General features: G+C 56.7%; 102 protein-coding genes, 7 tRNA genes and 1 pseudogene. 60 read left to right on the top strand and 50 right to left on the bottom strand.

From position 1 onward, the window contains the following. Window positions 1–138 precede the first annotated feature (138 nt). The 3 genes from upp (at window position 139) to E0L20_RS15670 (ending at window position 2,939) form a co-directional block, all read left to right on the top strand. A complete protein-coding gene (gene upp, locus E0L20_RS15660) occupies window positions 139–765 on the top strand; it encodes a uracil phosphoribosyltransferase (protein ID WP_022648979.1) in 627 nt (208 codons plus the stop codon). A gap of 86 nt (window positions 766–851) precedes the next feature. After that, complete coding sequence (gene uraA, locus E0L20_RS15665; protein WP_131634752.1) at window positions 852–2,141, top strand: uracil permease; 1,290 nt, start codon at window positions 852–854, stop codon at window positions 2,139–2,141. Window positions 2,142–2,237: 96 nt separating this feature from the next. After that, the gene (locus E0L20_RS15670) at window positions 2,238–2,939 is read left to right on the top strand and encodes a DnaA inactivator Hda (RefSeq protein ID WP_211438414.1); all 702 of its coding nucleotides are present in this window, start codon (window positions 2,238–2,240) and stop codon (window positions 2,937–2,939) included. A 79-nt stretch (window positions 2,940–3,018) separates the two neighbouring features. On the opposite strand, the gene E0L20_RS15675 is transcribed toward E0L20_RS15670, so the two are convergent. The 3 genes from E0L20_RS15675 to celB are packed head-to-tail and all read right to left on the bottom strand — an operon-like array spanning window position 3,019 to window position 6,716. Continuing rightward, on the bottom strand, window positions 3,019–4,437 hold the full coding sequence (locus tag E0L20_RS15675) for a leucyl aminopeptidase family protein (RefSeq protein WP_131634753.1): 1,419 nt from the start codon (window positions 4,435–4,437) through the stop codon (window positions 3,019–3,021). Beyond that, window positions 4,437–5,393, bottom strand: a complete 957-nt coding sequence (locus E0L20_RS15680) for a glycosylasparaginase (protein ID WP_131634754.1) — start codon at window positions 5,391–5,393, stop codon at window positions 4,437–4,439. Before E0L20_RS15680 ends, E0L20_RS15675 begins: the two co-directional genes overlap by 1 nt. 3 nt (window positions 5,394–5,396) lie before the next feature. Continuing rightward, the gene (celB, locus tag E0L20_RS15685) at window positions 5,397–6,716 is read right to left on the bottom strand and encodes a PTS cellobiose transporter subunit IIC (RefSeq protein WP_131634755.1); all 1,320 of its coding nucleotides are present in this window, start codon (window positions 6,714–6,716) and stop codon (window positions 5,397–5,399) included. A gap of 147 nt (window positions 6,717–6,863) precedes the next feature. Between celB and E0L20_RS15690 the strand changes: the two genes are divergently transcribed. Further along, window positions 6,864–7,688 carry an XRE family transcriptional regulator gene (locus E0L20_RS15690; protein WP_131634756.1) on the top strand — a complete coding sequence of 275 codons (825 nt, stop codon included), beginning with the start codon at window positions 6,864–6,866 and terminating at the stop codon, window positions 7,686–7,688. On the opposite strand, the gene arsC is transcribed toward E0L20_RS15690, so the two are convergent. Beyond that, window positions 7,685–8,041, bottom strand: a complete 357-nt coding sequence (arsC, locus tag E0L20_RS15695; protein WP_131634757.1) for an arsenate reductase (glutaredoxin) — start codon at window positions 8,039–8,041, stop codon at window positions 7,685–7,687. The two genes, E0L20_RS15690 and arsC, sit on opposite strands and share 4 nt — an antisense overlap. 13 nt (window positions 8,042–8,054) lie before the next feature. Then, entirely contained in the window at window positions 8,055–9,518 is a 1,464-nt protein-coding gene (gene bepA, locus E0L20_RS15700; RefSeq protein WP_131634758.1) for a beta-barrel assembly-enhancing protease, read from the bottom strand. Between the two features lie 220 nt (window positions 9,519–9,738). On the opposite strand from bepA, the gene E0L20_RS15705 reads away from it, so the two are divergent. Further along, window positions 9,739–10,803: an AI-2E family transporter gene (locus E0L20_RS15705; protein ID WP_131634759.1), complete on the top strand. Its 1,065-nt coding sequence runs from the start codon at window positions 9,739–9,741 to the stop codon at window positions 10,801–10,803. A gap of 96 nt (window positions 10,804–10,899) precedes the next feature. Here E0L20_RS15705 and bcp read toward each other — a convergent pair whose 3' ends face one another. Together bcp and E0L20_RS15715 are read right to left on the bottom strand one after the other, a co-directional pair. Continuing rightward, window positions 10,900–11,370, bottom strand: coding sequence for a thioredoxin-dependent thiol peroxidase (gene bcp, locus E0L20_RS15710; protein ID WP_131634760.1), 471 nt, complete (start codon window positions 11,368–11,370; stop codon window positions 10,900–10,902). Next, entirely contained in the window at window positions 11,370–11,939 is a 570-nt protein-coding gene (locus tag E0L20_RS15715; RefSeq protein ID WP_131634761.1) for a glycine cleavage system transcriptional repressor, read from the bottom strand. Before E0L20_RS15715 ends, bcp begins: the two co-directional genes overlap by 1 nt. 145 nt (window positions 11,940–12,084) lie before the next feature. Here E0L20_RS15715 and dapA point away from each other — a divergent pair, with 145 nt between their 5' ends. The 6 genes from dapA (at window position 12,085) to ypfH (ending at window position 18,542) form a co-directional block, all read left to right on the top strand. After that, entirely contained in the window at window positions 12,085–12,963 is an 879-nt protein-coding gene (dapA, locus tag E0L20_RS15720; RefSeq protein ID WP_131634762.1) for a 4-hydroxy-tetrahydrodipicolinate synthase, read from the top strand. Window positions 12,964–12,979: 16 nt separating this feature from the next. Continuing rightward, the gene (gene bamC, locus E0L20_RS15725; RefSeq protein ID WP_131634763.1) at window positions 12,980–14,014 is read left to right on the top strand and encodes an outer membrane protein assembly factor BamC; all 1,035 of its coding nucleotides are present in this window, start codon (window positions 12,980–12,982) and stop codon (window positions 14,012–14,014) included. A 109-nt stretch (window positions 14,015–14,123) separates the two neighbouring features. Continuing rightward, the gene (gene purC / locus E0L20_RS15730; RefSeq protein WP_131634764.1) at window positions 14,124–14,837 is read left to right on the top strand and encodes a phosphoribosylaminoimidazolesuccinocarboxamide synthase; all 714 of its coding nucleotides are present in this window, start codon (window positions 14,124–14,126) and stop codon (window positions 14,835–14,837) included. A 120-nt stretch (window positions 14,838–14,957) separates the two neighbouring features. Next, window positions 14,958–15,827: a KPN_02809 family neutral zinc metallopeptidase gene (gene ypfJ / locus E0L20_RS15735; RefSeq protein ID WP_131634765.1), complete on the top strand. Its 870-nt coding sequence runs from the start codon at window positions 14,958–14,960 to the stop codon at window positions 15,825–15,827. Continuing rightward, a complete protein-coding gene (locus E0L20_RS15740; RefSeq protein ID WP_131634941.1) occupies window positions 15,827–17,773 on the top strand; it encodes a tRNA(Met) cytidine acetyltransferase TmcA in 1,947 nt (648 codons plus the stop codon). The genes ypfJ and E0L20_RS15740 overlap by 1 nt, the downstream gene beginning before the upstream one ends. Before the next feature lie 73 nt (window positions 17,774–17,846). Continuing rightward, on the top strand, window positions 17,847–18,542 hold the full coding sequence (gene ypfH / locus E0L20_RS15745; protein WP_131634766.1) for an esterase: 696 nt from the start codon (window positions 17,847–17,849) through the stop codon (window positions 18,540–18,542). A 93-nt stretch (window positions 18,543–18,635) separates the two neighbouring features. Here the strand turns inward: ypfH and E0L20_RS15750 are convergent, their stop codons facing one another. The 3 genes from E0L20_RS15750 to E0L20_RS15760 are packed head-to-tail and all read right to left on the bottom strand — an operon-like array spanning window position 18,636 to window position 20,345. After that, window positions 18,636–18,833, bottom strand: a complete 198-nt coding sequence (locus E0L20_RS15750; RefSeq protein ID WP_023308751.1) for a hypothetical protein — start codon at window positions 18,831–18,833, stop codon at window positions 18,636–18,638. Window positions 18,834–18,857: 24 nt separating this feature from the next. Next, a complete protein-coding gene (gene dapE / locus E0L20_RS15755; RefSeq protein ID WP_131634767.1) occupies window positions 18,858–19,985 on the bottom strand; it encodes a succinyl-diaminopimelate desuccinylase in 1,128 nt (375 codons plus the stop codon). A gap of 3 nt (window positions 19,986–19,988) precedes the next feature. Beyond that, window positions 19,989–20,345 (bottom strand): ArsC family reductase, encoded by a 357-nt coding sequence (locus E0L20_RS15760; protein ID WP_131634768.1) that lies wholly within the window; start codon window positions 20,343–20,345, stop codon window positions 19,989–19,991. A 387-nt stretch (window positions 20,346–20,732) separates the two neighbouring features. Here E0L20_RS15760 and ypfM point away from each other — a divergent pair, with 387 nt between their 5' ends. Next, a complete protein-coding gene (ypfM, locus tag E0L20_RS15765; RefSeq protein WP_015572204.1) occupies window positions 20,733–20,792 on the top strand; it encodes a protein YpfM in 60 nt (19 codons plus the stop codon). Window positions 20,793–20,900: 108 nt separating this feature from the next. On the opposite strand, the gene acrD is transcribed toward ypfM, so the two are convergent. After that, the gene (gene acrD, locus E0L20_RS15770) at window positions 20,901–24,014 is read right to left on the bottom strand and encodes a multidrug efflux RND transporter permease AcrD (protein ID WP_131634769.1); all 3,114 of its coding nucleotides are present in this window, start codon (window positions 24,012–24,014) and stop codon (window positions 20,901–20,903) included. Window positions 24,015–24,144: 130 nt separating this feature from the next. After that, a complete protein-coding gene (gene narQ / locus E0L20_RS15775) occupies window positions 24,145–25,839 on the bottom strand; it encodes a nitrate/nitrite two-component system sensor histidine kinase NarQ (protein ID WP_131634770.1) in 1,695 nt (564 codons plus the stop codon). Between the two features lie 152 nt (window positions 25,840–25,991). On the opposite strand from narQ, the gene aegA reads away from it, so the two are divergent. The 3 genes from aegA (at window position 25,992) to E0L20_RS15790 (ending at window position 29,779) form a co-directional block, all read left to right on the top strand. Further along, window positions 25,992–27,968, top strand: coding sequence for a formate-dependent uric acid utilization protein AegA (gene aegA / locus E0L20_RS15780; RefSeq protein WP_131634771.1), 1,977 nt, complete (start codon window positions 25,992–25,994; stop codon window positions 27,966–27,968). A gap of 67 nt (window positions 27,969–28,035) precedes the next feature. Then, the gene (gene nudK, locus E0L20_RS15785; RefSeq protein ID WP_131634772.1) at window positions 28,036–28,626 is read left to right on the top strand and encodes a GDP-mannose pyrophosphatase NudK; all 591 of its coding nucleotides are present in this window, start codon (window positions 28,036–28,038) and stop codon (window positions 28,624–28,626) included. 109 nt (window positions 28,627–28,735) lie between these two features. Further along, window positions 28,736–29,779 (top strand): DUF1176 domain-containing protein, encoded by a 1,044-nt coding sequence (locus E0L20_RS15790; RefSeq protein WP_131634773.1) that lies wholly within the window; start codon window positions 28,736–28,738, stop codon window positions 29,777–29,779. A gap of 133 nt (window positions 29,780–29,912) precedes the next feature. Here the strand turns inward: E0L20_RS15790 and ygjK are convergent, their stop codons facing one another. From ygjK to ebgR, 6 genes are all read right to left on the bottom strand, one after another. After that, window positions 29,913–32,258, bottom strand: a complete 2,346-nt coding sequence (ygjK, locus tag E0L20_RS15795; protein ID WP_131634774.1) for an alpha-glucosidase — start codon at window positions 32,256–32,258, stop codon at window positions 29,913–29,915. A gap of 14 nt (window positions 32,259–32,272) precedes the next feature. Continuing rightward, window positions 32,273–33,331 (bottom strand): protein YgjJ, encoded by a 1,059-nt coding sequence (ygjJ, locus tag E0L20_RS15800; RefSeq protein ID WP_131634775.1) that lies wholly within the window; start codon window positions 33,329–33,331, stop codon window positions 32,273–32,275. Window positions 33,332–33,369: 38 nt separating this feature from the next. Further along, entirely contained in the window at window positions 33,370–34,806 is a 1,437-nt protein-coding gene (locus tag E0L20_RS15805; protein WP_131634776.1) for an amino acid permease, read from the bottom strand. 52 nt (window positions 34,807–34,858) lie between these two features. Then, window positions 34,859–35,308 carry a beta-galactosidase subunit beta gene (locus E0L20_RS15810; RefSeq protein ID WP_131634777.1) on the bottom strand — a complete coding sequence of 150 codons (450 nt, stop codon included), beginning with the start codon at window positions 35,306–35,308 and terminating at the stop codon, window positions 34,859–34,861. Next, window positions 35,305–38,388: a beta-galactosidase subunit alpha gene (gene ebgA, locus E0L20_RS15815; protein WP_131634778.1), complete on the bottom strand. Its 3,084-nt coding sequence runs from the start codon at window positions 38,386–38,388 to the stop codon at window positions 35,305–35,307. The genes E0L20_RS15810 and ebgA overlap by 4 nt, the downstream gene beginning before the upstream one ends. A gap of 146 nt (window positions 38,389–38,534) precedes the next feature. Beyond that, entirely contained in the window at window positions 38,535–39,518 is a 984-nt protein-coding gene (gene ebgR, locus E0L20_RS15820; RefSeq protein WP_131634779.1) for a transcriptional regulator EbgR, read from the bottom strand. Between the two features lie 137 nt (window positions 39,519–39,655). Between ebgR and E0L20_RS15825 the strand changes: the two genes are divergently transcribed. Next, window positions 39,656–39,988 (top strand): tRNA-binding protein, encoded by a 333-nt coding sequence (locus tag E0L20_RS15825; protein WP_131634780.1) that lies wholly within the window; start codon window positions 39,656–39,658, stop codon window positions 39,986–39,988. Window positions 39,989–40,059: 71 nt separating this feature from the next. On the opposite strand, the gene tkt is transcribed toward E0L20_RS15825, so the two are convergent. Both tkt and tal read right to left on the bottom strand, forming a co-directional pair. Further along, the gene (gene tkt / locus E0L20_RS15830) at window positions 40,060–42,048 is read right to left on the bottom strand and encodes a transketolase (RefSeq protein ID WP_131634781.1); all 1,989 of its coding nucleotides are present in this window, start codon (window positions 42,046–42,048) and stop codon (window positions 40,060–40,062) included. Window positions 42,049–42,067: 19 nt separating this feature from the next. Then, window positions 42,068–43,018: a transaldolase gene (gene tal / locus E0L20_RS15835; RefSeq protein ID WP_131634782.1), complete on the bottom strand. Its 951-nt coding sequence runs from the start codon at window positions 43,016–43,018 to the stop codon at window positions 42,068–42,070. Between the two features lie 290 nt (window positions 43,019–43,308). Here tal and maeB point away from each other — a divergent pair, with 290 nt between their 5' ends. Continuing rightward, a complete protein-coding gene (maeB, locus tag E0L20_RS15845; protein WP_131634784.1) occupies window positions 43,309–45,588 on the top strand; it encodes an NADP-dependent oxaloacetate-decarboxylating malate dehydrogenase in 2,280 nt (759 codons plus the stop codon). Window positions 45,589–45,705: 117 nt separating this feature from the next. Here maeB and hemF read toward each other — a convergent pair whose 3' ends face one another. Together hemF and amiA are read right to left on the bottom strand one after the other, a co-directional pair. After that, window positions 45,706–46,605 (bottom strand): oxygen-dependent coproporphyrinogen oxidase, encoded by a 900-nt coding sequence (gene hemF / locus E0L20_RS15850; protein ID WP_131634785.1) that lies wholly within the window; start codon window positions 46,603–46,605, stop codon window positions 45,706–45,708. After that, the gene (gene amiA, locus E0L20_RS15855) at window positions 46,605–47,480 is read right to left on the bottom strand and encodes an N-acetylmuramoyl-L-alanine amidase AmiA (protein ID WP_131634786.1); all 876 of its coding nucleotides are present in this window, start codon (window positions 47,478–47,480) and stop codon (window positions 46,605–46,607) included. The genes hemF and amiA overlap by 1 nt, the downstream gene beginning before the upstream one ends. 212 nt (window positions 47,481–47,692) lie before the next feature. On the opposite strand from amiA, the gene E0L20_RS15860 reads away from it, so the two are divergent. The 10 genes from E0L20_RS15860 to pdxK all read left to right on the top strand — a co-directional run bounded on the left by E0L20_RS15860 (window position 47,693) and on the right by pdxK (window position 56,020). Continuing rightward, complete coding sequence (locus E0L20_RS15860) at window positions 47,693–48,118, top strand: GNAT family acetyltransferase (RefSeq protein ID WP_003861292.1); 426 nt, start codon at window positions 47,693–47,695, stop codon at window positions 48,116–48,118. Next, entirely contained in the window at window positions 48,105–48,554 is a 450-nt protein-coding gene (locus E0L20_RS15865) for a DUF2919 domain-containing protein (RefSeq protein ID WP_131634787.1), read from the top strand. Before E0L20_RS15860 ends, E0L20_RS15865 begins: the two co-directional genes overlap by 14 nt. Before the next feature lie 63 nt (window positions 48,555–48,617). Beyond that, a complete protein-coding gene (locus E0L20_RS15870) occupies window positions 48,618–49,193 on the top strand; it encodes an RpoE-regulated lipoprotein (protein ID WP_131634788.1) in 576 nt (191 codons plus the stop codon). 92 nt (window positions 49,194–49,285) lie between these two features. Next, window positions 49,286–50,185: a Dyp-type peroxidase gene (locus tag E0L20_RS15875; RefSeq protein ID WP_131634789.1), complete on the top strand. Its 900-nt coding sequence runs from the start codon at window positions 49,286–49,288 to the stop codon at window positions 50,183–50,185. A gap of 162 nt (window positions 50,186–50,347) precedes the next feature. Next, the gene (locus tag E0L20_RS15880) at window positions 50,348–51,361 is read left to right on the top strand and encodes a sulfate ABC transporter substrate-binding protein (protein WP_119937386.1); all 1,014 of its coding nucleotides are present in this window, start codon (window positions 50,348–50,350) and stop codon (window positions 51,359–51,361) included. Next, complete coding sequence (cysT, locus tag E0L20_RS15885) at window positions 51,361–52,194, top strand: sulfate/thiosulfate ABC transporter permease CysT (RefSeq protein WP_131634790.1); 834 nt, start codon at window positions 51,361–51,363, stop codon at window positions 52,192–52,194. The genes E0L20_RS15880 and cysT overlap by 1 nt, the downstream gene beginning before the upstream one ends. Continuing rightward, complete coding sequence (gene cysW / locus E0L20_RS15890; protein WP_131634791.1) at window positions 52,194–53,069, top strand: sulfate/thiosulfate ABC transporter permease CysW; 876 nt, start codon at window positions 52,194–52,196, stop codon at window positions 53,067–53,069. The genes cysT and cysW overlap by 1 nt, the downstream gene beginning before the upstream one ends. Then, the gene (cysA, locus tag E0L20_RS15895) at window positions 53,059–54,153 is read left to right on the top strand and encodes a sulfate/thiosulfate ABC transporter ATP-binding protein CysA (protein ID WP_131634792.1); all 1,095 of its coding nucleotides are present in this window, start codon (window positions 53,059–53,061) and stop codon (window positions 54,151–54,153) included. Before cysW ends, cysA begins: the two co-directional genes overlap by 11 nt. Before the next feature lie 113 nt (window positions 54,154–54,266). Beyond that, on the top strand, window positions 54,267–55,178 hold the full coding sequence (gene cysM, locus E0L20_RS15900) for a cysteine synthase CysM (RefSeq protein ID WP_131634793.1): 912 nt from the start codon (window positions 54,267–54,269) through the stop codon (window positions 55,176–55,178). A gap of 5 nt (window positions 55,179–55,183) precedes the next feature. Then, window positions 55,184–56,020 (top strand): pyridoxine/pyridoxal/pyridoxamine kinase, encoded by an 837-nt coding sequence (gene pdxK, locus E0L20_RS15905; protein ID WP_131634794.1) that lies wholly within the window; start codon window positions 55,184–55,186, stop codon window positions 56,018–56,020. A 44-nt stretch (window positions 56,021–56,064) separates the two neighbouring features. Here pdxK and crr read toward each other — a convergent pair whose 3' ends face one another. From crr to cysZ, 5 genes are all read right to left on the bottom strand, one after another. Next, window positions 56,065–56,574, bottom strand: coding sequence for a PTS glucose transporter subunit IIA (crr, locus tag E0L20_RS15910; RefSeq protein WP_003861316.1), 510 nt, complete (start codon window positions 56,572–56,574; stop codon window positions 56,065–56,067). 40 nt (window positions 56,575–56,614) lie between these two features. Then, complete coding sequence (gene ptsI / locus E0L20_RS15915) at window positions 56,615–58,342, bottom strand: phosphoenolpyruvate-protein phosphotransferase PtsI (protein WP_131634795.1); 1,728 nt, start codon at window positions 58,340–58,342, stop codon at window positions 56,615–56,617. Window positions 58,343–58,386: 44 nt separating this feature from the next. After that, window positions 58,387–58,644, bottom strand: a complete 258-nt coding sequence (gene ptsH, locus E0L20_RS15920; protein WP_000487600.1) for a phosphocarrier protein Hpr — start codon at window positions 58,642–58,644, stop codon at window positions 58,387–58,389. Window positions 58,645–58,961: 317 nt separating this feature from the next. After that, window positions 58,962–59,933, bottom strand: a complete 972-nt coding sequence (cysK, locus tag E0L20_RS15935) for a cysteine synthase A (RefSeq protein ID WP_006176601.1) — start codon at window positions 59,931–59,933, stop codon at window positions 58,962–58,964. Window positions 59,934–60,096: 163 nt separating this feature from the next. After that, window positions 60,097–60,858 carry a sulfate transporter CysZ gene (gene cysZ / locus E0L20_RS15940; RefSeq protein ID WP_131634796.1) on the bottom strand — a complete coding sequence of 254 codons (762 nt, stop codon included), beginning with the start codon at window positions 60,856–60,858 and terminating at the stop codon, window positions 60,097–60,099. Between the two features lie 230 nt (window positions 60,859–61,088). On the opposite strand from cysZ, the gene zipA reads away from it, so the two are divergent. The 3 genes from zipA to E0L20_RS15955 all read left to right on the top strand — a co-directional run bounded on the left by zipA (window position 61,089) and on the right by E0L20_RS15955 (window position 64,368). After that, window positions 61,089–62,066, top strand: a complete 978-nt coding sequence (zipA, locus tag E0L20_RS15945; protein WP_131634797.1) for a cell division protein ZipA — start codon at window positions 61,089–61,091, stop codon at window positions 62,064–62,066. Window positions 62,067–62,135: 69 nt separating this feature from the next. Further along, complete coding sequence (ligA, locus tag E0L20_RS15950; RefSeq protein ID WP_131634798.1) at window positions 62,136–64,151, top strand: NAD-dependent DNA ligase LigA; 2,016 nt, start codon at window positions 62,136–62,138, stop codon at window positions 64,149–64,151. A 1-nt stretch (window position 64,152) separates the two neighbouring features. Further along, complete coding sequence (locus E0L20_RS15955) at window positions 64,153–64,368, top strand: DUF3820 family protein (protein WP_003861328.1); 216 nt, start codon at window positions 64,153–64,155, stop codon at window positions 64,366–64,368. Here the strand turns inward: E0L20_RS15955 and E0L20_RS15960 are convergent. Continuing rightward, window positions 64,365–65,360: a bile acid:sodium symporter family protein gene (locus E0L20_RS15960; RefSeq protein ID WP_131634799.1), complete on the bottom strand. Its 996-nt coding sequence runs from the start codon at window positions 65,358–65,360 to the stop codon at window positions 64,365–64,367. The genes E0L20_RS15955 and E0L20_RS15960 overlap by 4 nt on opposite strands. An 89-nt stretch (window positions 65,361–65,449) precedes the next feature. Between E0L20_RS15960 and E0L20_RS15965 the strand changes: the two genes are divergently transcribed. Continuing rightward, on the top strand, window positions 65,450–66,382 hold the full coding sequence (locus tag E0L20_RS15965; protein WP_131634800.1) for a LysR family transcriptional regulator: 933 nt from the start codon (window positions 65,450–65,452) through the stop codon (window positions 66,380–66,382). On the opposite strand, the gene E0L20_RS15970 is transcribed toward E0L20_RS15965, so the two are convergent. Continuing rightward, window positions 66,373–66,714 (bottom strand): FlxA-like family protein, encoded by a 342-nt coding sequence (locus E0L20_RS15970; RefSeq protein WP_131634801.1) that lies wholly within the window; start codon window positions 66,712–66,714, stop codon window positions 66,373–66,375. The two genes, E0L20_RS15965 and E0L20_RS15970, sit on opposite strands and share 10 nt — an antisense overlap. Window positions 66,715–66,907: 193 nt before the next feature. Between E0L20_RS15970 and xapA the strand changes: the two genes are divergently transcribed. The 3 genes and pseudogenes from xapA to E0L20_RS15985 all read left to right on the top strand — a co-directional run bounded on the left by xapA (window position 66,908) and on the right by E0L20_RS15985 (window position 69,994). After that, window positions 66,908–67,732: a xanthosine phosphorylase gene (gene xapA / locus E0L20_RS15975; protein ID WP_131634802.1), complete on the top strand. Its 825-nt coding sequence runs from the start codon at window positions 66,908–66,910 to the stop codon at window positions 67,730–67,732. Window positions 67,733–67,783: 51 nt separating this feature from the next. Next, a pseudogene (locus tag E0L20_RS15980) lies at window positions 67,784–69,040 on the top strand (nucleoside permease). Between the two features lie 66 nt (window positions 69,041–69,106). Further along, window positions 69,107–69,994: a LysR family transcriptional regulator gene (locus tag E0L20_RS15985; protein WP_131634803.1), complete on the top strand. Its 888-nt coding sequence runs from the start codon at window positions 69,107–69,109 to the stop codon at window positions 69,992–69,994. A 70-nt stretch (window positions 69,995–70,064) separates the two neighbouring features. On the opposite strand, the gene E0L20_RS15990 is transcribed toward E0L20_RS15985, so the two are convergent. The 4 genes from E0L20_RS15990 to E0L20_RS16005 all read right to left on the bottom strand — a co-directional run bounded on the left by E0L20_RS15990 (window position 70,065) and on the right by E0L20_RS16005 (window position 70,442). Beyond that, window positions 70,065–70,140, bottom strand: a tRNA-Lys gene (locus E0L20_RS15990). A 4-nt stretch (window positions 70,141–70,144) separates the two neighbouring features. Next, a tRNA-Val gene (locus tag E0L20_RS15995) sits at window positions 70,145–70,220 on the bottom strand. A gap of 29 nt (window positions 70,221–70,249) precedes the next feature. Then, a tRNA-Val gene (locus E0L20_RS16000) sits at window positions 70,250–70,325 on the bottom strand. Between the two features lie 41 nt (window positions 70,326–70,366). Further along, a tRNA-Val gene (locus E0L20_RS16005) sits at window positions 70,367–70,442 on the bottom strand. Between the two features lie 258 nt (window positions 70,443–70,700). Between E0L20_RS16005 and gltX the strand changes: the two genes are divergently transcribed. Next, window positions 70,701–72,116, top strand: a complete 1,416-nt coding sequence (gene gltX / locus E0L20_RS16010) for a glutamate--tRNA ligase (RefSeq protein ID WP_131634804.1) — start codon at window positions 70,701–70,703, stop codon at window positions 72,114–72,116. A 42-nt stretch (window positions 72,117–72,158) separates the two neighbouring features. Here gltX and E0L20_RS16015 read toward each other — a convergent pair whose 3' ends face one another. Beyond that, window positions 72,159–72,554 carry a YfeC-like transcriptional regulator gene (locus E0L20_RS16015; protein WP_131634805.1) on the bottom strand — a complete coding sequence of 132 codons (396 nt, stop codon included), beginning with the start codon at window positions 72,552–72,554 and terminating at the stop codon, window positions 72,159–72,161. Then, on the bottom strand, window positions 72,535–72,918 hold the full coding sequence (locus tag E0L20_RS16020) for a YfeC-like transcriptional regulator (RefSeq protein WP_131634806.1): 384 nt from the start codon (window positions 72,916–72,918) through the stop codon (window positions 72,535–72,537). The genes E0L20_RS16015 and E0L20_RS16020 overlap by 20 nt, the downstream gene beginning before the upstream one ends. 217 nt (window positions 72,919–73,135) lie before the next feature. Between E0L20_RS16020 and E0L20_RS16025 the strand changes: the two genes are divergently transcribed. From E0L20_RS16025 to E0L20_RS16035, 3 genes are all read left to right on the top strand, one after another. After that, window positions 73,136–73,211: transfer RNA gene (locus E0L20_RS16025), tRNA-Ala, on the top strand. A 41-nt stretch (window positions 73,212–73,252) separates the two neighbouring features. Next, window positions 73,253–73,328, top strand: a tRNA-Ala gene (locus tag E0L20_RS16030). A gap of 213 nt (window positions 73,329–73,541) precedes the next feature. Further along, window positions 73,542–75,731 (top strand): sensor domain-containing phosphodiesterase, encoded by a 2,190-nt coding sequence (locus E0L20_RS16035; RefSeq protein ID WP_131634943.1) that lies wholly within the window; start codon window positions 73,542–73,544, stop codon window positions 75,729–75,731. 43 nt (window positions 75,732–75,774) lie between these two features. On the opposite strand, the gene nupC is transcribed toward E0L20_RS16035, so the two are convergent. Continuing rightward, window positions 75,775–76,962, bottom strand: coding sequence for a nucleoside permease NupC (nupC, locus tag E0L20_RS16040; RefSeq protein ID WP_131634807.1), 1,188 nt, complete (start codon window positions 76,960–76,962; stop codon window positions 75,775–75,777). Window positions 76,963–77,308: 346 nt separating this feature from the next. Here nupC and E0L20_RS16045 point away from each other — a divergent pair, with 346 nt between their 5' ends. Beyond that, window positions 77,309–78,547: an Nramp family divalent metal transporter gene (locus E0L20_RS16045; protein ID WP_131634808.1), complete on the top strand. Its 1,239-nt coding sequence runs from the start codon at window positions 77,309–77,311 to the stop codon at window positions 78,545–78,547. A 31-nt stretch (window positions 78,548–78,578) separates the two neighbouring features. On the opposite strand, the gene E0L20_RS16050 is transcribed toward E0L20_RS16045, so the two are convergent. After that, window positions 78,579–78,920, bottom strand: coding sequence for a DUF2502 domain-containing protein (locus E0L20_RS16050; protein ID WP_131634809.1), 342 nt, complete (start codon window positions 78,918–78,920; stop codon window positions 78,579–78,581). Window positions 78,921–79,046: 126 nt separating this feature from the next. Beyond that, window positions 79,047–80,045, bottom strand: coding sequence for an L-glyceraldehyde 3-phosphate reductase (mgrA, locus tag E0L20_RS16055; protein ID WP_131634810.1), 999 nt, complete (start codon window positions 80,043–80,045; stop codon window positions 79,047–79,049). Between the two features lie 183 nt (window positions 80,046–80,228). Here mgrA and ipdC point away from each other — a divergent pair, with 183 nt between their 5' ends. Beyond that, on the top strand, window positions 80,229–81,887 hold the full coding sequence (gene ipdC, locus E0L20_RS16060; protein WP_131634811.1) for an indolepyruvate decarboxylase: 1,659 nt from the start codon (window positions 80,229–80,231) through the stop codon (window positions 81,885–81,887). Here ipdC and E0L20_RS16065 read toward each other — a convergent pair whose 3' ends face one another. Next, on the bottom strand, window positions 81,888–83,123 hold the full coding sequence (locus E0L20_RS16065; protein ID WP_131634812.1) for an ion channel protein: 1,236 nt from the start codon (window positions 83,121–83,123) through the stop codon (window positions 81,888–81,890). 204 nt (window positions 83,124–83,327) lie between these two features. On the opposite strand from E0L20_RS16065, the gene glk reads away from it, so the two are divergent. Then, window positions 83,328–84,293, top strand: a complete 966-nt coding sequence (gene glk / locus E0L20_RS16070; protein ID WP_131634813.1) for a glucokinase — start codon at window positions 83,328–83,330, stop codon at window positions 84,291–84,293. 38 nt (window positions 84,294–84,331) lie between these two features. Here the strand turns inward: glk and E0L20_RS16075 are convergent, their stop codons facing one another. Both E0L20_RS16075 and E0L20_RS16080 read right to left on the bottom strand, forming a co-directional pair. Beyond that, on the bottom strand, window positions 84,332–85,063 hold the full coding sequence (locus E0L20_RS16075; protein WP_131634814.1) for a LytR/AlgR family response regulator transcription factor: 732 nt from the start codon (window positions 85,061–85,063) through the stop codon (window positions 84,332–84,334). 13 nt (window positions 85,064–85,076) lie between these two features. Beyond that, window positions 85,077–86,774 carry a sensor histidine kinase gene (locus E0L20_RS16080; protein ID WP_131634815.1) on the bottom strand — a complete coding sequence of 566 codons (1,698 nt, stop codon included), beginning with the start codon at window positions 86,772–86,774 and terminating at the stop codon, window positions 85,077–85,079. A 386-nt stretch (window positions 86,775–87,160) separates the two neighbouring features. Here E0L20_RS16080 and alaC point away from each other — a divergent pair, with 386 nt between their 5' ends. Next, window positions 87,161–88,396: an alanine transaminase gene (gene alaC / locus E0L20_RS16090; RefSeq protein ID WP_131634817.1), complete on the top strand. Its 1,236-nt coding sequence runs from the start codon at window positions 87,161–87,163 to the stop codon at window positions 88,394–88,396. 55 nt (window positions 88,397–88,451) lie between these two features. Here alaC and ypdK read toward each other — a convergent pair whose 3' ends face one another. Both ypdK and lpxP read right to left on the bottom strand, forming a co-directional pair. After that, on the bottom strand, window positions 88,452–88,523 hold the full coding sequence (gene ypdK, locus E0L20_RS16095; protein WP_099458937.1) for a membrane protein YpdK: 72 nt from the start codon (window positions 88,521–88,523) through the stop codon (window positions 88,452–88,454). A gap of 339 nt (window positions 88,524–88,862) precedes the next feature. After that, window positions 88,863–89,780 (bottom strand): kdo(2)-lipid IV(A) palmitoleoyltransferase, encoded by a 918-nt coding sequence (gene lpxP, locus E0L20_RS16100; protein WP_131634818.1) that lies wholly within the window; start codon window positions 89,778–89,780, stop codon window positions 88,863–88,865. Between the two features lie 79 nt (window positions 89,781–89,859). Here lpxP and E0L20_RS23890 point away from each other — a divergent pair, with 79 nt between their 5' ends. Next, entirely contained in the window at window positions 89,860–90,036 is a 177-nt protein-coding gene (locus E0L20_RS23890; RefSeq protein WP_165500722.1) for a hypothetical protein, read from the top strand. Window positions 90,037–90,064: 28 nt separating this feature from the next. On the opposite strand, the gene E0L20_RS16105 is transcribed toward E0L20_RS23890, so the two are convergent. The 3 genes from E0L20_RS16105 to E0L20_RS16115 form a co-directional block, all read right to left on the bottom strand. Further along, window positions 90,065–90,541 (bottom strand): WbuC family cupin fold metalloprotein, encoded by a 477-nt coding sequence (locus E0L20_RS16105; protein WP_131634819.1) that lies wholly within the window; start codon window positions 90,539–90,541, stop codon window positions 90,065–90,067. Between the two features lie 50 nt (window positions 90,542–90,591). After that, window positions 90,592–90,663: transfer RNA gene (locus E0L20_RS16110), tRNA-Arg, on the bottom strand. A 75-nt stretch (window positions 90,664–90,738) separates the two neighbouring features. Beyond that, window positions 90,739–91,659: a formate/nitrite transporter family protein gene (locus E0L20_RS16115; protein ID WP_131634820.1), complete on the bottom strand. Its 921-nt coding sequence runs from the start codon at window positions 91,657–91,659 to the stop codon at window positions 90,739–90,741. 316 nt (window positions 91,660–91,975) lie between these two features. On the opposite strand from E0L20_RS16115, the gene mlaA reads away from it, so the two are divergent. Beyond that, window positions 91,976–92,728 carry a phospholipid-binding lipoprotein MlaA gene (gene mlaA / locus E0L20_RS16120; protein WP_131634821.1) on the top strand — a complete coding sequence of 251 codons (753 nt, stop codon included), beginning with the start codon at window positions 91,976–91,978 and terminating at the stop codon, window positions 92,726–92,728. 44 nt (window positions 92,729–92,772) lie between these two features. Here the strand turns inward: mlaA and fadL are convergent, their stop codons facing one another. Next, entirely contained in the window at window positions 92,773–94,119 is a 1,347-nt protein-coding gene (gene fadL / locus E0L20_RS16125) for a long-chain fatty acid transporter FadL (protein WP_131634822.1), read from the bottom strand. A gap of 372 nt (window positions 94,120–94,491) precedes the next feature. On the opposite strand from fadL, the gene E0L20_RS16130 reads away from it, so the two are divergent. From E0L20_RS16130 to sixA, 4 genes are all read left to right on the top strand, one after another. Then, window positions 94,492–94,776 (top strand): YfcZ/YiiS family protein, encoded by a 285-nt coding sequence (locus E0L20_RS16130; RefSeq protein WP_131634823.1) that lies wholly within the window; start codon window positions 94,492–94,494, stop codon window positions 94,774–94,776. Between the two features lie 234 nt (window positions 94,777–95,010). Then, window positions 95,011–96,321, top strand: a complete 1,311-nt coding sequence (gene fadI, locus E0L20_RS16135) for an acetyl-CoA C-acyltransferase FadI (protein WP_131634824.1) — start codon at window positions 95,011–95,013, stop codon at window positions 96,319–96,321. Next, a complete protein-coding gene (fadJ, locus tag E0L20_RS16140) occupies window positions 96,321–98,468 on the top strand; it encodes a fatty acid oxidation complex subunit alpha FadJ (protein ID WP_131634825.1) in 2,148 nt (715 codons plus the stop codon). The genes fadI and fadJ overlap by 1 nt, the downstream gene beginning before the upstream one ends. A gap of 209 nt (window positions 98,469–98,677) precedes the next feature. Then, window positions 98,678–99,163 (top strand): phosphohistidine phosphatase SixA, encoded by a 486-nt coding sequence (gene sixA / locus E0L20_RS16145; protein ID WP_119937133.1) that lies wholly within the window; start codon window positions 98,678–98,680, stop codon window positions 99,161–99,163. Window positions 99,164–99,211: 48 nt separating this feature from the next. Here the strand turns inward: sixA and smrB are convergent, their stop codons facing one another. Beyond that, window positions 99,212–99,763, bottom strand: a complete 552-nt coding sequence (gene smrB, locus E0L20_RS16150; protein ID WP_131634826.1) for an endonuclease SmrB — start codon at window positions 99,761–99,763, stop codon at window positions 99,212–99,214. 145 nt (window positions 99,764–99,908) lie between these two features. Between smrB and prmB the strand changes: the two genes are divergently transcribed. The 6 genes from prmB to E0L20_RS16180 are packed head-to-tail and all read left to right on the top strand — an operon-like array spanning window position 99,909 to window position 104,457. After that, window positions 99,909–100,841, top strand: a complete 933-nt coding sequence (prmB, locus tag E0L20_RS16155) for a 50S ribosomal protein L3 N(5)-glutamine methyltransferase (RefSeq protein ID WP_131634827.1) — start codon at window positions 99,909–99,911, stop codon at window positions 100,839–100,841. A gap of 60 nt (window positions 100,842–100,901) precedes the next feature. Then, entirely contained in the window at window positions 100,902–101,987 is a 1,086-nt protein-coding gene (aroC, locus tag E0L20_RS16160) for a chorismate synthase (protein WP_131634828.1), read from the top strand. Between the two features lie 2 nt (window positions 101,988–101,989). Beyond that, window positions 101,990–102,814 (top strand): penicillin-insensitive murein endopeptidase, encoded by an 825-nt coding sequence (mepA, locus tag E0L20_RS16165; RefSeq protein WP_131634829.1) that lies wholly within the window; start codon window positions 101,990–101,992, stop codon window positions 102,812–102,814. Beyond that, entirely contained in the window at window positions 102,814–103,623 is an 810-nt protein-coding gene (locus E0L20_RS16170) for a sulfite exporter TauE/SafE family protein (protein ID WP_131634830.1), read from the top strand. Before mepA ends, E0L20_RS16170 begins: the two co-directional genes overlap by 1 nt. Next, window positions 103,623–104,168 carry an elongation factor P hydroxylase gene (locus E0L20_RS16175; RefSeq protein WP_131634831.1) on the top strand — a complete coding sequence of 182 codons (546 nt, stop codon included), beginning with the start codon at window positions 103,623–103,625 and terminating at the stop codon, window positions 104,166–104,168. Before E0L20_RS16170 ends, E0L20_RS16175 begins: the two co-directional genes overlap by 1 nt. 13 nt (window positions 104,169–104,181) lie before the next feature. Beyond that, entirely contained in the window at window positions 104,182–104,457 is a 276-nt protein-coding gene (locus E0L20_RS16180) for a YfcL family protein (RefSeq protein ID WP_033146100.1), read from the top strand. Window positions 104,458–104,553: 96 nt separating this feature from the next. Here E0L20_RS16180 and mnmC read toward each other — a convergent pair whose 3' ends face one another. Beyond that, complete coding sequence (gene mnmC, locus E0L20_RS16185; protein ID WP_131634832.1) at window positions 104,554–106,551, bottom strand: bifunctional tRNA (5-methylaminomethyl-2-thiouridine)(34)-methyltransferase MnmC2/FAD-dependent 5-carboxymethylaminomethyl-2-thiouridine(34) oxidoreductase MnmC1; 1,998 nt, start codon at window positions 106,549–106,551, stop codon at window positions 104,554–104,556. A 158-nt stretch (window positions 106,552–106,709) separates the two neighbouring features. On the opposite strand from mnmC, the gene fabB reads away from it, so the two are divergent. Both fabB and E0L20_RS16195 read left to right on the top strand, forming a co-directional pair. Beyond that, complete coding sequence (gene fabB, locus E0L20_RS16190; RefSeq protein WP_131634833.1) at window positions 106,710–107,927, top strand: beta-ketoacyl-ACP synthase I; 1,218 nt, start codon at window positions 106,710–106,712, stop codon at window positions 107,925–107,927. 68 nt (window positions 107,928–107,995) lie between these two features. Then, window positions 107,996–109,174 (top strand): MFS transporter, encoded by a 1,179-nt coding sequence (locus tag E0L20_RS16195; protein WP_131634834.1) that lies wholly within the window; start codon window positions 107,996–107,998, stop codon window positions 109,172–109,174. 89 nt (window positions 109,175–109,263) lie between these two features. On the opposite strand, the gene flk is transcribed toward E0L20_RS16195, so the two are convergent. Beyond that, window positions 109,264–110,268: a flagella biosynthesis regulator Flk gene (flk, locus tag E0L20_RS16200; protein WP_131634835.1), complete on the bottom strand. Its 1,005-nt coding sequence runs from the start codon at window positions 110,266–110,268 to the stop codon at window positions 109,264–109,266. 102 nt (window positions 110,269–110,370) lie between these two features. Here flk and pdxB point away from each other — a divergent pair, with 102 nt between their 5' ends. The 4 genes from pdxB to E0L20_RS16220 all read left to right on the top strand — a co-directional run bounded on the left by pdxB (window position 110,371) and on the right by E0L20_RS16220 (window position 114,088). Next, window positions 110,371–111,507, top strand: a complete 1,137-nt coding sequence (gene pdxB / locus E0L20_RS16205; RefSeq protein ID WP_131634836.1) for a 4-phosphoerythronate dehydrogenase PdxB — start codon at window positions 110,371–110,373, stop codon at window positions 111,505–111,507. A gap of 67 nt (window positions 111,508–111,574) precedes the next feature. Then, the gene (locus tag E0L20_RS16210; RefSeq protein WP_131634837.1) at window positions 111,575–112,588 is read left to right on the top strand and encodes an aspartate-semialdehyde dehydrogenase; all 1,014 of its coding nucleotides are present in this window, start codon (window positions 111,575–111,577) and stop codon (window positions 112,586–112,588) included. Further along, on the top strand, window positions 112,588–113,400 hold the full coding sequence (gene truA, locus E0L20_RS16215) for a tRNA pseudouridine(38-40) synthase TruA (RefSeq protein ID WP_131634839.1): 813 nt from the start codon (window positions 112,588–112,590) through the stop codon (window positions 113,398–113,400). The genes E0L20_RS16210 and truA overlap by 1 nt, the downstream gene beginning before the upstream one ends. Window positions 113,401–113,428: 28 nt before the next feature. Beyond that, on the top strand, window positions 113,429–114,088 hold the full coding sequence (locus E0L20_RS16220) for a DedA family protein (protein WP_131634840.1): 660 nt from the start codon (window positions 113,429–113,431) through the stop codon (window positions 114,086–114,088). The last annotated feature ends 21 nt before the right edge of the window (window positions 114,089–114,109 follow it).

Here is a 114,109-nt window from a genome sequence, read left to right on the forward strand (position 1 = left end):
GCACCCAAGCCGGAGCCCAGCCTCCGGCTTTTTCATTTATGATTGATGCACGTCAAGCAACATGGGTATGGCCTAATCCGAAAAAAGCGGTATAATCCCGCGATTTTTTTGCGGATGCCACCTCAGAGGAGAAAGAGAATGAAGATTGTGGAAGTGAAACACCCACTCGTTAAACACAAGTTGGGCCTGATGCGTGAGCATGACATCAGCACGAAGCGTTTTCGCGAACTGGCTTCTGAAGTGGGCAGCCTGCTGACCTACGAAGCGACCTCTGACCTCGAAACCGAAAAAGTGACCATCGAAGGCTGGAACGGCCCGGTACAGGTTGAGCAGATCAAAGGGAAGAAAATTACCGTAGTGCCAATTCTGCGTGCCGGTCTGGGCATGATGGAAGGCGTGCTGGAGCACGTGCCAAGCGCGCGTATCAGCGTAGTGGGTATCTACCGCAACGAAGAAACCCTTGAGCCAGTTCCTTACTTCCAGAAGCTGGTGTCCAACATCGACGAGCGCATGGCGCTGGTGGTTGACCCAATGCTGGCAACCGGCGGTTCTATGATCGCTACCATCGACCTGCTGAAGCAGGCGGGCTGCAGCAGCATTAAGGTGCTGGTTCTGGTGGCGGCACCGGAAGGTATCGCGGCGCTGGAAAAAGCGCACCCGGACGTTGAACTCTATACCGCGTCTGTCGATCAGGGGCTGAACGAGCACGGGTACATCATCCCGGGGCTTGGCGATGCCGGCGACAAGATTTTTGGTACTAAGTAATCGAATAACGATAAAGAAGCCGACTTTGATAGTCGGCTTTTTTTTGAATAAAACGCCAATAACAATACAACTCAGAGGAAAACACTATGACGCGCCGTGCTATCGGGGTGAGTGAAAGACCGCCGCTTTTACAGACTATCCCGCTTAGTTTGCAGCACCTGTTCGCCATGTTTGGCGCAACCGTGCTGGTGCCAATCCTGTTTCACATTAACCCGGCCACCGTGCTGCTGTTCAACGGCGTCGGCACGCTGCTGTATCTCTTCATCTGTAAAGGTAAGATCCCGGCGTATCTGGGATCGAGCTTCGCCTTTATCTCACCGGTTCTGCTTCTGCTGCCGCTGGGTTACGAAGTCGCGCTGGGCGGCTTTATCATGTGCGGCGTGCTGTTCTGCCTGGTCTCCTTCATTGTGAAGAAAGCCGGTACGGGCTGGCTGGACGTGATGTTCCCGCCTGCGGCGATGGGCGCAATCGTTGCCGTCATCGGTCTTGAGCTGGCGGGCGTCGCGGCGAACATGGCCGGTCTGCTGCCTGCGGACGGACAATCGCCGGATTCCAAAACCATTATCATCTCGCTGGTGACGCTGGGCGTGACGGTATTTGGCTCCGTGCTGTTCCGCGGCTTTATGGCAATAATCCCGATCCTGATCGGCGTGCTGGCGGGCTACGCGCTCTCCTTCGTGATGGGCGTGGTGGATACTACCCCGATTGCTCAGGCGCACTGGTTCGCGCTTCCAACCTTCTACACCCCGCGCTTTGAGTGGTTTGCCATCTTCACCATTCTGCCTGCGGCGCTGGTGGTGATCGCGGAACACGTCGGCCACCTGGTGGTGACGGCGAACATCGTTAAGCGCGATTTAATCCGCGACCCGGGCCTGCACCGCTCCATGTTTGCCAACGGTTTCTCGACCATTATCTCGGGCTTCTTCGGATCCACGCCAAACACCACCTACGGTGAGAATATCGGCGTAATGGCAATCACCCGCGTCTACAGCACCTGGGTTATCGGCGGGGCGGCAATCATCGCCATTCTGCTCTCCTGCGTCGGCAAGCTGGCTGCGGCGATTCAGATCATCCCGGTGCCGGTGATGGGCGGCGTTTCTCTGCTGCTGTACGGGGTGATCGGTGCCTCCGGTATCCGCGTGCTGATTGAATCCAAAGTGGATTACAGCAAGGCGCAGAACCTGATCCTGACCTCCGTTATCCTGATCATCGGCGTGAGCGGCGCGAAGGTGCACATCGGTGCGGCAGAGCTGAAGGGCATGGCGCTGGCGACCATCGTGGGCGTAGGCCTGAGCCTGATCTTTAAGCTGATTTCCGTTCTGCGTCCTGAAGAAGAAATTCTGGATGCGGACGACAGCGAAAAAGCACCACATTGATCGAAAAGTCGGGCGAGGGATCGCCCGGTTCTCTCCTTGCAGGTTCCGTGTTAAACTCCATTCCGATTTTACGTAGGATCTCTGGTTGAGGTATTTCTGAACGGACCGGCACAGCTCTCTCTGCCACTTTATCTTCCTGACGACGAAACTTTCGCGAGTTTCTGGCCGGGCGATAACCCCTCTTTACTGGCTGCACTGCAAAACGTGCTGCGCCAGGATCACAGCGGATACATCTATATCTGGTCACGCGAAGGCGCGGGGCGCAGCCACCTGCTGCATGCCGCCTGCGCGGAGCTTTCAGCGCGCGGTGACGCGGTAGGCTACGTGCCGCTGGATAAGCGTACCTGGTTTGTGCCCGAGGTGCTGGAGGGAATGGAACACCTCTCGCTGGTTTGCATCGATAATATCGAATGCGTGGCGGGGGATGAGCCGTGGGAAATGGCGATCTTTAACCTCTACAACCGCATTCTGGAATCGGGCAAAACCCGGCTGCTGATCACCGGCGATCGTCCCCCGCGCCAGCTCAACCTGGGGCTGCCGGATCTGGCGTCTCGTCTGGACTGGGGGCAAATCTACAAGCTGCAGCCGCTGTCGGATGAAGACAAGCTTCAGGCGCTACAGCTGCGCGCAAAACAGCGCGGGTTTGAGCTGCCGGAAGACGTGGGCCGTTTCCTGCTTAAACGACTGGATCGCGAAATGCGCACTCTGTTTGACACGCTCGATCAGCTCGATCGCGCCTCCATTACCGCCCAGCGCAAGCTGACCATCCCGTTTGTGAAAGATATTCTCAAGCTTTGAGTTTTTTTGCCCGGTGGCGGCTATGCCTTACCGGGCCTACGAAAACCCGTCATACCTTGTAGGCGCAGCCGCCACCCGGCTAAAGATCTCCCAACAGATGCTCCACTAAAAGCGGAATCGGTCTTCCCGACGCCACGCTCCGCCCGCTTTCACGCCACAGCGCCGTACCGCTAATGTCCAGATGCGCCCACGGAACAGTTGGCGGGCAGAAGTGGTGCAGCAGCCACGCCGCCGAGGCGCTAATCGCCGCATTGTTGGTCGGCGTGTTGCACAGGTCGGCAATCGCGCTGTCGGTCTGCTTTTTCAGCCGCGCGTCCAGCGGCAGGGACCATACTTCATCGCCGCTCTGCTTACCCGCCAGCGTCAAAGCCGCGCGCAGCGGCTCATCCTGCGTCATTAACCCGCTCAGCTCATACCCCAGCGCCTTCACCACCGCACCGGTTAAGGTCGCTATATCAATAATATAGCGCGCCTGCGGATGGCGCTGGCTGGCCCAGGCGATGGCGTCCGCCAGCACCAGCCGCCCTTCGGCATCGGTGTTGTTGATTTCAACCGTAGTGCCGTTGCAGGCCGTAGCCACCGTGCCGGGCTGCATGGCGTCCGGCCCGATGGCGTTTTCCGCCAGCGCCAGCACGCCCATGATGCGCACGGGAAGCCCCAGCTCTGCGACGGTCAGCATCAATCCCAGCACGTTAGCCGCGCCGCACATGTCGTATTTCATGGTATACATGCCCGCGCCTTCCTTCAGCCACAGGCCGCCGGTATCAAAGGTAATGCCTTTGCCGACATAGCAGCGCACCGGGCCGTCGCTGGCACCGTCATAATGAATCGCCAGCAGGCGCGGCGGACAGGTTGCCCCTTTGCCGACGGCGTGCAGCAGCCCCAGACCTTGCTCAACGATCTGCTTTTCATCCAATGCTTCACACCGGAGGGCGGGGAAGGCGGCGCAGAGCCTTTGCGCCTCTTCCACCACAAACTGCGGCGTGCAGCGGTCGGACGGGATATCCGCCAGACGTCGCGCCGCGACCATGCCGTGGGCGATGGCCTGCTGCTGGCGGAAAATAACCGCCAGCCGGTCCTGCTGTTCGGGTAAGCAGAGTGCGGTGATGCGCTCAAGACGGGCCGTGTCACTGGTTTTCTTCAACTGCAAATCGCTCAGCCGGTGCGCCTGATTAAAGAGAAAACGCAGCACCTGCGCCAGCACCACGTCGTCGATATCAGTCACGTCCAGTATCAGCTCGGGGCTGACGGGCGAGGCCAGCAGCGGGCGCAGCGCCGTCAGTAATCCTTCGGTCAGGCTATCCTGCCAGAGGGCGTCGGGCAGCAGGGTGATTCGGGCAAACGGGGCACAGCCAAAGCGGGTATCCGCGATGCCGTCAGACTCGCGCATTTCTGCGACAAGCGCATTTTGCGGCAGAAGGTGACTGCTCGCGCGGGCAATCAAGTGGCTCTGCGGCTTCGCGTCAGAAAGCGCGGTGATAAACTGATAGGTAATCATTATTGCTCCTCAATCGGCGCGCGGATCCGCGCGGCATAGGCCTGCATCCATTCGTCATCCACGGCCTGGTAATGCGTTTTCTCCCGCAGGCGCTCGGTACGATAAACGGTGAGGGGCTGGCGAGCCGACGCCACCACGAACGAAAATGTTTTGATGTTGGTGGCAGCACCAAATTCGCCCCTGTTGTTCATGCACACCACGGAGAGATCGCCCACGCGACCAAAGCGCGACATCAGCCTGTCCTCCAGTTCGAACACCACGGAGTCTGCCGCCTGCTGCGGCGTCATGCCCTGCGCCATTCGGCGGACGATTTCATAGCTGGTGCAGCCCTTCATCAGGTCTTCACCGACGCCCGTGGCGGTGGCGGCACCGGTTTCGCTGTCGCAGTAAAAGCCGGAGCCGATAATCGGCGAGTCACCGATGCGGCCGCGCTTTTTCATAAACAGGCCGCTGGTGGAGGTGGCGACGCTCATCGAACCCTGTTTATCGAGGCCGATAATGCCGACGGTGTCGTGCCCGTCGTAGGGGCTTAAGCCCTTATCCAGCGTTTCGCGGCAGCGTTTTCGGTAGTGCTGCATGGCGCGGTCGGTGAGCATGGCTTTATCGGCAAAGCCCTGGCTCAGCGCCCATTCGCGCGCGCCCTGGCCGACCAGCAGGCTGTTGTAGCGCTGGCGGCTGAGCGCGTGCGCCACGCGCACCGGGTTGGCGATATCCACCAGATTGCCTACCGCGCCAAACGCCAGCGTGTCGCCATCCATATAGGCCGCGTCAAGCTCGACCTCGCCGTTCTCGGTCGGTAGGCCGCCGTAGCCGACGGATTTATAGAAAGGAAAGTCCTCGACGGCGGCGACGGCATCCACCACCGCAGCGGAGACCGGTTTGCCCGCAGCCAGCGCAGACGCAGACTCCGTTACGCCTTCAAGCGCCATTCGCCAGGTTGCGATAATTCCCCACATGCTTTACTCCTGTTTTGCAAGGGTGGTGTCGGTTTGCGTAACGCTGGCAACTTCCGCCGCGCGGTACTGTTTATCCAGGATACGCATGAAAGGCAGATACAGCATGGCGCCGATCAGCAGGTTGAGAAGCTGCATGACGCTGCCGCTCAGGTGTCCGGTGACGATAAAGCCGCTGATCACCGGCGGCAGCGTCCACGGAATAAATACCCCGGTGGTCACGGCAACCGCGCCAATCTTCATTGCGGCATACTGCACGGTAACCAGCACCAGCGGCACCAGGTTGAACGGGATAAGCATGATCGGGTTCATGATCACCGGCAGGCCAAACAGAATCGGTTCGTTGATGTTGAATACCGATGCCCCCGCGCCGAGGCGCGCCACTTCACGCATGTTTTTGCTGCGGGCGAAAATCAGCATCGCAATCACCAGCGACAGCGTTGCGCCCGCGCCGCCCATCCAGATCATGTCAAAAAACTGTTCGGTGATGATGTGCGGCGGCGTCGTGCCTGCCTGAATCGCGGCGATGTTGTCGGTCTGGTTCTCCATCCACAGCGGGCGAATGATGCCGTTGATCATCGAGCCGGAGTTAATGCCCACTGACCACAGAATGGTGATGCTGAACACCGTCATCAGCGCGCCAAAGTAGGAGGTGCCGTAGTGGCGCACCGGCGTGGCGACGACCTCATAGATAAACTGGTGGATGGTGTTGTAGTGGGTGTTTTCAAAGACGATGCGGATGCCCAGCACCAGAATCATCACCAGCAGCGCCGGGATCAGCGCGGCGAAAGATTCCTGCACCGCCGGGGGCACGCCGTCCGGCATTTTTATCACCAGCTTTTTGCGCTTCAGCCAGCAGAACAGCTCCGTCCAGATCAGCGAGCCAATCATCGCCACGAACAGCCCTTTGCTGCCGATCCACTCCACCGGCATCACGGTGATGCCGCCGTTTTCCGCCACTTTGATGAACGGGGTCAGGATCAGAAACGCAACCAGCGCCAGAATGCCGCAGGAGATACGGTCTTCACCGTAGTGCTCCGCCAGGCGAAACGCCACCAGGAAGCTGATAAACAGCGACATGGTGGAGAACACCGCGTTAAACGGAATTTCGATAATCGCGCTCCAGCTCTCACCAAAGGCCTGAGACATAAACTGCTGATAGGTTTGATTCGGGAACGACGAGATCACCAGCAGAATAGAGCCGACGATGATAAACGGCATGAATGACACGTAGGCCCCGCGAATGGCGCCCAGATGACGCTGCTGGGCCGTTTTGGCCGCCAGCGGCATCAGTTTTGCTTCTAGAAATCCCAGAACATTGTTCATTGTGAACTCCGTACAAGATTGAGGGGTGTTGTTTGTGTTATGTCTGGGGATTATCAGTGAAGCGTGGCGAACGAAAGGTGAAATCGGTCACAAAGCATTCGCTGATGCTATATAAATCTCACAAGATTGGTTTCGGGGATTCATGCGATGGAAATTAAGCTGCACGCTAATGCCACTACGACGCCACGTATTCGTCGCTACCTTCAGCAGTCTGATAAAAGCGACCGGGAGCTGGCCGTTGAGTTAGGGATCTCGGTCACTACCGTCAGGCGCTGGCGCAACCGCGAGCAGGTTTCCGATAACCAGACGACGCCGAAGGTGATACACAAAGCGATGAGACAGGAGCAAATCGCTCTGGTGAACGCCCTGCGCGACATGCTGGGCGCGCCGCTGGACGAGCTGCTGCTGCTGGTGAACGAGGTGCTGGGCATCCCGGTTTCCCGGGCAACGCTGAATCGCTATCTTAAACCTGCCTCCGCAAAACCTAAGGACGCGGGCCCGCAGGGGAAACAGGCGCTGAAGGCGGGCATCGTGCCGCATAAGCTGGTTCTGCATCATCAGCCCCTGTCGCTGCACATGGATGATGGCGGGGAGCAGCACCTGCTGTGGGCGCGTGAGCCGGTAAGCGGCTGGTGCTACGCCCGGCTTTACGCGGGACTCTCGCCCCAGCTGCTCACCCACTGGACGCAGGCGCTGCTTGAGGCTTGCCCGGCTGATATACAATCCGTTGAGACTTTCGGCTTTCAGCTGGAGCTTCCGGCGCAGGACGTCGAAGTAAAAATAGGGTCGCAAAAGCACGGCGCGGTGCAGGTCACGGTGCCCTTACACGACGTTATTCCGCAGGTAAAAAAGACCCCTGTCGGGGAACTGCTGGTTCAGCTGTGTGAATTTTACAACCGGGGAAAAGCGCAGAAAAAACTGGGAGATAGCACGCCGCAGGCCTTTCTGGAAGGGCTGCGGCGTAAAGATTAGATGATGTCCAGCACGTGTTCCGGCGGGCGACCAATGCGTGCCTTGCCGTTGGCGACCACAATCGGGCGCTCAATCAGCTTTGGATTTTCAACCATCGCCTGAATCAGCTGCTCCTCGGTAAGATGCGCATCGTCCAGATTCAGCGACTTATACAGATCCTCTTTCTGGCGCATTAGCTCGCGCGCGCTGCCCATCTCCAGCATATTCAGCAGGTGGCGGATCGTCTTTGCGTCCGGTGGCGTTTCCAGATACAGCACCACCTCCGGATCGACGCCGTTAGACTTCAGCAGGCTGAGGGTGTCGCGGCTCTTGGAGCAGCGGGGGTTATGGTAGATTTTTACCGCGTCTGTCATGACATCTCCTTGATTACATCTTCTCGTACGGCTTGAAGCGCTGCTGCAGCCCGCGCAGCTGATCGATACGCGCATCGTAACGCGCCTGCTGCAGGCTGCCGAGCTTGACCTGCGAACTGGCGCTGCTCAGCATCGATATGGCCTGGTCAAGACGCCCGACCAGCGCAAAGCCTTCGGCGCGCGCCGCAAGCTCCTGGTCGCGATTGCCCAGCTGGGCCTCGGCCTGAGCAAGCAGATCCCAGCCGTTTTGATCGTCTTTATTGTTAAAGGTGTAGCGGTTCAGGATGGTCGCCGCTTCGCCCGGCTGACCGCCCTGCAGGTAAGCATTCGCCAGGTTGAGCTGCAGCACCGGGTTGGTACGCACGTCTTTCGCCCCTTTCAGACGATTGATGGCGTCGGTGGCTTTTTTCTGCCCCAGATCGATATCGGTTGAAAGGTCGAGATACCACGGATTGTTAGGATCGGCGGCCAGCAGCGGCTGCAGCGTTTTGCGCGCCTCGTCGTATTTACTGGCCTCCATCGCCTGCAGCGCCTGCCCGTACTGCGCGGCATTTTTCTCACGCACGTTGCCCTTTGCCAGCGCGTCCAGCAGGTCGCTGGTGAGCTGGTTACGCCCGGAGTTATACATTCCCAGCGTTCTGACTTTCGCCATATAGAAATCCTGCGACGACTGGACTACCACCGGACGCATCTGGTTGGCGCGGTTACGGGCATCCGACAGGCGGCTTTCCGGCAGCGGGTGCGTCAGCAGAATTTCAGGTGGACGCGTCGAATAACGTGCCTGATCCAGCAGTTTTTCGAGGAAGCTCGGCATCGCCTGCGGATCAAAGCCCGAGCGCTGGAGCACCTGGATACCGATGCGGTCCGCTTCTTGCTCGTTTTGCTGCGTGAAGCTGATCATGCCCTGGCGCGTTCCCGCCAGCGTACCGGTCAGTGCCGCCATCCCGGCCTGCGGGCTGGCCATCGCCAGCAGAATGGAGCCGAGTGCGCCCACCCAGGTGAGCGGGGCGTTACGCTTTTGGTCTTCCATTGCGCGCGCCAGGTGGCGCTGGGTGACGTGAGAAATTTCGTGCGCCATCACCGACGCCAGCTGGCTTTCGTTGTCGGAGTAGCGGAATAACGCCGAATGCAGCACCACGTTGCCGCCAAAGAAGGCGAAGGCGTTGATTTCGTCGTTATTGATTAAATAGAAGTGGAAGGGCGTTTTCACCGAGTCGGCGTGGGCAACCAGGCGCATCCCCAGGCCGTTAATATACTGCACCAGCAAGGGGTCATTGATCAGCGGGGCGCTGCCGCGCAGCTGGCGGACATAGTAATCACCCATCTGCATCTCTTGCCCAATAGAGAGCGTGCTTCCTGCCGTGGTCCCCATATCCGGCAATGAATCGGACGAGTCAGCAAAAGCAGGCATGACCTGACCGACCGCCATTGCGGCAATCAGCGTTGCAACCAGTGTTTTTCTCAACTGCCTGAACATAACCACTGTCCTGTATTTTGGATGTGCTAATTTGACCGATGAACCGGCTTATCGTTCATCTCCACTGCTCTGCGAGTGTAGCCGTGTTGTCGCATGAAGAAAATCCCATTCATCAGGGTTTTGCGAATCGTTACAGTGATACAAAAAGGAAAGTCTTTTTTGTGACAGTTCGATACAATTCACATTCTCACTCCCGCCATCCGATTCAGGGAAGGGTTGTATGCTCGAAATGTTAATGCAGTGGTATCGGCGTCGTTTTAGCGATCCAGAAGCCATTGCTCTGCTGGTTATTCTGCTTGCCGGGTTCGGTATTCTTTTCTTCTTTAGCGGCCTGCTGGCCCCCCTGCTGGTGGCGATTGTGCTGGCGTATTTGCTGGAATGGCCCACGGCACGTCTGGAGAATATCGGCTGTTCCCGCCGCTGGGCGACCAGCATCGTGCTGGTGCTGTTTGTCGGCATATTATTGCTGATGTCATTTGTGGTGATGCCCATCGCCTGGCAGCAGGGGATCTACCTGATCCGCGATATGCCCGGCATGTTGAACAAGCTGTCTGATTTCGCCGCCACGCTGCCGCGTCGTTATCCGGCCCTGATGGATGCCGGGATCATTGATGCGATGGCCGAAAATATCCGCGCCCGCATCATGACGATGGGCGACTCGGTGGTGAAATACTCTCTGGCCTCGCTGGTCGGGCTGCTGACGCTGGCGGTTTATCTCGTACTCGTCCCGCTCATGGTATTTTTCCTGGTTAAGGATAAAGACCAGATGCTGAACGCCGTCAGGCGCATTTTACCGCGCAATCGCGGGCTGGCTGGGCAGGTATGGGAAGAGATGAACCAGCAGATCACCAACTACATTCGCGGCAAAGTGCTGGAGATGATTGTGGTGGGCGTGGCGACCTGGATTGGGTTCCTGATCTTCGGCCTGAACTATTCGCTGCTGCTGGCGGTGCTGGTGGGGCTTTCCGTGCTCATTCCGTATATCGGCGCCTTCGTGGTGACTATTCCGGTAGTGGGCGTCGCGCTGTTCCAGTTTGGCCTCGGCACCGAGTTCTGGAGCTGTTTCGCGGTCTACCTGATCATTCAGGGGCTGGACGGTAACCTGCTGGTGCCGGTGCTGTTCTCGGAAGCGGTAAACCTGCACCCGCTGGTGATTATCCTGTCCGTCGTGATTTTCGGCGGTCTGTGGGGATTCTGGGGCGTGTTCTTTGCGATTCCGCTGGCGACGCTGATTAAAGCCGTGGTCCATGCGTGGCCGGATGTGCCGGCGGTTGAAGAGAAGTAGTTTTTGTGCGGCCTGATGCCCTCACCCCGACCCTCTCCCACGGGGAGAGGGGGAAAACACTAAAAACGGCAACCTGGGTTGCCGTTTTGCTGTTTATCAAGCACTCTCTTTCAACCACTTCAACACCACGTCGTGGTGGTTACTGGTTTTGAAGTCATCGAATACGTGTTCAACTTTACCGTTAGCGTCGATCAGGAAGCTGATACGGTGGATGCCGTCATAGGTCTTGCCCATAAAGGACTTCTCGCCCCAGACGCCAAACTGCTCGCAAACCTGGTGGTCTTCATCGGAAAGGAGGGTGAAATTCAGGACCTCTTTTTCCGCAAATCGTGACAGCTTCTCTGGTTTATCGGTGCTGATACCTAGCACTTCCACACCGACTTTTTTCAACTCGTCCATGTTGTCGCGTAAGCCGCAGGCCTGTACGGTACAGCCCGGGGTCATGGCTTTCGGGTAGAAATAGACCAGAACGCGCTGTCCCTGGAAGTCGGTCAAATTTACTTGCTCGCCGTCTTGATCCGGTAAGCTAAATTTCGGTGCGATGTCACCGGCTTTCAGTGGATTCATTACTCAACTCCATCCTGTTCGTGCTGCGAATAATTGACGACGCTTATACTGCCCTGCGCGTGTAATTCTGTACAGAGGGCTTTGAACGCTTGCTCAATATTTGATGCATCCTGCGAGGCAGGACTGTGCGCGGTAATTTGAATAAACAGCACCGGAAGATTGTTGCTATCGCTGGTTTGCGTGCGGGAAACCAGTTCAGCAATGTTCATCTGATGGCTGTCAAAAAGCGCGGTAAAGCGCTCAATCAGATGGGGGGAATCAGGCACTTCAACCTGCACCCAGACGGTTGCGGGCATTGCCGGACGTGGGCGCGCGTTGGTGCGCTTCATCACAATCAGTAAATCCAGCTCGGCGCCTTTCAGCGGCAGGGTCGATTCAATCAGCGTAATGGCGTTCCATGTCCCGGAAAGCAGCATAATAAACGTGAACTCTTCGCCCAGCATCGCCAGACGACTGTCTTCGATATTACAGCCGCAGCTGCTGACGTGACGGGTGATGGTGTTCACAATACCCGGCCTGTCGGCACCCAGCGCAGTGATAACCAGGTAATGTTGTGATGAGGTTGTCAAACCTGTTCTTCCTTTGCTTGGTTAAGTCTTCCTAAGGAAAGCATAAAAAAAACATGCATACAACCGCCTGAGAGCCTCAGGTCGCTTGCTTTTATTACAGTTCCAAACGTAACATTGAGACTCTTGTTCGCACAGAGGATGGCCCATGTTCACGGGAAGTATTGTCGCGCTTGTTACACCGATGGATGAAAAAGGTAACGTCTGCCGGTCCAGCATGAAAAAGCTGATTGATTACCATGTCGCCAATGGAACCTCGGCGATCGTTTCGGTAGGGACTACCGGTGAATCTGCAACGCTGAGCCACGAAGAGCACGGCGATGTGGTTATGTTGACCCTCGAACTGGCTGACGGGCGTATCCCGGTCATCGCAGGTACGGGTGCGAACGCAACCGCAGAGGCTATTAGCCTGACCCAACGTTTTAACGACAGCGGCATCGTGGGCTGTCTGACGGTGACCCCTTACTACAACCGTCCAACTCAGGAAGGTCTGTTCCAGCATTTCAAAGCCATCGCTGAACATACTGACTTGCCGCAAATTCTGTATAATGTGCCGTCCCGTACCGGTTGCGATATGCTGCCGGAAACCGTTGGCCGTCTCTCGAAAGTAAAAAATATTATCGCGATTAAAGAGGCAACGGGGAACTTAAGCCGCGTTCATCAGATCAAAGAGCTGGTTTCAGACGACTTTATTCTGCTGAGCGGCGACGATGCGACCGCGCTGGACTTTATGCAGCTCGGTGGTCACGGTGTGATTTCCGTAACGGCGAACGTTGCGGCCCGCGATATGGCGGAAATGTGTAAACTGGCGGCTGCGGGTCACTTTGATGACGCTCGCGTGGTCAATCAGCGTCTGATGCCATTGCACAATAAATTATTTGTCGAACCCAATCCGATCCCAGTGAAATGGGCATGTAAGGAGTTGGGACTTGTAGCAACCGACACGCTGCGTCTGCCAATGACACCGATTACCGACCACAGTCGTGACATCGTTGCTGGCGCGCTGAAGCATGCCGGTTTGCTGTAAAGTTTAGGGAGATTTGATGGCTTATTCAGTACAGAAGTCGCGCCTGGCGAAGGTTGCGGGTGTTTCGCTTGTTATGCTGCTCGCTGCCTGTAGTTCAGACTCGCGCTACAAGCGCCAGGTGAGCGGTGATGAATCCTATCTGGATGCCGCGCCGCTTGCTGAACTTCACGCACCTGCCGGCATGATCCTGCCGATTCAGAACGGCGATTATAATATCCCCGTGACGAACGGCAGCGGTCTGGTAGGAAAAGCGCTCGATATTCGTCCACCGGCTCAGCCGCTGGCGCTGGTGAGCGGGGCGCGTACCCAGTTCACCGGCGATACGGCATCGCTGCTGGTTGAAAACGCCCGTAACAGCACGCTGTGGCCGCAGGTGGTGAGCGTCATTCAGTCGAAGAACTACACGATCGATAAACGCGATGACGCCAGCCAGACCTTAACCACGGACTGGATTGAATGGAACCGTCTGGATGAAGATCAGCAGTACCGCGGTCGTTATCAAGTCTCCGTGAAACCACAGGGCTATCAGCAGGCGGTAACCGTTAAGCTGCTGAACCTGGAGCAGGCGGGTAAACCGGTTGCTGATGCGGCGTCCATGCAGCGTTACAGCACCGAAATGCTGAACGTGATTGCCGCCGGTCTGGATAAGAACGCCACCGACGCCGCGAATGCTGCGCAGGGCCGCAGCGGTTCTACCTTCGACGTGCAGAGCGCCGCAGATGATACCGGTCTGCCAATGCTGGTCGTGCGTGCACCGTTTAACCAGACCTGGCAGCGCCTGCCAGCGACGCTGGAAAAAGTGGGCATGAAGGTTACCGACAGCACGCGTTCAACGGGCAGCATGACGGCAACGTACAAGCCGCTGTCTGACAGCGCCTGGCAGGAACTGGGAGCACGCGATCCACAGCTGGCTTCTGGTGACTATAAAATCCAGGTCGGCGATCTCGATAACCGCAGTAGCCTGCAGTTTATCGACCCGAAAGGTCACACGCTGACCCAGTCGCAGAACGATGCGCTGGTCGCCGTCTTCCAGGCGGCATTCAGCAAATAAATATGAGGGCTGGTTAATCCAGCCCTTTTTATTTTCGTGCCACGCAAACGTGTGCGTGGCATAATATCCCCAGTTTTGAACACAAATCATCACACCAGGAGTAATCAAGATGCAGAAGCAAGCTGAGTTGTATCGTGGCAAAGCGAAGACCGTATACAGCACGGAAAACCCGGATCTGTTGGTGCTCGAGTTCCGCAATGATACGTCAGCAGGGGATGGCGCACGCATTGAGCAGTTCGATCGTAAAGGCATGGTGAACAACAAGTTCAACCACTTCATTATGACCAGGCTGGCCGAAGCGGGTATCCCGACTCAAATGGAAGCCTTGCTCTCCGATACGGAATGTCTGGTGAAAAAGCTGGATATGGTTCCGGTTGAGTGCGTTGTTCGTAACCGTGCTGCGGGCTCCCTGGTGAAGCGTCTGGGCATTGAAGAAGGTATCGAACTCAATCCACCGCTGTTCGACCTGTTCCTGAAAAACGACGCCATGCACGACCCGATGGTCAACGAATCTTACTGCGAAACCTTCGGCTGGGTGAGCAAGGAGAATCTGGCGCGTATGCAGGAGCTGACCTACAAAGCGAACGACGTGCTGAAAAAGCTGTTTGATGACGCGGGCCTGATCCTGGTCGACTTTAAGCTGGAGTTCGGCCTGTTCAAAGGCGAAGTGGTGCTGGGCGATGAGTTTTCACCGGACGGCAGCCGCCTGTGGGATAAAGAAACCCTGGATAAAATGGACAAAGACCGTTTCCGTCAGAGCCTCGGTGGCCTGATCGAAGCGTACGAAGCGGTTGCCCATCGTTTAGGCGTTAAGCTCGACTAATCCCCTCATTTGCCAAGGGATGTTCGCATCCTTTGGCGTCTTACCTTTGTTTCCTATGGTAATCCTGCCGTTAACCGCCTACGATCATAGCTATTATTAATGGAATAGTTCGAGGTAGTTATGCGCTGGCAAGGGCGTCGTGAAAGTGACAATGTAGAAGACAGGCGCAGTAGTGGCGGCGGTGGCCCCTCAATGGGCGGCCCCGGCTTCCGGTTACCCAGCGGAAAGGGCGGTATTATTCTGCTGATCGTGGTGCTGGTTGCAGGCTATTACGGCGTCGATCTCACCGGCTTAATGACCGGCGAACCGCTGCAACAGCAGCAACAATCTCAGCATTCAATCAGCCCGAATGACGATGAAGCGGCCAAATTTACCTCCGTTATCCTTGCGACGACCGAAGACACCTGGGGTCAACAGTTCGAGAAAATGGGGCGTACCTATCAGCAGCCGAAACTGGTGATGTACCGGGGCGCGACGCGCACCGGCTGCGGAACAGGGCAGTCGGTAATGGGGCCGTTTTACTGCCCGGCTGACGGCACCGTCTATATCGATCTCTCATTTTATGACGACATGAAAAACAAGCTGGGCGCCGACGGCGATTTTGCTCAGGGCTATGTCATTGCGCATGAAGTGGGTCACCACGTGCAGAAGCTGCTGGGGATTGAGCCTAAGGTGCGTCAGCTGCAGCAGAATGCGTCTCAGGCGGAAGTGAACCGTCTATCCGTGCGCATGGAGCTGCAGGCGGACTGCTTCGCGGGCGTCTGGGGCCACAGCATGAAGCAGCAGGGCGTACTTGAGTCCGGAGACCTGGAAGAGGCGTTAAACGCAGCGCAGGCCATTGGCGACGATCGTCTCCAGCAGCAGAGCCAGGGGCGCGTCGTGCCGGATAGCTTTACGCACGGGACGTCTGAACAACGCTATAGCTGGTTCAAGCGCGGCTTCGACAGCGGCGATCCGGCGCAGTGTAATACCTTCGGCAAAGCTATGTGATGCTGCCGTTTGTTAATCTGATCGACCAGCTTACGCGCAAAGGGCAGCGTCGGCTGGTGGTGCTCAGCGGCGATGCGCAGTGGACGGCTGCGCAGGCCGCAGCGCTGCGAAACGATCTGCCCGGCGACTGGCTGTGGCTGGAGGATAACCCCTCGAAGGCCATCAGCGGCCTGCTGGGGCGCGAGTTTCTGCACGCTGTTTTTGACGCGCGCTCGGGGTTCGATGTTTCCGCCTTTGCGGCGCTGAGCGGTACCCTGCGCGCCGGCAGCCTCCTTGTGCTGCTGGTGCCGCCGCTGGCGGGCTGGGCGCAGATGCCGGACGCAGATTCCGTGCGCTGGAGCGACAGCCCCGAGCCGATCGCCACACCGCGCTTTATTCACCATTTTTGCCGTACGATCGCTGACGACCCGGACGCGATCGTGTGGCGGCAAAACCAGCCGTTATCGATTCCCTCTTTTCCAGACGTCCCCGACTGGCAGCCTGCCAGCGGCGCGCCGCAGCGCGAGCAGGCTGAGATCCTGAACAAAATTCTGTCCCTGCAGAGCGGCATTGTCGCCGTCACGGCGGCGCGCGGGCGCGGAAAGTCCGCCCTGGCCGGGATGTTGCTCAACAGTATTGAGGGCAGCGCCGTCGTTACCGCTCCGGCTAAAGGCGCAACCGACGTTATCGCCCGCTTTGCCGGGGATAACTATCGCTTTATGGCGCCGGACGCGCTGCTTGCCTCTGCGATTCAGGCCGACTGGCTGATTGTCGACGAGGCGGCTGCAATTCCTGGCCCGCTTCTTGAGAAGCTGGCCGCGCGTTTTCCTCGCGTGCTGCTAACGACCACGGTGCAGGGGTATGAAGGAACGGGCCGGGGGTTTTTGCTGAAGTTCTGCGCCCGGTTCAGCGCCCTGCAGCGGTATAGCTTATCCGCGCCGGTTCGCTGGGCTGCCGGGTGTCCGCTTGAACGGGTCGTTGCCCGCGCGCTGCTGTTTGACGATCGGCTTATCGACCGTAAGCCGGAAGGTGAGGTGCGTTTCGCGGCGCTGGAACCACGTGCGTGGGAGAGTAACCCGCCGCTGGTGGCGAGCGTGTATGAGCTGCTGTGCGCCGCGCACTATCGTACTTCACCGCTTGATTTGCGCCGGATGATGGACGCCCCCGGCCAGCATTTTGCCGTCGCGCAAACCGATTCGGCTATCGCGGGCGCGCTCTGGCTGGTGGATGAAGGCGGGCTAAGCGCAGCTCTTAGTCGTGCCGTCTGGGCGGGATTCAGGCGTCCACGCGGCAACCTGGTGGCGCAGTCGCTGGCGGCGCACGGCGGTTCGCCGCTGGCGGCAACGCTGAAAGGACGACGGGTCAGCCGCATTGCGGTGCATCCGCATCGCCAGCGGGAAGGCATCGGGCAGGCACTGATCCGCAGTGCGCATGGGGAGGATTATCTTTCGGTGAGTTTTGGCTATACCGACGAGCTATGGCGTTTCTGGCAGCAGTGCGGCTTTGTGCTCGTGCGGATGGGCAGCCATCGTGAGGCAAGCAGCGGCTGCTACACCGCGATGGCGCTCCTGCCGCAAAGCGAGGCGGGGCAAACGCTGTGTGAACACGCGCACCGCCGCCTGTGTCGCGATGCGCGAGTATTATCCGCCTGGAACGACGAAAAGATCCCGGTGAACGACGGCTGGGACGCTACCCTTAATGATGATGACTGGCTGGAGCTGGCCGGGTTCGCCTTTGCGCATCGGGCGTTTTCGACCTCTGTCGCAGCCTTAACGCGCCTGCTGTTAAACGTTGAGCTACCGCTTCCGTCCCTTCGCGGAAAAATGGCCGGGGAAACGGACGGCGCAGGACGAAAAGCGCAGCTGGCAAATCTGCGCAAGGACGCGGCGCAGGCGCTTGAAAGCCTTGATCGTGCGCGCTGTCAGCAGTTGAAAGACGCTATTTTGCAATGGCAATTTTTTCAATGACTTATTCAGTAAACTGGCATGGTCATTACCCCGCAGAGGCGTAGAATTCTGCTTATCAATTAAGGAGAACGCCATGAAACACGACCACTTTGTAGTTCAAAGCCCTGAGGCCCCGGCTAAACAGTTACTGCTTCTGTTTCATGGCGTGGGCGATAATGCCGTCAATATGGGGCAGATTGGCAGCTGGTTTGCGCCGATTTTCCCGGAGGCGCTGATCGTCAGCATCGGCGGCGTGGAGCCTTGCGGCCCGAACGGGCGCCAGTGGTTCTCGGTGCAGGACGTGACGGAAGAGAACCGGCAGGAACGCATTGATGCCATCATGCCGACTTTTATCGACACCGTACGCTACTGGCAGCAGCAGAGCGGCGTGGGTGCCGATGCCACCGCGCTGATTGGCTTCTCGCAGGGGTCAATCATGTCGCTGGAAAGCGTTAAGGCAGAGCCTGGCCTGGTATCCCGCGTGATTGCTTTTAACGGTCGTTTTGCGACCTTACCGCAGCGCGCCACCACCCGGACGACGATCCATCTGATCCACGGCGGTGAAGATCGGGTGATTGAGCTTTCGCATGCGGTCGCCGCGCAGGAAGCGCTGATCCGCCAGGGCGGAGACGTGACGCTGGATATTGTTGACGATCTGGGGCACGCCATTGACGATCGCAGCATGCAGTTTGCGCTCGACCATCTGCGTTACACCGTGCCGAAGCACTATTTTGATGAAGCGCTCAGCGGCGGTAAGCCGAATGATGATGATATTGTAGAGTTTATGTGAGGTTTTTCCCCCTCACCCTGACCCTCTCCCCGGAGGGGAGAGGGAACATGGCCCCCCTCGCCCCTCCGGGGAGAGGGGCTGGGGGTGAGGGGATTACTTCTTCTGGTCCTTATTCGGCCAGTCGTCGTCATCGTCCCACTTGTCGTTGAAATCGCGATGCGGTGGAAGGTCCGGCTTGTTGGCGAGGAACTTCTTGTGGTCAACGCGCTTAAGGTCTTTAATCACGTTAAGCAGTACGCCGACCAGAAACACCAGCACCAGAATCCACCAGTACTTTGAAAGCCAATCCATTCGCTAATCCTCTTTAGGCAGCCGTCAGGCGACGAGCTGCTCCATGATACGTTGATACATACGGGCCAGCAGTTGTAAATCTGCCGCGTTCACACATTCATTGATTTTGTGAATCGTTGCGTTTACCGGACCCAGTTCGACAACCTGTGCACCCATGCGGGCAATAAAGCGTCCGTCGGAGGTGCCGCCCGTCGTCAGCAGCTGTGGCTTAATTTCATTATAGTGCGCGATGGCGTTGACAACCGCATCCACCAGCTTGCCGCGCTGCGTCAGGAACGGCTGGCCGGATACCCACCACTCTACGGTATAGCGCAGTTGGTATTTTTCAAGCAGCGCGAGCACGCGGGCTTTGATCGTCTCGTCGGTCAGTTCGGTGCTGAAGCGGAAGTTGAACTGGACGAAGAAATCACCGGGGATGACGTTGTTGCTGCCGGTACCGGCCTTAACGTTAGCAATCTGCATGCTGGTCGGCGGGAAGAACTCGTTGCCTTTATCCCACTCGATGCCCACCAGCTCGTTCAGCATCGGGGCCGCGCGATGTACCGGGTTATCGGCCAGATGCGGATAGGCAACGTGCCCCTGAACGCCGTGGATCGTGAGGTTACAGGTCATCGACCCGCGACGTCCGTTTTTCACTACGTCGCCCACCGCTTCGGTACTGGACGGCTCGCCCACCAGACAGTAGTCCAGGCGTTCGTTGCGCGCCATCAGCGCCTCAACGACTTTAACCGTGCCGTTATGCGCGCTGGCTTCTTCATCGGACGTGATCAAAAACGCGAGGCGGTTTTTATGATTTGGATGCTGGGCCACGAAGCGCTCAGCGGCAACAACCATCGCCGCCAGCGAGCCCTTCATGTCCGCCGCACCGCGGCCAAACAGCATACCGTCGCGGATGGTTGGCTCAAAAGGCGGGTTGATCCAGCGATCGGCATCACCCGCGGGAACGACGTCGGTATGTCCGGCAAAGGCCAGCGTTTCACCCTGGCCGCGCCATGCCCAGAAGTTTTGCGTGTCGCCAAAATCCATGTGCTCCACGGTAAACCCGATGGCGCACAGGCGCTCAATCATTAATGCCTGACAACCTGCATCGTCCGGGCTAAGGGAAGGACGGCGAATAAGCTGCTGAGTCAGCTCAATGACCGGGCATGACATAGACTACACCTCAACGAAAAATTCAGAATAAAGGGTTTCACTGAAACCCAGCAGCATAGGCTGCCCTGGCTTGCAGAGCAATGGGCGTTTGATAATAGCCGGCATTTCCATCATCAGTTTTGCCGCGCTGTCAGCGTCGGTGATGCTGGCCCGCAGCGACTCGTCCAGCTTGCGCCAGGTGGTTCCGCGCGTGTTCAGCAGCGCTTCCCAGCCAAGCTCGTTAATGGCGGTATGCAGGAATTCTGCATCAAGTCCGTCAGCACGGTAATCGTGGAAGCGATACTCGACGCTGTTAGCCTCCAGCCAGCGGCGGGCTTTCTTGATGGTGTCGCAATTTTTAATGCCGTACATCACAACCATGGTGAATCCTTTTGCTCTTATGACGATTAAATGTTCAGTAATTTCGAAGATATATCCTTATGTGAAATATAACACAGCCAGGAATTCTCTCGATTTACAATTCTTCTTAATTCAACTTACACCTGTGCGCTGAATATTCTTTCATCATTTAAGCATAGATGTCCATCATGTTTAAAATTCTAATAAACTCAGGGGGTAAAATACTTCTCACCCGGTCGTAGGGTTATTTCAAAATATTGCTATCCGTCACACAAAATTTGACGCTTCGCGTTCATATTTATCATAAATCCCTGACTGCAGCGGGGTATAATCGCAGCGATAGGTTAAGCAGGCTTCACAATGATGATACGTTTTCGTAGAATGCGCATAATAATAAGAGAGGTCGTTATGATTGAACGTGAACTGGGGAACTGGAAAGATTTTATCGAAGGTATGCTTCGTAAATGACATTCAGTAAGAATGCAAGAGCACTAAAATAAGTAAAATAACCATAGTGTGAATTAATCACACAATAAAAAGGCGGCCCTCGAGAGCCGCCTTTTTTATTTCACGCCGTTATTCCGGACGCTCTTTCAGCGGGAAGCGGCGACGCACCAGCACAAAGAACAGCGGCACGAAATAGATCGCCAGAATCGTTGCTGAAATCATGCCGCCCATTACCCCTGTGCCCACCGCGTGCTGGCTGCTGGAGCCTGCGCCAGAGCTGGTCGCCATCGGCAGCACGCCAAAGACAAACGCCAGTGAGGTCATCAGGATCGGGCGTAAGCGCTGACGGCAGGCGTAGAGCGTGGCCTCCATCAGGTCGTGGCCTTTCGCATTCATCTCATTGGCAAATTCGACGATCAGAATGGCGTTTTTCGCCGACAGGCCGATAACGGTGAGGAGCCCGACCTGGAAGTACACGTCGTTCTCCAGGCCGCGCATCCAGGTCGCCAGCAGCGCGCCGATCACGCCGAGCGGAACCACCAGCATCACCGAGAACGGCACTGACCAGCTTTCATACAGCGCGGCGAGACACAGGAACACCACCAGCAACGACAGCGCGTACAGGGCAGGCGCCTGCGCGCCGGAGAGGCGCTCCTGGTAAGACATCGCCGTCCACTCCAGGCCAAAACCAGTCGGCAGCTCCTGCACCAGTTTTTCCATGATATCCATTGCCGTACCGGTACTGACCCCCGGCGCGGCTTCACCCACAATTTCCAGCGCGGAATAGCCGTTATAGCGTTCCAGACGCGGCGATCCGGTTTCCCAGCGCGAGGTGGCGAACGCGGAGAACGGCACCATGCCGCCCGCGTTATTACGCACGTACCAGCGGTTGATATCGTCCGGCAGCATGCGGTATTTGGCGGCGGACTGAACGTACACTTTCTTCACGCGGCCGCGATCCATAAAGTCGTTCACGTAGCTGGAGCCCCACGCGGTTTGCAGCGTGTCGTTAATATCATCGATGGAGACGCCAAGCGCCTGCGCCTTACGCTGGTCGATATCCACCTGCAGCTGCGGGCTGTCGTCCAGGCCGTTGTGGCGCACGCGGGTCAGCTGGGGATCTTTACCCGCCAGGTCGAGCAGCTTGTCGCGGGCGGCCATTAGCGCGTCGTGGCCTGCGCCAGCGTGATCCTGCAGCTCCATATCAAACCCTGCCGAACTGCCGAGGCCGCTGATGGCCGGAGGGCTGCTGGCAAATACCCGCGCCTCCTTAATGTGGCTGAAGGCTTTGGTCGCGCGCTCGATAATGGCAAACGAGGAGCCCGTGTCGCTATCGCGCTGGTCCCAGTCCTTCAGGCGCACGAACATACGCGCCACGTTCTGCCCGTTGCCGCCCGGGCCCGAACCGACGGTGGAAAAGACCGAAACAACGTTATCTTTCTCTTTGGTATGGAAATAGTCCTCAACCTTCTGCACCACCTTCAGCGTCTGCTGCTGCGTTGAGCCGCTCGGCAGCTGAACGGAGGTGATAAACATGCCGCGATCCTCCAGCGGCAGGAAGGAGGTCGGCAGACGCAGGAACAGGAACACCATGCCGCCCAGCAGCAGAACGTAGACCACCATCCAGCGCACGCTGCGGTGCAGGATCTTGCCCACGCCCGCTTCATAGCGCGCCGCATTGCGGTTAAACATGCGGTTGAACCAGCCGAAAAAGCCTTTCTGACCGTGATGCTCACCCTTGTGTAAGGGTTTAAGAAGGGTGGCGCACAGCGCCGGCGTCAGGATCATCGCCACCAGCACCGAAAGCACCATCGCAGAGACGATGGTGATCGAAAACTGACGGTAAATCGCGCCGGTGGTGCCGCCAAAGAAGGCCATCGGAATAAACACCGCCGAGAGCACCATCGCGATGCCGACCAGCGCGCCCTGAATTTGCCCCATCGATTTTCGCGTGGCCTCGCGCGGCGATAGCCCTTCCTCGCTCATGATGCGCTCGACGTTTTCCACCACCACGATGGCATCATCCACCAGCAGACCGATGGCCAGCACCATCGCGAACATCGTCAGGGTGTTGATGCTGTACCCAAACGCATACAGCACGGCGAAGGTGCCCAGCAGCACGACCGGCACGGCAATGGTGGGAATAAGCGTGGCGCGGAAGTTTTGCAGGAACAGGTACATCACCAGGAATACCAGTGCGATCGCTTCCAGCAGGGTTTTCACCACGTCCTCAATGGAGGCCTTAACGAAGGAGGTGGTTTCGTAGGCGACCTTGTACTCCAGGCCGTGCGGGAAATAGTGCGACAGTTCGTCAAGGCGATTTAGCACCAGCTCGGCGGTGGCCATTTCGTTCGCGCCGGAGGCCAGCTTCACCCCTAAACCTGACGCCTGATTACCGTTGAAGCGGCTCAGGTAGTCATATTTTTCCGCCCCCATCTCCACGGTGGCGACGTCGCCGAGACGCACCTCGGAGCCGTCCTGATTCACCCGCAGGGTAATATTTCTGAACTGCTCGGGCGTCTGGAGCAGGGACTGTGAGTTGATGGTGGCGTTCAGGGCCTGATTATCAACGGACGGCGTACCGCCAAGCTGGCCGACGGCTATCTGGGCGTTCTGCGATTCGATAGCGTCGGTAACGTCTTTGGCCGTCATCTGCACGCTGTTCAGCTTGTTAGGATCCAGCCAGATGCGCATGGAATATTGTGAACCGTAGGCGTCGATATCCCCCACGCCGTTAATACGGCTGAGCGGGTCCTGAATATTACTCGCCACGTAGTCGGCGATATCCTGTTTATCCATCGAACCATCGGTCGAGACGAAGGCGATGGTCAGAATGTTGGTATCACCGGTTTTACGCACGGTGACGCCCTGATTTTGAACCGCTTGAGGCAGCTTGCGCAGGGCCGACTGCAGCTGGTTTTGCACCTGCTGCACCGCTTCGTCCGGGTCTGTCCCCGCCTTAAAGCTCAGTGTGACCGTGGCCTGGCCCGTGGCGCTACTTTGCGAGGACATGTACATCAGGTTATCCAGACCCGTCATGTTCTGTTCGATAACCTGCGTCACGGTGTTTTCCAGCGTCTGCGCAGATGCGCCGGGATAGTTGGCGGTGACGCGCACGTTCGGCGGTGCGAGATCGGGATATTGCTCAACAGGCAGTGAAGTAATGGCCAGGACGCCTGTCAGACACAACAGAATCGCAAGCACCCAGGCAAAAATGGGGCGATCGATGAAGAAATTCGCCATGAAAAAGTGACCTCGTTTTGCAGCACGTCATTGTTGTTTATTAGCCGCCTAACTTTAGCGGTAAGACGAAGGTCAAACGTGGAGAAATAAAGGAGATAATGTAAATTATCATGCGCTTTACGCCTCCCCGCTAGTTTCCCACCTGCGCCGTAGGCGTGCGGAACGTCACGCTGACCTGCGTTCCGCCATTTTGCGGCTGGGAGAAGTGCAGCGTTCCGCCGAGCCGACCTGCGCGCTCGCGCATAATATTCAGCCCGTAATGGCCCGGCGGCTCGCTTGCATCGCCAATGCCAATGCCGTTGTCGCATATGGTGACGGTGTGCGTACCGTCGGCCGCGGTAATGCAGCTAACGGTGATCTCGCTCGCTTCGGCATGCTTGATGGCGTTCAGCACCGCTTCACGCACGATCTGTAACAAATGAACCTGCTTTTGCGCGTCCAGAGCAAGCGACGACAGCCGACAGTCGAGGATCAGCTTCGCCTGCGTCTGGTTTTGCAATCCGTCGAGCGACTCCTGCAGCGCAGCGGGAAGATTGGCGTGGTTAAGCGTCAGGCGGAAGGTGGTGAGCAGCTCGCGAAGCTGCTGCCAGGCGTTGTTAAGTTCGCGGGAAAAGTCCGTGATGATGCCCTGCGCCGGGGCATTTTCCTCCGGTATTGCATGTTTGAGCAACGTAAGCTGGATGCGTAAATAAGAAAGCACCTGTGCCAGCGAATCATGCAGCTCGCGGGCAATCGTCGCACGCTCCTCCATCAGCAGCAGCTGCTGGAAATGCTTTTGCCCCTGGTTGAAGTAGAGACCGCGTCCCAGCATCGTCGCCACGCTTTTCATCAGCGGGAGGGGAACATTTCCTGCTGCGCTTTGCCAGCGTAATTCCCCGTACAGCGTATCCTGCATTAGCACCGGCAGGCTTTGCATTTCAGCATGGCTCTGCTCTGTACCCTCGCAAAGCCGCCAGTCGTCGCTGGTGCGCAGCTCCAGGTAATTCACCCGGGTGTATTCATGCACAATCTGCAGAATATGCCTGAAGCAGTGGCTGTCTATCTGGCCGGTGTTCAGCGCCTGAGAACATGTGAACAGCATTTCCAGCTGCTGGTGCGCCTCGTTGAGGTGGTGCGTTTTTTCGGCAACGGAGCGTTCCAGCGAGCGATAAAGCGTGTGCAGTTCCGCCGACATATGATTGAACGCGCGCGAGAGCTGGCCCAGTTCGTTCGGCAGATGCGTATCCGGGGCAGGGGTATCAAACTGTCTTTGCTCAATGCGTTCGCTTGCCGCCACCAGGTTGTTGAGCGGCAACACCACCTGGCGGCGTATGCGCCGCAGGGTCAGTACCGTCAGCAGCAGAATGCCAAGACCGCCTGCCAGGGACATCAGGATCACCAGCTGAATTTTATGTTCGGTATAGTGCTGGAGGGCCAGGACGAAGGCGTCAATGCGGCTGACAAAATCCTCTATGTGATTCTGATACCACAGGGTATCGCCGCTGGCGATGCGCTGGTCTATCTCCTGCCAGGCAAGATGCAGCTGTTGATAGCGCTGTTTAACATCGTCCGGCACGTACCAGCGGCTCAGCGTGGTGAGCGCGGGGGCGCTCAGGGTTTGCTGCCAGTCTTTGCGATGTTCCGAAAGCGACGGGCTGTTGCGCTGCATCTCGTAGCCAAGACGGTAGCTCTGCATGCGCAGCGATCCGGCAATGTTGATCGCTTCTGCGTCGCGCTGGCTGCTGGCAAGCGTGAATAGCGCAACGGTGCTGGTCAAAACGGACAGCACGATAATCGAAAAGAAAGCCCGGGCAAGGCTTCCCGAAACGGGGCGTTTAACGGTCACAGAACAGCTTCCTGAATAAAATTGATCTGCCACAGGTTCACTGGAGATAGTTGGGCTTCCTGGGCATTTGAACATTGCCTGATAACGTTGCCGTCGGTTAATACAATATTCTTATAAAGATTAAGGTTATTGAACCAGAAACAGGTGTTGTTATGAATCGTTTTATTATGGCCAACAGCCAGCAATGCATTGGTTGCCGGGCCTGCGAGGTTGCCTGCGTGATGGCGCACAACGGCGAACAGCATGTCCTGAGCGCGCGCCATTTTCATCCCCGCATTACGGTCCTCAAATCCGGCGTGAAGAACAGTCCTGTCACCTGTCACCACTGCGAAAATGCCCCCTGCGCGCAAAGTTGCCCAAACGGGGCGATCGACAGGCTCGCTGACAGCGTACAGGTGAATCAGCAAAAATGCATTGGCTGCAAAGCCTGCGTGGTGGCCTGTCCGTTTGGCACCATGGACATTATCGTCACCCCGCTGGATAACGCGAGCGTGAAAGCCTCTGCGCATAAATGCGATCTCTGCCTGGATCGTCCACGGGGCCCGGCCTGTATCGAAAATTGTCCGGCGGGGGTTCTCACCCTCGCGACGCCCGCGGTGCTGGAAAATCTGGCGAAGGCGCGTCGACAGCGCACGGCTCGCCTGGAGTCTCAGCCCTGGCACGGCGAGTCGGTTCAACGTGAACGCCCGCAAACCCTGCAGCAGCAGATGCAAAACACGCCCGCGCGCGGCGAGCCGGATAAGCTCCCTGCGAAAGCGCGCGCCTGCCATTTCAACGAAATCTACCTGCCGTTTCGGGCCGAACAGGCTCAGCGTGAGGCGTCCCGCTGCCTGAAGTGCGGCGAGCACAGCATCTGCGAATGGACCTGTCCGCTGCATAACCACATTCCCCAGTGGATTGAACGCATCAAAGCCGGGGATATCGTCGGTGCGGCCGAGCTTTCGCACCAGACCAACTGTTTACCGGAAATCACCGGCCGCGTCTGTCCCCAGGATCGATTATGTGAAGGAGCCTGCACCCTGCGCGATGAATCGGGTTCAGTGACCATTGGCAATATTGAGCGCTATATCTCCGATCGGGCGCTGGCGGCGGGCTGGATGCCGGATATGAGCGGGATTTCACCGGTAGATAAGCGCGTGGCGATCGTCGGCGCAGGCCCGGCAGGACTTGCCTGCGCCGACGTGCTGGTACGCCGCGGCGTAAGCGTGACGGTGTACGATCGTCACCCGGAGATCGGCGGCCTGCTGACGTTTGGCATTCCCGCCTTCAAGCTGGACAAATCCCTGCTCGCCCGGCGCAGAGAGATTTTTACCGCGATGGGGGTCCACTTTGAGCTGAATTGCGAAGTGGGTCAGGACGTGTCGATGTCGCAGCTGCAGCATGACTACGATGCGCTGTTTATTGGCGTCGGAACCTATCGCTCCATGAAAGCGGGAATACCGCACGAGGATGCGCCAGGGGTCTACGACGCGCTGCCGTTCCTGGTGGCGAACACGAGGCACGTGATGGGGCTAGCGCCGACGGAGGCCGAGCCGTTTATCGACACGCGGGGGCTTAATGTGGTGGTGCTGGGCGGCGGCGATACGGCGATGGACTGCGTGCGTACCGCGCTACGCCACGGGGCGAACAAAGTCACCTGCGCCTATCGCCGGGATGAGGCCAACATGCCTGGCTCTAAAAAAGAGGTCAAGAACGCGAAGGAAGAGGGGGCTGAATTTGAGTTTAACCTCCAGCCCGTTGAGCTGACGCGCGATCCCAGCGGTCGGGTTAACGGTATCCGTATGTTGCGTACGGAGCTGGGGGAGCCGGATGCGCAGGGACGCCGTCGGCCCGTTCCGATTGCGGGCAGCGAGTTCGTGATGCCCGCCGATGCGGTCATCATGGCGTTTGGTTTTAACCCCCATGCGATGCCCTGGCTGCAGGTGCAGGGCGTCGAGACGGACAACTGGGGGCGCATCGTTGCCTCGGTGGAGAGCCGCTATCGCTACCAGACCTCCAACCCGCAGATTTTTGCGGGCGGGGACGCCGTGCGCGGCGCGGATCTGGTCGTCACCGCAATGGCGGAAGGGCGGCATGCGGCGCAGGGCATTCTCGACTGGCTTGGCGTCAATCCGCTAAAAATGCATTAACCCCGGCGGGCGACAAAGCGGGTTTCGCGGCGTAATATAAATGCACTCATTTTGCCGTGGAGCCCGCATGACCCTGAAAATCGACGTGATCAAAGACAAAATCCTCTCTGAAAATTACTTTGTCCTGCGCAACATCACCTATGACTTAACGCGCCGTAACGGTGAAGTGATTCGCCACAAGCGCGAGGTCTACGACCGCGGGAATGGCGCAACCATTTTGCTCTATAGCCGTGAAAAACAGAGCGTGGTGTTGATCCGCCAGTTCCGCGTCGCGACCTGGGTCAATGGCAACCCTGACGGACGGCTGATTGAAACCTGCGCAGGGCTGCTTGACGATGATGAGCCTGAGGTTTGCATCCGTAAAGAGGCGGTTGAAGAAACCGGTTTTGAAGTAGGAGAGGTGACCAAGGTCTTCGAACTGTTCATGTCGCCCGGTGGCGTGACGGAACTGGTCCATTTCTTTATTGCGGAATACAGCGACGCGCAGCGGACGCACCGGGGCGGGGGCGTGGAGGACGAGGATATCGAAGTGCTGGAATTACCTTTTTCCCGGGCGCTGGCAATGGTGCGTTCCGGTGAAATTAAAGACGGTAAGGCGGTGATATTGCTGCAGTATTTACAGACAACCGGTTTAATGAATTCCCCTTTCGAACGGTAATAGGCTGTGTTTCGGATAAATCTATCCGATAAATCCGATTGAGCCAACACGGCTGGAACACGAAGATACTGCCCAGATATGCGTTTTCGTTTCCGGGATTGTGCCATTCATGCGCCACTGCGTTTTTATTATCTTCTTATTTTGCGTGCTGCCCGCGCCGCTGGCGTGGGCCGCGCCCGCTCAGCAATCATTCTCTGACTGGCAGGTCACCTGCAATAATCAGAACTTTTGCGTTGCGCGCAATACGGGGGAACACCGTGGCCTGGTCATGACGCTCAGCCGGAGCGCGGGGGCGAAAACCGATGCTACGCTGCGTATCGATCTTGGCGGCCTGTCCGCGCCATCGGTTAAAGAGCCGGATATTGCGCCGCGCCTGCTGCTGGATAATGTACCGCTGAGGCCTGAGGGGCCGCGCTGGCAGTTAACTCCCTGGCATCTGAAAACTGACGATGCGGCGACCATCACGGCATTTTTGAAAAACATTCAGGAAGGGAAAACCCTGACCCTGAAAGGCGGAAATCAGGTTATCTCACTGGATGGGCTGAAGGCGGCGCTGCTGTTTATCGACGCGCAGCAAAAGCGCGTCGGGAGTGAAACCGCCTGGATTAAAAAAGGCGACGATCCGCCGTTGAGCGTCCCGCCCGCGCCTGCCTTAAAAAAGGTGGCGGTGGTGAACCCGACCCCCACGCCGCTCTCCCACGCTGAGCTGAACGACCTGCTTGATTACGGTACCTGGCGAATGAACAACAGCCAGTGCTCCCTTGACCCAAACCGCCGCGAAGTCCGCGTAACCGCGCTAACCGATGACAAAGCGCTGCTGATCGTGAGCTGTGAAGCAGGGGCGTACAACACGGTCGATCTGGCGTGGCTGGTGTCGCGTAAAAAACCCTTTGCCGCGCGCAGCGTGCGGCTGCGCCTGCCGTTTACTCCCTCCAGCGAAAGCAGTGAAATGGAGCTGATGAACGCCAGCTTTGATGAAAAAACGCGTGAGTTGACCACCCTGGCGCTGGGGCGAGGGATGGGCGATTGCGGTATCCAGACGCGCTGGCGTTTTGATGGGCAGCGCTTCCGCCTGGTGCGTTATGCAGAAGAACCCAGCTGCGACGGATGGAACGGGCCAGATGCCTGGCCCACGCTGTGGATCACGCGCTAGTTTTACCGGGTGGCGGCTTGGCCTTACCCGGCCTACGAATCGTGCGGCCTGTGACAATGTGCCGGCGTACAAAACATCCGAAAAGTAGGCCGGGTAAACGATAGCGCCACCCGGCAAAGCAGACAGCTCCCCGTTACTGTTTACGGAAGAAGTCGTTATACAGCATGTAAAGATGCGCCGCGCTCCACGAGAAATTCGGCGCGCCTTGCTGCGCCCCGGTCAGCGGGTTGTAGTTTTCCTGAATCGGACCGTCGGACGTTAGCCCCTTCGCGTGCTTAAAGAAGGTCTCCGCCAGGGTTTGTGCCTGCTCACGGTAGCCATACCGCTCCATCCCTTTTAGCCCAAACCAGAACTGGTCGACCCAGACCCGGCCGCGCCAGTAGATATCCGGGCCGAATGCCGGATTGGTCAGCGCGGCGGTGCCGAGCGGCACATACGTGTTGAACTCTTTCGGATCGAGCATCACTTTTACCACCGCGTCAGCATGTTCCTGCGTGGCGGCCCCGTTAAACAGCGGCGACCAGCCTTCCGGCCCTTTCCCGCGCTCGACGATAGGCTTACCCGCACAGCCATTCGCCAGCGGCTTATCCTCGATACGAATGTCATAGTAAAAACCGCTCTTCGCATCGAACATGCAGGTATTGATGTAGGCCGCGAGCCTATCCGCCAGCTGGCGGTAGCGGCTGGCTTCCCGCTCTTTCCCCAGCAGGCTGGCCATTTGCGCCAGATAGTGATTGTCGCTGTACATATAGCTCGCCTGGTCGACGGACTCCTGCAGCAGCGAATAACCCAGCAGCTTGCCTTGTTTATCCCGGTTTTCGGCAAACTTCACCACCCAGTCGCTGCGCTTACCGCCGTTTTCGACGTATTTATCCAGCTGCGCTTTATCGATAAAACCGAATACGGCGGCGTCATCGCGCCCCGATTCCCACGAGGCCGCAACCTGCGCCGGGATCGCCAGGCTGTCGTAATGGCCCTTGTCGATGACTTTGGCATAATTCTTCAGGCCGGAAAGGGATTCCTCCTTATCGCCTTTTTTCACCGTAAAAAGCATGTCGCCGTTCGCGGTATTATGGGCCTTGTCGCGCGTCGCGCCGTACTCCGGCACGCCGTTTCCGTTGTGGTCGCGGTTGCGCAGCCACCAGTCGTGATAGGCGACCAGTTTTGGGTACATTTCCGCAAGCCAGGCTTTGTCCTGGGTTGTGTTGTACACCTCCATTACCGACCATGCGGCCAGGCTCGGCTTGGTGTTGCGTTCGTTCCAGTTGCCGCCGTCGCCCCCGCGTTCCGGGCTCAGGTTCCAGGCGATAAGATCCGGCACAAAGCCGGCATCCTGCGGGCGCACCGGATCGTCAGGTTTGATTTGCCACGAGAAGACCGCGCGGATGTTCTCTTTGGCGATATCCGGATTGAAGTGCGACATGGCGAATGCCTGTTTCCAGGTATCCCACGGCCAGGTCTGGTTGCCGGAGAACCAGCGTCCGGTGACGGACGGGGTTACGGTATTGTGCTTCACCGCGCCGCCCGGCGAGCGCCAGTTGCCGTTCAGCGTCTCAATGGCTTTCACCGCGACCCGGGTTTGCTCCGGCGTGGCATTGGGATTGGTTAAGCCTTTGTGCAGATAGTCCTCCCAGCGCTCCCGCGAGGCCGACATGTACGCGGCGGGGCGTGCCAGAATATCGCGGATCTGCACCTGCTCGCGCTTCACGTCATCGGCGTTCAGCAGATGGGAGTAGGTGGTATACAGCGTGGTGCTGCCCGTAACGTGCGCCCGGCTGGTAAAGCGATGCCCGTCGACCGTGGTGTCTGCTGGTATCGACTTGTGGATCTGGTATTCAGAGCTGCCGGAGGTGAGCAGATCCCAGGTCGAGCGCACCTTGCCGAAGGTGACCTTCAGGCCGTCACGCGTGGGGACTATGTTGCGCCGGTAATCCGGATACGCGCCGTCGATGGTCTTATCCGACAGCGGTTTGCCCTCTTTAGCCTCCAGCTTTTCCAGCAGTTCGCCGTCCCACACCAGCTCAAGGGGCGCGTTGCTGGTGATGCGGGTTTCCAGCAGCGAGGTGCGCGCGGTGGCGAAGCGCAGCGTCATGTCGATCTGCACCTCTTTCGCACTCAGCTTCTGAACCAGCGCGCCGGGCAGGCTGTAAGCCTCAAGGGTAAAATCGACTTTTTTACCGTCCCGGTAGACGGTGAGGCGGTCGAAATTGGTCGCCATAAAGTTGATGTACTCTTCGGTGAGCAGCGCTACGCCGGGAAATCCCCCCTGCGTTTGCGGCCCGTCCGGCAGCAGATGCCCATGCCAGGCACCCAAATCGAAAAAGGGATTAAAGCGCTGGTGGTCGTCATAATCGAAATCGTGCATGTATTCCGGCGCCCCGGTCCGGTTGATGACGTTTTTGAAGTCGGTCGCGGTGGCGGCGTGAGCAGAAAAGCTGAGCGCCAGCGCGCAGGCCAGCGGTGTAAGGCTGAATTTCATGATGGAAGATCCTTTTACCAGTAGAAGTATTGCATCAGGAAAACCTGGTCACTTGGGTCACCAGAGGCATTTTTCATGTAGAAACGGCTGTCGGCGGCGGTGGCAAAGCGTCCGTTGCCGTACTCGTACCAGATACCAAACTGCATAAACGACGTGGTTTCGTCGGCAGCATTGTCCGGACGATGCTTCGCGTAGCTGTAGGCGGTGGAGAGATAAACCCCTTTCAGGGCTTCCACCATGGCGCTGACCATATAGCCGGTTTCGGTGCCGGAGACGTCCTTTCCGCTGGCACGTCCGGTGTGATGCCAGGCGCGCGCCGCCAGATTAGGCGACAGAATGCCGGTCAAAAAGAGTTGCCCGGTTCCATCGGTGACTTCAAGGCCGTTCATCCAGGTCACGTCCTTTACGATGTCATACTGGATGTAGCCGTTGGCCATTGCCGGATAGGTATATTTGTCGTCATAGCGATCGTATTTGCCAAAATGCAGCCAGGCTTTACCCTCATCGTGATGTCCTGCAGGCGTCGCGGTAACGCTGTAGCGCAGGTCGCCCGAGAGATTCTGCACCTTGAGCGCATACATAATGTCGCGGGTGTTGGGTATCACGTAGCCTAAATCCGGTGTGAAATCGCCCCACCACTGCAGGTCATCAAGAGATGAATCCTGACGCAGGCTGAGCATGATTTCGGTGCTCCGATCGGTTTTGTACCCGCCGTAAAGGCGGTTAAGCCCGCCTTCAAATCCACCCCAGCCGTGGTCAGGCACCCAGGCGTTCCCCTTATGGTCGGCCTGAACCGTCCAGCCTTCCCCGTAAATCAGGCCGAACCAGTTCCCGTGCTTCATTTCCAGGCCACCTTCAATGTAGGTGCCATCGCTGTATTTATGTTTATCCTGGCCTTCTACATCCATATAGCCACCGACGCCCATCTCGCCATAAAAACGGAAGGACGGCGAGGTGATTTCCGGCGTTCGGGTGTCGTCGCGTTCGGCTGGCCGGACGTCTTCTGCGGCAAATGCGGGGCAGCAGAAAGAGAGGGCGGCAAGCGCCCCAAGGGTTTTATCTTTTATTTTCATGCACTCATCCCAAAGAGAGAATATCCATTACTTCACCGTCAGTGAATATTTGACGCAGGTGATGCTTCTATTTGTTGTTGTTCTTTTGATAATCCCTTTACGTATTTGCTGTATTTCCACCAGGCAAATCCGAGGAATAAAACAATGCCGCCGACGTTGTAGAAAATAATCGTCAGAATATTGGCACCGGTCGGGAAGGTAGAGGCCACAAAGCCAATGGCGAATATTACAATCAGCATTGATACCACCACTATGCCCGTGGTGCGGGAGCCCATTTTGAAATCGCGCGGCAGGTGATCGAGTTTGCGGCGCAGGTTAAGGTAGGCCAGCATGATGAAGAGCGGCGGCAGCATCGAGGCGGCGGCGGTCATGTTGATGACGGTATTCATCAGATCCTGCGCGGTGTTCGAGCCCAGGGTCGGGATGATCATCAGCGGAATGACAATCAGATACTGGAACCATGCCGCGCGCGCCGGGACGCCGTTTTCGTTCAGCGCTACGGTCTTTGGCCCAAAAATGCCGGTCGGGATTTCAGAGAAAAAGATTTTGACCGGGGTCGCCGTCCACATCAGCAGGGAGCCAAACATTGCGGTAAAGGAAACCAGCCCGACAAAGCGGTTCATCAGCACTTCCGGCAGGCCAAACCACACCGCCAGACCGTGGAAGACCTGCACCGAGCCGCCGGTGTATTTCAGCTCTTTGCTGCTGATAAAGACGTTAATCAGCACCGAGGAGATGGAGTACAGCACGCCGATGAAAATCCCTGCCAGGATAATCACCTTCACGAAGGATTTTGAGCCGCCCTTCACGTCGTTAACGTACACCGCGACGGACTCCGCCCCCCCGGCGGCCATGAATATCCAGGTGGTGATGCCGAGGAACGCCCAGTTAACGTTCGGGATCATCGCATCGACGGTAATCGGGTCGGCCGGCTGCACGCCGCCCATCAGCGCTGCGCCGGCCAGCAGAATATAGGAGAGGGTCAGCAGCAGCATCAGCGTGGACGTAACGGAGGTAATCGGTCCCAGCATTTTCGCCCCGTTGGTGGACACCCAGGTCGAGAAGGCGAACAGCACCATGCTCAGCACCGTGGTGGCAAACGGCGTGAGAATGTACTCATATCCCAAAAAGGCATAAGAGGCGTAGGCGATGACGCGCGGCAATAGCGAGGTGAAAAAGAACAGGTTTACGAACCAGTAGGTGTAGGCGGTAATAAACGCCCAGCGCCCGCCCAGCGAACTTTTCACCCAGGCGTACACCCCGGCTTCGGAGTTTTTATTCAGCGAGACAAACTCCGCGATAATCAAGCAGAACGGAATGAAGTAGAACAGGGTGGCTAAAAAGAACATCGGCGCCGAGGCGAGGCCCAACTCGATATTATTGTTGATAACGTTGTTAAAACTGAATACGGCGGCAAACGTCAGCGACAGCAGGCCGAATTTGCCGATGGTATTACGCTTGGTGGTTTCAGACATAACGTTTCTCCGGGTACGAGGATAGCGGTGCTTCATTGGCACCGCGGATTTTTTATTTGTTATGGAAATAACCGTCTTCGATGGTCACATTGAGAATGACTTTTTTAACCGCCTCCTCGCTGATGAAGCGATAGGCCTCGTGATTCTCACAAATCACAATCTGCCCCTCGCGCACCTGCTTGGTAAGGCCCACGCCTTTCAGGTATTCGCGGTCGGTTTCATCCCGGTAGCACTCCACCACCTGCAGGGCTTCTTTTGCGCCGTACTCGATTTTTTGCGCGCCCTGCAGGTAGTAATGCACCTCGAAATAGCGGCGATGGCCGACGAACAGCGCGTCCGTGCTGGCATCATGGGTCACGCGGTAGGCCAGCGAATCGCCAATCGAGTGGGCAACGCCGGGCTGAATGGCGTCGATGTTATTAATGGCCTCTACGCAGCGCTGCCATTTGCGCCCCGCGCGGTAAAGTTTCTGGAACTGTTCCAGGCTGTCGAGAACGATCATTTGTCTGCCTCGCTGAGCGAATTCATGGAGAAGAAACCGGTGCCGAACGGCTGGTGCGCCAGCGCCTGCGCGGCGTTCAGGCCACCTTCGAACGGGAGCAGGGTAAAGCCGTAGCGGAACGGTCTGAACCAGACGCGCCAGGAATCCAGCACTTCGCTTCCCCAGGAGTTAGAGCCTAAACCCAGCACCTGACTATCGAGGTTGAGGGTGATGTCATCGCAGCGACGCAGTTCGTTGCAGTGCTGCGCGGCGTGGATGTTTTCTGCCGTATAGTGCCAGGCGCTGAAGTGAATGGGCCGTTCAGGCACCACCAGCAGGCCGCTGCCGTGGCGGTTGGCGAGCGTTGCCCAGCGCACCTGCTGGCGGTTGCCGTTGTTCTGCGGGAACGGATAGTTTTCAAACATGTCGTCCGCCGTGGTATGCCACAGATCGACGATGCTGGCCTGCTGGCTGTCCGGGTAGTTCTCTCCGGGGCCGCGTCCGTAGTAGCTCACCTGGTCGAATTCGCCGTTGATGCCGAGGGTAAAGCCGATGCACGGGATGATGTGCGGGTAATCACCGTAGCGTTCGCCGCTCAGCTCAACGTTGATTTGCCCGTCGGCGGCAATGCGCCAGCGATAGGTGCAGCGCATGCCAAAATCAAATACCGGCGGGGCAATCAGGGTGTGGGTCGTCACGATCACCGCATCGTCCAGCTGCTCGACCGCAAAGCCGCGCAGATGCTCCTGCATAATCTGCAGGTGGTTCGGCTGCCACAGCCCCTCATACTCCTGCTTGTGGTTATCAATCATCGGCTTGAAGAAGTTAATCTTCGGCTCGCGGGTGATATGTTCCTCGCCGTTAACCTGCCAGGCGCTCAGTTTCCCCGTCACTTTTGAGAAATGCGCGCGGAAATTGTGCCCGGTGACGGTGCAGCTCAGCCGATCCTCTTCCAGTTTGAGCGGCGCGGCACTGGTGTTGAGTAAGGGTAAGGCGCGTGCGGTTCGCGCCTTTAACAGGAACTGGTACACCGCGATCTCGTGCCCGGCTTCGCTGTAGCGCGTGCGGCTGTTTTTGCTGATGCGCACGGTCAGGAACGCTTCGCGCTCGTCGAGTTCCGGCACGTTCAGGCTCACGCGGCGGGCGCTGTTGGGGGCCAGCCCGGCAATCGTCAGCGGCTGGCTGTGCAGCGTTTCGCCTTCGGCACGCACCTCAACCAGCAGGGTGTAATCATCCAGCGTGGTGAACCAGAGGCGGTTTTCAACGTGCAGCTCGCCGTTCTGCCAGCGCAGCTTGACCGGGGCAATCACCTGCTTGTATTCGCGCAGGCCCGGACCCGGCGTTTGATCGGAGTAGATCAGCCCGTCGAGGCAGAAGTTGTAGTTGTTCGGGTAATCACCAAAGTCGCCGCCGTAGGCGTAGTAGGTACTGCCGCTGGCGTCCGTTGCCTGAATGCCGTGATCGCACCACTCCCAGACGTAGTGCCCCTGAATGCAGTCGTGGCGATCGAAGACGTTTTGATACTCGGTTAAGCCGCCGGGGCCGTTGCCCATCGCGTGGGCGTATTCGCAGATAATGCGCGGCTTAGGGTGCGGAAACTCGCCGAATAGGTTCATCAGCGGCACGCGGGTGTACATGGTGGAGATGATATCCACCACCTCGGCGTCGCGATCTTCTTCGTAATGCAGCAGGCGCGTGTCGTCCAGCGCTTTTGCCGCCCGCGCCATGGCGCGGATATTGCAGCCGTAGCCGGACTCGTTTCCAAGCGACCAGATAATGATTGATGGATGGTTTTTCTGGGCGTGGATGTGGCGCTCGATGCGCTCAACGTAGACATGCTCCCATGCAGGATCGTCCGTGATGCGGCTCAGATCGCCGACGTTGGCAAAGCCGTGAGACTCCACATCCGTCTCCGCCATCACGAACAGGCCGTAGATGTCGCACAGCTCGTAGAAGCGCGGATCGTTCGGGTAGTGGGCGGTGCGTACAGAGTTGATGTTGTGCTGCTTCATCAGGATCAGGTCGCGCTCCACGCGATCCATGCCTACCGCGCGGCCTTTCTGGTGATCGTTGTCGTGGCGGTTTACGCCGTGCAGCTTCAGGTAGTGATTGTTAACGTAGAACAGACCGCCGCGCACCCTGATGTCGCGAAAACCAATACGCTGCGGGATAACCTCCAGCGTTTGCCCGTTCGCATCTTTTAGCGTTACTACCAGATGGTAGAGATAGGGCGATTCCGCAGACCACTGCCGAGGCTGTTTGACCTCAATGCTAAAGGCGGTTTCCGCGCTGTGCGTGACGGAAAGGCTGCCGGCTGTGCCCTGATGAAGCACCGCTTCGCCGTCGTAGAGGGCATACTCCAGCGATACGGCTGATGCGTGCGGGGCCAGGTTTTCCAGCTCAAGCTGACAGAAGAGGGTGGCGTCTTTGTAGGCGTCGTCAAAGGTGGTTTTGATCGTCAGGTCGCGCACGTGGGCCTGATTTTTGCCGATCAGATAGACGTCGCGGAAAATGCCCGCCGTCCACCACATGTCCTGATCTTCAATGTAGGTCGAATCCGCCCACTGCATCACCCGCACGCACAGCAGGTTTTGCCCGCCGTGCACTGCGTCAGAGATATCAAACTCGGCGGTCAGCCGGCTGCCTTTGCTAAAGCCAATGTAGCGGCCATTCACGTAGACTTCGAAATAGGTTTCAACCCCGTCAAACTTGATGAGGGTCTGCTTATCCTGCCAGCCGTCCGAGAGCGTGAAGTAGCGCTGATACGCCCCGGTTGGATTATCCGTAGGCACCCACGGCACGTCTACCGGGAAGGGAAAGCCTTCGTCGGTGTACTGCAGGCTGCCGTGGCCCTCCATCTGCCACATGCCTGGCACGGCGATATCGCCCCAGTCCGTCATGTACCGTGACGTGAAGTCCTCCGGTACCAGCAGCGGGTTAGTGAAAAAACGAAAATTCCACCGGCCGCTTAGCGACAAAAAGCGGCTGCTGGCCTCGCGGGCAAAGGTGCGCGCCTGGGCGACGGTATCATAAGAGAAGAAATACGCGCGCGGCGGGAGCCGGTTCTCGTGCGTAAGTTGAATATTTTCCCAGCGATTCATGCGATCTCCCTGTAGGGGTAAAACATCATTGCTGGGGATTTTAGTAAATATTTTACTAAATAAAATCAGTAAAACTGATTTGCTTTAACTCGATCACGAAATAAAAAAATGCCGGGCATGCCCGGCAGAGAAATTGAGGAGGGATATTAGCGCGTGGTGCCGCGCAGTTTTAGCACGCTAGGCACGAAGACTTGCAGCGGCAGCGCCCGGCCATCGCGGGATTTTTCCAGCAGCAGGTTAACGCCCTGGCTGCCCATCATTTCGGAGTGAATGCGCACCGTGGAGAGCGGCGGGAAGGTGAAGCGGGCGGTCGGGATATCGTTGACGCTAATGAGTGAAATATCCTGAGGGATGGAAAGCCCCTTCTCGTGGATCGCGCGCAATACGCCGATGGCTATCGAGTCGGATGCCACAAACAGCGCAGCGGGCCAGCTTTCCTGCGCCAGCATCGTTTTTGCCAGCTCGTAACCGGAGGAGCTGGAAAAACCGCCGCGCCAGATATCCTGTTCTGAGACCACGCCCTTCAGCTTACCGTACTCGACAAAGGCCGCTTCGCGGATATCGGCTTTGCCGGGTTCATCCTCTCCGCCAATAAAACCTATGCGCTTAACGTTCTGAGCGATAAAGAAATCAATGATTTGTTTGCTGATCCGCGACAGGTCAATGTCGACGGAATCGTACTCGCTGCCCGGTTCGTGAAAATCGATAAAGCAGATGTTATCCGTTAACGCCGTCGCAGCGCGCAGGACGGCGGAAGAGGGCTTGCCCACAATCAACACGCCGGTGAGTTTTTTCCCTTCCGGCAGGGTAGCATTGGCGTAGCAGTTGCTTAGCTCAACGCCGAGCTTTTCACACTGCGTCTCAATGCCGTGGCGGATGGCAAGGTAGTAAGGGTCGTTAATTTCCAGCTCTTGCTGGTAGCTATAGAGTGCCAGAATGTGCTGCTGACCCACCGCGGCAGACTGCATTTTGCGGGACGTTGTGCTCTTATATTCCAGCTTTTCAGCGATCTCCAGAATGCGGTGTTTGGTCTCTTCTTTTACGTTCAACGTTGGGTCATCGTTTAAAACCCGGGATACCGTCGCCAGCGAAACGCCAGCCTCCGTCGCGATGTCTTTGAGCGTTGCCATGTTTGTCCTTATTCCCCACGTGATAACCCATTGTAAAGGATGAGCCAGGACATGCATCAGTTTTTACTAAATATCCTGCCCATTGCTTCCCGCAAATACCGTGCTAATATTTAGTAAAATTTTACTAAGGAGAGAGTATGGACACGATTGCCTATGATGACTTTGCAAAGCTGGAGATCCGCACGGGAAAAATAATCGACGTTAAGCGTCACGCCAACGCCGATAAGCTCTACATCGCGCAGATCGAGGTGGGCGGCAAAACGCTGCAAACGGTCACCAGCCTGGTGCCTTACTACCGGGAGGAGGAGCTGATGGGGAAAACGGTGGTGGTGCTGTGCAATCTGGCGAAAGCCAAAATGCGCGGCGAAACGTCCGAATGCATGCTGCTCTGTGCGGAAACCGATGACGCCAGCGAAAGCGTGCTGTTAACGCCGGAGCGGGCGATGGCGGCGGGTATACGGGTGGTATAAAAAAGGGTGGCAAAGCCACCCAATTTTGTAGGCCGGGTAAGCGACAGCGCCACCCGGCAGCGCAGGCCGCACTAGATCACGCTCAGCGCCTTCTCCACCACGTTCTCAACGGTAAAGCCGAAGTACGGGAACAGCTTGTCGGCAGGCGCCGATTCACCGTAGCCGCGCATCCCGACGATGGCCCCTTTTAGCCCGACGTACTTGTACCAGTAGTCGGCAATCCCGGCCTCTACCGCCACGCGCGCCGCGACGTTAGAAGGCAGAACCGATTCCCGGTACGCCTCGTCCTGCGCGTCGAAGATGTCCGTGGAAGGCAATGACACCACGCGCACCGCGTGACCTTCGGCGGTCAGCTTTTCCGCTGCTTTAACGGCGATCTCGATTTCGGAGCCGGTGGCAATCAGGATCACGTCCGGCTTGCCGCCGCTGTCTTTCAGGATGTAACCACCGCGGGCGATGTTTTTCACCTGCTCCGGCGTGCGCTCAATCTGCGCCAGGTTCTGACGCGACAGGATCAGCGCGGTCGGTCCGTTATGACGCTCCACCGCCAGCTTCCAGCCCACTGCGGCCTCTACCTGATCGCACGGACGCCAGGTGCTGAAGTTCGGCGTCAGGCGCAGGCTTGCCAGCTGCTCGACGGCCTGGTGCGTTGGCCCATCCTCGCCCAGCCCGATGGAATCGTGGGTATACACCATAATCTGCCGCGCCTTCATCAGCGCCGCCATGCGCGCCGCGTTTCGGGCGTACTCGACGAACATCAGGAAGGTGGCGGTATAGGGCACAAATCCGCCGTGGTGGGCGATGCCGTTGGCAATAGCCGTCATGCCAAACTCGCGCACGCCGTAGTGGATGTAGTTCCCGGCTATATCCTCTTTCAGCGATTTTGAGCCGGACCAGATGGTCAGGTTGCTCGGGGCAAGGTCAGCAGAGCCGCCCAGCAGTTCCGGCAGGATAGGGCCGATCGCGTTGAGGGTGTTTTGCGACGCCTTGCGGGTGGCAATTTTCGCCGGGTTGGACTGGAGATCTTCAATCAATGCCTGGGTTTTCGCTTCCCAATCCTCTGGCAGACCCCCGCTCATGCGGCGGGAAAACTCGGCGGCCAGATCCGGATGCGCTTTCTTATAGGCGGCAAACTTCTCGTTCCAGCTATGCTGGGCCTTCTCGCCCTCTTCACGCGCGTCCCACGCCCGGTAGATCTCCTTCGGAATTTCAAAGGCAGGATATTTCCAGCCCAGCTTCTGGCGGGTCAGCGCCACTTCCTCTTCACCCAGCGCCGCGCCGTGCGCCTCTTCTTTGCCCGCCTTGTTCGGGGAGCCAAAGCCGATGGTGGTGCGGCAGATAATCAGGGACGGTTTGTCCTTCACGCTCTGCGCTTCCTGAATCGCTCTCTTCACCGCCTCCGGGTCGTGCCCGTCGATCTCATGCACCACGTGCCAGTGGTAGGCCTCAAAGCGTTTTGCCGTGTCGTCGGTAAACCAGCCTTCGGTTTCCCCGTCGATAGAGATGCCGTTGTGATCGTAAAAGCCGATCAGCTTGCCCAGCCCCAGCGTGCCTGCCAGCGAGCAGACCTCGTGGGAAATCCCCTCCATCAGGCAGCCGTCACCCATAAACACGTAGGTGTAATGATCGACAATCTCATGTTCCGGCTGGTTAAACTGCGCCGCCAGCGTGCGTTCGGCAATCGCCAGCCCGACCGCGTTGGCTAAGCCCTGACCCAGCGGCCCGGTGGTGGTTTCTACGCCGGGCGTATAGCCGATCTCCGGGTGGCCCGGCGTTTTGGAGTGCAGCTGGCGGAAGTTTTTAATCTCCTCAAGCGGCAGATCGTAGCCGGAGAGATGCAGCAGGCTGTAGAGCAGCATCGAGGCGTGGCCGTTAGAGAGAATAAAACGGTCGCGATCGTACCAGGTGGGATCGTTCGGGTTGTGCTTGAGGAAGTCGTTCCACAGCACTTCGGCAATGTCGGCCATGCCCATTGGGGCGCCGGGATGGCCGGAATTGGCTTTTTGCACGGCATCCATGCTGAGGGCGCGAATGGCGTTGGCTAGCTCTTTACGGGACATAGTTCACTCCGTGGCAAGGTTAAAGTTTGGCGGCGAGAAGGTCTTCAAGTTTGCGCTGATCGACGGCGAACTGGCGGATGCCGTCCGCCAGTTTCTCAACGGCCATTGCGTCCTGATTATGCTCCCAGCGGAACTCCGCTTCCGTCATGGCTTTGGGTTTTGGCAATACGGTAGAGGTCGGCACCAGCTTGCGGATCACCGTTTCGTCGCTCTCCTGCAGCTTTTTCAGCAGGTCAGGGGAGATGGTCAGACGATCGCATCCTGCCAGCGCCAGGATCTGCTCGGTGCGGCGGAAGCTCGCCCCCATTACGATGGTCTGGTAGCGGTGCTGTTTGAAGTAGTCGTAGATATTACGCACCGACTTCACGCCGGGATCTTCTTCCACCACGTAAGGGTCCATCGGCTGTTTGGCCTGATACCAGTCGTAAATGCGCCCAACGAAAGGCGAGATGAGGAACACGCCCGCTTCGGCGCAGGCGCGCGCCTGCGCAAAGGAGAACAGCAGCGTGAGGTTGCAGTGGATACCCTCTTTTTCCAGCACTTCCGCCGCGCGGATGCCTTCCCACGTCGATGCGAGCTTAATCAGAATGCGTGATTTATCGATCCCCTGCTCCTGGTAGAGTTCGACCAGGTGACGAGCTTTGTTAATACTTTTCTCCTGGTCGAACGAGAGGCGGGCGTCCACTTCGGTCGAGACGCGACCAGGAATGCTTTTCAGAATTTCCGCACCGAAATTGACCGCCAGCTTGTCGCTGGCCTCGGCGACCTGCTGCTCCTGCGTCTTGCCGCGTTGTTTACCGTAGGCAATGGCGTCATCAATCAGATGACTAAAATGGGCAAGCCCCGCTGCCTTTAGCAGCAGCGACGGGTTAGTGGTCGCATCTTCGGGCTGATAGTGCCGAATGGACTCGATATCGCCGCTGTCGGCGACCACGGTGGTGAATTGTTTGATGCCGTCTAGCTGGTTCATAAATAATTACTCCTTGGAAATAAAAGAGTTAGTCGAGTGCGTTAGTTCACACTTCTGCGAAAATCATGATGGACTTAACAAAAAAGCATAGCAGACGGGGGAGGCATTGCTTTCTGAGACGGGTAACATGGATGTTATAAATTGATAACAATTTTTGCTCCGCAATGGTGAGAGTTTGGCAGCCTTCAAAGTTTAGGGGGCCGCCTGCGGCGATACTATGCGGCACGCCAGGGTGTGCATAGGAACGTCAACATCACCCTTTTTGACCGATACGTGAAAGGAAAAATAAGATGGATGAGCAGTTGAAGCAGAGTGCCCTCGATTTTCACGAGTTTCCTGTCCCGGGTAAAATCCAGGTTTCCCCCACCAAGCCGCTGGCAACCCAGCGCGATCTGGCGCTGGCCTACTCGCCGGGCGTAGCAGCCCCGTGTCTTGAGATCGAAAAAGACCCGCTCGCCGCCTATAAATACACCGCGCGCGGCAACCTGGTGGCGGTGATCTCTAACGGCACGGCGGTGCTGGGATTAGGTAATATCGGCGCGCTGGCCGGTAAGCCGGTGATGGAAGGGAAGGGCGTTCTGTTTAAGAAATTCGCCGGTATCGACGTGTTTGATATCGAAGTGGACGAACTCGATCCCGATAAATTCATCAACGTGGTGGCCGCGCTGGAGCCGACCTTCGGCGGCATCAACCTGGAAGACATCAAAGCGCCGGAATGTTTCTACATCGAGCAGAAGCTGCGCGAGCGCATGAACATTCCCGTGTTCCATGATGACCAGCACGGCACGGCGATCATCAGCACCGCCGCCATTCTGAACGGCCTGCGCGTGGTCGAGAAAAACCTCTCCGACGTGCGCATGGTGGTCTCCGGCGCGGGCGCGGCGGCGATTGCCTGTATGAACCTGCTGGTGGCGCTGGGGATGCAGAAACACAATATCGTGGTCTGCGACTCCAAAGGCGTTATCTATAAAGACCGCGAGCCGAATATGGCGGAAACCAAGGCGGCGTACGCGGTAGAAGACGACGGCAAACGCACACTTGAGGACGTGATTGACGGCGCGGATATCTTCCTCGGCTGCTCGGGCCCGAAGGTGCTGACTCAGGAGATGGTGAAGAAGATGGCGCGTGCGCCAATGATCCTGGCCCTGGCGAACCCGGAGCCGGAAATCCTGCCGCCGCTGGCGAAAGCGGTGCGTGAAGACGCCATTATCTGTACCGGCCGTTCGGACTACCCGAACCAGGTGAATAACGTGCTTTGCTTCCCGTTCATCTTCCGCGGCGCGCTGGACGTTGGCGCAACGGCGATCAACGAAGAGATGAAGCTGGCGGCGGTTCACGCCATTGCCGAGCTGGCGCACGCCGAGCAGAGCGAAGTGGTGGCCTCCGCCTACGGCGATCAGGACCTGAGCTTTGGCCCGGACTACATTATTCCAAAACCGTTCGACCCGCGCCTGATTGTCAAAATTGCACCGGCGGTGGCGAAGGCGGCGATGGACTCCGGCGTGGCGACGCGTCCGATTCAGGACTTCGACGCCTACGTCGACAAGCTCACCGAGTTTGTCTACAAAACCAACCTGTTTATGAAGCCGATCTTCTCTCAGGCCCGCGCCGACGCGAAGCGCGTGGTGCTGGCGGAAGGGGAAGAGGCGCGCGTGCTGCACGCGACGCAGGAGCTGATCACCTTAGGCCTGGCGAAGCCGATCCTGATTGGTCGTCCGAGCGTGATTGAGATGCGTATCCAGAAGCTGGGGCTGCAGATCAAGCCGGGCGTAGACTTCGAGATCGTTAACAACGAATCCGATCCGCGCTTTAAGGAGTACTGGAACGAGTACTACGCGATCATGAAGCGCCGGGGGATCACCCAGGAGCAGGCGCAGAAAGCGGTCATCAGCAACACCACGGTGATCGGCGCGATCATGGTGCATCGCGGCGAAGCGGATGCGCTGATCTGCGGCACCATCGGCGATTACCACGAGCACTTTAGCGTGGTGCAGGAGATCTTCGGCTATCGCGAAGGCGTTCATACCGCCGGGGCGATGAACGCGCTGCTGCTGCCGAGCGGCAACACCTTTATTGCCGATACCTACGTCAACGACGATCCGACCCCGGAACAGCTGGCGGAGATCGCCGTGATGGCGGCGGAAACCGTGCGTCGCTTTGGCATTGAGCCGAAGGTGGCGCTGCTGTCGCACTCTAACTTCGGTTCGTCTAAATCCCCGGCGGCCTGCAAAATGCGTCAGACGCTGGAGCTGGTGCGCGAGCGTGCGCCGGAGCTGATGATTGACGGCGAGATGCATGGCGATGCCGCGCTGGTGGAGAGCATCCGTAATGAGCGCATGCCGGATAGCCCGCTGAAAGGCTCGGCGAACGTGCTGATCATGCCAAACGTGGAGGCGGCGCGTATCAGCTACAACCTGCTGCGCGTCTCCAGCTCTGAAGGGGTAACCGTGGGGCCGGTGCTGATGGGGGTGGCGAAGCCGGTGCATGTGCTAACGCCGATTGCCTCGGTGCGCCGTATCGTGAACATGGTGGCGCTGGCGGTGGTTGAGGCGCAGACGCAGCCATTGTAATTAACCCTACCCCTCACCCTAACCCTCTCCCCTGAGGGGAGAGGGGACTGCTCCGAGCCGTCTTTTCACCCTCGCCCCTTTGGGGAGAGGGCCGGGGTGAGGGGTAAGGGTCAAGGGTTACACCCAGTCCCGAACCTGAATAAACTCTCTCAAGGCAGCCTCCGGGCTGCCTTCTTTTGGTTCGTAGCTGTATTCCCAGCGCACCAGCGGCGGCATCGACATTAAAATCGACTCCGTGCGTCCGCCGGTCTGCAGGCCGAACAGCGTCCCGCGATCCCACACCAGGTTAAACTCCACGTACCGCCCGCGGCGGTAAAGCTGGAACTCACGCTCGCGCACGCCGTAGTCGGTGTTTTTGCGGCGCTCAACGATGGGCAGGTACGCGTCGGTGTAGCCTTCACCCACCGCGCGCATAAAGCTGAACGCGGTATCAAAATCGGGCGTGTTGAGATCGTCAAAGAACAGCCCGCCGATGCCGCGCTGCTCGTCCCGGTGCTTCAGGTAGAAATACTCATCGCACCATTTTTTAAATTTCGGGTAGACGTCCTCGCCAAACGGCAGGCAAATGTCTCGCGCGGTGGTGTGCCAGTGTACGGCGTCCTCTTCGAAGCCGTAGTAGGGCGTGAGGTCAAAACCGCCGCCAAACCACCAGACCGGATCGGCGCCGGGCTTTTCCGCTATGAAAAAGCGCACGTTGGCGTGGCTGGTCGGCACAAACGGGCTGTGAGGATGCACCACCAGCGAGACACCCATCGCCTCGAAGCTGCGGCCTGCCAGCTCAGGGCGGTGTGCCGTCGCAGACGCAGGCATCGCGTCGCCGTGAACGTGAGAAAAATTCACGCCCGCCTGTTCGAAGACACCGCCGTTGCGCAGCACGCGGCTGCGCCCGCCGCCGCCCGCTTCGCGCTGCCAGCTATCTTCCTGGAATTCACCGCCGTCTGCGGCGGCCAGTTTTTGGCAAATGTCATCCTGCAGCTGCAGCAGGAAGGTTTTGACCAGCTGTGCATTGGGTTTCATTAACGTTTCCTGGAGTGCGCTTTCTGGTTATCGAACCAGTTGAAGTAGCTGATGATACCGGAGGCAATCGCGTTGGCGATCTTCTGGCGAAACGCCGTGGTGCCGAGCAGACGCTCCTCTTCCGGGTTGGTGATAAAGGAGGTTTCCACCAGCACCGACGGAATCGACGGGGATTTCAGCACCACAAACGCCGCCTGTTCCGTGCCTTTACTGTGCAGGCGGTGCACCGGCTTAATCTTCTTCAGAATATGCGACCCGAGCGTCAGGCTGTTCTTGATGGTGTCCGTCTGCACGAGGTCAAACAGCACCTGCTGCAGCAGATGGTCTTTGTCGGTGGCTTTCTTCCCGGCGACTTCATCCGCCCGGTTTTCGCGGTCGGAGAGGTATTTTGCCATGGCGCTACTGGCGCCGCGGTTGGAAAGCGCAAACACCGAGGCACCGGCCGCCGACGGGTTGGTAAAGCCGTCGGCGTGAATCGACATAAACAGATCCGCGCCGTGCTTATGGGCAATCTCCACGCGGTCGTACAGCGGAATGAAGGTGTCGCCAGAGCGCGTCAGGCGGGCGTCAATGCCATTGCTGCGTAAAATCGATCGCACATTTTTTGCAATCGCCAGCACGACGTGTTTTTCTTTCGAACCGTTTCTGCCGATGGCGCCGGTATCAATGCCTCCGTGGCCCGGGTCGAGCATCACCAGGCGCTTCGCCCCCGGCTTCCTGGCTTTGGGTTTACTGTGTCCGTTACTGGTTTTAAGCGTGCTCTCGTCTTTAGCCTGAGCCTGCTTAGCGATGCCCGTTAACGTTAAGGCCGCCAGCCCCGCTTTGAGAACCTGACGACGCGATGTGAGTGCTTTTAATGGTTTGAATGTGCTCATGCGGCCTGAATAGTAAAAATTGCGATCCTGGTGTTATATCGTATCGTGATTACCGTTACGACAGTCCTTATTGATAATTGTTTTACTTTTCATTTCAATACGTGACAAAGTGACATTATGCCAAATTTTGGCGAGATTTTCCCCGGTTATTGGCTAAACGCGCGGTTCACGCCATAATCACTGTTTTTAAACCCGAAAAGGCGGTTAATACCATGGAGATACGCGTTTTTCGCCAGGAAGATTTCGAAGAGGTGATCACCCTTTGGGAGCGCTGCGATCTGCTGCGTCCGTGGAACGACCCGGAAATGGACATCGAACGTAAGGTGAATCACGACGTTAGCCTGTTTCTGGTCGCAGAAGTCAACGGCGAGGTGGTCGGAACGGTAATGGGCGGCTACGACGGCCACCGCGGTTCGGCCTATTATCTGGGCGTTCACCCGGAATACCGGGCGCGCGGCATTGCTAACGCGCTGCTCAATCGTCTTGAAAAGAAACTCATCGCCCGCGGCTGCCCGAAAATCCAGATCATGGTGCGGGAAGATAACGACGTGGTGCTGGGGATGTATGAACGTCTGGGCTACGAGCACGCCGACGTGCTGACCCTGGGTAAGCGCCTGATCGAAGATGAAGAGTACTGAATTTCACCCGGCAGACTATGACGCGCAGGGCCGCGTCAGGCTGCCTTTTCTGTTCTGGTGCGTACTCCTGCTGCAGGCACGCACCTGGGTGCTGTTCGTGATGGCCGGGGCGTCGCGCGGGCAGGGCGACACGCTGCTGAACCTCTTCTATCCCGATCACGATGCGTTCTGGATTGGTTTACTGCCGGGCATTCCGGCCGTACTGGCGTTTTTGGTCAGCGGACGGCGGCATCTTATCCCGCGCTTTTGGGCCGCGCTTCGCTGGCTGCTGATCCTGGCCCAGATTGCGCTGCTCTTCTGGCAGCCGGTTCTCTTGTGGCGCGGTGAGCCGCTTACGGGCATCGGTATTGCGCTGGTCGTGGCGGATATCGTGGCGCTGCTGTGGCTGCTCACTAACCCGCGTCTGCGCGCCTGTTTTACGCATCAGGATGATTAATCCGGCACTTTTTGCCGATGCCGCACTCCAACAAGCGTTGATTTAACAAGAAAGGACGTTTCAATGAAATCGCTGCGTTTACTTTTATGCGCTCTCCCGCTGGCGTTGACCGGCTGTTCGACGCTCTCTTCCATCAACTGGTCTGCTGCGTATCCGTGGAACTGGTTTGGTTCTTCCATCGAAGTGACCGAGCAGGGCGTAGGAAAAATTACCGCCTCAACGGCGCTCGATCAGGACGCCATTCAGGACGCCCTGAGCAGCGACTATCGGCTGCGCAGCGGCATGAAAACGGAGAATGGCAATATTGTGCGCTATTACGAAGCGCTGAAGGGTGACACGCTGGCGCTGGTGATTAACGGTGATAAAGGCACGGTAAACCGTATCGCGGTGATGGATGAAGACATTCCAACCGCCAGCGGCGTGAAGGTGGGTACGCCGTTTGGCGATCTCTATAAGCAGGCGTTCGGCAACTGCACCAGCGTGCCGTCGGACGACAAGGTGGCGGTAGAATGTAAAGCTGAAGGCAGCCAGCATATCACCTACCTGTTCACCGGCGAGTGGAGCGGCCCGGAGGGGCTAATGCCGTCTGACGACACGCTGAAAAACTGGAAAGTGAGCAAAATAATCTGGAAGCAGTAATTTGCGCCTGAACAAACCGCCTCGCTGAAATCCGGGTATAATAGCCGCCATCAATGCCACGCTGACGTGGCATCTTTATTTCAGGAGGAGCGATGTCTCAGGTTCAGAGCGGCATTTTGCCAGAACATTGCCGCGCGGCGATTTGGATTGAAGCCAATGTAAAAGGGGACGTGGATGCCCTGCGTGCGGCCAGTAAAGTTTTCGTGGATAAACTGGCCACCTTCCAGGCCAAATTCCCGGAAGCCCACCTTGGCGCCGTTGTTGCCTTTGGCAATAACGTCTGGCGTCAGCTGAGCGGTGGGGAAGGGGCGGAAGAGTTAAAAGACTTCATCCCTTACGGCAAGGGCCTCGCGCCAGCCACCCAGTACGACGTGCTGATCCATATTCTTTCTCTGCGTCACGACGTGAACTTCTCCGTTGCTCAGGCGGCGGTTGAGGCCTTTGGCGACAGCATCGAGGTGCAGGAAGAGGTTCACGGTTTCCGCTGGGTTGAAGAGCGCGATCTGAGCGGCTTCGTCGACGGAACGGAAAACCCGGCGGGTGAAGAGACGCGTCGCGACGTGGCGGTGATCAAAGACGGCGTGGACGCGGGCGGCAGCTACGTGTTCGTGCAGCGCTGGGAGCACAACCTCAAGCAGCTTAACCGCATGAGCGTGCATGACCAGGAGATGATGATTGGCCGTACCAAAGACGCCAACGAAGAGATCGACGGCGACGACCGTCCCGTTACCTCTCACCTGACCCGCGTTGATCTGAAAGAAGACGGCAAAGGGCTGAAGATTGTCCGCCAGAGCCTGCCGTACGGCACGGCAAGCGGCACGCACGGCCTTTACTTCTGCGCTTACTGCGCGCGCCTGTATAACATTGAGCAGCAGCTGCTGAGCATGTTCGGCGATACCGACGGCAAGCGCGACGCCATGCTGCGCTTCACCAAACCGGTGACCGGCGGCTACTATTTCGCGCCGTCCGTTGAGCGCCTGCTGGCGCTGTGACACCCCTCACCCTGACCCTCTCCCCAAAGGGGAGAGGGGATTAATGCCTTATTCCCTTTTCTGCTTCTAAATCACCAAACGGTATATAAAACCGTTACTCCTTTCGACCTCGTTATAAATATTATGACCATAAGATAGTCATCACATTTATAAGGGTGCGCAATGGCCGTTACTGTACTGAAAAAAGGATCTCTGGCGCTGGCAGGTTTACTGCTGGTGGCACAGGCGCAGGCAACCGAGCTGTTGAACAGTTCCTATGACGTCTCCCGCGAGCTGTTTGCCGCCCTTAACCCGCAGTTTGAACAGCAGTGGGCGAAAGATAACAACGGCGACAAGCTGACCATCAAGCAGTCTCACGCGGGTTCATCCAAGCAGGCGCTGGCGATCCTGCAGGGGCTGAAGGCCGACGTGGTGACCTACAACCAGGTGACTGACGTGCAGATCCTGCACGACAAAGGCAAGCTGATCCCGGCGGACTGGCAGAGCCGACTGCCGAACAACAGCTCACCGTTCTACTCCACCATGGGATTCCTGGTGCGTAAGGGCAATCCGAAGAATATCCACGACTGGAACGACCTGGTGCGTTCTGACGTGAAGCTGATTTTCCCGAATCCAAAAACCTCCGGCAACGCGCGCTATACCTATCTGGCGGCGTGGGGCGCGGCGGATAAAGCTGACGGTAACGACAAAGCGAAAACCGAGCAGTTCATGACCCAGTTCCTGAAAAACGTCGAAGTGTTTGATACCGGCGGCCGCGGCGCAACCACCACCTTTGCCGAGCGCGGCCTGGGCGACGTGCTGATCAGCTTTGAATCCGAAGTGAACAATATTCGTAAACAGTATGAAGCGCAGGGCTTCGAGGTGGTAATCCCGAAAACCAACATCCTGGCCGAGTTCCCGGTCGCATGGGTGGATAAAAACGTCGAAGCCAACGGTACGGAGAAGGCGGCAAAAGCCTACCTGAACTATCTCTATAGCCCGCAGGCGCAGACCGTGATCACCGATTACTACTACCGCGTCAACAACCCGGCCGTGATGGACAAGCTGAAGGACAAATTCCCGCAGACCGACCTGTTCCGCGTGGAAGACCATTTTGGCGCCTGGCCTGAAGTCATGAAAACGCATTTTGCCAGCGGCGGCGAGCTGGACAAACTGCTGGCGGCGGGGCGTAAGTAATGTTTGCAGTGTCCTCCAGACGCGTGCTGCCGGGCTTTACCTTAAGCCTCGGGACCAGCCTGCTGTTCGTCTGCCTGATTTTGCTGTTACCGCTCAGCGCGCTGGTGGTCCAGATCTCTGAAATGAGCTGGGTGCAGTATTGGGACGTGGTCACCAACCCGCAGGTGGTGGCGGCCTATAAGGTCACGCTGCTGTCGGCGTTTGTGGCCTCGATCTTCAACGGCGTGTTCGGTCTGCTGATGGCGTGGATCTTAACCCGCTACCGCTTCCCGGGCCGCACGCTGCTCGACGCGTTAATGGATTTGCCGTTTGCGCTGCCGACGGCGGTGGCGGGTTTAACGCTGGCGTCGCTGTTCTCGGTGAACGGTTTTTACGGCGAGTGGCTGGCGAAGTTTGATATCAAAGTGACCTATACCTGGCTCGGCATCGCGGTGGCGATGGCCTTTACCAGCATCCCCTTTGTGGTGCGTACCGTGCAGCCGGTGCTGGAAGAGCTCGGTCCGGAATACGAAGAAGCAGCGGAAACGCTGGGCGCCACGCGCTGGCAGAGCTTCCGCAAGGTTGTCCTGCCAGAGCTCTCTCCGGCACTGCTGGCGGGCGTGGCGCTGTCGTTTACCCGCAGCCTCGGCGAGTTTGGCGCGGTGATCTTCATCGCCGGGAACATCGCGTGGAAAACGGAAGTGACCTCGTTGATGATTTTCGTCCGTTTGCAGGAGTTTGATTATCCGGCGGCGAGCGCGATTGCCTCGGTGATCCTTGCCGCGTCGCTGCTGCTGCTGTTCTCAATTAACACTCTGCAAAGTCGCTTTGGTCGACGCGTGGTAGGTCATTAATGGCGGAAGTGACGCAATTGAAGCGCTATGACGCACCCCGTATTAACTGGGGGAAATGGTTTCTCATTGGCACCGGGGTACTGGTTTCGGCGTTTATCCTCGTGGTGCCGATGGTGTACATCTTTGTTCAGGCCTTCAGCAAAGGGATTATGCCCGCGCTGCAAAACCTGGCCGACCCGGACATGCTGCACGCCATCTGGCTGACGGTGATGATTGCCCTCATCTCCGTACCGGTGAATCTGGTCTTTGGCGTGCTGCTGGCCTGGCTGGTGACGCGCTTTAACTTCCCGGGCCGCCAGCTGCTGTTGACCCTGCTTGATATTCCGTTTGCGGTATCGCCAGTGGTGGCCGGTCTGGTTTACCTGCTCTTTTACGGCTCCAACGGCCCGCTGGGCGGCTGGCTGGACGAGCACAACCTGCAGATCATGTTCGCCTGGCCGGGCATGGTGCTGGTGACCGTGTTCGTGACCTGTCCGTTCGTGGTGCGCGAGCTGGTGCCGGTGATGTTAAGCCAGGGGAGCAACGAAGACGAAGCCGCGGTGCTGCTGGGCGCTTCCGGCTGGCAGATGTTCCGGCGCGTGACGCTGCCGAACATCCGCTGGGCGCTGCTTTACGGCGTGGTGCTGACCAACGCCCGCGCGATTGGCGAGTTCGGCGCCGTTTCTGTTGTATCCGGTTCCATTCGTGGTGAAACGCTGTCGTTACCGCTACAGATTGAGCTGCTACAGCAGGACTACAACACCATCGGGTCCTTTACTGCCGCAGCGTTGCTGACGCTGATGGCCATTTTGACCCTGTTTTTGAAGAGTGTGGTGCAGTGGCGTTTAGAGAATCAGGAAAAACGTCAGCATCAGGAGGGAAATCATGAGCATTGAGATTGCCAATATTAAGAAGTCTTTTGGTCGCACCCAGGTGCTGAATGATATCTCGCTGGATATCCCTTCCGGACAAATGGTGGCGCTGCTGGGGCCGTCCGGCTCGGGTAAAACCACGCTGCTGCGCATTATCGCCGGGCTTGAGCATCAGACCAGCGGGCACATCCGCTTTCACGGCACCGACGTGAGCCGCCTGCATGCCCGCGACCGTAAGGTGGGCTTCGTGTTCCAGCACTACGCGCTGTTCCGCCATATGACCGTGTTCGACAACATCGCGTTTGGCCTGACCGTACTGCCGCGTCGCGAGCGCCCGGATGCGGCCGCCATCAAGGCGAAGGTAACCAAACTGCTGGAGATGGTGCAGCTTGCCCACCTGGCGGACCGTTTTCCTGCGCAGCTTTCCGGCGGGCAGAAGCAGCGCGTGGCGCTGGCGCGCGCGCTGGCCGTTGAGCCGCAAATTCTGCTGCTGGACGAACCCTTCGGCGCGCTGGACGCCCAGGTACGTAAAGAGCTTCGCCGCTGGCTGCGCCAGCTGCATGAGGAGCTGAAGTTCACCAGCGTCTTCGTAACCCACGATCAGGAAGAGGCGATGGAAGTTGCGGATCGCGTGGTGGTGATGAGCCAGGGCAACATCGAGCAGGTGGACGAGCCTGAGCAGCTCTGGCGTGAACCGGCCACCCGCTTCGTGCTGGAGTTTATGGGCGAGGTGAACCGTCTGCAGGGGACCATTCGCGGCGGCCAGTTCCACGTCGGCGCGCACCGCTGGCCGCTGGGCTACACCTCGGCGTATCAGGGGCCGGTCGATCTGTTCCTGCGTCCGTGGGAAGTGGACGTGAGCCGCCGAACCAGCCTGGATTCACCGCTGCCGGTGCAGGTGCTGGAAGCTAGCCCTAAAGGCCACTACAGCCAATTGGTGGTACAGCCGCTGGGCTGGTATACCGAGCCGCTGACCGTGGTGATGCGCGACGACGTGCCGCCGCACCGGGGCGAGCGTCTGTTTGTTGGGCTGCAGCATGCCCGTATTTATCACGGCAACGAGCGCATCGAGACGCGCGAGGATATTGCTCTGGCGGAGTCAGCCTGATAGGTTAGGATTACGTAGTTTTGCCGGGTGGCGCTGCGCTTACCCGGCCTACAATATGACGTCTGTAGGCCCGGTAAGCGAAGCGCCACCGGGCTTTTTATTGGACAGCGATCATGAATACATTAGAACACACCATCGGCAATACTCCTCTGGTCAAGCTTCAGCGCATGGGGCCCGACAACGGCAGCGAAATCTGGGTCAAACTCGAAGGCAACAACCCAGCGGGGTCGGTGAAAGACCGCGCGGCGCTGTCGATGATTGTCCAGGCCGAAAAGCGCGGCGAGATAAAACCGGGCGACGTGCTGATTGAGGCGACCAGCGGCAACACCGGTATTGCGCTGGCGATGATTGCCGCGCTGAAGGGCTACCGCATGAAGCTGCTGATGCCGGACAACATGAGCCAGGAGCGCCGCGCCGCGATGCGTGCCTACGGGGCCGAGCTGATTCTGGTGACCAAAGAGCAGGGGATGGAAGGCGCGCGCGATCTGGCGTTAGAAATGGCCGAACGCGGCGAAGGTAAACTGCTCGATCAGTTTAATAATCCCGATAACCCCTACGCGCACTACACCACGACCGGGCCGGAAATCTGGCAGCAAACCGATGGGCGTATCACCCACTTTGTCTCCAGCATGGGCACTACGGGCACCATTACCGGCGTATCGCGTTTTCTGCACGAGCAGGACAAAGCGGTGACGATTGTTGGCCTGCAGCCGGAAGAGGGGAGCAGCATTCCCGGCATTCGCCGCTGGCCTGCAGAGTACATGCCGGGCATTTTTAATGCGCAGCTTGTGGACCAGGTGCTGGATCTTCACCAGCGCGAGGCGGAAAATACCATGCGTGAGCTGGCCGTGCGTGAAGGTATCTTCTGCGGCGTCAGTTCGGGCGGCGCGGTAGCGGGTGCGATTCGGGTGGCGAAGGCCAATCCGGGGGCGGTGGTGGTGGCGATTATTTGCGATCGCGGCGATCGCTACCTGTCTACCGGGGTCTTTGGTGAAGAGAGTTATTCGCAGGGGGCGGGGATTTAAGCGTCATGGAGATGATTTTATTCCGGGATAAAACCCGGGCGCAGCAAACCGATATTGTCGCGGTGCAGTCGCAGGTGGTGTACGGCAGCGTGGGGAACAGCATCGCGGTGCCCAATATTCGCACCCATCAGCTGAACGTCACGGCGGTGCCGACGGTATTGTTCAGCAACACGCCGCACTACGATACCTTCTACGGCGGGGTGATCCCCGACGAGTGGTTCAGCGGCTACCTGAAGGCGCTGGAAGAGCGCGAGATTTTACGCGAGCTGAAGGCGGTGACGACGGGCTATATGGGGAGCGCCAGCCAGATCGCGCTGTTGGCGCAGTGGCTTAAGGCGGTCAAAATGCAGCATCCTGACCTGCCGGTGCTGGTCGATCCAGTCATCGGCGATATCGACAGCGGCATGTACGTGAAGCCTGATATCCCGGATGCCTATCGGGAGCATCTGCTGCCGCTGGCGCAGGGCATTACGCCGAACGTATTCGAGCTTGAGGTGTTAAGCGGTAAGCCGTGCCGAACGCCTGAAAGCGCCATTGCCGCCGCGCAGGGACTGCTCTCTGACTCGCTGAAATGGGTGGCGATCACCAGCGCGCCGGTAGCTGACGACCCGGAAAACATCCACGTGGTGCTGGTGACCAAAGAGGGCGTCACGGTGAGCGCGCACCCGCGGGTTGAAACCGATCTGAAGGGGACGGGCGATCTGTTCTGCTCGGAGCTGGTAAGCGGCATCGTCGAAGGGAAAACCGTTGCGGATGCCATTCGTCGTGCGGGAGACCGCGTCACCGAGGTGATGGTCTACACGCATGAAAAAGGCTATGACGAGCTTATTCTGCCGGCATAAACAAAAATGGCGCCCGAAGGCGCCATTTCTTTGTGCGGCGAGAATTACTTCTTGATGCGGATAACCGGGGTTTCACCCACGGTCACGCTGCCGGACAGTTTGATCAGTTCTTTGATTTCGTCCATGTTGGAGATAACAACCGGCGTCAGGGTAGACTTGGCTTTTTCTTCCAGCAGTGGCAAATCGAATTCAATCACCGGGTCGCCAACTTTAACGCGCTGGCCTTCTTCCGCGATACGCTTGAAGCCTTCGCCTTTCAGTTCAACGGTGTCGATACCGAAGTGAACGAACAGCTCGATACCGCTATCAGATTCGATAGAGAACGCATGGTTGGTTTCAAAAATTTTACCGATGGTGCCGTCAACTGGAGCAACCATTTTGTTGCCAGTTGGTTTGATAGCAATGCCATCACCAACGATTTTCTCAGCAAACACTACATCCGGCACGTCTTCAATGTTGACGATCTCGCCAGAGAGCGGAGCAACAATCTCAATAGTTCCGGAGTCTTTTTTATCATCAGAAACCAGAGATTTCAGTTTATCGAACAAACCCATGATCTTCTCCTAAGCAGTAAATTGGGCCGCATCTCGTGGATTAGCAGATTGTTTTTTCTTCAATGAACTTGTTAACCAGCGTCATTAACTCGTCCGTTGTCGGTTGAGCAAGAGCCTGCTCTGCTAATACCTTCGCATCTTCGAAGTTCGTGTTACGGATAATCTTCTTGATGCGCGGGATGGAAATGGCGCTCATAGAGAATTCGTCCAGACCCATACCCAGCAACAGAAGTGTAGCACGTTCGTCGCCTGCAAGCTCACCGCACATGCCAGTCCATTTACCTTCTGCATGAGAAGCATCAATAACTTGCTTAATAAGCGTCAGTACGGACGGTGACATCGGCTGGTAGAGATGTGAAATCATATCATTACCACGGTCAACTGCCAGGGTGTACTGCGTTAAATCATTGGTACCGATACTAAAGAAATCAACTTCTTTGGCTAAATGACGCGCAATTGTCGCGGCGGCAGGTGTTTCCACCATCACGCCCACTTCGATTGACTCGTCAAACGCTTTACCTTCGTCGCGCAGTTCCTGCTTGTAGATTTCGATCTCTTTCTTCAGTGCACGCACTTCTTCAACAGAGATGATCATCGGGAACATGATGCGCAGCTTACCGAAAGCGGAGGCACGCAGAATGGCGCGAACCTGGTCACGCAGGATCTCTTTGCGATCCATAGCGATACGCACCGCACGCCAGCCCAGGAATGGGTTCTCTTCTTTCGGGAAGTTCATGTACGGCAGCTCTTTGTCGCCGCCGATGTCCATAGTACGGACGATAACCGCCTGAGAGCCACAGGCTTCAGCCACGGCTTTGTACGCAGCAAACTGTTCTTCTTCAGTTGGCAGCGCGTCGCGGTCCATGAACAGGAATTCAGTACGATACAGACCCACACCTTCCGCACCGTTGCGCTCAGCGCCATCAACGTCACGTACGGTACCGATGTTAGCGCACACTTCAACCTGATGGCCGTCCAGCGTAATTGCCGGCAGGTCTTTCAGCTTAGCGAGTTCCGCTTTCTCGGTTGCAACCTGCTCCTGAACGGCGCGCAGCTGCTCGATCTCTTCGTTAGTTGGGTTGACGTAAACCACGTTGTTTACGGCATCCAGAATCAGATAGTCGTCGTTTTTCACCTGAGAGGTGACGCTACCGGTACCCACGATGGCAGGCAGTTCCAGAGAACGCGCCATGATTGAGGTGTGGGAAGTACGGCCACCCGCATCGGTGATGAAACCCAGCACCTTGTTCAGGTTCAGCTGTGCGGTTTCTGACGGGGTCAGGTCAGCGGCAACCAGGATAACTTCGTCCTGAATCGCGCTCAGATCGATGATGGCCAGACCCAGGATGTTGCGCAGCAGGCGCTTACCGATGTCGCGTACGTCAGCCGCACGCTCTTTCAGGTATTCGTCATCCAGTTCTTCCAGGGCAGTTGCCTGACCTTCGATAACTTCATGCGCAGCCGCGTCGGCCGTCATGCCTTTATCTTTAATCAGGGCTATGATTTCCTGCTCCAGCTCCTCATCTTCGAGCAGCATGATATGCCCTTCGAAGATGGCTTCTTTTTCTTCACCGAAAGTTTCGCCAGCTTTAGTTTTGATGGTTTCCAGTTGCGCAGATGCCTTGGCACGACCGCTCAGAAAACGTTCAACTTCCTGATCAACCTTGTCGGCAGAAATTTTTTTCCGGTCAATGACGATTTCGTCTTCTTTCAGCAGCAGTGCTTTGCCGAAAGCGATACCCGGGGATGCTAAAATGCCTGAAATCATAACCCTACCTTACTTGTGACTGATATTGAAAAAAACCCGGAAACTTACTCGAGTTCCGCCATCAGCTTAACCAGATGCTCAACTGCTTTCTGCTCGTCTTCACCTTCTGCAGAGATGGTGACGACGGTTCCCTGGGTCAGGCCCAGAGTCTGCAGTTTGAACAGGCTCTTAGCGCTAGCGCTTTTGCCGTTGGAAGTTACAGTGATTTCAGAAGTAAAGCCTTTCGCTTCTTTAACAAACTGAGCAGCAGGGCGGGTGTGCAGACCGTTCGGAGCGGTAATGGTAACTTCTTGCTGGAACATTGTATTTCCCCAACTTATAGGTTTAGTGTTGTGGAACTAAAGTCTAGCCTGGCGGCTTCACTTTAGCCTGTATTGTTAGCGCTGACGTTTCAATCGTCATTAAACATTATGCAGCGAAAGCAAGACTTGAACCAAATCATAAAATCGATTCAGCAAGGCTATTTCGTTCACTGATTAATTTCACGCTTCAAAATAATTGCTGGTTTAAATACCAGACCCAACGGGGTGAATCAATGGCAGGAGGGGTAAAACTTTGAAGCAGGCCACAAAAAAGCACCCAAAAAGGTGCTTTTTTACGCGTTTTTAACATGCTGGCATTACTGTTGCAGTTCTTTCTCAGTGAAGAGATCGGCAAACAGTGCAGTGCTTAAGTAACGCTCACCCGAGGAAGGAAGGATAACCACAATATTCTTATTGGTAAAGGTTTCATCTTCCTGAAGTTTGAGCGCGGCCGCAACTGCAGCGCCGGAAGAGATACCTGCCAGAATACCCTCTTCGTCCATCAGGCGACGCGCGGTTGAGATGGCTTCTTCGTTGGTGATGGCAACCACTTTATCAATCAGCTTCAGATCCAGGTTGCCTGGAATGAAGCCTGCGCCGATCCCCTGGATTTTATGCGGGCCCGGCTTCAGCTCTTCACCCGCCAGCGCCTGAGCGATAACCGGAGAGTCGGTTGGCTCGACGGCAACGGTAATCAGATCTTTTTTGCCTTTCGTGCCTTTTATATAGCGAGACACGCCGGTCAGCGTACCGCCGGTACCTACGCCGGAGATAAACACGTCAACCTGACCGTCAGTATCTTCCCAGATTTCCGGGCCGGTGGTTTTTTCGTGGATTTCCGGGTTCGCCGGGTTGCTGAACTGCTGCAGCAGCAGATATTTCGCCGGGTCGCTGGCAACAATTTCCTCGGCTTTCTGAATGGCGCCCTTCATGCCTTTTGCGCCTTCGGTCAGAACCAGGTTCGCGCCCAGCGCCTTCAGCAGCTTGCGACGTTCAATGCTCATGGTTTCAGGCATGGTCAGCGTCAGCTTATAGCCGCGTGCCGCCGCAACATAGGCCAGCGCGATACCGGTGTTACCGCTGGTTGGTTCAACCAGCTCGACGCCAGGCTTCAGCACGCCACGTTTTTCAGCATCCCAAATCATGTTTGCACCGATACGGCATTTTACGCTGAAGCTCGGGTTACGTGATTCGACCTTCGCCAGGATGCGTCCATTACCGATACGGTTCAGTCGAACCAGGGGCGTATGACCGATAGTCAGCGAGTTGTCTTCATAAATCTTACTCATGGCCTGTCCTTAACTGTATGAAATTGGGATACCGACCCAGCATACCTGTTGATTAAGTATGGGGAAGTAAGGAATTCGCATATCTATATGCTGCAAGGAAATAATGGGGATCAGTATGGAATAAGGGGCGGCATAAGCCACCCCTGTTTTACACATTTTTGCATTACTTCCATAACGCGTGCTTAGCACGATAGCAGTCGACCCACATCGCCGTCGCGCCGCAGACGGCAACCGGCATGATGAACAGATTCAGGAACGGGATCAGGGTGAACAGGCTGGTCAGCGCGCCAAACTGCATATTGGCGACCTTCTGCGTGCGCAGGGCGGTGCGCATCTCTTTGAACGGCACCTTGTGGTTATCGAACGGATAGTCGCAGTACTGGATCGCCAGCATCCATGCGCTGAACAGGAACCACAGCACAGGGGCCACCGTCTGGCCAATGCCTGGGACAAAATAGAGGATAAGCAACACAATCGCGCGGGGGAGGTACCACGCAAATTTCTGCCACTCGCGCTTCATAATGCGCGGGAGATCTTTCATTATGCCCAGAATGCCGGTATCGGGCGGGGTTGCGCCGGTAAGACGGGCCTCCAGCTGTTCCGCCAGCAGGCCGTTAAAGGGTGCGGCTATCCAGTTTGCAATCGTCGAGAAGAAGTAGCCGAACACCAGCAGGACGGAGATCACCACGATTGGCCATAGCAGATAGCTCAGCCACTGCAGCCAGTCTGGTACATGGCTCATGATGGCAGGCACCCAGCTTTCCAGTTTGGTGAACAGCCACCAGAACGCCCCGCCCATCAGGATAACGTTGATCAGCAGCGGCAGAATAACAAAGCGTCGAATGCCCGGCAGGGAGACCAGCTTCCAGCCCTGAGAAAAATACCAGACGCCGCTGCGCGGGGGAGAAGAAGATGTTGAAACCATAACCAGGCTGTACTCCTTTTTTCACAACCAGTGGATTTGCCCGCCTATATTATCCAGTTACGGACCAATGACCAGTTCGGAAATGTTCGAAAAAACAGCAAAAAGCACGATTTAGTTCATCTTTATGCCGTGAATGCTCTGCACACACTTGCACTTGACGTAAACGGCAAATACTCTTAGTGAGTAAATGTTTGCCGTGGTGGCAAGGTGTTAGAACAACAGAGAATATAATGATGCAGGATTTGCGTCTGATATTAATCATTGTTGGCGCGATCGCCATAATCGCTTTACTGGTGCATGGTTTCTGGACCAGTCGTAAAGAGCGCTCTTCTATGTTTCGCGATCGCCCACTGAAGCGCATGAAGTCCAGTCGTGATGACGATGACGTAGAAGACGACATCGTCGGAAGCGACGACGACGGCGTGGGTGAAGTTCGTGTTCATCGGGTCAATACTGCGCCCGGCGCAGCACATGGGGAGCATGAAGCCCCCCGCGCTCCGCAGCACCAGTATCAACCGCCGTATGCTTCTGCACAGCCGCGCCAGCCAGCGCCGCAGCCCGTGGAAGAGCCGGTGCGTCAGCCGCCGCAACAGCCTGTTCACCAGCAGCCTGCAGCGCACCAGCCGGTTCAGCAGCCACAGCCTGTGCAACAGCCACAGCCGCAGCCGGTTCAGCAACCGCCGCAGCAGCCTGTCCAGGTTCAGCCTGCGCCGCAGCCCGCTCCAGCGCCTCACGTTGAGCCTGAGCCGGTAGCTGAGCCAGAGCCCGTTGTTGAGAAACCGCAGCGTAAAGAGGCGGTTATTATCATGAACGTGGCCGCGCATCATGGCACTAACCTGAACGGTGACGTGCTGCTTAACAGCATCCAGCAGGCTGGCTTCAAGTTTGGCGACATGAACATCTTCCATCGCCACCTGAGCCCTGACGGAAGCGGTCCGGCGCTGTTTAGCCTCGCGAACATGGTCAATCCAGGCACGTTCGATCCGGAAATGACCGGTGATTTCGTTACGCCGGGCGTGACTATCTTTATGCAGGTGCCGTCCTACGGGGACGAACTGCAAAACTTCAAGCTGATGCTGCAGTCCGCTCAGCACATCGCTGACGAAGTCGGCGGCGTGGTGCTCGACGACCAGCGTCGTATGATGACGCCGCAGAAACTGCGCGAGTATCAGGACCGCATCCGCGAAGTTAAGGAAGCCAACGCGTAATCCTCGCGTTTACTTCATCTCCTCCTGAACCCCCGCATGTCGGGGGTTTTTTCTCATTGATGGTGCGATATGGACTCAATCGAACAACAACTCACTGAACTGCGAACCACGCTTCGCCATCATGAATATCTCTATCATGTTATGGACGCCCCGGAAGTGCCGGATGCGGAGTATGACCGCCTGATGCGGGAACTGCGCGAAATAGAGGCACAGCATCCGGAGTTGATTACCCCTGATTCGCCGACCCAGCGCGTCGGCGCAGAGCCTTTGGGCGCCTTCAGCCAGGTGCGCCACGAAGTGCCGATGCTGTCGCTGGATAACGTCTTTGACGAAGAGAGCTTCCTGGCTTTCAACAAGCGCGTGCAGGACAGGCTTAAAAGCGCGGACTCGCTGACCTGGTGCTGCGAGCTGAAGCTGGACGGCCTGGCCGTCAGCATTCTTTACGAAAATGGCGTGCTGGTGCGCGCCGCCACGCGAGGCGATGGCACAACGGGGGAAGACATTACCACCAACGTGCGCACCATCCGCGCCATTCCGCTGAAGCTGCGCGGTGAAAATATTCCTGCACGTCTGGAAGTGCGCGGGGAGGTGTTCCTCCCGCAGGCGGGCTTCGAGAAAATTAACGAAGAGGCCCGACGCACCGGCGGGAAAGTGTTTGCTAACCCACGCAACGCGGCGGCAGGCTCTCTGCGCCAGCTGGACCCGCGCATTACCGCGAAGCGACCGCTTACTTTCTTCTGCTACGGCGTTGGGATCCTGGAAGGTGGGGAACTGCCGGATACGCACCTTGGGCGTCTGCTGCAGTTCAAAGAATGGGGCCTGCCGGTAAGTAACCGCGTGCAGCTTTGCGACTCGCCGGAAGCGGTGCTGGCATTTTACCGCAAGGTTGAAGAAGACCGCCCAACGCTCGGTTTCGACATTGATGGCGTGGTGATAAAGGTTAACTCCCTTGCGTTGCAGGAGCAGCTCGGCTTCGTGGCGCGCGCGCCGCGCTGGGCGGTGGCCTTTAAGTTCCCCGCTCAGGAGCAGATGACCTTCGTCCGCGACGTGGAGTTCCAGGTTGGCCGCACCGGCGCGATTACCCCGGTTGCGCGTCTGGAGCCGGTGCAGGTGGCGGGCGTGCTGGTGAGCAACGCCACGCTCCACAACGCCGATGAAATTGCCCGTCTCGGCCTGCGCATCGGTGACAAAGTGGTAATTCGCCGCGCGGGTGATGTGATCCCGCAGGTGGTAAACGTCGTTGAATCCGAACGTCCTGATGAAACGCGGGAGATCGTCTTCCCGACCCACTGTCCTGTCTGTGGCTCTGACGTGGAGCGCGTGGAAGGCGAAGCGGTAACCCGCTGTACGGGCGGATTAATCTGCGGCGCGCAGCGTAAAGAGGCGCTGAAGCACTTCGTCTCCCGCCGCGCGATGGACGTCGACGGCATGGGCGACAAGATTATCGACCAGCTGGTTGAGAAAGAGTACGTTCACACGCCAGCGGATCTGTTTAAGCTGACGGCAGGCAAGCTGACCGGGCTAGACCGCATGGGGCCAAAGTCGGCACAGAACGTGGTTAACGCGTTAGAAACCGCGAAGGAAACCACCTTTGCCCGTTTCCTGTATGCGCTGGGCATTCGTGAAGTGGGCGAAGCGACGGCGGCGGGACTGGCGGCCTACTTTGGCACGCTCGACGCGCTGGAAAAGGCCAGCATCGACGAGCTGCAGAAAGTCCCGGACGTCGGCATCGTGGTTGCCACGCACGTTTTTAACTTCTTCGCTGAAGAGAGCAACCGTGAGGTGATCGGCAAGCTGCTTGAAGAGGGCATCAAATGGCCCGCGCCGGTGGTGGTTAACGCCGAAGAGATTGACAGCCCGTTTGCCGGTAAGACCGTGGTGCTGACCGGCAGCCTGAGCCAGCTTTCGCGCGACGATGCCAAAGCGCGCCTGGTGGCGCTGGGGGCAAAAGTGGCGGGCAGCGTGTCGAAGAAAACCGATCTGGTCATCGCCGGGGAAGCGGCGGGTTCGAAGCTGGCTAAAGCGCAGGAGCTTGGCATTGAGGTTATCGACGAAGCGGAAATGCTGCGCCTGTTAGGAGAGTAAGGTGGAAAAAGAACAGCTCGTTGAGATCGCCAATACGGAGATGCCGTTCGGCAAATACAAGGGCCGCAGGCTGATTGATTTGCCGGAGGAGTATCTGCTGTGGTTTGCCCGCAAGGATGAGTTTCCTGCCGGGCGGCTGGGCGAGCTGATGGCTATCACGCTTCTGATTAAAACCGAGGGGCTGACCCAGCTGGTTCAGCCCCTGAAACGCCCTTAAGCCTTCGCGGCGCGGGTCTCTTCCTGCGCCAGCTTTTCCGTCTGCGCTTTGTAACGACGCGCCAGCACGGCGCAAACCATCAGCTGGATCTGATGGAAAATCATCAGCGGCAGCACCATCATCCCAATTACCGAGGTCGGGAACAGGATGTTGGCCATCGGAATACCGTTCGCCAGGCTCTTCTTCGAGCCGCAGAAAACAATCGTAATCTCATCGGCTTTATTGAAGCCGCACCTGCGCGCCACAAAGACGTTTACCGCGATCACAATCGCCAGCAGAACGATGCTGACCACCACGATAAACAGCAGCGAGCCTGCGCCAACCTTATGCCAGATCCCGTTCACCACGGCTTCGCTGAAGGCAGAATAGACCACCAGCAGAATCGACGTCTGGTCGGTTTTCGAAATCCACTTTTTGTGTTTCGCCACGAATGCGCCCGTCCACGGACGAGACAGGTGCCCAAGCACAAACGGCAGCAGCAGCTGCAGGCAGATTTTGCCAACCTGCTCCAGGTTGCCTTCCGCGCCGTGCATATTCATCAGCAGGCCAACCAGCAGCGGCGAGACGAAAATCCCCAGCAGGCTGGAGGCAGACGCCGAGCACACGGCGGCGGCAACGTTACCGCCCGCCAGCGAGGTAAAGGCAATCGAAGACTGAACGGTGGCTGGCAGAATGCACAGGTAAAGGAAGCCGGTATACAGCGCCGGATCGACGTTTACCGGTGCCCACCAGGCAAACAGTACGCCCAGTACAGGGAAGAGGATAAAGGTACTGCACATTACCCACAGGTGCAGCCGCCAGTGGCCGCCCCCTGCGATGATGGCTTCGCGCGAAAGTTTTGCGCCGTGCATAAAGAACAGCAGGGCAATGGCCGCCGTGGTCAACCCTTCAAAGAACGGCACAAAGCCGCCGCGGGCCGGGAAGAAGGAGGCCAGTAAAACGGTCACTACCAGGGTAAGCGTAAATGGATCGAGAATACGGAAGAGTTTCATAATGACTCCTGAAAACGGATATCGCTATTGTGCTTTTATCCATTTGAGAAATAAAATTGATTTATTGCATCCATTCATGAATTAAACAGATGAATTATTCACTCCGCCAGCTTCGCGTCTTCGTTACCGTGGCGCATGCCCGCAGCTTTAGCCGGGCAGGGGAAATGATTGGCCTGAGCCAGTCTGCCGTGAGCCACAGCGTTAAAGAGCTGGAGCTCCAGACGGGCGTGCGGCTGCTTGACCGAACCACGCGCGAAGTGGTGCTTACCGAAGCGGGGCAGCAGCTTGCCGTGCGTCTGGAGCGGCTGCTGGATGAGCTAAACAGCACGCTGCGGGATGTGGGCCGCCTTGGCCAGCAGCTTTCCGGTACCGTGCGGGTGGCGGCGAGCCAGACGATCTCTGCGCATCTGATCCCGCAATGTATTGCCGAGAGTAATCACCGCTATCCGGATATTAATTTTGTCCTGCACGACAGGCCGCAGCAGTGGGTGCTGGAGAGCATTCGCCAGGGGGATGTGGATTTCGGGATCGTTATCGATCCCGGCGCGGCAAGCGATCTGGCGTGCGAAGTCGTCCTCTCAGAGCCTTTTTTATTGCTCTGCCGTGATGACGATCCGCTGACGTTTCAGCCGCAGATCGCATGGCAGGCGCTGCAGGGAGCAAATCTGGTTTTACAGGATTACGCGTCAGGAAGCCGCCCGCTCATTGATGCTGCGCTGGCTGCGCAGGGCGTGAATGCGACCATCGTCCAGGAAATTGGCCATCCGGCGACGTTATTTCCCATGGTGGAGGCCGGGATTGGGATAAGCGTTCTGCCCGCGCTGGCGCTGCCGCTGCCGCAGGGAAGTCGTCTGGCGGTGAAGCGGCTGGTGCCCTGCATTGAGCGTCAGCTGATGCTGGTGCGGCGTAAAAACCGTTCGCTTTCGGGCGCCGCGCAGGCGTGTTGGGAAGTGGTGCGCATGCAGGCGCAGCGTTTGATGGAGGCCCGCACGCGCGATCCGCTGTTTAACGATCAGATGTAGATATCAATCTTATGTTCCGCGGAGGGGTTGTTAACGCCTTCCGCCACGGTCTGACCGCTTTCCTGTTTTGGCATCTCTTCCTCTGCCTGCTGGCGCTGCAGCTGCGCCAGCTGAGCCTGCAGCATCGCCAGCTGAGATTCGAGTAATTCCTGCTGCTTTTGTTTCTCTTCAGTTGTTGCATCGCTCAATGCCACTTCTTTGAGCTGCTGAGTGGCTTTTGTTATCTGTTTCATCAGTCGGTTGATCTGGGAAGCGATGTCGTTTCCGCCCGAGCTATTGTCCGCGCTACCGATTTCCATTGCCAGCGTTGATACCGGTTTGAGGGTGGTCATATTGCGTTCCTTTTCGCCATAAATAAGGGATATCGGCACGAAAAGGGATAGCTTGAGCGGGGCGGGTGCCATTAATAGCAAAAGAGTATCGCCGGGACGGGAAAAGTGTATTGGTGATAACCCGCAGGCTCCAGGTATAAGACGTAGGTCATGCGATCTGTGATATCGCCATTTTCGTCTTTAAGGAGCCTTTATGACCCTCTCAAATAACCCATGGTACTGTGCCGATATCATCCGCGCGGCAAAGCCAAACTTCACGCCGCGCGTTGCCTTTATCCTCGGCTCTGGCCTGGGTGCGCTCGCCGACCAGATCGATGACGCGGTGGCGATCTCGTATGAAAAACTGCCGGGCTTTCCGGTAAGCACCGTTCACGGTCACGCAGGTGAACTGGTATTAGGCCATCTTGCCGGCGTGCCTGTTGCCTGTATGAAAGGACGCGGTCACTTCTATGAGGGCCGGGGAATGACCATCATGACCGATGCGATTCGCACCTTCAAACTGCTGGGCTGCGAGCTGCTTTTCAGCACCAATGCGGCAGGTTCGTTACGTTCCGACGTCGAGCCGGGCAGCCTGGTTGCCCTGAATGACCATATCAATACCATGCCGGGCACGCCGATGGTCGGCCTGAACGACGAGCGCTTTGGTGAGCGTTTCTTTTCGCTGGCTAACGCCTACGATGCGGAATATCGCGCCGTTCTGCAAACCGTCGCGGCGAAAGAGGGCTTCCCGCTGCATGAAGGGGTGTTCGTCTCGTATCCTGGACCTAACTTTGAAACCGCCGCCGAGATCCGCATGATGCAAATCATCGGGGGCGACGTCGTCGGGATGTCCGTGGTGCCGGAAGTGATTTCGGCACGTCACTGCGGCCTGAAGGTCGTGGCGGTTTCAGCCATTACTAACCTTGCGGAAGGCCTCGGCGACATCAGGCTCTCTCATGAGCAGACGCTCGCCGCCGCCGAACTGTCCCGCCAGAACTTTATCAATCTTATCTGCGGTTTTCTGCGCCACGTTGCCTGATTAAAACAAGAAAGTGGCCCGCGAGGGCCACGCTGCGATAAGGAACGCGTTATGAACATCACGACTCGCTTAAAGATGATGTCCTTTATGCAATATTTTATCTGGGGGAGCTGGCTGGTTACCCTGGGTTCTTACATGATTAACACCCTACACTTTACCGGCTCCGACGTGGGCATGGTTTACAGCTCCAAAGGCCTTGCCGCGATTATCATGCCGTCGCTGGTGGGTATCATTGCCGACAAATGGTTGAGGGCTGACCGGGCTTACATTATCTGCCATCTCGTTTGCGCAGTTGCGCTTTGCTACGCGGCACAGGTTAACGAACCCGGGCTGATGTTCTGGGTGATGCTGGTCAATGCCATGGCTTTTATGCCCACGATTGCGCTGTCGAACACGATTTCATACTCCTGTCTTGCGCAGGCGGGCATGGATACGGTGACCCATTTTCCACCGGTACGGGTGTACGGCACCGTAGGATTTATTGCGGCGATGTGGGCCATCAGCCTGATGGGCGCCGAGTTAAGCAATGTGCAGCTTTATATGGCTGCCGGCGCGTCGCTGGCGCTCGCGCTCTATTCGTTGACCTTGCCCGCGATTCCGGTTGCCCGGAGCAAAGCGTCCCAGACGCTGGTCAGCAAGCTCGGCCTGAATGCGTTTGTCTGATTTAAACAACCCCGTATGGCGGTTTTCTTTTTGTTTGCCATGCTGCTTGGCGCGGTGCTGCAAATCACCAATACCTTCGGCAGCCCCTTCCTGCACGATTTTGCCCGTAACCCCGAGTACGCCGAGAGCTTTATCGTAAAATATCCGTCTATTTTGCTCTCCGTCTCGCAGATGTCAGAGGTGTTCTTTATCATGACCATTCCGTACTTCCTCAAGCGCTTCGGTATCAAAACTGTGATGCTGATGAGCATGGTCGCGTGGATGCTGCGGTTTGGACTATTTGCCTTTGGCGATCCGTCCGCGGTGGGCTTTGGGCTATTGATGCTGTCGATGATTGTCTACGGCTGCGCTTTCGACTTCTTCAATATCTCCGGATCGGTCTTCGTGGAGCAGGAGGTGAGTCCGGATATCCGCGCCAGCGCGCAGGGGCTGTTCATGACCACGGTCAACGGCATCGGCGCTTATTTCGGATCGATTCTAAGCGGTATGGCGGTGGACTACTTCTCTGTGGATGGCGTGAAGGACTGGCAGACCATCTGGCTGGTGTTTGCGGCCTACGCACTCGGGCTGGCGGTGGTGTTTTATTTCAGCTTCAACTATCGTCATTCGCAGAAAAACAGCGAGCTGCGCACAGTCGTACACTAAATTTTCCCGTTGATAATCAAAAGGCTTTAAGGTGAGGTGTCTGTGTTATCGCCAGGGTATGTTTTGATGGAACGCGTTTACCGAACCGACCTGAAGCTGCTGCGTTATTTTTTGGCCGTTGCCGAGGAACTTCACTTTGGGCGGGCTGCGGCCCGCCTCAACATGTCGCAGCCGCCGTTAAGCCTGCATGTAAAAGAGCTGGAGAGCCAGCTGGGTACGCTGCTCTTCATCCGCCACTCGCGAAGCGTTGCGCTGACGCACGCGGGGAAAGTGCTGATGGAAGAGTCCCGCAGGCTGCTTGCGAGCACAAACCAGGCGCTGGCACGCGTCGAGCAAATTGGCCGGGGTGAGGCGGGGCGCATTGAGCTGGGGATCGTCGGTACGGCGATGTGGAGCCAGGTGCGCACGATCGTGCGCGGTTACATTAAAGCACACCCTAACGTCGACGTTATTTTTCGGGAAAAATCACCCGTGATGCAGATGGCGCTGCTTGAACGTCGGGAGCTGGACGTGGGGATCTGGCGAATGGCGACAGAACCAACGGCGGGGTTTACCAGCATCCGGCTCCGCGAAGCGGCATTTCTGGTGGCGATGCCCGAAGATCACCCTCTGGTAAGCGAAAGCGCCATCGCGCTAGCCGATCTGCAGAATGAGTACTTTGTCACAATGCCGTCGGCGCACTCTGACTGGGCGTTTTTACATCGCGTCTGCCAGCAGGCCGGGTTTTCACCGATGATCGTCCGCGAGGCCGTTGAGCCGCAAACCGTGCTGGCGATGGTCAGCATGGGGATGGGCATTACGCTCGCGGCAGATAGCTACGCCCAGATGCAGTGGCCGGGCGTAGTATTTCGTCCGCTTCAGGTGCGCGTACCGGCAGATTTGTATGTGGTCTATGATGAAAAGCAGGCGACACCAGCGGTGGAGACGTTGATTGCGACGTTGACGGCGGCGTAGGGGTTTTATTGTTGGGTGGGTTTCTGAACGTCAGATAGCAAAAAAGCGCCTTTAGGGCGCTTTTTTACATTGGTGGGTCGTGCAGGATTCGAACCTGCGACCAATTGATTAAAAGTCAACTGCTCTACCAACTGAGCTAACGACCCGAAATGGTGGGCGATGACGGGCTCGAACCGCCGACCCCCTCCGTGTAAAGGAGATGCTCTACCAACTGAGCTAATCGCCCATTTCGGAACTGCTGCGATAAGGTGAGAATGGTGGGCGATGACGGGCTCGAACCGCCGACCCCCTCCGTGTAAAGGAGATGCTCTACCAACTGAGCTAATCGCCCAATCTCAATTCTTATCTACACTGCGAGTCTACCTAAGTAGATGGTGGGTGATGACGGGCTCGAACCGCCGACCCCCTCCGTGTAAAGGAGATGCTCTACCAACTGAGCTAATCACCCCCGCTGTGTGGAGTCGCATTATAGGGAGAGTTGAAAATGAGTCAACGCCTTTTCTAAAGTTTTTATTCGTTCGTCGTAAAATTAAACAAAACGATCGCAAAACGGGCTGTGACGCATGATTTCTAAACAAAAATAGCAAACTCTATGGCTATACGGGGATCAACATTGAGGAATCGCCCCACAGTGATAGAATATTGCCCATTGTTTTTCCCCCAGGATTTGCCGATTGCCGGCATCTTTATAACGTAAGGCCATTTCATGAAAATCAAAACTCGCTTCGCGCCTAGCCCGACAGGCTATTTGCACGTCGGTGGTGCACGTACCGCTCTCTATTCCTGGCTCTTTGCACGCCACAACAAAGGTGAGTTCGTGCTGCGTATTGAGGACACCGATCTCGAGCGCTCTACCCCGGAAGCAATTGAAGCCATTATGGATGGGATGAACTGGCTGAACCTGGAGTGGGACGAAGGCCCGTATTTCCAGACCAAACGATTCGACCGCTATAACGCCGTCATTGACGAGATGCTGGTCGCAGGAACGGCTTATAAGTGTTACTGCTCCAAAGAACGTCTGGATGCACTGCGCGAAGAGCAGATGGCGAACGGCGAAAAGCCGCGTTACGACGGCCGCTGCCGTCACGACCACAGCGAGCATGCAGCAGATGAACCTTGCGTCGTGCGTTTCGCTAACCCGCAGGACGGCTCCGTTATCTTTGACGATCAGATCCGTGGCCCGATCGAATTCAGCAACCAGGAGCTGGACGATCTTATCATTCGCCGTACCGATGGCTCACCAACCTACAACTTCTGCGTCGTGGTTGATGACTGGGATATGGAAATCACCCACGTTATCCGCGGTGAAGACCATATCAACAACACCCCGCGCCAGATTAACATCCTGAAAGCGCTGAATGCGCCGGTGCCGGTTTACGCGCACGTTTCCATGATCAACGGTGATGACGGTAAAAAACTGTCTAAACGTCACGGTGCCGTCAGCGTTATGCAGTACCGCGACGACGGCTATCTGCCGGAAGCGCTGCTCAACTATCTGGTGCGTCTGGGCTGGGCCCACGGTGACCAGGAAATCTTCAGCCGTGAAGAGATGATCGAACTGTTCGCCCTGAACTCAGTGAGCAAATCCGCTAGCGCGTTCAATACTGACAAGCTGCTGTGGCTGAACCATCACTATATCAACACCATGCCGCCAGAATATGTTGCGACCTATCTGCAGTGGCATATTGAGCAGGCAAACATTGATACCCGCACCGGCCCGGAGCTGGCGGATCTGGTTAAACTGCTGGGCGAGCGTTGCAAAACGCTGAAAGAGATGGCGGAAAGCTGCCGCTACTTCTATGAAGAGTTCGAGGCATTTGATGCCGACGCGGCGAAGAAACACCTGCGTCCGGTTGCGCGTCAGCCTCTCGAAGTGGTGCGTGACAAGCTGGCAGCTATCACCGACTGGACGGCCGAGAATGTGCATCACGCGATTCAGGCCACAGCAGATGAGCTGGAAATCGGCATGGGTAAAGTCGGGATGCCTTTGCGCGTTGCCGTAACTGGCGCAGGCCAGTCACCGGCGCTGGACGTTACCGTTCACGCCATTGGTAAATCACGCAGCGTAGCGCGCATCAACAAGGCGCTCGACTTCATTGCTGAACGCGAAAGCCAGCAGTAAGTCAGCCTGAGTCGGGCAAACGGCAGGGTGACCTGCCGTTTTTTATGCCTGCAGTTCAGCAATACCGAGGCGCGTCAGAAAACCCTCAATGCCTTCGCGAGCCAGTAACACCTGAAGGCGATCCTGTTCCACCTCGGTCAAATTTTCCAGTGCGCTAACGATCTGTGGACGCAACTGTGATGGCGCAGGGACCCTGTACAGGGTAGGGGCTTCGGCCACCTGATAGACCGTCTGACGGTTGCGAATGGCAGGAAGGCTCATGATATGTTCCTTTACCCGCACATCGATATGAATCAGACGCGCGCGTCCGCCTTTAACACCATTGATCCCTTCGGTTTTCCAGCCTTTTTGGCGTATCCAGCGGTTAACCGTTTGTCTGGCAACGCCCAAAATTGCGGCCAGCTCTTCCGTGGTCATTTTACTGCGTAATCTTTTCATATTCGTTCTGATCGCGAATCCCTAAACGTTGCAATAATCCGGTTATCCCTTCCCGCAGCAGCAGCGATGTCATCTGCTTTTGCTCATCCGGCGTCATTTCATTTGCCAGCGTCAGAAGTAAAGTATGGAGCGAGCTTTCGTGACAGGCACTTTCTGGCATGTCAGGCGTCTCTGACGCCCTGCGCGCGCTGCGAATAAATTCTCGTACTTTTTCATTCACATGCACCAGACGTGCCTTACCACCCTGAACCCCTGGTTTTGGCGACGTAATCCAACCCTCTTTGCGTACCCATTTATTGATGGTCTGTCGGCTATAGCCAGTGAGCAGGGCTAACTCTTCCGGCGTCATTCGTTCCTTGATCATGCAATTTCCTGAATATCTATGGGGTTAATTAGTGGTTCATTTTATAGCACCGTTTTACGTGAAAACGTGACAGGCTTAACTCCTGGCTGCGAGCACGCTCGCAAAGTGATTTATTTGCATGATTTTTCGGCGATTGAATGGCTGTGATTGATTTTGCCGTTGACACTCTGCGGCGGAATTCATATTATGCCGCCCGTCAACATGACAGCTTTACGACGGGGCTATAGCTCAGCTGGGAGAGCGCCTGCATGGCATGCAGGAGGTCAGCGGTTCGATCCCGCTTAGCTCCACCAAACTCTGAACCCAACAGAGTGCGGTAGGTAAAGTAACATGTGGGGCTATAGCTCAGCTGGGAGAGCGCCTGCATGGCATGCAGGAGGTCAGCGGTTCGATCCCGCTTAGCTCCACCAAAATTTAAACCCTCGTCGAAAGACGGGGGTTTTTTTATGCCTGTGTAACACCCTTGCTAACGTAATGTTGGTAGAAGGGATGTTTTCTATACCCCACCTCAACCCAAATCAATAAAAGAGTCTATAAATAGACTTGAACTTGATTCGCTCAATTAATAAACCTATTATCCGTCCGGTCAATGATATGCGCGGTTAAATAGATTAATTAATTTGATGAAAAGAAAACCTTACAATAATGTAAAGATATTTATGATTTCGCTGGCATTATGCCTGATCGCGGTGCCATTTTCCCGCTATCTTTCGCCACGCGCAATGGTTAATGGGCATGATGTGTATTTGGCCTGGCTGCCACTCAGCGTCATGCTTGCCGTTATTTTATTGTTTGGTCGTCGCGCCATTATTCCCATCCTGTTAAGTTTTACCATCACTAATATATTCCTCATTGATTTAGCTCCGCTACACTATTTCGTCTTATTGTTTTGTCAGACTTTTTCAGTTTTCGCAGCATGTGGGGCGATCCGTCTGATGCTGGGCAAGCGCTGGCGCTACAGCGTCCCAAACAAGTACATCGGGATTCGGATTTTCTGGCTTGGTTTTATGGTGCCGATAGGCATCAAAATATCGATGTATCTCGCAGGCTATTTATTTCATTTCCCGGTCACTATTTCCACCTTCTTTGGGGAAGGAACGGCAATTTACAACGTCGTCGATATTCAAAGCCTGATCTGCGCGGCATTGATATTCACCATGATGTTCTATTATCCATTAAGAATGATTATTAATCCCCGCTATGCCAGAACGTTCTGGCGACGGAGCGTGAAGCCAGTTTTTTGTCATAAGAAATCATTATTTACAGTCATCTTGCTGATGCTGCTAATCACCATTCTGGCAATTTTATGTGCGCCATTTGAGTCCCCTATTATTGCGGGATATCTCATGCCGATTATATTTATCCTCTTCACGCTAGGTATCAGTCGACTAAGCTACGCGCTCATCTCTTTGCTGTGGGCGGCATCCGCGCTCCTGCTCTTGACCTATAACTACAATTTTCTCAACGGTGTGGAATCGGGTCATTCGCTCTCCTTTATTTTGTCCGTGCTGATCTCGTTCGCCATCTGTCTGCTTTACATGTCGCGGATCTACCAGCGGAGTGAGCGAATGAAGCAGGGGTGGCAGGAGATCGCATTAACGGACCCCCTGACGGGGCTGCCCAATATTCGTGCGCTTGAAGATTATCTTCAGGACCATCCCGACGCCAAAATCTGCTGTCTGCGCATGGACAACCTGGAGTTCCTCAGCCGCCATTACGGCATTCTTATGCGGGTGCATTGCAAAAAGATGATTACAGCCTCGCTGCAGCCGCTGTTGCAAAAGGATGAGACCCTTTTTCAGCTACCCGGAAGTGAGCTGGTGCTGGTGCTGTTGGGGCCGGGAGCCGGCGAGCGCCTGCAGCATATGGTCGATCGGCTCAATAGCCGTAAAATTTACTGGAACAACACCGGGCTGGATATCGAATTTGGCGCCTCGTGGGGCGAAGTCGAGAGCGGGGAAAACCTGCACCACACGCTGGGGCAGCTCAGCTGGCTGTCTGAGCAGTCCTGCGCTGCGCATAATGTTCTGGCCTTAACCAACAGCGTTGAGGATGTCTCGGGGCAAACAACGGACAGAGTGCTGATGCTCGCGCGCATCAAACGCGCGCTCGATGAAGGGGGGCTGCATCTGTATGCCCAGCCGATTCGAAACGCGCAGGGGGAGGGCTATCACGAAATTCTCGCGCGTCTGGAAAGTGACGGGGAAATTATTACGCCGGATCGCTTTATTCCGCTGATTGCCCAGTTCAACCTTAGCCACCGCTTTGACCTGAACGTAGTGGAAAATCTGCTGATTTGGCTGCGCGATCGCCCTGCCACGCATGCCGGAACCCGTTTTTCCGTGAACCTGATGCCGATGACCCTGATGCAAAATGAGGTCGCAGCAGAAATTATCGCGCTTTTCGAACGCTATGGGGTGGCGCCGCAGACGGTGGTCATTGAGGTGACCGAAGAGCAGGCGTTTTCCAACTCCGGGAGCAGCATCAAAAACATCCAGCAGCTGAGGGAAAATGGATTCCGCATCGCCATTGATGACTTTGGTACTGGCTACGCCAACTATGAGCGCCTCAAACGCCTGGAGGCCGATATCATCAAGATTGATGGCTGCTTTGTGAAGGATATTTGTACCGACAGCATGGACGCGATGATTGTGCAGTCCATATGCAACCTCGCAAAAACGAAGTCGCTCTGCGTGGTGGCGGAATATGTAGAAACGCCTGAGCAGCGAGAGATGCTATTCCGCTTCGGCGTGGACTATCTGCAGGGCTATCTGATCGGCAAGCCCACACCGCTTAGCGAACTGCAGGCATAAAAAAACCGGGAGCATGGCTCCCGGTTTTCGTTTCTGGCGTGAGTTACAGTACCAGTGCTGCGATAGAAGCAGACAGTACGCTCACCAGGGTAGAACCATAAACCAGCTTCAGACCGAAGCGAGAAACCACGTTACCCTGTTCTTCGTTCAGACCTTTAATCGCACCGGCGATAATACCGATGGACGAGAAGTTCGCGAAGGAAACCAGGAACACGGACAGGATGCCTTCCGCGCGTGGAGAGAGCGTGCTCGCAATCTTCTGCAGATCCATCATCGCCACGAATTCGTTAGACACCAGCTTGGTGGCCATGATGCTACCAACCTGCAGCGCTTCGTGAGCCGGAACACCCATCACCCATGCAACCGGATAGAAGATGTAGCCCAGGATGCCCTGGAAGGAGATACCCAGAACCGCTGCGAACAGGGCGTTCAGAGCAGAGATCAGGGCGATAAAGCCGATCAGCATAGCGGCAACGATAACCGCTACCTTGAAACCTGCCAGAATGTACTCACCCAGCATTTCGAAGAAGCTCTGGCCTTCGTGCAGGTTTGACATCTGAATGTTTTCTTCGCTGGCGTCAACGCGGTACGGGTTGATCAGCGACAGAACGATAAAGGTGCTGAACATGTTCAGAACCAGCGCCGCGACAACATACTTCGGCTCCAGCATGGTCATATACGCGCCCACGATTGACATGGAGACGGTAGACATTGCGGTTGCCGCCATGGTGTACATGCGGTTGCGGGACATCTTGCCGAGAATATCTTTGTACGCGATGAAGTTCTCAGACTGACCGAGGATCAGTGAACTTACGGCGTTGAAAGATTCCAGCTTACCCATGCCGTTCACTTTGGATAACAGGAAACCAATACCACGAATAACAACCGGCAGAACGCGAATGTGCTGCAGAATACCGATAAGCGCGGAGATGAAGACGATTGGGCACAGCACTTTCAGGAAGAAGAAGGCCAGGCCTTGATCGTTCATGCTGCCAAAGACGAAGTTCGTGCCTTCGTTGGCAAATCCGAGCAGTTTTTCGAACATTTCGGAAAAGCCTTTCACGAAGCCCAGGCCTACGTTTGAGTTCAGGAAGAACCACGCAAGTAAAACTTCAATGACCAGCAGCTGGACAACATAACGGATACGAATTTTTTTGCGGTCTGTGCTGACCAGCAATGCAAGTGCAGTAACGACAACAAGTGCCAGGACAAAATGAAGGACGCGGTCCATATTTGCTCCAAATATGAGGCAGGTTTAATTTCCGTGCACATTCTATGTAACAAGCGCAAAGAAAACGAGATCAAGGCCACACTATAGTTACATCCTGTGACGAGTCTCAAAAATAGTGATCAACAATACATTTTTGTTATGTTAGGTAAATGAGTGAAAAGTTAAGTTTGTGTGCTACGCTTCACAAATGACCGCGCATATTCACATTCTGTGATGTCGCACCACCTGCCCGTCTATCGTTCTTAGCTATCAGAGAAATCAATTTAAACCATCCAAATGAACTTGATAATCATTCTCATTTTGATAGCATTAAACATAGCAAAGGCTATATTTCCAGAGGCAGATAATGACAAACAGTCGCGTAGAGGGTAGCAGCGGCAGGGCAGCGCGCAAGTTGCGGTTCGCATTAATGGGACCTGCGTTCATTGCCGCCATTGGCTATATCGATCCGGGTAATTTTGCGACCAATATTCAGGCCGGGGCCAGCTTCGGCTATACGCTGCTGTGGGTGGTTGTCTGGGCTAACCTGATGGCGATGCTGATTCAAATGCTTTCAGCCAAGCTGGGGATTGCCACGGGAAAAAATCTGGCCGAGCAAATTCGCGACCACTATCCTCGCCCGGCGGTCTGGCTGTATTGGGTGCAGGCCGAAATTATTGCTATGGCGACTGACCTCGCTGAATTTATCGGCGCGGCGATTGGGTTTAAGCTGATCCTCGGCGTCTCCTTATTACAGGGGGCGGTGTTGACCGGGATTGCCACCTTCCTGATCCTGATGCTGCAGCGCCGGGGGCAAAAGCCGCTGGAAAGGGTCATCGGCGGCCTGCTGCTGTTTGTCGCCGCTGCCTATATTGTCGAGCTTATTTTTTCCCAGCCGAATTTGGTACAGCTCGGTAAGGGAATGGTGATCCCAAGTCTGCCAACCTCAGAGGCGGTGTTCCTCGCCGCCGGGGTGCTGGGCGCGACCATCATGCCGCACGTTATTTATCTGCACTCTTCCTTAACGCAGCATATGCACGGCGGTTCCCGTAAAGAGCGGTATTCTGCAACAAAATGGGATGTCGGTATTGCCATGACCATTGCCGGATTTGTGAACCTGGCGATGATGGCCACTGCAGCGGCTGCCTTCCACTTCAACGGGCACACGGGTATTGCCGATCTTGACCAGGCCTATCTGACGCTGGAACCCTTATTAAGCCACGCCGCGGCAACGATCTTCGGGCTAAGCCTGGTGGCGGCCGGTCTTTCTTCCACCGTGGTGGGGACGCTGGCCGGTCAGGTTGTCATGCAGGGGTTTGTGCGTTTCCATATCCCGCTGTGGGTGCGTCGCGCCGTTACCATGCTGCCATCCTTTATCGTCATTCTGATGGGGCTGGATCCAACGCGTATTCTGGTCATGAGCCAGGTGCTGTTAAGCTTCGGTATTGCGCTGGCCCTGGTGCCGCTGCTGATATTTACCAGCAATAAATCGTTAATGGGCGATCTGGTTAACTCGACGCTGGTGAAACGCGCGGGGTGGGTCATTGTGGTGGTGGTGGTGGCACTCAACCTGTGGTTGTTGATAGGCACGGTAATGGGATTATAAAGAAAAAGGAGCCGGGAGGCTCCTTTTTGCATTAATGGTGATGGCCATGACCGCGGCCTTTACCGTGACCCCAGCCGCCGCGGCGGTCGTCACGATCGCTCCAGCCTTCGCGATAGCCACGCTCGTAGGCTTTGCGATTGTCCCAACCGCGATGACGACCGTTGTCATGTTTCCACCAGCGGTCTTTACGCCATTCATAGTGGCGATGCCAGTAGTCGCGGTCGCGCCAGCCGCCGCCGTCCCAGTAGTTACCGTAATTGTCGCGATCGCCAATTTGTAATTTTATCGATGGCAACAGGGTGATTTCGCCGGCAGTGGCGACCAGCGGGGCCGAAGCCAATAATACCGCTGCAAGAATCAGTGACCTGAACATACTCTTCTCCTTCACGATCGGGGCCGCTGTGCGACCTGTTAACGCAATTTTACGAGTTGGTAAACATTCGTTTCATCGCCTCAACTCCTAAATCCTGAACGAGAGCACTTTTTGCTAAAAATGATTTTAATTTGAGCTGGACAGGATCTCTTCTATCGACGCCAGTTCGCCTGCGGTGAAATCGTAATTCGCCAGCATGCCCACGGCGTCATCAATTTGCGCGGTTTTACTGGCACCAATCAGCACGGAGGTGACCGCGTCATGGCGTAGAATCCACGCCAGCGCCATCTGCGACAGCTTCTGACCACGGCTTTCCGCCAGCGCGTTCAGCTTGCGGACTTTTTCCAGCTTCTCATCCGTAATCTGATCGGGGTTGAGGAACTTACTGCCGCTGGCCGCACGAGAATCCGCGGGGATGCCGTTCAGGTAACGGTTCGTTAACTGCCCGCCGGCCAGAGGCGAGAAGGGAATACAGCCCACGCCCTGCTTATGCAGAACGTCCAGCAGACCCTCCTCAGGCGCACGCTCGAACATCGAATATTTCGGCTGGTGAATAAGACAGGGTGTTCCCAGATCGTCGAGGATCTCTATGGCCTGACGCGCCAGCTCCGCAGGGTAATTGGATAATCCTACGTACAGGGCTTTGCCCTGGCGCACCACGTGGTCGAGCGCTTTCATCGTCTCCTGCAGCGGGGTTTCCGGATCGGGACGGTGGTGATAGAAGATGTCGACATAGTCCAGCCCCATACGCTTCAGGCTCTGATCAAGGCTTGATATCAGGTACTTGCGCGAGCCCCAATCCCCGTACGGGCCGTCCCACATGGTGTATCCCGCTTTGGTGGAGATGATGAGCTCATCGCGCCAGGGGAGGAAATCTTCCTGCAAAATGCGGCCAAAATTGCGTTCGGCCGAGCCGGGTGGAGGCCCGTAATTATTGGCAAGGTCAAAGTGTGTAATACCCAGATCGAACGCGCGCTGTAAAAGTTGACGGCTGTTTTCGATAAGGGTGGCGTCGCCAAAGTTATGCCAGAGCCCAAGAGAGATGGCGGGCAGTTTAAGGCCGCTCCGCCCGCAGCGGCGATAGTGCATTGTCTGATAACGATTTTTGTCTGGCTGATAACCCATTCTCATGACCTCTGACGATGAAGGAAAAATCAGTGTATACGTTTACACAGGGATGATGAAAAGGAGAATAGCGCAGCTTTTTTTGTAAAGCATTCTTTCCAGACCCTTCTTAGCGCCGTTTCTGGACAGTCATCACGCTTCTTTAATACTCAAGGTGAGATCAACATAAGAAGGATACCTGTAATGCGTACCCCATACTGCGTCGCCGATTACCTGCTGGACCGTCTTACAGACTGTGGTGCAGACCACATGTTTGGCGTGCCGGGCGACTATAACCTGCAGTTTCTCGATCACGTGATAGATAGCCCGGATATCTGCTGGGTCGGCTGTGCCAACGAGTTGAACGCATCCTACGCCGCCGACGGTTACGCCCGATGTAAGGGCTTTGCCGCGCTGCTGACGACGTTTGGCGTAGGTGAGTTAAGCGCCATGAACGGGATAGCCGGCAGCTTTGCCGAGCATGTTCCGGTGCTACATATCGTGGGTGCGCCAGGCATGGCGTCACAGCAAAAAGGGGAGTTATTGCACCACACGTTAGGCGACGGCGAGTTCCGCCATTTTTATCACATGAGCGAACCCATCACCGTCGCGCAGGCGATCCTTACCGAACAAAACGCCTGCTATGAAATCGATCGTGTGCTCACGACCATGCTGCGGGAACGTCGTCCTGGCTATCTGATGCTGCCTGCCGATGTGGCAAAAAAAGCCGCCACGCCGCCTGTAAACGCTCTCACTCTCAAGCCTGAAGATGCCGATAATGCCTGCCTGGATGCGTTTCGCGAGGCGGCCAGCAGCAGGCTGGCAATGAGCAAACGCCCCGCGCTGTTAGCGGATTTTCTGGTGCTGCGCTATGGCCTGAAGCATGCGCTGCAGAAGTGGGTCAAAGAAGTACCGATGGCACACGCTACGATGCTGATGGGCAAAGGGATCTTCGATGAGCGCCAGCCTGGTTTTTACGGTACGTACGCGGGTTCCGCCAGCGCGGGCGCGGTCAAAGAGGCGATAGAGGGCGCTGATACCGTGCTCTGCATTGGGACGCGCTTTACCGATACGCTGACGGCTGGATTCACCCATCAGCTCACCCCTGCCCAAACGATTGAGGTTCAGCCCCATGCGTCACGCGTGGGCGATGTCTGGTTCACCGGGATCCCGATGATTCAGGCGATTGAGACGCTGATCGCGCTGTGCAAGCAGCATGTATACGAGCCGCTAGCCGCTTCCAGCCACAGCAGCTTCTCCTTCCCGCAGCCTGACGGCTCGCTCACCCAGGAAAGTTTCTGGAACACGCTGCAGACCTTTATTCGCCCAGGCGACATTATTCTCGCCGACCAAGGCACCTCGGCGTTTGGCGCGATCGATCTGCGTCTGCCTGCCGACGTTAACTTTATCGTCCAGCCTCTGTGGGGCTCGATCGGCTACACCCTGGCATCGGCCTTCGGGGCGCAAACGGCCTGTCCACAGCGCCGCGTGATTGTTCTGACAGGGGATGGTGCGGCGCAGTTGACCATCCAGGAGCTGGGTTCCATGCTGCGTGATAAGCAGCGCCCGATTATTCTGGTGCTCAACAACGAAGGTTACACGGTTGAAAGGGCGATCCACGGGCCGGAGCAGCGGTATAACGACATTGCGCTGTGGAACTGGACGCAAATTCCACAGGCGCTCAGCCTGGCGCCTCAGGCAGAATGCTGGCGGGTCAGTGAAGCCGGGGAGCTTGCGGACGTGCTGGAAAAAGTCGCCCACCATGAGCGACTCTCGCTGATTGAGGTCATGCTGCCAAAAGCGGATATTCCGCCGCTGTTAAGCGCCATCACCAAAGCGCTGGAGGCGCGTAATAGCGCCTGATTATTTGTCGTTACGCCATGCCATCAGCATCGGTTTGCCCGCCAGCAGGAGCCAGGCGGGCAACATCACGATACAGAGCAGCGGAAACAGCGTCGAATCCGGCACCACCACGGCGGCCATAAACAGGCTTAACCAGGCGTCACGCGTGACGACCAGCACCAGCCCCAGTATCGAACAGGAAACGGTAATCGCCGCCGGTACGGCATCGACATGTTCGTGCAGCATCAGCCCCAGCGCCACGCCAATAAATACCGCCGGGAATATACGTCCTCCCCGGAAGCCGCATGCTGAGGCCACGACCAGAGCCGCCAGTTTTATCAGGGCAAACAGCAGATAATCGGACACGCTGAACACCTGGCTGAAGGCCAGCTGTTGCATTTCGTCCAGACCCTTAAAGAGGGTTACCGTTCCGCCGACCGCCCCCAAAATGCCAAGCACGAAACCGCCGACGCCGAGAATGAGCACCGGATGTTTCATCTTATGCATCAGACGGTGCAGGCGAGGCAGGCACCAGACCGCCACCATTCCCAGCGCAATGGCGATGGCAACCACGACCGCACCGCTGAAAATGTCGGCGATCTGCATTTGACCATAGTGGGGCAAAGAGAGTGAAAAGTGAGGATGGAAAAACAGGCTGGTGGTGAGCGCGCCTGCGGCAGCGGCCATCAGCGGAGCAAAGAGTTTATCCCAGAGGGGAACATCGTTATTGCTGCTGAGCGTCTGCGAAAAAATCAGCGCGGCGGCGACGGGGGTACCAAATAACGCGCCAATCGTGCCCGCCGAGGCCAGGATCGTCCAGTCCAGCGCGCCGACGCGCGGGAAGATACGCGCGCCCAGAAATACCGCCAGGCCAATATTCACCGCCATGATAGGGTGCTCCGGCCCCAGGCTCACGCCGCCTGCCAGACCTAAAATCAACGCGATAATTAACCCCGGCAGGGCGGAAGGCGCGACCGGCGCACCAATCAGCGGTTCCTGCGCCGGATCGGGGCCCGCATGCCCGGGGCTAAAGCGTATCACCAAACCGACTGCAACGCCGGTCAGCGTCAGCATTGTAATTATCCATACTGGAGAATCCGGGCTGAAACCCATATTGGCGGGAAGGGCAGTCCATAACATCGTCTGCAGCACCGACGCGACTTTCATCACGACGATGAGCACCAGGCTTGAGGCAACGCCAATGATTAACGCCGGAATTGCCAAAAGCAGCATGGTTCTGGCTCGCGGGTGGAGCATGATGATTTCCTTGTAGAAACGGTATTTCGTTACTTTGCACAATCAGCCTTAAGGCAATAGTGCAAAAGGTGCTGAAACGGTAAAGTTATTCTGTGACGAAGATCGATTATCCTGGGCCATTCACCTTCTGGTCGTTGTTGTTATCACGCCTTGAATTTACAGTGTCCCAAAGATTTATTCTGACTTTAGCGGAGCAGTAGAAGAATGACAAAGTATGCTTTGGTAGGTGATGTGGGGGGCACAAACGCGCGCCTGGCATTATGCGATGTAAACACCGGTGAAATTTCCCAGGCGAAAACCTATTCAGGGCTGGACTATCCAAGTCTGGAAGCCGTTGTTCGCGTTTATCTTGATGAGCGCAAGGCAAACGTTGAGGACGGCTGTATCGCGATTGCCTGCCCGATTACGGGTGACTGGGTGGCGATGACCAACCACACGTGGGCATTCTCGATTGCCGAAATGAAGGAAAACCTCGGTTTTGCTCATCTTGAAATCATTAACGACTTCACTGCGGTATCCATGGCGATCCCGATGCTCAAGCAGGAGCACCTGATTCAGTTCGGTGGAATCGCGCCCGTTGAAGGCAAGCCGATTGCCGTATACGGCGCCGGAACCGGTCTGGGGGTGTCGCATCTGGTGCACGTCGATAAGCGCTGGGTCAGCCTGCCGGGCGAAGGTGGACACGTAGATTTCGCGCCAAACAGTGAAGAAGAGGGCATTATTCTTGAAGAGCTGCGCGCAGAGATTGGCCACGTATCCGCGGAGCGCGTGCTTTCCGGCCCGGGCCTGGTGAATCTGTACCGTGCAATTGTGAAATCAGACGGTCGACTGCCAGAAAACCTGCAGCCAAAAGACGTGACCGAGCGCGCGCTGGCGGATACCTGCATCGACTGCCGTCGTGCGCTGTCGCTGTTCTGCGTGATCATGGGGCGGTTTGGCGGCAACCTGGCGCTGACCCTGGGCACGTTTGGCGGCGTCTATATTGCGGGCGGTATCATGCCGCGCTTCCTCGACTTCTTTAAAGCCTCGGGCTTCCGCGGTGGGTTTGAAGATAAAGGGCGCTTCAGAAGCTACGTTCAGGATATTCCTGTCTATCTGATTGTGCATGATAATCCGGGCCTGCTGGGCGCGGGCGCGCATCTGCGTCAGGTGCTGGGTCAGATCCTCTGATGTTCATTCCCCCTCTTCGCCAGGGGAGGGGGATACTGCTACAGGTGCATCAGCTGGCGAAACTCTTTCACCTTGCTGCGGCTGACGGGTACCTGAAAATCGAGATCCTTCAGGCGCAAAATGTAGGTGTTGTTAAACCAGGGCTCTATCTCGCGGATCTTGTTCAAATTCACGCAAAACGAACGATGGCAGCGGAAGAAATGCGCCGCCGGCAGCTTGCTGCAAAACTCGGTGATGTTCATCGCCATCACGTACGATTCGCGCCGGGTATAAACAAACGTCATCTTTTCATGCGCTTCGGCGTAATAGATATCGTCGATTGGCGTCACGATAATGCGCTCATCTTTCACCAGATTAATGGTGTCGTTTTCGCGCACGGCCGGGCTGGCGCTGACGGGGGTTGCCTGCTGCTGCCATGCCGCCTCCAGCTTTTGCAGCATGCTGACAATCCGCGACTCCTGATAAGGCTTGAGAATATAGTCAAACGCCTCCAGCTCAAACGCCTCTACGGCGTGTTCTTTCCAGGCGGTGACGAACACAATAAACGGCTTGTGGGCAAACTGATTGATATTTTGCGCCAGCAGCACGCCGTCCAGCGACGGAATGTTGATGTCCAGAAAAATGGCGTCAACCCGGTTGTGCTGCAAGAACTTCAGCACGTCCAGACCGTCGTCAAAGGTGCCTACAATCTCCATCTGGCTGTGCGTTTCAATCAGCCAGCTTAGCTCCTGTTGAGCCAGAATCTCATCTTCTACAATGATGACTTTCATGCGTTACTCCGGCCTACGGCAGCAGGGATATCGGTGCATGAACGGCTATGCGCTCATGCGGGACGTAAAAAGCGATTTCGGTGCCGGGCTCAAGACGGCGAATGTGCAGCCCCTCGCCGTACAGCAGCTTCACCCGGTGATGTACGTTCAGCAGACCAATCTTGTTGCCCGGCATTTCGTTAGACTCAACGCGCTCGATAACTTTCGGGTCGATGCCGTGGCCGGTGTCGCGCACGGCAATACGCACGCGGTTGCCGCTTTCGGTGACGCTAATGGTCACCACGCCTTTGCCTTTACACGGCTGAATACCGTGGACAATCGCATTTTCGACCAGCGGCTGGATCAGCAGGCTGGGGATCACGCAGTTGACCTCTTCATCAATATCGTAAATGACCGTGAGCTTGTCGCCAAAGCGTGCCTGCTCAATCGCAATGTAGTCCTTGATTTGATAAAGCTCTTTCTTGATGTCGATCTGCTCGTCATCTTTCAGCTCAATGTTGTAGCGCAGGTAGCGCGACAGATTAAAAATGAGCTGACGCGCGGTGTCCGGATTGAGGCGAATGGAGGAGGAGATGGCGTTCAGCGCGTTAAACAGGAAATGGGGATTGATTTTACTTTGCAGCGCGCGCAGCTCTGCCTTATTTGCCATCTCGCGCAGCTGCTCCGCGCGGGAAACTTCCAGCTGAGTGGAGATAATCTGCGAGAGCCCGATGGCCATTTCCTGCAGCGACGAGGTGATCTGGTGAGCGTGGCAGTAGTAGATTTTCAGCGTGCCCGTCACGACGCCTTTCTCCCATAGCGGGATCACCAGCATGGAGTGAATTTCCGGCGTCCTGTGGGCTTCATCATTGTTTTTGATAATGATTTTCCCATAGTTAATCGCCTGCCGGGTCGTGGGGCTGATGGTATCGTCGTTGTCGTGATAGTTGTGTTCGCCCACGCCGACGTAGGCCAGCACGTGGTCAATATTGGTAATCGCCACCGCGTCGGCGTGAATATCGCGGCGAATGATATCGCACACCTGACGTAGAGATTCCGCGTTAACGTGGCGGAACAGCGGCAGCGTTTTGTTAGCGATATCCAGCGCCAGCTTGGCCTGACGCGCGGCGCTGGCCTCCTTTTCACCTTCAACGCTTTGTACCAGCAGCACGATAAACCCGATGCAGACGCTGCCGAGGATCATCGGGATCCCGATTTTAGAAACGATATCCAGCCCCAGAGCGGTGGTGGGAGCCCAGGCGACCACCAGGATCATGGTGAGCGTTTCGCAGACCATGCCCGCGATTATCCCGGCGCGCCAGTGCTGTTTTTTCGGGATCCTGCGGTTTATCCAGCCGGAAAGCACCCCGGCAATTATGCTGGTGATGAAGCACGGGATGGCCGTCACGCCGCCGATATCGATCAGATAACGGTGCGTACCGGCGATAGCGCCGGTGATAATCCCGACCCAGGGGCCAAATAAGATCCCGCCGGACATCACGGCGATGATACGCACGTTGACCAGCGAGCCTTCCACCGGGACGCCGGACCAGGTACTAAACAGGGCAAAAAGCGAAAAGATGGCGGTGACCGCCAGCAGCTCTTTAGGCGAGTGGGCCGATTTGTGCAGAAGCTCGCGAAACAGGCGAATGCGTATCAGGAAGAAGAGGCAAATCAGCATGAGCGCCGCGCGGTCAAAAACCGCCAGCAGCATAGTGAATATTTCGTGCACGAGTGGACCACTGGTAACCAGAAAGAACCATGATAGAAAACCTGGCGCGTATTGACCAGCTATCCGTCAGGTTTATGAAATGAGGATAAACCATAATTTCCAAAGGGGATTGTGTTTGAGCAACTGAACAATCTCGATTTTTTCAACATGAGAAATCGGTGGGTAAATTTATTGATATCATTATGTTAACAAACAGGTATTGTTCATGCCATATCAGACCCAGCGTTTCCGCCTTTGGTCAAAGCAGACTTCCCGTTTTAACGCGAAATCTTTTTTTACTTTCCCCTCTCGACAGCATGATTTTTTTCAGGTTATTTTCTAATCATGCCACATCGGTGGCAGCGTCGCTCGGACGGTCCGGGCGCTAACGTTAATCTGAGGAATCTATGGCTGAATTCAGTCCTGAACGTCGTTTCACGCGTATCGATCGTCTCCCCCCTTATGTTTTCAACATCACGGCTGAACTGAAGATGGCTGCGCGTCGGCGCGGCGAAGATATTATCGACTTCAGTATGGGTAACCCTGACGGCCCAACGCCTCCGCACATTGTCGAGAAGCTCTGCACGGTAGCGCAGCGGCCGGATACACACGGTTATTCGACGTCTCGCGGTATTCCTCGATTACGCCGCGCGATCTCCCGCTGGTATCAGGATCGCTATCAGGTCGACATCGACCCTGAAAGTGAAGCCATTGTCACCATCGGTTCAAAAGAAGGGCTGGCGCACCTGATGCTGGCGACGCTGGATCATGGTGATACTGTGCTGGTGCCAAATCCAAGCTATCCCATCCATATTTACGGCGCAGTGATCGCCGGGGCACAGGTACGTTCTGTACCGCTGGTGGAAGGCGTGGATTTCTTTAACGAGCTGGAGCGCGCCATTCGCGAAAGCTATCCGAAACCGAAGATGATGATCCTCGGCTTCCCGTCGAACCCAACGGCGCAGTGCGTAGAGCTGGAGTTCTTCGAAAAAGTGGTCGCGCTGGCGAAACGCTATGACGTGCTGGTGGTTCACGATCTTGCCTACGCCGACATTGTCTATGACGGCTGGAAGGCACCTTCAATTATGCAGGTTCCGGGCGCGCGCGATGTGGCCGTTGAGTTCTTCACCCTGTCGAAAAGCTACAATATGGCCGGGTGGCGAATTGGCTTTATGGTGGGTAATAAGACGCTGGTAAACGCGCTGGCGCGAATCAAGAGCTATCACGACTACGGCACCTTTACCCCGCTGCAGGTGGCGGCTATTGCCGCGCTGGAGGGGGATCAGCAGTGCGTACACGATATCGCCGCGCAGTATAAACGCCGCCGCGACGTGCTGGTTAAAGGGTTACATGAGGCCGGCTGGATGGTCGACATGCCAAAAGCCTCGATGTACGTCTGGGCAAAAATCCCTGAGCCGTACGCGGCAATGGGCTCCCTGGAGTTTGCCAAGAAGCTTCTGCAGGACGCCAAGGTCTGCGTCTCTCCAGGCATCGGATTTGGTGATTACGGTGACACCCACGTACGATTTGCACTCATTGAAAACAGCGATCGTATTCGTCAGGCGGTGAGGGGCATTAAGAGTATGTTCCGCGCCGACGGGCTTCTCTCATCAAAAAGCGTGGCTGAACACCCCGAGTCGTAACGACATAAAAAAACAGGCGCCGGTGGCGCCTGTTTTTTTAACAGCATTTGCTTTTCTAAATCATCAGGGCAAAGGTTCCGGCCCAGACTAAAACAATCACCGAAATGCCCATAAAGAAATATTTCACGTTTCATCGCTCCGCGTATCTTATGGTACGCATTGAAAAACAAAGTCCACCTGATGCTAAAGAATCGAAATTATACGGCTTACGGCATCGCTAATTTCGGCTCAGAATTCTGTGCTTTCCTGTTGCCAGACGGCGCTAATGTACGCCTAAATTTGAGGGGTGACAAGAGGCGTTTTTTTAAATAATTTCCGTCACTTACGAGTGTCGTGGAACGGCGACAGTTTGATTTCAGAGCGCAATAAATTGCCGTTGAGCGACGCAATAACACGCTCGTTACTCTGGGTGGTGACAGGTGGTTGAAAAGGTTAGTTTCTTAGCGAAACTAACCTTGGGAATGGCTTAAACGTAGAGTGAGGACTCGCCGAGAGGGCGGGTTTTGAAGCGACGGTGCATCCACAGATACTGCTCAGGCGCGCGCATAATCTCTGTTTCAATCACTTTATTGATAAAGGCTGCTGCCTCGCATTCTTTTTCCGGATAGTTCGCCATTTCCTGAGAAATGTGCAGGCGATAGCCGGACTTATCTGCTTTTCTCACCATCGTCACGGTGAGCATGGCAGCTCCGGACAGACGCGAAATGACGAAGGTGCCGTTGGTAGTGGCAACGTCTTTTACCGCAAAGAAGGGGGCAAAGCTGCTGCCTTTACGCCCGTAATCCTGATCGGGCGCAAACCAGACGGCTTCCCCTTTCTTCAGCGCCCCGACCATGCCGCGCAGGTTATTACGGCTGATCATGGCTTTGTTGGAGCGCATGCGGCCGCGTGTCTGTACCCACTCCATGAGCGCACTGTTGTGCGGACGGTAGGTCGCCATCATCGGCTGACACAGCCCCATCACGCGTCCACCCAGTTCGAGGGACATAAAGTGGACGCCGACAACCATCACGCCGCGGTTTTGCGCCTGCGTACGCTTCAGGTTTTCCAGCCCTTCGACATCAAACCATTTGCGGACGCGTTCATCAGGCCAGAACCAGGCCATCCCGGTTTCAAGCAGCGCCATGCCGATGGATTTGAAGTTTTCAGCAATCAGTTTTTCACGCTGTTCCGCGTTGTACTGCGGAAAGCAAAGTTCGAGGTTTTTACGGGCAATAGATTCGCGGCGCTTCAGGAAATGGCGTGAAGCACTGCCTAACTTAGAACCCAGGATACGAATAACGGGATATGGAAGCTGTACCAGCAGCCAAAGCACGCCAAGACCAAACCATGTAAACCAGTAACGCGGGTGCAAGAACGCGCGCTTAAATGAGGATTCAGACAAAATAGTGGAACCTATGTAAAGCCGGTAAAAGTACCGCTTATTGCGATACCACGTGCCAATTAGACCGTAGGACAAGGTCATGGTTGCAGGCTTTACCGATCTTTACGGCGTTGCCTGGCCATTGCTGACGTTTGGTGGGCGGCATAATGTAGCACCGTTATACGATATGTGCTATCGATCGTTTTTGATTAAAAAAGCGGCTGACAGGAAGGCGGTTGAATTTGTTGTTTTTATATCAGCAACAGGCTCTCTGTAGACCTGTTGCTGGATATATGCAGTGGACATCAGGCCTTGTAGGCCGCGTCCCCCGGCTGCACCTGTTTATACCACGCCATCAATTGGGCTGTTCCGGCTTCGCCTTCGGCAGGCGCCCAGCCAGCGAAATCATGCCCGGCCACGGGTTGGTAGCCGCCGTGTTTGACTTCAAAAATCACGCCGCCAGGATCAAGCGATAGCACGGCGTGCCAGGTTCCCGCTTCCATCTCCAGCGCCATACACGTTTCGCCGAGCACGACGCGACGGGTTACGATCCCTTCATCGTTAAAATTCAACACCACAAAGCGTCCACGCAGCGGAAGCAGCAGTTCAAAGGTGTGCGGATGGCGATGAGGGCGGACATAGGTTCCCGGCTCCATCGCAATGGCCAGGCGTTGAACGGGATCGCACAGTTCAGGGTGGAAATTCCGGTGAGCGCGTAGGCGCGGGGACGTCGCCGCAGCTTCGCTTTGTTGCTGCAAATCCTGAAGGGTAATTTGTTTCATTTAAGCCGCCTGAAGGGGTGATATGGGGCTGTTGAAGACGTTGCAATAAGTGTCCCCTGCAGGAATCGAACCTGCAACTAGCCCTTAGGAGGGGCTCGTTATATCCATTTAACTAAGGGGACGAGGCGGCACGAGTATAGCCTTATTTACACTTTGCGTTAAGCGCATTGCCGCCTGACTGCTCAAAGAGTCACCATTCAGGCCGATTTTTTTGCAGATTTATCATTCTCTTCCTGTGCCTTTAGCTCAGCCTTGCGCTTGTTCGACATATCGTTGCGGATTTGGGCATGGCTCAATAACGCAAAGATAAAGGTACCGCCGCAGATGTTACCGGCGAGCGTTGGCAGGGCAAATGGCCAGAAGAAGTCGCTCCAGTGAAGCGTGCCGTTAAACACCAGATACAGAATTTCAACGGTGCCGACAACGATATGCGTTGTATCCCCTAACGCAATAAGCCAGGTCATCAGTATAATCACCACGATCTTTGCGCTTCCCGCTGACGGAAACATCCACACCATAGTGGCGATGATCCAGCCGGAGATAATCGCATTCGAGAACATCTCAACGGGCGTGTTCTTCATTACGTCCATACCGATTTTCACAAATGCGTCCCGGGTGGGTTCATCGAATATCGGCATATATTCGAACGCCCAGGCCGCAATGCCCGTACCAATCAGGTTCCCCAGCAGCACCACGCTCCACAGGCGCATCAGTAAACCAAAATTACCGAGGGTCGGATTTTGCATTACCGGCAGCACGGCGGTGACGGTGTTTTCGGTAAACAGCTGCTGGCGCGCCATGATGACGATAATAAAGCCGAACGTGTAGCCGAGGTTTTCAAGGAGAAAACCGCCGGGGACCCCCTCCAGCTGAACGTGGAATATCCCTTTCGCAAGAAGTGATGCGCTCATCGATAAACCCGCAGCCACGGCGGACCATAGCAGCGCCATCGCGTCGCGTTCCATCTCCTTTTCGCCGTCCTGACGAATATGTTCATGAATCGCCATCGCACGCGAGGGGAGGCGATCTTCGTCGATTTCTATCTCTTCCCCCCGGTCTTTTTCCTCACTTTCAATTTCTCTTTCTTCGCCAATTTTTTCTTCGTTAACTTCCTTCATAACCACTCCACGGTGAGGGACCTTTCTTTTAAGCGTAGCGGCTTTCAACGGAATTCCCGTGGGGATGCTCTTAAATTGCCGACAATGGCAACAAAGGTGATACATCTCTTTCAAAGTCATTATAAAATTGCCGACGAAACGAATTCTAAAAGCCAGGCTATGCTGAGATTAGAGTAACGGTGGTTACTGCCCGTAATTGTGCTCATAGACATCGGGAAACGTGCTGTTACAATCACTTGCACGTTTTCAGACGGAGCGCCAGGCGCTTCGTTACGGATGGCAATCAACGATAGCCATACTGAACAGGGAGATATTTATGAAACTTCGGCTGTCGGCGCTTGCGCTGGGCGCAACGATGCTCGTGGGCTGCGCCAGCTCTGGAGATCAAACGGGACGGTCCGATCCTCTCGAAGGATTTAACCGTTCAATGTATAGCTTTAACTACAACGTGCTGGACCCTTATGTAGTCCGGCCGGTCGCAGTGGCCTGGCGTGATTACGTTCCACAGCCTGCGCGTAACGGGCTGAGCAACTTTACCAGCAACCTGGAAGAGCCTGCCGTCATGGTCAACTTCTTCCTGCAGGGCGACCCGTATCAGGGGATGGTGCACTTTACGCGCTTCTTCCTGAACACCATTCTGGGGATGGGCGGCTTCATTGATGTCGCAGGCATGGCGAACCCAAAACTGCAGCGCGAGCAGCCTCACCGCTTCGGCAGCACGCTGGGGCACTATGGCGTTGGCTATGGGCCTTACGTTCACCTGCCATTCTACGGTAGCTTCACTGTTCGTGACGACGGCGGCGATGCGGTAGATACGCTCTATCCGGTGCTGTCCTGGCTGACCTGGCCGCTGTCTATTGGGAAATGGACGGTTGAAGGCATTGAGACGCGCGCACAGCTGCTCGACTCCGATGGCCTGCTGCGCCAGTCTTCAGACCCGTATATTATGGTGCGGGAAGCCTACTTCCAGAATCATGACTTTATTGCCAACGGCGGCAAGCTGAAGCCGGAAGATAATCCGAATGCGAAAGCAATCGAGAATGAATTAAAAGATATCGATTCGGAATAAATAAAAAAGGTGAGCGATGCTCACCTTTTTTAATTCCTGCGCGATTAGAACGCGTAGTTGAAGTTGGTGCCGAACAGCCAGGCTTTACCGTCAGAGTGGAAGGTATAGGCAGCCGGGCCTTCGCCCTCGGTGAAGCTCACGTTCTGACCATGCATATAGGATGCGCCAACGTCGATAGAGGCATCATCGTTAAAGGCATACGTCATACCGGCGCTCAGCCACAGGCGGTCCTGGTCCGGAATGGAGATGGAACGCTTGTCAGCCGGAACCGGGCTATCGTCAAATGCGATACCGGTACGGAAGGTCCAGTTCTTATCGTAGTAATAGGTAGTACCCAGCGCGATACGATAGGCGTCCTTAAAGCTTTCGTCTTTATAGAACAGCGTCTGGCCGTTGTTGCCGGTTGCTTTCAGCTCCTGGAACTGGCTCCAGCTGGTGTAGGTCAGGCTATAGTGGATAGCCCACTGCGGCGCAACGCGGTTATAGCCGGACACTTCCCACATTTCAGGCAAATGCAGAGACAGTGAACCGTTCTCGGTTCTGCCGCCGGTACCAGCCGGAAGACCTGCCAGACCCATATTCCCCAGAATGGTGCTCAGGTTCGGGTTGATGGAGCTTTTATAGTCGCCGTCAAAGTCAATTTTCACTTCTGAGCGATAGGTCAAGCCCCAGCGGTTGTCTTTATTCAACTCATACAGGATACCCGCGTTCCAGCCGAAGCCCCATTCATCGCCCTTCAGGTGCGCAATCTGGTCGTCAGGCGAGCTGATCCCATCCAGATACGATGGAGGAACACGGCCCGAGAGCTGGCCCGCCAGAATTGGCCCCAGAGAACCCGCGTAGCGCTCGATTTTGGCTTTCGCGTAAACCGCATCGAAGCCCAGACCGAAGCTCCAGTTGCTGTCCAGGCGATAGGCACCGCTCAGGTTCAGGTTAACGGTTTGCAGATCGGTTTTACCGCCATAAATGCCGGCTTCGTAATTATTGCCAAACTCGGTTGCCAGACCGTAGTTAGAGGTTACGGATGCACCCCAGCCAAACTGATCGTTAATTGGCATCACAAAGTGCATGTTAGGAACCCATGCGCTTGGCGCGATGTTATCCTGGTTGGCGCTTTGTCCGGTTAAGGCTGATTTACCCGTCACGTTCACGTCCGGGTCAATATAAACAGCACCGATAGAGAACGTTGGACGGTCAAACATGGTGATCAGCGCAGGGTTACGACTTACGTTACCTGCATCATCTGCGATTGCACCTTCCCCGGAATACGCACGGCCAAGGCCAGAGGAAGAAAATTCGTTAAGCTGGAAGCCCGCTGACCAGGCGGACGTTGAGACGATTGCCACTGCAACTGCTAATGCAGTCTTTTTGAACAGGGTTTTCTGGCTCATGACCATAACCTCATTGAGTTATTTTTATTCAATAATTGTTACATACCGTAACAGGAGCGCGAAGTGTAGGGTCTGCGGTAATACATACAAATCAGACCAGTGGCGTGAGTATAGGTCTGACCAGCTAGAATGTTGCAAGTTTGTTTATTAATATTTTCAAACATGTTTCTTGAAACGAGATCTGGTTGGCAAAATTGTGACCATCGCTACTCATCCAAAAGGGCGATTTTTGTTTTAGATCATTTTTTAGTGTGATATCGGTCACTTATCCCATTTTGCGTCATTAACGGCTGGAGGCTGCCTGCGCGGGGGCGTAAAATATCAGCATCGTGTTTATCTCGCGCCGTGCGCGAATACAGAGGAAATTGAGCTATGAGTAAATGCAGTGCTGATGAAACCCCGGTTTGCTGCTGTATGGATGTTGGCACCATCATGGACAACACCGATTGCACCGCCTCTTACAGCCGTGTGTTCCCTAACCGTGCTGAAGCAGAAGAAACGCTGGCCGCGCTGAGCAAACGCGCGCGCGATGTCGAATCCGATCCGTGTGACATCAAGTCCACCTTCACGGAAGTGGAAGGCGGCGTGCAGCTGGACATCGACTTTGTCTTCGCCTGCGAAGCTGAAACGCTGATTTTCCAGTTAGGCCTGCGTTAATTTCTGCAGTCTGGTGCCCTCACCCCGACCCTCTCCCACGGGAGAGGGGCAAACACTAAAAACGGTAACCTACGGGTTACCGTTTTGCTTTTACCTCGTGGCATTTTCTTTTTCTTCTCTGTGCCTTAGCTCGCACTTTTTCGTTTCCCCGATTGGCTGAATGTAAAAAAATGGTTAAGACTGTTATCAGGTCAGACCACTTTATGTTTGCGCAAAATTTTACAGGGGAGCGTTATGAGTCAGGCATTACCGCTTATCACCCGCCAGGGTGACCGCATTGCTATTGTCAGCGGGCTTCGCACGCCGTTTGCGCGTCAGGCGACAGCGTTTCACGGTATACCGGCTGTCGAACTTGGGAAGATGGTGGTAGGGGAGATGCTGGCGCGCAGCGAAATTCCCGCTGAGGTCATTGAACAGCTGGTTTTCGGCCAGGTGGTACAAATGCCGGAAGCGCCCAACATTGCGCGTGAAATCGTGCTCGGGACGGGAATGAATGTGCATACCGATGCCTACAGCGTCAGCCGCGCATGCGCCACCAGTTTCCAGGCGGTGGCTAACGTTGCCGAGAGCCTGATGGCAGGCACTATTCGTGCCGGGATTGCCGGCGGGGCCGACTCCTCCTCGGTACTGCCTATAGGTGTGAGCAAGAAGCTGGCGCGCATCCTGGTGGATGCCAATAAAGCCCGCACCACCGGTGCGAAGCTCAAGCTCTTCTCTCGCCTTCGCCTGCGCGACCTTTTGCCTGTTCCTCCCGCCGTAGCCGAATACTCCACCGGCCTGCGCATGGGCGACACCGCCGAGCAGATGGCGAAAACCTATGGCATCACCCGCGAGCAGCAGGACGCGCTGGCGCACCGTTCGCACCAGCTTGCGGCAAAAGCCTGGTCGGAAGGTAAACTGACCGACGAGGTCATGACCGCCTATATCCCGCCCTATCGTGAACCGCTCTCAGAAGACAACAATATTCGCGGCGCCTCAACGCTGGCGGACTACGCCAAACTGCGCCCGGCGTTTGACCGCAAGCACGGCACCGTGACGGCGGCCAACAGCACGCCGTTGACCGATGGGGCTGCTGCGGTGATCCTGATGACGGAGTCCCGCGCCAAAGAATTAGGGATTAAGCCTCTGGGGTATCTGCGCAGCTATGCCTTCACCGCTATTGATGTCTGGCAAGACATGCTGCTGGGACCGGCCTGGTCTACGCCGCTGGCGCTGGATCGCGCGGGGCTGACGCTTGCAGACTTAACGCTGATCGATATGCATGAAGCCTTTGCCGCGCAAACGCTGGCCAACGTGCAGCTGCTGGGCAGCGAACGTTTTGCCCGCGATGTGCTGGGGCGTGCGCATGCAACCGGCGAAGTGGATCAAAGCAAATTCAACGTGCTGGGCGGCTCAATTGCCTACGGCCATCCGTTCGCGGCGACCGGCGCGCGTATGATTACGCAAACCTTACATGAGCTGCGTCGCCGAGGCGGCGGTTTTGGACTTGTCACCGCCTGTGCGGCGGGTGGGCTGGGCGCGGCAATGGTTCTGGAGGCGGAATAATGGAAATGACATCTGCATTTAACCTGACGGTTCGCCTCGATAACGTCGCCGTTATGACCATTGATGTACCTGATGAAAAGATGAATACCCTGAAGGCCGAGTTCGGCGTTCAGGTGCGCGCGATGCTCAAGCAGATCCGCGAAAACAAAGCCATTCGTGGTCTGGTGTTTATTTCGGCCAAGCCGGACAACTTTATTGCCGGGGCGGATATCAACATGATCGCCCGCGCGCAAAGCGCACAGGAAGCCGAAGAGCTGGCGCGTCAGGGGCAGCAGGTGATGGCCGAGATCCACGCGCTGTCGATCCCGGTTGTCGCCGCTATTCACGGTGCCTGTCTGGGCGGCGGCCTTGAGCTGGCGCTGGCCTGCCATAGCCGCATCTGTACCGACGATGCAAAAACCGTTCTGGGCCTGCCGGAAGTGCAGTTAGGCCTGTTGCCGGGATCGGGGGGAACACAGCGCCTGCCGCGCCTGGTGGGCGTTAGCACCGCGCTGGAGATGATCTTAACCGGTAAGCAGCTGCGCCCCCGTCAGGCGCTGAAGGCGGGTCTGGTTGACGAGGTTGTTCCACACGCGATCTTACTTGAAGCCGCCGTTGAGCGGGCGCTGAAGGGACGTCAGACAAGACGCCCTCTGCCGGTGCGGGAGCGCGTCCTTGCCGGACCGCTGGGGCGGGCGCTGCTATTCAGCATGGTCGGCAAAAAAACCGAACAAAAAACCAGAGGTAACTATCCGGCGGCAAAACGCATTCTGGAGGTCATTGAAACCGGCCTGTCGCAGGGCAGCAGCAGCGGCTATGCCGCAGAAGCAAAAGCCTTTGGCGAGCTGGCAATGACGCCGCAGTCGCAGGCGCTGCGCAGTATTTTCTTTGCCAGTACCGAAGTGAAAAAAGATCCCGGCAGCGACGCGGAACCTGCGCCGCTGCATGCCGTCGGCGTGCTGGGGGGCGGGCTGATGGGCGGTGGGATAGCCTTCGTCACCGCCAGTAAGGGCAAATTGCCGGTGCGTATCAAAGACATTAATCCTAAGGGAATCAACCACGCGCTGCAGTACAGCTGGCAAAACCTTGATCGGAAGGTCAAGCGCCGCCATATCAAGGCCAGCGAGCGTGATAAAACCCTGGCGACGATCACGGGCACGACGGACTACAGCGGTTTTGCACATCGCGATCTGGTGATTGAAGCGGTATTTGAGGATCTCGCGCTCAAGCAGCAGATGGTTGCGGAGGTCGAGCAGCACTGCGCGCCGCACACGATTTTTGCCTCAAACACCTCGTCATTGCCGATTGGCGATATCGCGGCGAAAGCCGTGCGGCCAGAACAGGTGATAGGCCTGCACTTCTTTAGCCCGGTGGAGAAAATGCCGCTGGTAGAGGTTATTCCTCACGCGACGACCAGCCCGCAAACCGTCGCCACCGTGGTGAAACTGGCCAAAAAACAGGGTAAGACACCGATCGTGGTGGCGGACAAAGCAGGCTTCTACGTCAACCGCATACTGGCCCCCTATATCAACGAAGCCATGCGGCTGCTGACGGAAGGGGAGAAGATCGAGCACGTCGATGAGGCGCTGGTAAAGTTTGGTTTTCCCGTGGGGCCAATCCAACTTTTGGATGAGGTAGGAATAGACACCGGCACTAAAATTATACCTGTGCTGGAAGCGGCTTATGGCGATCGTTTTGCGCCGCCTGCAAACATTGTTTCCGCAATTTTGAAGGACGATCGCAAAGGCAGAAAAAATGAACGCGGTTTCTATCTTTACGCGGCAAAAGGGCGTAAAAGCAAGAAACAGGTCGACCCTTCGGTTTATGGGCTTATTCCGGTAGCCGGTCAGGGAAAACTGTCGGCAGTTCAGTGTGCTGAACGCTGCGTCATGATGATGCTTAACGAAGCGGCGCGCTGCTTTGGTGAGCAGGTGATCAAAAACGCACGCGACGGCGACATCGGCGCCGTGTTTGGTATTGGTTTCCCGCCGTTCCTTGGCGGTCCGTTCCGGTATATGGATACCCTCGGGGCGGGTGAAGTGGTTGCCATTTTGCAACGTCTTGCCGCGCAATACGGTTCACGGTTTACACCCTGTGACGAATTATTGCAGAGGGCGGAACGGGGTCAGACATTCTGGCCCGCAAGGGAAACTGATTTCGTAAACTGAAGTCAAAGAAGGGTAAATCCTGAGGTTATGGAACCTGTTCTGGCGAAATTGTAAACAGAGATTGACTATACTTACGCCATTGAGGTAAAAAACAGCGTTTCATTCACCGAATGGATCAGGCACAATGCCCGGCCATCGGGTTTTCTACCTCAGAGCATTCATTGCGGGTAGTCAACGCCGGTGATTCTGGTTAACAAAAGCGGTGCAATATGCAAGTTTTTATCATGCGTCACGGCGACGCGGCACTCGATGCCGCCAGTGACTCAGTACGTCCTTTGACCGTCTGTGGCTGCGACGAATCTCGTCAGATGGCCACCTGGCTTAAAGGTCAAAAAGTGGATATCGAACGCGTTCTGGTGAGTCCGTTCCTGCGTGCAGAACAGACGCTGGATGTGGTAGGGGAGTGTATGAACCTGCCATCTGGCGTGGACGTTCTCCCTGAACTCACGCCGTGTGGCGATGTCGGCCTTGTCAGTGCCTATCTTCAGGCGCTGTGCAACGAAGGTGTTGCTTCCGCACTGGTCATTTCCCACCTGCCGCTGGTCGGCTATCTGGTATCTGAGCTGTGCCCGGGCGAAACGCCGCCGATGTTCACGACCTCTGCCATTGCCAACGTCACACTCGACGAAACCGGCAAAGGGGTCTTCAACTGGCAAATGAGTCCGTGCAACCTGAAGATGGCTAAAGCTATCTGACGTGACGTGCGATATGGCGGGGGGCAAAACGTGCGTCCCGCCATGCTGTCAGGGCAATTCTGGCGGCTGCCACTCTTCTACCTCAATCAACACCAGCAATGCGGCATCTCCGCCGTACTCTTTGGGTGCCTGATGAAAAGCCATCACGTGCGGATGCTGGGCCAGCCAGAGCGGCGTTTGTTGCTTAAGAATATGTTTACCGTGGCCGTGCATCACGCAGGCGCAAAACACATGCTCGCGGCGGCAGGCGGCTATCAACGCACCCAGCTCCTGTTTGGCCTGCATTTGGGTTAACCCGTGCAAATCAAGAAACAGCTCCGGCGAATAATCGCCCCGGCGTAATTTTTTCAGCTCGAAGTGGCTGACGTCTTCACGCACGTATTTTACCGCCCCTTGGGTGTTCAGCAGCGGCTGAAATTCATCTGAAAAATAGTGGCTGTTATCCGCCTGTTCCTGCAGAAGCCGTTTCACCGGCACTTCGGTGATTTTCTTGCGCAGCGGGCGGTGGACGATGGTGTCCTGCTTGATTTGACGGGTGCCGGTCATAAGCTGCTGGAAGAGCGCCTGATCCTCCTCGCTGAGCGTGGTTTTCTTTTTCATTGGTCTGTCTCATCTCTTATTTCCAATAGTGTACCTGACTAAACGCATTTTTTAACCTCAAGCGGTACGCGTCATTGCTGATTTATCGGCGTCTTCGTGGCAAACTAGCCGCCGAAAATTATGCGAGCATGCCCTGGAGGAAAGAGTGGATAAAATTTTTGTCGATGAAGCAGTAAACGAGCTGCATACCATACAGGACATGTTGCGCTGGTCGGTTAGCCGCTTCAGCGCCGCCAATATCTGGTACGGTCACGGCACCGATAACCCGTGGGATGAGGCCGTTCAGCTGGTGCTGCCGTCTCTATACCTGCCGCTGGACATTCCGGAAGACATGCGCAGCGCGCGCCTGACCTCCAGCGAAAAACACCGCATCGTTGAGCGCGTGATCCGCCGCGTGAACGAGCGCATTCCGGTCGCCTACCTGACCAACAAGGCCTGGTTCTGCGGCCACGAGTTCTACGTTGATGAACGCGTGCTGGTGCCGCGTTCGCCGATTGGTGAGCTGATCAACAACCAGTTCGACGGTTTGATTAACCATCAGCCGCAGCACATCCTCGATATGTGTACCGGCAGCGGCTGCATCGCGATTGCCTGCGCATATGCCTTCCCGGAAGCAGAGGTGGACGCGGTTGATATTTCTACAGACGCGCTGGCGGTGACCGAGCACAACATTGAAGAACATGGCCTGATCCATCACGTGACGCCGATCCGTTCCGACCTGTTCCGCGACCTGCCTACGCTGCAGTACGATCTGATCGTCACCAACCCGCCGTACGTGGATGCGGAAGACATGTCCGATCTGCCAAACGAATATCGTCACGAGCCGGAGCTGGGTCTGGCGTCGGGTTCCGACGGCCTGAAGCTCACCCGCCGTATTCTGGCCTGCGCGCCGGATTACCTGACCGACGACGGCGTTCTGATTTGTGAAGTGGGCAACAGCATGGTACATCTGATAGAGCAGTACCCGGATGTGCCGTTCACCTGGCTTGAGTTCGACAACGGCGGTGACGGCGTCTTTATGCTGACCAAAGCGCAGCTTCTCGACGCGCGCGAACACTTCAGCATCTATAAAGATTAATCCAGCGGGCTTCGGCCCGTTTCACAACGCTCAAACACAAACAACAACAGCGGAGCCGTGATGGCAGGAAACAGTATTGGACAATTATTCCGCGTGACCACCTTCGGTGAGTCGCACGGGCTGGCGCTGGGCTGCATCGTGGACGGCGTGCCGCCGGGCATCGAGCTGACCGAAGCCGATTTACAGCACGACCTTGACCGTCGTCGCCCTGGGACCTCTCGCTACACCACGCAGCGTCGCGAGCCGGACCAGGTTAAAATTCTCTCCGGCGTTTTTGAAGGCCGCACCACCGGGACCAGCATTGGTCTGCTGATTGAAAATACCGATCAGCGCTCCCAGGACTACGGCGCCATCAAAGACGTCTTCCGTCCGGGCCACGCCGACTACACCTACGAACAGAAGTACGGCTTTCGCGACTATCGCGGCGGCGGGCGTTCTTCCGCGCGTGAAACCGCAATGCGCGTGGCGGCTGGGGCGATTGCCAAGAAATACCTGCAGCAAAAATTTGGCATCGTTATTCGCGGCTGCCTGACCCAGATGGGCGACATTCCGCTGGCGATCAAAGACTGGGATCTGGTTGAACAAAACCCGTTCTTCTGCGCCGATGCCGACAAAATTGACGCGCTGGACGAGCTGATGCGCGGCCTGAAAAAAGAGGGCGACTCCATCGGTGCGAAAGTTACCGTGGTGGCCGACGGCGTCCCGGCGGGCTGGGGCGAGCCGGTATTTGACCGTCTCGACGCCGACATCGCCCACGCGCTGATGAGCATCAACGCGGTGAAGGGCGTAGAGATTGGCGACGGCTTTGACGTGGTTCAGCTTCGCGGCAGCCAGAATCGTGACGAAATCACGAAAGCGGGCTTCCAGAGCAACCATGCGGGCGGCATCCTGGGCGGGATCAGCAGCGGGCAGCAGATTATTGCCAACATCGCGCTGAAGCCAACCTCCAGCATCACCGTGCCGGGCCACACGATTAACCGCGATGGCGACGAAGTTGAGATGATCACCAAAGGACGTCACGATCCGTGCGTGGGGATCCGCGCGGTGCCGATCGCAGAAGCGATGCTGGCGATCGTGCTGATGGATCACTTCCTGCGCCAGCGCGCGCAGAATGCGGATGTGACGACCACCATTCCACGCTGGTAAACATGAAAAAAACCGCAATTGCTCTGCTGGCGCTGCTCGCCAGTGGAGCCAGTCTGGCCGCCACGCCGTGGCAAAAAATCACCCATCCGGTGGCGGGGAGCGCGCAGTCAATCGGCGCGTTCTCTAACGGCTGTATCGTCGGGGCGCAGGAGCTTCCGCTGCAGTCGGACACCTATCAGGTGATGCGCACCGACCAGCGTCGCTACTTTGGTCACCCGGACCTGGTGCTATTTATTCAGCGTCTGGGTAATCAGGTGCATAACCTGGGGCTGGGGACGATGCTGATTGGCGATATGGGTATGCCTGCCGGGGGCCGCTTCAACGGCGGGCACGCCAGCCATCAGACCGGACTGGACGTGGATATCTTCCTGCAGCTGCCGAAAGCGCGCTGGAGTTCAGCACAGCTGCTGAAGCCGCAGGCGCTGGATCTGGTCGCTCGCGACGGTAAGCGCGTGGTGCCTTCGCTCTGGACGCGGGAGGTTTCCAGCATGATCAAGCTGGCGGCAGAGGATAACGACGTCACGCGGATTTTCGTCAATCCGGCCATCAAGCAGCAGCTCTGCCTGGATGCGGGAACCGATCGCGACTGGCTGCGTAAAGTGCGCCCGTGGTTCCAGCATCGTGCACACATGCACGTCCGTCTGCGCTGTCCGGCCAACAGTCTTGAATGTGAAGATCAGCCGTTACCACCGCCTGGCGATGGCTGCGGCTATGAGCTGCAAAGCTGGTTTGAACCAGCTAAGCCTGGAACCTCTAAGCCTGAGAAGAAGACACCGCCTCCGCTGCCGCCTTCCTGCCAGGCGCTACTGGATGAGCATGTACTTTAATGGATAATTTCGTCGATCTGTTTATGGTGTCGCCGTGGATGCTGGCGGCACTGTTTTTTGTTGCTATGTTAGCCGGTTTTATCGATGCCCTGGCGGGTGGGGGCGGTTTGCTGACCGTTCCGGCACTGCTGGCGGTGGGGATGAGCCCTGCCCAGGCGCTCGCCACGAATAAACTTCAGGCCTGCGGAGGGTCGCTTTCCGCGTCGCTCTACTTCATTCGCCGCAAGGTGGTGAATCTTGCCGATCAGAAGCTGAATATTCTGATGACCTTTATCGGCTCTACCTCCGGCGCGCTGCTGGTCCAGCACGTACAGTCCGATATATTGCGCCAGATCCTGCCTATTTTGGTTATCTGTATTGGCCTCTACTTTTTGCTGATGCCGAAGCTCGGCGAAGAAGACCGCCAGCGCCGGCTGCACGGCCTGCCGTTCGCGCTGATTGCCGGTGGCTGCGTCGGTTTTTACGACGGTTTCTTTGGCCCGGGTGCGGGATCGTTTTACGCGCTGGCGTTCGTGACGCTGGCCGGGTTTAACCTCGCTAAATCCACCGCCCACGCCAAGGTGCTCAACGCCACGTCTAACGTTGGCGGCCTGCTGCTGTTTATCATTGGCGGTAAAGTCATCTGGGCCACCGGTTTTGTGATGATGGCAGGACAGTTTTTGGGCGCGCGCGCGGGCTCGCGTCTGGTATTGAGCAAGGGGCAAAAGCTGATCCGCCCGATGATTGTTATCGTCTCAGCGGTGATGAGCGCCAAACTTCTTTATGACAGCCATGGACAGGAGATCCTCACCTGGTTGGGGATGAACTAATGAACAGTACGCATAACTATGAACAGCTAATTGAGATTTTTGACGGCTGCTTTGCTGATGATTTTAATACCCGTCTGATTAAAGGCGACGACGAACCGATCTATCTTCCCGCTGATGCCGAGGTTCCGTACAACCGAATCGTCTTCGCGCACGGCTTTTACGCCAGCGGATTGCACGAGATCTCGCACTGGTGCATCGCCGGAAAAGCGCGTCGCGAGCTGGTGGACTTTGGTTACTGGTACTGCCCGGACGGGCGTGATGCCGCGACGCAGGGCCAGTTCGAAGACGTGGAGGTGAAACCCCAGGCATTCGACTGGCTGTTCTGCGTAGCGGCGGGTTATCCGTTCAACGTCAGCTGCGACAACCTTGAAGGCGACTTTGAGCCAGACCGTATCGTTTTCCAGCGCCGCGTGCACGCGCAGGTGATGGAATATCTTGAGAAGGGCATTCCGGAACGTCCGGCGCGCTTTATCAAGGCTTTGCAGAATTATTACCACACGCCGGAGATCACGGCGGAATGCTTCCCGTGGCCGGAAGATATTTAACAGAGGAAAGAAGATGATCGCAGAATTTGAATCGCGCATTCTGGCGTTAATTGATGACATGGTGGAACACGCCAGTGATGATGAGCTGTTCGCCAGCGGTTATCTGCGCGGTCACCTGACGCTCGCGGTAGCCGAGCTGGAAGCAGGTGACGATCACTCTGCCGACGCCGTGCACGCTGAAGTGACCCGCAGCCTCGAGAAAGCCATTCTGGCCGGGGAGCTCTCTCCGCGCGACCAGTCACTGGTGCTGGGCATGTGGGACACTTTGTTCCAGCAGGCTAAACGCTAAGTCATCGCTTTTCGCCCGGTGGCGCTGCGCTTAACGGGCCTACGAATATCCCCTCTCCCTGTGGGAGAGGGTTAGGGTGAGGGCGCCAGCCGCACCCTACTTAACCTTCTTCCCCTTCAGCAGTTTCCGTACCCACAATCGATTCGGGTTGAGTCCCGCGAGCGTAACCCGGTCCAGCGGAATCGGCTCGTCGCTCATCTGAGCGGCTAACACTTCCGCCAGCAGCGGTGCAGAACATAATCCGCGCGAGCCCAGCCCGCCCAGCATAAACAGCTCGGCGTAAACGGGCGCACTTGCCGCCGTTTCTTTGTTGTCTGCAAGATCGCGATAGGCTTCAAGCGTGGCTTCGTAGTCCGGCACGTTTCCCGCCATCGGCAGATGGTCGCGCGTCGCACAGCGCACGCCGCAGCGCGCCTCCCCAGCGCTGACATCCACCTCTTTTGCCCATGTTGCATCCGGGAAACAGTCAATCAGGCGCTGGCGGTTTTGCTGCTGGTCCGCGTCGCTATAGCGCATCTCCGCTTCGCCGCGGTGGTAGCTTGCGCCGATGCAGTGGTGTCCGTTAGACGGATTTTGCGGCGTCAGATAGCCGTCGTAGCAGAGCACCTGGCGCAGTTTGCCCAGCTCCGGCGCGGTAGGGACATGGCTGACCTGGCCGCCGACCGGATAAACCGGGAGTGATGCCGTCTGAATGAACTGGCTGATGCTATGCCCGTTTGCCAATACGACGCTGGCATGCCGGGACTCTCCTCCATCGGCAAATGTCAGATTCCAGCGCTCGGATCGGCTAAGGGAGTCAACCTTGCGCGAATAATGCACGACCAGACCGCGCGATTGCGCAAGGGTGAGCGCCGCAGCGGTCAGTTCAGCGGGACACAGCCAGCCGCCGAGCGGATAGTGAATACCGCCGCAGCCGGTGTCAACGCCAGCGGTTTCAGCTACCTGCCGCGCAGCCACCGCGTGGGCGATCGCCTCCGGCAGGCCCAGCGACAGCATCTGCGTAATTTTTTGCTGGCTCTTCTCATCCCAGCCGAGCTGCGTTACGCCGCACCAGTCGTGGGCGAATGTGGCCGGAAGGGCGTCATACAAACGACGGGCGAAGGTGAACGCCGCCGGGAAAAACTGGAACAGGGCCGGATCGTGCGCGCTCAGAAGGGGATAGAGCGCTCCCTGGCGGTTACCCGAGGCCCCTTTTGCCGGTGCGTCGTCTTCGCAGTAAAGCGTCACCTGCCAGCCACGATGCAGAAGCGCAAGCGAGAGCAGGGCGCTGGCAATTCCGCCGCCGATTATCGCGACCTCGCGCGACGCGCTGGCGCTGCGGGCAAACCAGGGCGTCTGAACGGGGATCGACAGCGTGTTCTCCATCACGCCTACCAGCATATCGCGCTTGCGGCCAAAACCTTTGGTCTTGCGCATGGTAAAGCCCGCCTCCTGCAGCCCGCGACGAACAAAGCCAGCAGACGTAAAGGTGGCAAGCGTCGCGCCAGGGCGTGCGAGACGCGCCATTGCCATAAACAGATGCTGGCTCCACATGTCCGGGTTTTTGGCGGGCGCGAAACCGTCCAGGAACCAGGCGTCTACCTTCTGATTCATCGAGTCGTCGAGCGTATCGGTCAGCTCGTTGATGTCGCCCAGCCATAAGTCCAGCGTGACGCGCCCGCCGTCCAGAATCAGACGATGACAGCCGCCGATAGCGGGCGGCCACTGGGCCTGGAGCTGCTCTGCCCACGGCGCCAGCTCCGGCCAGCGCTGATGCGCAAGCCGCAGGTCGTGCGCGGTCAGCGGAAACTTTTCAAAACTGACGAAATGTAATCTTTGGAGCGTAGCCTCGGGGCTCGCGGCATGAAAACGATCGAACGCCTGCCAGAGGGTCAGAAAATTTAGCCCGGTGCCAAATCCGCTCTCCGCCACCACAAACAGGCTGCGCGGATGCGCGGGAAAACGGGCGCTGAGGTGGTTTCCTTCAAGGAAAACATAACGGGTTTCTTCCAGTCCGTTATCATTAGAAAAATAGACGTCATCAAAATCTCGGGAAACAGGTGTACCCTCAGCGTTGAATTCGAGGTTGGCGGGTTGTATAGCGTTTTGTTTCACGTAAGTTACTCGTCCGACAGGCAGTGGCACGATCTTAACGATGTGAGCCCATCGGTGCAAATTTCCGCAGAAAATGGCTGATCGGACTTGTTCGGCGTACAAGTGTACGCTATTGTGCCACTCGAAACTTACTATAGTGCGACTTACAGAGGTATTGAATGAAACGTGCAGTGATTACTGGCCTGGGCATCGTTTCCAGCATCGGTAATAACCAGCAGGAAGTCCTGGCATCTCTGCGTGAAGGACGCTCCGGGATCACTTTCTCTGAAGAGTTTAAAGATTCAGGTATGCGTAGCCACGTATGGGGTAACGTCAAACTGGACACCACCGGTTTGATTGACCGCAAAGTGGTTCGTTTCATGAACGATGCCTCTATTTATGCTTATCTCTCCATGCAGGAAGCTATTGCTGACGCTGGCCTGAGCGAAGACGTTTATCAGAACAACCCACGCGTGGGTCTGATTGCCGGTTCCGGCGGTTCGTCTAAAGCACAGGTATTCGGTGCTGACGCAATGCGTAGCCCGCGTGGTCTGAAAGCGGTGGGTCCCTATGTCGTAACCAAAGCAATGGGCTCAGCGGTATCCGCGTGCCTGGCGACCCCTTTCAAAATTCACGGCGTGAACTACTCCATCAGCTCCGCGTGTGCGACTTCCGCACACTGTATCGGTAATGCGGTAGAGCAGATCCAGCTTGGCAAACAGGACATCGTGTTTGCTGGCGGCGGCGAAGAGCTGGGCTGGGAAATGGCCTGTGAGTTCGACGCGATGGGCGCGCTGTCCACCAAGTACAACGAAACGCCAGAAAAAGCCTCCCGTACGTATGATGCACACCGTGACGGTTTCATCATCGCTGGCGGCGGCGGTATGGTTGTGGTTGAAGAGCTGGAACACGCTCTGGCACGTGGTGCACACATCTATGCTGAGATCGTTGGCTACGGCGCAACGTCCGACGGTGCCGACATGGTTGCACCATCCGGCGAAGGCGCGGTGCGCTGCATGAAGATGGCGATGCACGGCGTTGACACCCCGATTGACTACCTGAACTCCCACGGTACCTCCACTCCGGTAGGCGACGTGAAGGAGCTGGGTGCCATTCGCGAAGTGTTTGGCGACAACAGCCCGGCTATCTCTGCAACCAAAGCTATGACCGGTCACTCTCTGGGTGCGGCTGGCGTGCAGGAAGCGATCTACTCTCTGCTGATGCTGGAAAATGGCTTCATTGCCCCAAGCATCAACATTGACGAGCTGGACGAGCAGGCTGCTGGCCTGAACATCGTGACCAAACCTACCGATGCGACGCTGACTACCGTTATGTCCAACAGCTTCGGTTTTGGCGGCACGAACGCCACGCTGGTCATGCGTAAGCTGAAAGCATAAGCGTTTGAATGTATAGTAGAAGGGAGCCTGAGGGCTCCCTTTTTTTATGCCTGAACCCGGAGTTATGCATGACGGCCGCTATTCCTGAAAAGAATGCCACTACTGGAAACATTCCTCTGTTCCGCATCGCTTTTGCGGTTTTCCTGACCTATATGACCGTTGGCCTGCCGCTGCCGGTGATCCCGCTGTTCGTTCACCAGGAGCTGGGCTACGGCAATACCATGGTCGGTATTGCCGTGGGCATTCAGTTTTTAGCCACGGTTTTAACCCGAGGCTATGCGGGACGTCTGGCGGATCAGCATGGTGCAAAGCGCTCGGCATTGCAGGGGATGTTTGCCTGCGGTCTGGCGGGCGGCGCCTGGCTGCTGGCCGCGCTGCTGCCGGTGGACGCCGCGTATAAATTCGCGCTGCTGGTGGTGGGGCGCTTAATCCTCGGCTTTGGTGAGAGCCAGCTGCTGACCGGCACGCTGACGTGGGGAATGGGGCTGGTTGGCCCCGCGCGTTCGGGCAAAGTGATGTCCTGGAACGGGATGGCCATCTACGGCGCGCTGGCCGCGGGTGCGCCGCTGGGTTTATTAATCCACAGCCAGTTTGGCTTTGCGGTCCTGGCCGGAACGACCATGGTGCTGCCGCTGCTGGCATGGGCGTTCAACGGTTCGGTGCGTAAAGTGCCCGCCCATAAAGGTGAGCGCCCGTCGCTCTGGAGCGTGGTGGGCCAAATCTGGCAGCCGGGACTGGGGCTGGCGCTACAGGGTGTTGGCTTCGCGGTCATTGGTACATTCGTCTCGCTGTACTTTATGAGTCGCGGCTGGGCGATGGCTGGCTTCACGCTTACCGCCTTTGGCGGCGCGTTTGTCCTGATGCGCGTGCTGTTTGGCTGGATGCCGGATCGCTTCGGTGGCGTCAAGGTGGCGGTGGCCTCGCTGGTGATTGAAACGGTTGGTCTGGTGCTGCTTTGGCAGGCCCCCACCGCCCCCGTTGCGCTGCTGGGCGCGGCGCTGACCGGCTGCGGCTGTTCGCTGATCTTCCCTGCGCTGGGCGTGGAGGTGGTTAAGCGCGTGGCTCCGCAGGTGCGCGGTACGGCGCTGGGCGGCTACGCTGCGTTTCAGGATATCTCGTACGGTGTCACCGGACCGATAGCGGGGCTGTTAGCGACGTCGTTTGGCTATCCGTCGGTATTCCTCGCAGGGGCAGTTTCAGCGGTGGTGGGGATTGTGGTGACGCTGGTGGCGTTTCGCAGGCGTTGAGCCGATGTTGCCGGGTGGCGGCTGCGCCTTACCCGGCCTACGTTCGAGCCGTCGTAGGCCTGGTAAGCGTAGCGCCACCGGGCTAAACCTCAGACAACCAGCCAGAAAATCGCCAGTGCAATCAATAGCGCCATAAACATCAACCCCGGACGCGCAGAGAGCGTTCTGAACGTCTCGACGACTGGCGCAAACAGCGGGCTGTAAATGGGCTGAATGTTTCGCGCCTCCGGCACGCCGCCTTCGCGCTCGCTGCGGCGAGTAAAGATCTGATTCAGCACATCCTGAACCTGCGCGGCGGTCAATACCGTTTGCGGCGTGGCCTGCCAGGTTTGCTGGGCATAATCCCTGATCGCTTCAAATTCGCGCGGCTCCAGCGGCTGTTTCAGCGCCGCCTGCAGCGTATGCAGAGTAGGCGCACTTTGGCCGCTGAGCGTCTGCCGCGCCTGTAGCCAGGTGACCAGATGGGTAAACTGTTTTGCTGGGATCAGCTCCCCGTCCTTCACGCCAGAAAGCTCCAGCATGGACTGCCAGATAAGCTTTGTCGGTTCGCCGGTGGCCGCAGCCAGCCTGGTGACCATCTGCTTGAGGGTGTTGTGTTCAGCAGGCAGCAGCGGGCGCTCGGTTGCAGGACGCTGCTGCGGCTGCGGGATTGACAGCTGGTTACTCTGCAGCAGCGTCAGTACGGTTTTGAGCTGATCCGGCGTCAGCTGGCTGAGAGCGGTCTGACCGTACTGCTGACGAATAAAATCGCTCACCGCCTGGCGGTTGTTCCCCTGGCCCAGCAGCTCGGTCAGCTGCGAGACGATCTGGCGGGTGGCATGGTTCTGCTGAGCGGCGGTAAGGCGCTGATTCAGGTTTTGCTCGGCGGCAGGAAAATGGCGCGACTGAAGCGGTGCATCATTCCTTACGCCCAGATCGTGCTTTACGCCGGCCCAGACCTCTGCGCTTTGCTGTGAGGTCAGCGCGATCAGGCGCGTGATCAGTCGCTCCAGCACGGTGCGCTGTTGCGTGGAAAGCGGCTGTTCACCGGCGACAGTGTGCGTTGCCGGGCCATCACCCGGAGGGCGCGGCGGCATACCTGAAATGGGCTGCATCGTCAAAAATCCTTAAAGTCAAAACTCGGCCTGCATATATGCCTGGCGGCCAGATTATGGCACACTTGCGCGGTTAACTTCCTCTCAAACAGGTACTCAGACGTGAAAATCCTCGTTGATGAAAATATGCCTTACGCTCGCGAGCTGTTTAGCCGCCTTGGCGACGTTAAGGCTGTCCCGGGTCGCCCAATTCCGGTGAATGAACTGGATGACGCGGATGCGCTGATGGTACGTTCGGTGACCAAAGTAAATGAGGCGTTGCTTTCCGGCAAAGGGATTCAGTTTGTTGGAACCGCAACGGCAGGGACCGATCATGTGGATGACAAATGGCTGAAGCAGGCGGGGATTGCCTTTTCCGCCGCGCCCGGCTGTAATGCGATTGCCGTCGTGGAATATGTGTTTTCTTCTCTACTGATGCTGGCCGAGCGCGACGGTTTTGCGCTCAAAGACCGTACGGTGGGGATTGTCGGCGTGGGCAACGTGGGGGGGCGCCTGCAAAAACGTCTTGAGGCGTTAGGCATTCGCACGCTGCTGTGCGATCCGCCGCGCAAGGATAATGGCGATGAGGGGGATTTCCGCTCGCTGGATGAGCTGGTTGAACAGTGTGACGTCATCACCTTCCACACGCCGCTGTTTAAAGACGGTCCGTATAAGTCTCTTCATCTGGCTGATGAAACGCTGATCCGCCGCCTGAAGGCTGGCACTATTCTGATAAATGCCTGCCGTGGTCCGGTCGTGGATAACGCCGCGCTGCTGACATGTCTGAACGAAGGACAAGACCTCAGCGTGGTGCTGGACGTCTGGGAACCCGAGCCGGATCTCAACGTTGAGCTATTAAATAAAGTGGACGTGGGAACCGCGCATATCGCCGGTTACACGCTTGAAGGTAAAGCGCGCGGCACGACGCAGGTGTTTGAGGCCTACAGCGCCTTTATAGGCCACCCACAGCAGGTGGCGCTGGATACCTTACTGCCCGCGCCGGAGTTTGGTCGTATTACCCTCCACGGCCCGCTTGATGAGGCCACGCTGAAAAGGCTGGTGCATTTGGTGTATGATGTGCGCCGCGATGACGCGCTGCTGCGTAAAGTGGCGGGTATTCCGGGTGAGTTTGATAAGCTGCGCAAGAACTACGTTGAGCGCCGCGAGTGGTCTTCCCTGTACGTTATTTGTGACGACGCAACGGCGGCGACGCTGCTGCAGAAGCTGGGATTTAACGCCGTTCACCACCCGGCACGTTAATGTCTTCTTAATGCTCCCTGCCGGATACTCTGGCAGGGACGCTTTTTTATTTCTGGAGTAAACCACCATGTCTGAAGGCTGGAACATTGCCATTTTGGGCGCCACTGGCGCCGTGGGTGAAGCCCTGCTTGAAACTCTTGCTGAGCGTCAGTTCCCGGTGGGAGAAATTTATGCGCTGGCACGTACCGACAGCGCGGGCGAGCATCTGCGCTTTAGCGGTAAATCCGTCATGGTTCAGGATGCCGCAGAATTCGACTGGACGCAGGCGCAGCTGGCGTTCTTCGCTGCGGGCGTTGAGGCTAGCGCATCCTATATTGAAGACGCGACGAATTCGGGCTGTCTTGTGATCGATCTCAGCGGTCTGTTCGCGATGGAACCCGACGTGCCGCTGGTGGTGCCGGACGTGAACCCGTTTGTGCTGGCTGACTACCGTAACCGCAACGTGATTGCGGTACCGAATAGCCTGACCAGCCAGCTGCTGACCGCGCTTAAGCCGCTGATCGATGACGGCGGCCTGTCGCGTATCACCGTGACCAGCCTGCTGTCCGCTTCAGCCAATGGTAAAAAAGCCGTCGATGCGCTGGCAGGGCAGAGTGCGAAACTGCTTAACGGCATCCCGATTGACGAAGATGATTTCTTTGGCCGTCAGCTGGCGTTCAACATGCTCCCACTGCTGCCCGATCGCGAAGGTTCCGTGCGCGAAGAGCGCCGTATCGTCGATGAAGTCCGCAAAATTCTGCAGGACGAAGGCCTGATGATCTCCGCCAACGTTGTGCAGTCGCCCGTTTTCTACGGCCACGCGCAGATGGTGGGCTTTGAAGCGCTGCGCCCGCTGGCTGCAGAAGAGGCGCGCGATGCGTTTAGCCGCGGCGAAGACATTGTGCTTTCCGAGGAGAGCGAATTTCCGACGCAGGTGGGCGATGCCACCGGTAGCGCACATCTTTCCGTGGGCTGCGTGCGCAACGATTACGGCATGCCGGAGCAGGTGCAGTTCTGGTCCGTGGCCGATAACGTTCGCTTTGGCGGCGCGCTGATGGCGGTCAAAATCGCCGAGAAGCTGGTCCAGGAGTATCTGTACTGATGTCAGAAGTGGAACAAAAGCCGGTCCATAGAATTGCCCTCGGTATTGAGTACGACGGCAGTAAATACTATGGCTGGCAGCGTCAGAATGAGGTGCGCAGCGTTCAGGAAAAGCTGGAGAAAGCGCTCTCTCAGGTGGCGAACGAGCCGATTAACGTCCTGTGCGCGGGCCGTACGGACGCGGGCGTCCACGGTACAGGGCAGGTGGTGCATTTTGAAACCACCGCCGTGCGGAAGGACGCCGCCTGGACGCTGGGTGTAAATGCGAATTTACCTGGTGACATTGCCGTGCGTTGGGTAAAAGCTGTGCCGGATGAATTTCATGCGCGCTTCAGCGCCACCGCGCGCCGCTACCGCTATGTCATCTACAACCAGCGTCTGCGCCCGGCGGTGCTAAGCCAGGGCGTGACCCACTTTTATGAACCGCTCGATGCAGAACGTATGCAGCGCGCGGCGCAGTGTCTGATTGGAGAAAATGACTTTACGTCGTTTCGTGCGGTGCAGTGTCAGTCCCGCACGCCGTGGCGTAACGTCATGCACATTAACGTCAGTCGTTATGGCGCGTATGTGGTGGTGGATATCAAAGCCAATGCCTTTGTACATCATATGGTGCGGAATATTGTTGGCAGCCTGATGGAAGTAGGTGCCGGACACCAGCCGGAGAGCTGGATTGCAGAACTGCTGGCAGCGAAGGACAGAACGCTTGCGGCAGCAACGGCGAAAGCGGAAGGGCTGTATCTGGTCTCGGTGGATTATCCGGACCGGTTTGACCTGCCAAAACCGCCAATGGGCCCGCTGTTTTTAGCGGACTAAACAAAGGTGCAATTAAGGCTTAGACAATATGGATGTAATACGTTTTCTGATTGATTTCATTCTGCATATTGATGTTCACCTGGCGGAGCTGGTCGCGCAGTACGGCGTCTGGGTGTATGCCATTCTTTTCCTGATCCTGTTCTGCGAAACGGGTCTGGTCGTGACGCCGTTCCTGCCGGGCGATTCCCTGCTGTTTGTGGCCGGGGCGCTATCCGCATTACCCACTAACGATCTGAACGTGCACTTAATGGTGGTGCTGATGATTATCGCGGCGATTATCGGCGATGCGGTCAACTACACGATTGGGCGCGTGTTTGGAGAACGGTTATTCAGCAATCCGGACTCGAAAATTTTCCGCCGCAGCTATTTAGATAAAACGCATGCGTTCTATGAGCGCCATGGCGGTAAAACGATTATCCTTGCGCGCTTCGTACCTATTGTGCGCACATTTGCACCGTTTGTGGCGGGAATGGGGCATATGTCCTATCGTCATTTTGCGATGTATAACGTTGCTGGCGCACTGCTGTGGGTTCTTCTCTTTACCTACGCAGGCTACCTGTTTGGCGATCTCCCTGTGGTTCAGGAAAACCTTAAGTTACTGATTGTAGCTATTATTGTGCTTTCCGTATTGCCTGGAGTGATTGAAATTATTCGTCATAAACGGGCAGCAGCAAAACAGGCGAAGTAAATTTGCACCTGCGGTTCGACC

Origin of the sequence: Enterobacter wuhouensis, from assembly GCF_004331265.1 — a bacterium.
GTDB classification, from domain to species: Bacteria; Pseudomonadota; Gammaproteobacteria; order Enterobacterales; family Enterobacteriaceae; genus Enterobacter; species Enterobacter wuhouensis.

What these genes read in the sequence shown, in the direction of transcription:
- upp (WP_022648979.1), top strand. Translation starts at nt 139, where the DNA reads ATGAAGATTGTGGAAGTGAAACACCCACTCGTTAAACACAAGTTGGGC.
- uraA (WP_131634752.1), top strand. Translation starts at nt 852, where the DNA reads ATGACGCGCCGTGCTATCGGGGTGAGTGAAAGACCGCCGCTTTTACAG.
- E0L20_RS15675 (WP_131634753.1), bottom strand. Translation starts at nt 4,437, where the DNA reads ATGATTACCTATCAGTTTATCACCGCGCTTTCTGACGCGAAGCCGCAG.
- E0L20_RS15680 (WP_131634754.1), bottom strand. Translation starts at nt 5,393, where the DNA reads ATGTGGGGAATTATCGCAACCTGGCGAATGGCGCTTGAAGGCGTAACG.
- celB (WP_131634755.1), bottom strand. Translation starts at nt 6,716, where the DNA reads ATGAACAATGTTCTGGGATTTCTAGAAGCAAAACTGATGCCGCTGGCG.
- E0L20_RS15690 (WP_131634756.1), top strand. Translation starts at nt 6,864, where the DNA reads ATGGAAATTAAGCTGCACGCTAATGCCACTACGACGCCACGTATTCGT.
- arsC (WP_131634757.1), bottom strand. Translation starts at nt 8,041, where the DNA reads ATGACAGACGCGGTAAAAATCTACCATAACCCCCGCTGCTCCAAGAGC.
- bepA (WP_131634758.1), bottom strand. Translation starts at nt 9,518, where the DNA reads ATGTTCAGGCAGTTGAGAAAAACACTGGTTGCAACGCTGATTGCCGCA.
- E0L20_RS15705 (WP_131634759.1), top strand. Translation starts at nt 9,739, where the DNA reads ATGCTCGAAATGTTAATGCAGTGGTATCGGCGTCGTTTTAGCGATCCA.
- bcp (WP_131634760.1), bottom strand. Translation starts at nt 11,370, where the DNA reads ATGAATCCACTGAAAGCCGGTGACATCGCACCGAAATTTAGCTTACCG.
- dapA (WP_131634762.1), top strand. Translation starts at nt 12,085, where the DNA reads ATGTTCACGGGAAGTATTGTCGCGCTTGTTACACCGATGGATGAAAAA.
- bamC (WP_131634763.1), top strand. Translation starts at nt 12,980, where the DNA reads ATGGCTTATTCAGTACAGAAGTCGCGCCTGGCGAAGGTTGCGGGTGTT.
- purC (WP_131634764.1), top strand. Translation starts at nt 14,124, where the DNA reads ATGCAGAAGCAAGCTGAGTTGTATCGTGGCAAAGCGAAGACCGTATAC.
- ypfJ (WP_131634765.1), top strand. Translation starts at nt 14,958, where the DNA reads ATGCGCTGGCAAGGGCGTCGTGAAAGTGACAATGTAGAAGACAGGCGC.
- E0L20_RS15740 (WP_131634941.1), top strand. Translation starts at nt 15,827, where the DNA reads ATGCTGCCGTTTGTTAATCTGATCGACCAGCTTACGCGCAAAGGGCAG.
- ypfH (WP_131634766.1), top strand. Translation starts at nt 17,847, where the DNA reads ATGAAACACGACCACTTTGTAGTTCAAAGCCCTGAGGCCCCGGCTAAA.
- E0L20_RS15750 (WP_023308751.1), bottom strand. Translation starts at nt 18,833, where the DNA reads ATGGATTGGCTTTCAAAGTACTGGTGGATTCTGGTGCTGGTGTTTCTG.
- dapE (WP_131634767.1), bottom strand. Translation starts at nt 19,985, where the DNA reads ATGTCATGCCCGGTCATTGAGCTGACTCAGCAGCTTATTCGCCGTCCT.
- E0L20_RS15760 (WP_131634768.1), bottom strand. Translation starts at nt 20,345, where the DNA reads ATGGTTGTGATGTACGGCATTAAAAATTGCGACACCATCAAGAAAGCC.
- acrD (WP_131634769.1), bottom strand. Translation starts at nt 24,014, where the DNA reads ATGGCGAATTTCTTCATCGATCGCCCCATTTTTGCCTGGGTGCTTGCG.
- aegA (WP_131634771.1), top strand. Translation starts at nt 25,992, where the DNA reads ATGAATCGTTTTATTATGGCCAACAGCCAGCAATGCATTGGTTGCCGG.
- nudK (WP_131634772.1), top strand. Translation starts at nt 28,036, where the DNA reads ATGACCCTGAAAATCGACGTGATCAAAGACAAAATCCTCTCTGAAAAT.
- E0L20_RS15790 (WP_131634773.1), top strand. Translation starts at nt 28,736, where the DNA reads ATGCGCCACTGCGTTTTTATTATCTTCTTATTTTGCGTGCTGCCCGCG.
- ygjK (WP_131634774.1), bottom strand. Translation starts at nt 32,258, where the DNA reads ATGAAATTCAGCCTTACACCGCTGGCCTGCGCGCTGGCGCTCAGCTTT.
- ygjJ (WP_131634775.1), bottom strand. Translation starts at nt 33,331, where the DNA reads ATGAAAATAAAAGATAAAACCCTTGGGGCGCTTGCCGCCCTCTCTTTC.
- E0L20_RS15805 (WP_131634776.1), bottom strand. Translation starts at nt 34,806, where the DNA reads ATGTCTGAAACCACCAAGCGTAATACCATCGGCAAATTCGGCCTGCTG.
- E0L20_RS15810 (WP_131634777.1), bottom strand. Translation starts at nt 35,308, where the DNA reads ATGATCGTTCTCGACAGCCTGGAACAGTTCCAGAAACTTTACCGCGCG.
- ebgA (WP_131634778.1), bottom strand. Translation starts at nt 38,388, where the DNA reads ATGAATCGCTGGGAAAATATTCAACTTACGCACGAGAACCGGCTCCCG.
- ebgR (WP_131634779.1), bottom strand. Translation starts at nt 39,518, where the DNA reads ATGGCAACGCTCAAAGACATCGCGACGGAGGCTGGCGTTTCGCTGGCG.
- E0L20_RS15825 (WP_131634780.1), top strand. Translation starts at nt 39,656, where the DNA reads ATGGACACGATTGCCTATGATGACTTTGCAAAGCTGGAGATCCGCACG.
- tkt (WP_131634781.1), bottom strand. Translation starts at nt 42,048, where the DNA reads ATGTCCCGTAAAGAGCTAGCCAACGCCATTCGCGCCCTCAGCATGGAT.
- tal (WP_131634782.1), bottom strand. Translation starts at nt 43,018, where the DNA reads ATGAACCAGCTAGACGGCATCAAACAATTCACCACCGTGGTCGCCGAC.
- maeB (WP_131634784.1), top strand. Translation starts at nt 43,309, where the DNA reads ATGGATGAGCAGTTGAAGCAGAGTGCCCTCGATTTTCACGAGTTTCCT.
- hemF (WP_131634785.1), bottom strand. Translation starts at nt 46,605, where the DNA reads ATGAAACCCAATGCACAGCTGGTCAAAACCTTCCTGCTGCAGCTGCAG.
- amiA (WP_131634786.1), bottom strand. Translation starts at nt 47,480, where the DNA reads ATGAGCACATTCAAACCATTAAAAGCACTCACATCGCGTCGTCAGGTT.
- E0L20_RS15860 (WP_003861292.1), top strand. Translation starts at nt 47,693, where the DNA reads ATGGAGATACGCGTTTTTCGCCAGGAAGATTTCGAAGAGGTGATCACC.
- E0L20_RS15865 (WP_131634787.1), top strand. Translation starts at nt 48,105, where the DNA reads ATGAAGAGTACTGAATTTCACCCGGCAGACTATGACGCGCAGGGCCGC.
- E0L20_RS15870 (WP_131634788.1), top strand. Translation starts at nt 48,618, where the DNA reads ATGAAATCGCTGCGTTTACTTTTATGCGCTCTCCCGCTGGCGTTGACC.
- E0L20_RS15875 (WP_131634789.1), top strand. Translation starts at nt 49,286, where the DNA reads ATGTCTCAGGTTCAGAGCGGCATTTTGCCAGAACATTGCCGCGCGGCG.
- E0L20_RS15880 (WP_119937386.1), top strand. Translation starts at nt 50,348, where the DNA reads ATGGCCGTTACTGTACTGAAAAAAGGATCTCTGGCGCTGGCAGGTTTA.
- cysT (WP_131634790.1), top strand. Translation starts at nt 51,361, where the DNA reads ATGTTTGCAGTGTCCTCCAGACGCGTGCTGCCGGGCTTTACCTTAAGC.
- cysW (WP_131634791.1), top strand. Translation starts at nt 52,194, where the DNA reads ATGGCGGAAGTGACGCAATTGAAGCGCTATGACGCACCCCGTATTAAC.
- cysA (WP_131634792.1), top strand. Translation starts at nt 53,059, where the DNA reads ATGAGCATTGAGATTGCCAATATTAAGAAGTCTTTTGGTCGCACCCAG.
- cysM (WP_131634793.1), top strand. Translation starts at nt 54,267, where the DNA reads ATGAATACATTAGAACACACCATCGGCAATACTCCTCTGGTCAAGCTT.
- pdxK (WP_131634794.1), top strand. Translation starts at nt 55,184, where the DNA reads ATGGAGATGATTTTATTCCGGGATAAAACCCGGGCGCAGCAAACCGAT.
- crr (WP_003861316.1), bottom strand. Translation starts at nt 56,574, where the DNA reads ATGGGTTTGTTCGATAAACTGAAATCTCTGGTTTCTGATGATAAAAAA.
- ptsI (WP_131634795.1), bottom strand. Translation starts at nt 58,342, where the DNA reads ATGATTTCAGGCATTTTAGCATCCCCGGGTATCGCTTTCGGCAAAGCA.
- ptsH (WP_000487600.1), bottom strand. Translation starts at nt 58,644, where the DNA reads ATGTTCCAGCAAGAAGTTACCATTACCGCTCCGAACGGTCTGCACACC.
- cysK (WP_006176601.1), bottom strand. Translation starts at nt 59,933, where the DNA reads ATGAGTAAGATTTATGAAGACAACTCGCTGACTATCGGTCATACGCCC.
- cysZ (WP_131634796.1), bottom strand. Translation starts at nt 60,858, where the DNA reads ATGGTTTCAACATCTTCTTCTCCCCCGCGCAGCGGCGTCTGGTATTTT.
- zipA (WP_131634797.1), top strand. Translation starts at nt 61,089, where the DNA reads ATGATGCAGGATTTGCGTCTGATATTAATCATTGTTGGCGCGATCGCC.
- ligA (WP_131634798.1), top strand. Translation starts at nt 62,136, where the DNA reads ATGGACTCAATCGAACAACAACTCACTGAACTGCGAACCACGCTTCGC.
- E0L20_RS15960 (WP_131634799.1), bottom strand. Translation starts at nt 65,360, where the DNA reads ATGAAACTCTTCCGTATTCTCGATCCATTTACGCTTACCCTGGTAGTG.
- E0L20_RS15965 (WP_131634800.1), top strand. Translation starts at nt 65,450, where the DNA reads ATGAATTATTCACTCCGCCAGCTTCGCGTCTTCGTTACCGTGGCGCAT.
- E0L20_RS15970 (WP_131634801.1), bottom strand. Translation starts at nt 66,714, where the DNA reads ATGACCACCCTCAAACCGGTATCAACGCTGGCAATGGAAATCGGTAGC.
- xapA (WP_131634802.1), top strand. Translation starts at nt 66,908, where the DNA reads ATGACCCTCTCAAATAACCCATGGTACTGTGCCGATATCATCCGCGCG.
- E0L20_RS15985 (WP_131634803.1), top strand. Translation starts at nt 69,107, where the DNA reads ATGGAACGCGTTTACCGAACCGACCTGAAGCTGCTGCGTTATTTTTTG.
- gltX (WP_131634804.1), top strand. Translation starts at nt 70,701, where the DNA reads ATGAAAATCAAAACTCGCTTCGCGCCTAGCCCGACAGGCTATTTGCAC.
- E0L20_RS16015 (WP_131634805.1), bottom strand. Translation starts at nt 72,554, where the DNA reads ATGAAAAGATTACGCAGTAAAATGACCACGGAAGAGCTGGCCGCAATT.
- E0L20_RS16020 (WP_131634806.1), bottom strand. Translation starts at nt 72,918, where the DNA reads ATGATCAAGGAACGAATGACGCCGGAAGAGTTAGCCCTGCTCACTGGC.
- E0L20_RS16035 (WP_131634943.1), top strand. Translation starts at nt 73,542, where the DNA reads ATGAAAAGAAAACCTTACAATAATGTAAAGATATTTATGATTTCGCTG.
- nupC (WP_131634807.1), bottom strand. Translation starts at nt 76,962, where the DNA reads ATGGACCGCGTCCTTCATTTTGTCCTGGCACTTGTTGTCGTTACTGCA.
- E0L20_RS16045 (WP_131634808.1), top strand. Translation starts at nt 77,309, where the DNA reads ATGACAAACAGTCGCGTAGAGGGTAGCAGCGGCAGGGCAGCGCGCAAG.
- E0L20_RS16050 (WP_131634809.1), bottom strand. Translation starts at nt 78,920, where the DNA reads ATGTTCAGGTCACTGATTCTTGCAGCGGTATTATTGGCTTCGGCCCCG.
- mgrA (WP_131634810.1), bottom strand. Translation starts at nt 80,045, where the DNA reads ATGGGTTATCAGCCAGACAAAAATCGTTATCAGACAATGCACTATCGC.
- ipdC (WP_131634811.1), top strand. Translation starts at nt 80,229, where the DNA reads ATGCGTACCCCATACTGCGTCGCCGATTACCTGCTGGACCGTCTTACA.
- E0L20_RS16065 (WP_131634812.1), bottom strand. Translation starts at nt 83,123, where the DNA reads ATGCTCCACCCGCGAGCCAGAACCATGCTGCTTTTGGCAATTCCGGCG.
- glk (WP_131634813.1), top strand. Translation starts at nt 83,328, where the DNA reads ATGACAAAGTATGCTTTGGTAGGTGATGTGGGGGGCACAAACGCGCGC.
- E0L20_RS16075 (WP_131634814.1), bottom strand. Translation starts at nt 85,063, where the DNA reads ATGAAAGTCATCATTGTAGAAGATGAGATTCTGGCTCAACAGGAGCTA.
- alaC (WP_131634817.1), top strand. Translation starts at nt 87,161, where the DNA reads ATGGCTGAATTCAGTCCTGAACGTCGTTTCACGCGTATCGATCGTCTC.
- E0L20_RS23890 (WP_165500722.1), top strand. Translation starts at nt 89,860, where the DNA reads ATGGTTGCAGGCTTTACCGATCTTTACGGCGTTGCCTGGCCATTGCTG.
- E0L20_RS16105 (WP_131634819.1), bottom strand. Translation starts at nt 90,541, where the DNA reads ATGAAACAAATTACCCTTCAGGATTTGCAGCAACAAAGCGAAGCTGCG.
- E0L20_RS16115 (WP_131634820.1), bottom strand. Translation starts at nt 91,659, where the DNA reads ATGAAGGAAGTTAACGAAGAAAAAATTGGCGAAGAAAGAGAAATTGAA.
- mlaA (WP_131634821.1), top strand. Translation starts at nt 91,976, where the DNA reads ATGAAACTTCGGCTGTCGGCGCTTGCGCTGGGCGCAACGATGCTCGTG.
- fadL (WP_131634822.1), bottom strand. Translation starts at nt 94,119, where the DNA reads ATGAGCCAGAAAACCCTGTTCAAAAAGACTGCATTAGCAGTTGCAGTG.
- E0L20_RS16130 (WP_131634823.1), top strand. Translation starts at nt 94,492, where the DNA reads ATGAGTAAATGCAGTGCTGATGAAACCCCGGTTTGCTGCTGTATGGAT.
- fadI (WP_131634824.1), top strand. Translation starts at nt 95,011, where the DNA reads ATGAGTCAGGCATTACCGCTTATCACCCGCCAGGGTGACCGCATTGCT.
- fadJ (WP_131634825.1), top strand. Translation starts at nt 96,321, where the DNA reads ATGGAAATGACATCTGCATTTAACCTGACGGTTCGCCTCGATAACGTC.
- sixA (WP_119937133.1), top strand. Translation starts at nt 98,678, where the DNA reads ATGCAAGTTTTTATCATGCGTCACGGCGACGCGGCACTCGATGCCGCC.
- smrB (WP_131634826.1), bottom strand. Translation starts at nt 99,763, where the DNA reads ATGAAAAAGAAAACCACGCTCAGCGAGGAGGATCAGGCGCTCTTCCAG.
- aroC (WP_131634828.1), top strand. Translation starts at nt 100,902, where the DNA reads ATGGCAGGAAACAGTATTGGACAATTATTCCGCGTGACCACCTTCGGT.
- mepA (WP_131634829.1), top strand. Translation starts at nt 101,990, where the DNA reads ATGAAAAAAACCGCAATTGCTCTGCTGGCGCTGCTCGCCAGTGGAGCC.
- E0L20_RS16170 (WP_131634830.1), top strand. Translation starts at nt 102,814, where the DNA reads ATGGATAATTTCGTCGATCTGTTTATGGTGTCGCCGTGGATGCTGGCG.
- E0L20_RS16175 (WP_131634831.1), top strand. Translation starts at nt 103,623, where the DNA reads ATGAACAGTACGCATAACTATGAACAGCTAATTGAGATTTTTGACGGC.
- E0L20_RS16180 (WP_033146100.1), top strand. Translation starts at nt 104,182, where the DNA reads ATGATCGCAGAATTTGAATCGCGCATTCTGGCGTTAATTGATGACATG.
- fabB (WP_131634833.1), top strand. Translation starts at nt 106,710, where the DNA reads ATGAAACGTGCAGTGATTACTGGCCTGGGCATCGTTTCCAGCATCGGT.
- E0L20_RS16195 (WP_131634834.1), top strand. Translation starts at nt 107,996, where the DNA reads ATGACGGCCGCTATTCCTGAAAAGAATGCCACTACTGGAAACATTCCT.
- flk (WP_131634835.1), bottom strand. Translation starts at nt 110,268, where the DNA reads ATGCAGCCCATTTCAGGTATGCCGCCGCGCCCTCCGGGTGATGGCCCG.
- E0L20_RS16210 (WP_131634837.1), top strand. Translation starts at nt 111,575, where the DNA reads ATGTCTGAAGGCTGGAACATTGCCATTTTGGGCGCCACTGGCGCCGTG.
- truA (WP_131634839.1), top strand. Translation starts at nt 112,588, where the DNA reads ATGTCAGAAGTGGAACAAAAGCCGGTCCATAGAATTGCCCTCGGTATT.
- E0L20_RS16220 (WP_131634840.1), top strand. Translation starts at nt 113,429, where the DNA reads ATGGATGTAATACGTTTTCTGATTGATTTCATTCTGCATATTGATGTT.